The organism is Blautia sp. OF09-25XD, from assembly GCF_003482095.1.
Classification (GTDB): domain Bacteria; phylum Bacillota; class Clostridia; order Lachnospirales; family Lachnospiraceae; genus Fusicatenibacter; species Fusicatenibacter saccharivorans.
Map to the genome: position 1 here is coordinate 57,275 of NZ_QUMG01000001.1, position 115,343 is coordinate 172,617.

Here is a 115,343-nt window from a genome sequence, read left to right on the forward strand (position 1 = left end):
TGTGGGAAGCAAAGAAAAGGAGAAATATGGCGATGCGCTGAATGAATCGCTGCTGCAGTCCATCGGAGATATCGTTTACCAGGATACTGCGTCCGGTACGTATATTCTTCAGGTACAGGATACATAAAGAACAAAAACAGGAGAAAAGAACCGCCGGGTGCGGCATCTTTTCTCCTGTTTTTCATATAATACAGAGAATGCAGAAGAAAGTGCGAAGGGCAGACCATGCGGAGATTCCGAAAAGTGCGGCACGTTCCTCTGCCGCTTCTGGCTGTGATAATGGCGGCTATTCTGTTTGCAGAGCTGGCACGGTGTGAAAGAGAAGGCGCGAAAGAGACAGCGGCGGAAGTAGAAAAAAGTGTGCCCCGCCGTGCGGCGCTGACATTTGATGACGGGCCGAATGCGTGCTATACGCCGGAGGTGCTTGAAATTTTAAAAGAAAATGAAATTCCGGCAACGTTTTTTCTGCAGGGGCAGTGTCTTGCCGGAAACGAAGAAATCGTCCGCCGGATGCATGCGGAAGGCCATCTGATCGGAAATCATACGTTTCATCATGTTCAGCTTACGAAAGTATCAGAAGAGGAAGCGAGGGAGGAGGTCGTGAAAACAAGCAATGCAATCTACGAGATCACAGGGGAATATCCCGTCTATATCCGTCCGCCGTTCGGGGAATGGAGAGAGGGGCTGGACCTTGCAGTGACGATGATCCCGGTACTCTGGGATGTGGATTCCCGCGACTGGGAGAGCCAGAACACCGCGTCGATCTGCAGCGCGGTGCTTCCGAATGTGAAGGATGGCAGCATTATTCTCATGCATGACGGCTACCGCGCGACGGTGGAAGCGCTGCGGCGGATCTTAAAAGAATTAAAAGAAGAGGGATACACGTTTGTGACGGTGCGTGAGCTGATTGAAGAATAGCTTCCGCGGATTCCATCGAACATAGTTGCGGAGAATCCGAGATTAAGGGGTTGAGGATACCCGCCAAAATGTGATAAGATAAAAGGCAGGAAGAAAAATGGGGTGAAAAATACATGGATTTGTTTGATTATATGAAAGAAACCACAATGGAAAAAGAGTCCCCCCTCGCATCGCGCATGCGCCCGACAACGCTGGACGAGGTGGTTGGACAGGAGCACATCATCGGCCCTGGAAAGCTGTTGTACCGTGCGATCAAGGCGGATAAACTCGGCTCCGTCATTTTCTACGGCCCTCCGGGAACGGGAAAAACGACGCTTGCCCGCGTCATCGCCAACACGACAAGCGCAGAGTTTACCCAGCTGAATGCCACGACAGCCGGCAAAAAGGATATGGAAGAAGTCGTAAAAGAAGCGCAGCAGCGGATCGGCATGTACGGCAAAAAGACGATTCTTTTTGTCGACGAGATCCACCGCTTCAACAAGGGACAACAGGATTATCTGCTTCCGTTTGTGGAGGACGGCACACTCGTTCTGATTGGCGCGACGACGGAAAACCCGTATTTCGAGGTCAACGGGGCGCTGATTTCGCGTTCCATTATCTTTGAATTAAAGCCGCTCGAAAAAGAGGACATCGAAAAACTGCTGGAGCGCGCGGTGACGGACCCGGTAAAGGGGCTCGGGACGTACAACGTTGTGCTCGATGCGGATGCAAAAGAGTTCCTCGCCGACATCGCAGGCGGTGACGCGAGAGCGGCCTTAAATGCAATCGAGCTGGGCGTCCTCTCGACGGAACGTCAGGCGGACGGAAAAATCCATATCGATCTCGAAACGGCATCGGAGTGCATCCAGAAGCGCGTCGTGCGGTACGACAAGACGGGCGATCAGCATTACGATACGATCTCTGCATTTATCAAGAGCATGCGTGGTTCTGACCCGGATGCGGCGGTCTTTTATCTGGCCAAAATGCTGTATGCCGGGGAGGATATCAAGTTTATCGCCCGCCGCATCATGATCTGCGCGGCGGAGGATGTCGGCCTTGCCGATCCGAATGCCTTAAATGTAGCAGTTTCCGCGTCCCTTGCCGTGGAACGCGTCGGCATGCCGGAGGCGCAGATTATTCTGGCGGAGGCAGCCACGTATGTTGCCTGTGCACCGAAGAGTAATTCTTCGTGCGAGGCAGTCTTTGCGGCGATGAAGACGGTCGGAAGTGTGCGGACGTCGGTTCCGCCGCATCTGCAGGACGCCCATTACAAAGGTTCTGCCAAACTCGGCCACGGTCAAGGCTATCAGTATGCACATGATTACCCGAATCACTACGTCGAGCAGCAGTATCTGCCGGACGAGATCTTAGGAAGCCGTTTCCTTCATCTTGGAACGAACGGCTATGAGCAGAAGATCCGGGAAAACTTCAAAAAAATTGGAAAAGACATCGAATAAAAGGGGAAGAAATCATGACAGACTGGCTTGGAAAGCCGTATTATTCGCTGGACGCCTATCTGAAAAAGACGTTCGGGGAAAAAGTGTACAAGCTCTCGCTCGACGGCGGGATGACGTGTCCGAACCGGGACGGCACCTGCGGTGACCGGGGCTGCATTTTCTGCAGTGCGGGCGGCTCCGGTGATTTTGCCGGGGACAGAAACAAATCCATCCCGGAACAGATCCGGGAGCAGAAATCCCTCCTGCAGCAAAAGCGGCCGGTGCATAAGTTCATCGCCTATTTCCAGGCGTATACGAACACGTACGCGCCGGTGGAATATCTGGAAAAAATTTTCCGGGAGGCAATTTCGGACGAGGAGGTCGTGGTCCTTTCGATCGGAACGAGACCGGACTGCTTAGGGGAAGAGGTTCTTTCTCTGTTAGAAGAGCTGAACCGGATCAAACCGGTCTGGTTGGAGCTGGGACTGCAGACGATGCATGAAAAAACGGCACAGTATATCCGAAGGGGCTATCCGCTTTCCTGTTTTGAACAGGCAGTAAACGAGCTGCACAGGCGGGGGATTCCCGTGATTGTCCACACGATCCTCGGTCTGCCGGGGGAGGGACAGGAAGAAGTCTTTGCAACAATGGATTACCTGAATGGACTTTCCATTTCCGGCATCAAGCTTCAGCTGCTTCATGTGCTGAAAAACACGGATCTTGCGGCGGACTACGCGGCCGGAAAATTTGAGGTGCTGGAGCAGGAGGCGTATCTTACCCTTGTCATCGACTGTCTGCGGCGCCTCCGTCCCGATCTTGTGATCCACCGTGTGACGGGAGACGGCCCCGGGGATCTTCTGATTGCACCAACATGGAGCCAGGCAAAACGCGCCGTCTTAAATGAGCTGCATCATCGCATGAAAGAAGAACATGCGTATCAGGGACAGCTTCTGGACGAAGAAAAAGGAGGAAACACACCGTGATTGAATCATCCTTTACGTTATACAAACTGATTATTCTCTACATGCTGCAGAATGTGAATTTTCCGCTGTCAAATACACAGATTTCGGATTTTATCCTGGAAAAAGAGTACACGAACTACTTTCATCTCCAGGAGGCGTTAAGCGAGCTGCAGGATACAAAGCTGATCGAGATCGAGAAGGTGCGCAACACCTCGTACTACCACATGACTGAGGAGGGCAGCAAGACGCTTTCCTTCTTCGAAAACGAGATCTCTCCGGAAATCCGGGAGGAAATCGACCGCTATATGAAGGAGCACTCCTATGAACTGCGAAAAAAAGCGTCCGTTGTGGCCGATTACTACAAGACCGCGGGAGATGACTACGAGGTCCGCTGTCAGGCAAGAGAGCGGAAGACGACTATTTTTGAGATTGTCGTGACGGTTCCGTCCGAGGAGGCGGCCAAAAAGATCTGCAGCAACTGGGAAAACCGGAGTCAGAAGATTTATGCTTCGATTATGAATGAACTGTCAAGATAACGATTGACAGGAATGGTGGCATATAATAGAATAAATTAGTATGTCTAAAAAGCATAAACATGGAAAACATAGTAAATAAGATTTTATATTCCAAAGGAGATAAAACTGTGCCTGATTATACAAAAGAAATTGAAAGACGGCGTACCTTTGCCATCATTTCCCACCCGGATGCCGGTAAAACCACACTGACTGAGAAATTCCTGCTGTACGGAGGAGCGATCAATCTCGCCGGTTCCGTAAAAGGAAAAGCGACTGCGCGCCATGCCGTATCCGACTGGATGGAGATCGAGAAAGAGCGTGGTATTTCCGTTACCTCTTCCGTTCTGCAGTTCAATTACGACGGCTACTGCATCAACATTCTGGATACCCCGGGACACCAGGACTTCTCGGAGGATACGTACCGTACCCTGATGGCAGCCGATTCCGCCGTTATGGTGATCGATGCCTCAAAGGGTGTCGAGGCACAGACCAGAAAGCTGTTTAAAGTCTGTGTCATGCGCCACATCCCGATCTTTACCTTCATCAACAAGATGGACCGCGATGCGAACGATACCTTCGAGCTGCTCGACGAGATCGAAAAAGAGCTCGGCATTGCAACCTGCCCGATCAACTGGCCGATCGGTTCCGGAAAGAAATTCCGCGGTGTTTACGACCGTGACAAAAAGAAAGTCCTTACCTTCTCCGATACAATGAAGGGAACGAAGGAAGGTATCGAGGAAGAAATTGATATCGACGATCCGCATCTTCTCGATGTGGTCGATGAGGACCAGAAAGAACAGCTTATGGATGAGATCGAGCTGCTCGACGGCGCAAGTGCAGAGTTTGACCAGGAGCTTGTCAGCAAGGGAGAGCTCTCCCCGGTATTCTTCGGATCTGCGCTCACCAACTTTGGTGTGGAGACTTTTCTGCAGCACTTCCTCACGATGACGATGCCGCCGCTTCCGCGTACGGCAGACTGCGGCGTGATCGATCCGGTCAAAGAGGATTTCTCTGCGTTTGTCTTTAAAATCCAGGCAAACATGAACAAAGCACACCGTGACCGTATCGCATTCATGCGCATCTGCTCCGGCAAATTCGACGCCGGAATGGAAGTCTTCCATGTGCAGGGAGGAAAGAAAATGCGTCTTTCCCAGCCGCAGCAGATGATGGCGAGTGACCGTCATATTGTTGATGAAGCATACGCCGGCGATATCATCGGTGTATTTGACCCGGGCATCTTCTCTATCGGAGATACGATCTGTATGCCGGGCAAAAAATTCGCATACGAGGGAATTCCGACCTTCGCGCCGGAGCATTTTGCAAGAGTGCGCCAGCTCGATACGATGAAGAGAAAACAGTTCGTCAAGGGAATTTCCCAGATTGCACAGGAAGGTGCGATCCAGATTTTCCAGGAGTACAAAGGCGGCATGGAGGAGATCATCGTCGGCGTTGTCGGCGTCCTGCAGTTTGACGTTTTAAAATACCGTCTGGAGAACGAGTACAACGTGGATATCCGTCTGGAGAACCTGCCGTATGAGCACATCCGCTGGATCGCAAACAAAGAGGAGATCAACCTGGACCGTATTCAGGGTACATCCGATATGAAGAAGGTCATGGACCTCAAGGGAAATCCGCTGCTTCTCTTTGTCAATCCGTGGAGTGTCGGCATGGTACAGGATCGAAACAAAGACCTTGTGCTGACCGAATTCAGCAAAAACTAAGAACAAAAGAGCGGGATGCCGCTTAAAAAGGAGAAGGAATGAACTTATTCGATATTCTGGGCCCTGTGATGGTCGGTCCGTCGAGTTCGCACACAGCGGGGGCAGTGCGGATTGGATGGATGACGCAGAAACTTCTCGGGGAACAGCCGGTGGAAGCAAAAATACTGATGTACGGTTCCTTTGCCGCAACGGGAAAGGGTCATGGAACGGACCGCGGTCTCGTCGCGGGTCTTCTCGGCATGCGGCCGGATGACGAGCGGATTCCGGACAGCTTTGAAATTGCCCGGAAGATGGGTCTTTCCTATTCATTCGGCATCGCCAATCTGACGAGTGCCCATCCGAACAGCGTCGTTCTGGAAGTAAAGGGAAAGAGCGGCCGGACGCTCGAGGTGCAGGCGTGCTCCCTTGGCGGCGGCCGTATCATGATCAACCGCCTCGACGGGCTGGATGTCAACTGCAGCTGCGAGATTCCGACCCTGATCGTCCACAATCTGGACCAGCCGGGCCACGTAGCCGAGGTTACGTCGATGCTGGCACATAAGTCAGTCAACATTGCGAATATGTCCCTCTACCGCGACAAGAGAGGCGGATCGGCCGTCATGGTCGTGGAGATGGATCAGCCGCTTCTCAAAGAGTCGCTGGAATGGCTGGAGCATCGTGAGGGCATTGTAAAGGTAACATACATCAACGTAACGGAAGGAGAAGAGGACGATGTTTTATAATTCACTGGAAGAAATTGTCCGGGAGTGCCAGGAAAAAGACCTGCCGTTTGATGAAGTTATCCTTCTGGACGATATGAATGAGAGAAATGTAAGCCGCGAAGAGTCCATTGAGACGATGCGCGGCATGTGGGAAGCCATGAAAGGCGCTGAACGGAATTACGACGGTTCGCTGCAGTCGAGAAGCGGTCTTGTGGGCGGCGCCGGAAAGACGATGCGTGCGTATGTCGAGAGCGGGAACACGCTCTGCGGACCGTTTGTCGGAAAAGTTATGGCATCTGCACTTGCGATGGGTGAGTCAAACGCCTGCATGAAGCGGATCGTTGCAGCACCGACCGCAGGAGCGTGCGGTGTGCTTCCGGCTGTGCTCGTGAATTACCAGAAAGAGAAGGGGACAGCGGATGAGCAGATCGTGCGTGCGCTCTACACGGCAGCCGGTATCGGCCAGGTCGTTGCGGCGCGGGCCTACATTGCGGGCGCTTCCGGCGGCTGCCAGGCCGAAATCGGAACAGCAAGCGCGATGGCGGCAGGCGCACTGACCGCACTTGGCGGCGGCACTCCGTCCCAGATCACGCATGCGGCAGCGATGGCATTAAAGAACCTGCTCGGTCTCGTGTGTGACCCGGTCGGCGGTCTTGTCGAGGTCCCGTGCGTCAAGCGGAATGTGATCGGTTCCGTGAATGCACTTTCTGCGGCGGACATGGCACTTGCGGGAATCATAAGCCGCATTCCGCCGGATCAGGTGATCGATGCGATGCGGGAAGTCGGCGACCAGATGCATCCGAGTCTGCGCGAAACCGGCCAGGGCGGCCTTGCCAACACGCCGGCAGCACGCGAGTGGTGCGCGGCACAGGAAGAAGAATAAAAAAAACTTTTATTTTCGGAAAACTTTTGGTATAATAAAGGAAAGTCAGCCAAGGAGGAGGTTCTTTAAGATGGCAGAGGCAAAAATTCAGAAAAGAAACACTTATACGATATATGATGACGAAGGAATCGGAACCGTGCAGATTGCAGACGAGGTGGTAGCTATTATCGCAGGACTTGCGGCAACGGAAGTGGACGGGGTAGCCTCCATGGCCGGAAATATTACCAACGAATTAGTCAGCAAGCTTGGCATGAAAAATCTTTCCAAGGGTGTCAAAGTTGATGTACTCGACGGCGTTGTCTGCGTGGATCTTGCCCTCAATCTCAAATATGGATACGAGATTCCGGCAACCTGCAAAAACGTACAGGAAAAAGTAAAAACAGCGATCGAGAATATGACAGGCCTGGAAGTTTCCGATGTCAATGTAGCCATTGCAGGCGTGAATATGGAACAGACGAAATAAAAAACAACGAACCGCGAGGGAATAAGGCGACCCCTTACAACCCCGCGGTTCTTGTTAACTATTCAGAGCCAGATGAAATGGAAGAAAAATAGTTAATTAACTATACAGGAAGGAATTAAAACAGACAATGAACAGAAGCAAACTTCGCGAAAATATTTTTAAACTTCTCTATACCGCAGAGTTCCAGGAGAAAGAGGAGATGCCGCAGCAGATGTCTCTTTACTTTACGTACTCTGACGACAACGACGAGGATGAAGAAGTAACCGTAAGCGAAAAAGATCAGACCTATATGGAAGAGAAATACCATCATGTGACCGAGCACATCCCGGAAATCGACGAGATGCTGAACCGTACTTCCGAGGGCTGGAAAACGACCCGTATGGGAAAAGTAGACCTGGCGATCCTACGTCTTGCCGTTTACGAGATGAAATTCGACGAGGACGTTCCGGTCGGTGTAGCCATCAACGAGGCCGTTGAGCTGGCAAAACGCTTCGGCAGAGACCAGTCTCCGTCCTTTATCAACGGTATTCTTGGAAAACTGGCAAGAGAAGAAGATGAGAAATAAAAATCAGAATGTTTACACCGTAGGCCAGGTCAATTCATACATCAAAAACATCTTTGACCAGGACTATATGCTCCGCCGGATTTACGTCAGCGGAGAAGTAAGCAACTGTAAATACCATCCGTCCGGCCACATCTATTTTTCCTTAAAAGATGCGGAAGGAACCATTTCCTGTGTCATGTTCGCCGGTTCGCGGCGCGGCCTTGCCTTCCCGATGCGGGACGGCGATAATGTGATTGTCGGCGGCAGCATCAGCGTCTATGAGCGGGACGGAAAGTATCAGATCTATGCAAAAGAGATCACAAAAGAGGGCGCCGGCCTTTTATACGAAAAGTATCTGGCCCTAAAAGCAGAACTGGAAGAGATGGGCATGTTTGCCCCGGAGTACAAACAGCCGATTCCTGCGTATGTAAAGAAAATCGGTGTTGTCACAGCACCGACGGGAGCTGCTGTGCAGGATATCAAAAACATTGCACTCCGCCGGAATCCCTTTGTCCAGATCATCCTCTACCCGGCCCTGGTGCAGGGAGAGGGAGCGGCGGACAGCATCGTGGAGGGCATCCGCCGTCTGGACGCACTGAATCTGGATGTGCTGATCGTGGGCCGCGGAGGTGGTTCGATCGAGGATCTTTGGGCGTTCAATGAGGAAAAAGTAGCGCGTGCCGTTTTTTCCTGCCATACCCCGGTGATCTCCGCCGTCGGCCATGAGACCGACACAACGATCATCGATTTCGTGGCAGATCTGCGCGCCCCGACCCCGTCCGCAGCGGCGGAGCTGGCGGTCGCTGATGTCCGCGCGGTACTCAACACACTGGAAAATTATAAAAGCCGCATGAACCATGCGATGGCAAACCAGACGCAGAGAGCGAGAAGCCGCCTTCTGCAGTACGAGACAAAGTGGAAGTATCTCGGACCGGAAAATAAGATCCGTGACCAGAGAGCACGCCACGCCGAGCTGGAGCGTCGGTATACAGATGCGATGGAAGAAAAGCTCAAAGAAGCGCGCCACCGCCTTGCCCTTTACATTCAGGCGATGAAGGGTCTGTCCCCGCTGGACAAGCTGAACCAGGGCTATTCCTACGTGGAAAAAGAAGGAAAAGCCATCACTTCGGTGCAGGATGTCAAAGAAGGTGATCTGCTCGAAATCTGTGTATCAGACGGAAAGATCACAGCGCGCGCAGAGAAGACATCGGCCGTATCCTGGATGGAACAATCGTGAAAAAGCAGAGAATCGAGAAAACATGGGAAATATGGAAGCAGAAGAGAGAAAAGAAGAAGGAACCCCTTCCGGTGAGACACTGGAAGCAGCATTTGGAAAACTGGATCAGATGCTCGAAACGCTGGAGAGCAGCGATGTCAGCCTGGAAGACTCCTTTCGTTTATACAAGGAGGGAATGGAGCTTTTGAACGAATGCAGTCAGAAAATTGACCGCGTCGAGAAAAAAATGCTCCAGATGAATGAGGATGGAACATTCAGAGAATTTTAAAGCGGTACTCGAAGAAAAAACGCGGGAAGCGGAAAGTATCATTGCCGCTTACCTGCCGAAAGAGGAAGGCTTTGCAAAGGAACTGGCAAAAGCCATGAATTACAGTATGACAGCGGGCGGAAAGAGGCTTCGTCCGCTGCTTTTGCAGGAGAGTTTCCGTCTGTTCGGCGGAACCGGGGAGGCTGTAAAACCATTTATGGCAGCCATGGAGATGATTCACACCCATTCCCTGATCCACGATGATCTCCCTGCGATCGACAACGATGATTACCGCCGCGGCAGAAAAACGACCCATGTCGTCTTCGGGGAGGCCGTCGGCGTGCTGGCAGGAGACGCCCTTTTAAACTATGCATACGAGACAGCCTGGAAAGCCTTTCCACTGGAGGAGCACACCGACCGCGTAGTACGGGCTTTTGGTATTCTCTGTCAGAAAACCGGAATTTCCGGCATGTTGGGCGGTCAGAGTGTTGACGTGATGAATGAAAAAGCCGGCCATTTCGCCATCGACCGTGAGATGCTGGACTACATTTACGAGAACAAGACTTCGGCGCTTTTAGAGGCTGCCATGATGGCAGGTGCGGCACTTGCAGGAGCAAACGACGATGATCTTGACGCGCTCTGCCGGATTGCCTCCAAAGTCGGAATCGCGTTCCAGATCCGGGACGACATCCTGGATGTCACATCCACGATGGAGGAGCTTGGAAAGCCGGTTTTCAGTGATGAAAAGAATGAAAAAACAACGTATGTGACGATGTTTGGCACAGACGGGGCGGAGCAGGAGGTAAAACGGCTTACGAAAGAGGCCGTAGACGAACTGAAAAATCTGTCCTGTCCGGGAGATAAAATATTTCTGGAAGAGCTGTTTGAATCTCTGACTTCCAGAAAAAAGTAAGGGATGATTTCATGTTAGAAAAAATACAGAAACCAAACGATATTAAGAAGATTCCGGCGGACCAGCTTCCGGCGCTTGCAGAGGAAATCCGGGAATTTATTATCGAGTCTTTGAGTAAAACCGGCGGCCATCTGGCGTCCAATCTTGGTGTCGTGGAACTGACGATTGCGATGCACCGCGTCTTCGATCTTCCAAAAGACAAGCTGATCTGGGATGTGGGACACCAGTCCTACACGCACAAGATTCTGACCGGGCGGAAAGACGGGTTTGAAACGCTGCGCCGGGAAGGCGGCATCAGCGGATTCCCGAAGCGGAGCGAGAGTGACTGCGATGTATTCGACACCGGCCACAGCTCGACCTCGATTTCCGCAGGCGTCGGCTATGTGCGTGCACGGGAACTGAAAAAAGAAAATTATTCCGTTGTTTCGATCATCGGAGATGGTGCGCTGACCGGCGGCATGGCGTACGAGGCGCTGAACAATGCGGCCAGCCTGAAATCGAATTTTATTATCGTTTTAAATGACAACGAAATGTCGATCACCGAGAATGTCGGCGGTATGTCATCGTACCTGTCCGGCCTTCGGACGGCATCGGCGTACACGGATTTCAAGATGGACGTCACAAAGGCATTGAACCGCATTCCGGGCATCGGACCTGGCATGGTGGATGCGATGCGGAAGACGAAAAGCAGCATCAAACAGATCATCATTCCGGGCATGCTGTTTGAGGATATGGGACTTACGTATTTAGGTCCTGTGGACGGCCACAACATTCCGCAGCTGATCAAGACCTTCCAGGAAGCAAAACGGTTTGAAGGACCGATTCTGGTGCATGTCCTGACACAGAAGGGCCGCGGCTATGAGCCGGCGATGCGCCACCCGGCAAGATTCCACGGTGCGGGTCCGTTCGATGTGAAAACAGGATTGCCGGTTGGAAAATCCAATCCGACGTACACGGATGTCTTTTCCACAGTCATGCGGAAAATGGGAGATCGAAGAAAGGATGTTGCGGCAGTCACGGCGGCGATGATGACCGGTGTCGGACTGAAACGCTTCTACAACATGTTCCCGGACCGCTGTTTCGATGTGGGAATCGCAGAAGAGCACGCGGTGACATTTGCAGCGGCACTGTCACTCGGCGGCATTACGCCTGTCGTTGCGATTTATTCTTCATTCCTGCAGCGGGCGTACGATCAGATCATGCATGACGTCTGTATGCAGAATCTCCATGTCGTCTTTGCGATTGACCGCGCCGGTCTTGTGGGCTACGACGGGGAGACACACCACGGCATTTTCGACCTTTCCTATCTGGGTTCGATGCCGAATATGACAATTCTTGCACCGAAGAACCTCTGGGAGCTTTCGGATATGATCAAATTTGCGGTCGATTACGACGGCCCGATCGCGGTGCGCTACCCGAGAGGGGAAGCGTATACGGGATTAAAAGAGTTCCGTGCGCCCATCTGCCTCGGAAAATCAGAAGTGATCCATGAGGGAAGCCGTGTTGCACTTCTTGCCGTCGGCAGTATGGTAAAAATGGCAGAAGAAGTGCAGAAACAGTTAAAAGAGCGGATGGATATGGATGCGGCGCTTGTGAATGCGCGGTTCGTCAAACCAATCGATGAAGAACTTCTTCGAAGCTTTGCCGATACGTATGAGCTTGTCGTAACACTCGAGGAAAATGTAAAAGACGGCGGCTTTGGAGAGCGCGTCCTTGCTTTTGCCGAGGAAGAAGACCTTCCGTTCGGCGTGGAGATCATTGCACTGCCGGACCGCTTTATTCCGCACGGAAGTGTATCATACCAGATGAAACAGGTCGGCTTTACGCCGGAAGATATCTGCGGCAGAATTGAGGAATACTACAGAAAACAGGGGCAGGAAGAAAGATGAAAAAACGATTAGATGTATTACTGGTAGAACGGGGCCTTGCCACATCGCGGGAAAAAGCGAAAGCCATGATTATGGCAGGAGAAGTTCTGGTGGACAATGAGCGGGAGGATAAAGCCGGTTCCATGTTCCCGGAAGAAGTGGAGATTGTCTTAAAAGGAAAACCACTGCCGTATGTGAGCCGCGGCGGCTTAAAATTAGAGAAAGCAATGAAAAACTTTAACCTTACCCTGGATGGAAAGGTCTGCATGGATGTCGGAGCATCCACCGGCGGCTTTACCGACTGTATGCTGCAGAACGGCGCCGTCAAGGTATATTCCGTGGATGTCGGCCACGGCCAGCTCGACTGGAAGCTGCGGAACGATCCGCGCGTTGTCTGCATGGAGCGCACGAACATCCGTTACGTCGTGACGGAGGATATCGAGGAGAGACCGTCCTTCGTATCGATCGACGTATCGTTTATCTCCCTGACCAAGGTGCTGCTTCCGGTTCGAAATCTGATGGAAGAGAACGGCGAAATTGCAGCTCTGATCAAGCCGCAGTTTGAGGCAGGACGCGAAAAAGTCGGCAAAAAAGGTGTTGTCCGTGATCCGGCTGTACACAAAGAAGTCATTGAGATGGTCATTTCCTATGCGAAAAGCATTTCCTTCGGCGTGCGCCATCTGGAATTTTCTCCGATCAAAGGACCGGAGGGAAATATCGAGTATCTCGTTCACCTTGTCCGGCTGCCGGACGGCGTGACAGAGGAAGAGACCAATGTCGATGTAGACGCCGTTGTAAAGAGCGCACACGATACACTGGATAAATAAAAGGGTTAAGGAGCATGATATGGAGCGATTTTACCTGATCACAAACAGAGCAAAAGACCCGGACCTTACCGTGACAGACCAGATCAGGCAATATCTGGAGGAGCGCGGAAAAACGTGTCTTCTCTGCGATAACAGCGAAAAAGGGGAAAAATACCATTATACGGATCCGGCGAAGGTTCCGTCAGATATCGACGGCATTCTGGTGCTCGGTGGTGACGGCACGCTTCTGCAGGCAGCAGGCGACGTGGTGGATTTACAGATTCCACTGCTCGGCATCAATCTGGGAACGCTCGGCTATCTTGCGGAAATCGACCGTGACACGCTTTATCTGGCGCTGGATCATTTGATGGCGGATGAGTATACGATTGAGCACCGCATGATGCTCTGCGGATCGATTTACCGAGACGGAAAGCTGATTGCGGAGGACGCGGCACTCAACGACATTACGATCACCCGTGAGGGAAACCTGCGTGTCGTCCGGTTCGACAATTACGTCAACGGGGAGTTTTTAAATTCCTACAGCGCCGATGGCATCATCATCGCAACGCCGACCGGTTCGACCGGCTACAGCCTCTCCGCGGGCGGCCCGATCATCTCACCGTCAGCCAGCCTGATGCTGATGACACCGCTTGCCCCGCACACCCTGAATACGAGAAGCATTGTCTTTCCGGCAGAGGATGTGATCGAGGTGGAGCTCGGGCCTTCGAGAGACGGCGGCATTGAACAGGGCATGGCATATTTTGACGGCGACACCCGCGTTCCGATGAAAACCGGCGACCGGATCGTGATCAAAAAGGCCAGACGGGATACTCTGATTGTGAAAATCAGCAACATCAGTTTTCTGGAGACATTAAGAAAGAAAATGGCAAACATTTAAGATATAGTTACTGGGGAAGGATGCTTGAAATGAAAATCGCGAGACATGCACAGATTATCAAATTAATTAACCAATATGATATTGAAACACAGGAGGAGCTGGCAAAGAAGCTGGAGGAGAGCGGCTTTGCCGTAACGCAGGCGACGATTTCGAGGGATATCCGCCAGCTGAAGCTCACAAAAGTACCAAAAGAGAACGGCGGAAGCCGCTATGCGGTTCTGCAGAACGCACCGTCCGAGGTTGGGAGCCGCTATGCGCGCGTGTTAAAAGACGCGTTTATTTCTGTTGATCTTGCCAAAAATATTCTGGTCATCAAAACCGTGTCTGGAATGGCGATGGCGGCGGCAGCGGCTTTCGATGAGATGAACTGGAATGAAATTGTCGGCTGCATCGGCGGAGACGATACGATTCTCTGCGTGGCAAGAGACGATGATGCGGCGCTTGTGGCAGCAGAACGACTGAAAAAAATGGTGGACGGCATGGAGGAGACGGGCGAAGAGTTCTAAAGAACGCACGTCTCTGCAAAAAGAGACAAAAAGATGACAGCAGGTGTGACACCGGAGGAAAAGAATGCTCACAAACTTACACGTAAAAAATCTGGCCCTGATCGACGAAGCGGAAGTGGAGTTCGGTCCGGGCCTGAATATACTGACCGGAGAAACCGGAGCCGGAAAATCCATCCTGATCGGTTCGATCAACGCGGCGCTTGGAAAGAAGATATCCCGCGAGATGATCCGGACGGGAGAGACAAGCGCGCTGGTGGAACTGGTCTTTGAAACCGAAAATCCGCATGTGCTGGAGCTGTTAAAAGAGACGGATCTCGAGGCGGAGGAGGGACAGGTGATTATTTCCAGAAAGATCACCGGATCCCGCAGCGTCTGCCGCATCAATGGCGAGGCATGCAATATCTCGCAGGTAAAAGCTCTTGCGTCCCTGCTGCTCGACATCCACGGCCAGCATGAGCACCAGTCGCTGCTCTATCCGGACCGGCAGATCGCGATTCTTGACGCGTTTGCGGGAACCGAGGCGGCCACGGCAAAAGGAGAGGTCCGGGCGCTGTACCAGGAGTGGAAGAATGTCCGAAAGGAGCTCTCGGCGTACGAACTCGACGAGGAGGCAAGAAAGCGGGAGGCAGCATTTCTTACGTTTGAAATCAACGAGATTGATCAGGCAGAGCTAAAAGAGGGCGAGGACGAAGCGTTGGAAACTGCGTACCGGAAAATGGGCCATGCGAAAAAGATCGCGGAATCTCTGCAGACGGTATATGCGATCACCGGCTACGGTGCAGAGAACAGCGCCGGGGAGCAGGTCGGCCGCGCAATCCGGGAGCTGCAGCAGGCCGCGGTGTACGACGATGCACTTTCCGGTCCGTCGCAGACCCTTTCCGATATTGACGGACTGCTGAATGATTTCAACCGCGAAATTTCCGCATATCTTTCCGAACTGACCTTTTCTGAAGAAGAGTATTACGAGACGGAAAAGCGGCTCGATGAGATCAACCGCCTGAAAGCAAAGTATGGAAAGACGATGGAAGAGATCACCGCATACCGCGAAGAACAGCAGAAAAAACTGGAAAAACTGGAAAATTTTGAGAGCTGCCGTGCCGCACTGCAGGAGCAGTTACAGAAAACGGAGCAGAAACTGGATGCGGCCGCACATAATCTGTCCAAAATCCGCAGAAACTATGCAAAACGGCTCGAAACACAGATTATCGAAGGTCTGCGCGACCTGAATTTCCTGCATGTCGCATTTGAAATTTCATTTGAAAAGACAAAAAGCTACACCGAAAACGGAACCGATGCTGTGGAGTTCTTAATCTCCACAAACCCGGGCGAAGCGATCCGTCCGCTGGCGAAAGTTGTTTCCGGCGGTGAACTGTCGCGAATCATGCTTGCAATCAAGACGATTCTTGCCGACCGCGACGAGACAGAAACCCTGATTTTCGATGAAATCGACACCGGAATCAGCGGAAGGACGGCGCAGAAAGTTTCCGAAAAAATGGCACAGATCGGGCAGCGCCATCAGGTCATCTGCATCACCCATCTGCCGCAGATCGCAGCGATGGCAGATTCTCATTTTGAAATCGAAAAAAACGTCGAAGAAAACGAGACCGTCACATCGATCCATCCATTATCCGAGGAAGATTCTGTCAGAGAACTGGCAAGAATGCTCGGCGGCGCGAAAATTACGGATTCTGTTCTGGCAAATGCCAGCGAGATGAAGGAATTGGCACAGGTACAAAAATCTGCAAGACTCAAATAAAGAGAAGTCCGCATACTAAGAGGGAAATCACGAAACAAAGCGTGGTTTCCCTCTTTTTCGCGGGCGGCGAGTCAAAGTCCGTGCCTGCACGAGAACTTGACGACCGCCGCGAAAACAAAAGAAATGCCGCAGTTCTGCCCTGCGGCGGAAAGGATGGGAATGCAAATGACGAGAAAACAAAAATACCGAAGAGTCCTGCTTGCGCTGGCGGCGCTGTTTCTGATCCTCGCTGTTCTTCTTGGCTACGATGCCATGCGCGAATCCCTGCCGGATACGATGTATGTGGATGAGAACAGCGAAAGCCCGTTTCAGCCGCTCACGAAACATCCGCTTCTGACGATTTCGGAAGATACGAAGGAAGCAGAAAAAACCGAATTCGGAGAAACGGGAGAAACGGTTGTAGAATGTTCCGCCGCCGGGATCCCGCTGAAAAAGATCCGTGTGATCCAGGAAGAACGGCCGAAAGTTGCCGTCTGCGGCGCGCCGGTCGGTATCTATATGGAGACCGACGGTGTGATGGTGATCCGTACAGCCGAAATCCGTTCGTCCGACGGAACCGTCAGCCGTCCGTCAGAAAATATTCTGCGGGAAGGCGACTATATCACAAAAGTAAACGGACAGAGCATCCGCAGCAAGCAGGAGCTGATTGATGCAGTAAAAGTATCAAACGGTTCTCCGGTGTGTCTTTCCCTGCTTCGGGACGGGGAAACGATCGAGGTGCAGGTGACACCGCAGAAAAGCCAGGACGGCACCTGCCGCCTCGGGGCCTGGGTCCGCGACAATATGCAGGGAATCGGAACACTGACTTTCGTGGAACCGGACGGAACCTTTGCAGCGCTCGGCCATGGAATCAGTGATGTCGATACCGGAAAAATGCTCCAATTGAACGGCGGAGAACTGTATCTGACACAGATTCTGTCTGTGATCCCGGGAAAAGCGGGTGTACCGGGTGAACTGCAGGGCGTGATCCATTACGAAGAAAAGAACCGTATCGGGTTAGTGGCGGAGAATACCATCTACGGTATCCACGGCGTTCTGGACAGGGAAAAAAGCAGTGCACTGCCGCTTACCGTGACGGAAATTGCCTACCGGCAGGAGATCGAGACGGGCCCGGCCACCGTGCGGATGTGCGTGGACAATACGGTAGAAGAGTATGAGGCGGAGATTACGGAAATCGATCTTGGAAGCGAGAATACGAACAAAAATTTTGTGCTCGAAATTACCGATCAACGGCTGCTACAGAAAACCGGCGGCATCGTACAGGGAAATTCCGGCTCGCCGGTGCTCCAGAACGGAAGGCTGATCGGCGCCATTACCCATGTTTTCGTAAACCATCCAGAAAAAGGCTACGGTGTCTTTGCGGAAAACATGCTTGCACGGAACTGAAAAAATATGCGTTAATTTGGTTGAAATTGTTACAAACTTCCGAATTTTTACGGAAAATGTCGATCGAATTTTCAAAAATTTACGGGAAATATATTGAAAATGCGAAAAAATAAAATTATAATGTCTGTGTGATTGGAAAAAGTTCAGAAGAAAACGGATGCAGTGAAATTCCGGAAAGACTATGAGTTTTTGCAAAGGAGAGCTTTATGGAAAAGATCAACATTGCCATCGCGGATGATAACGAACGCATGCAGGAAATGCTTGGGAACGTCATAAAACAGGATGACACGCTTGAACTGATCGGGCAGACCGGAAACGGAAATGATATCTACAGTATCATCCGCGACAAAGAACCGGACGTCGTACTGCTTGACATTTTCATGCCGAAGATGGATGGTCTGACTGTAATGGAGAAAGTCAATGAGGATAAAAATCTGAAAAAAAGACCTGCCTTTATCGTTGTCTCCGCCGTAGGAGAGGAGAGGATCACCGAAGATGCGTTCCGGCTCGGCGCTTACTATTACGTCTTAAAACCGTTCGACAACGAAACTCTTCTGAACCGGATCAAAGCAACAAAAGGAATGACAGCAGTAAGAAGATACCATCCAAGAAATTTTACAAACCCCGGAAAAGAGCCGATCTGTCCGCCGGAAAACAGTCTGGAAATCGATGTGACAAATATGATCCACGAGATCGGCGTTCCTGCCCATATCAAAGGATACCAGTACCTGCGCGATGCGATTCTGCTTTCCGTAGAGGACACGGAAATGCTTAATTCCATTACCAAGATTCTCTATCCGACCATCGCGAAACGCCACCAGACAACGTCAAGTCGTGTCGAGCGTGCCATCCGCCATGCGATTGAAGTGGCCTGGAGCCGCGGCAAAATGGACACAATCGACGAGCTGTTTGGCTATACCGTGAACAACCGCAAGGGTAAACCGACAAATTCTGAATTTATTGCATTAATTGCAGATAAAATACGTCTTGAACTGAAAAATCAGTAAAAAGTAACAAAAAAATCCGAACAAACGGAGAAATTACAGAAGTTTAGACTTTTTTTTCTGGACAAAGTACGGTATAATACAGACAGGACGTTGATTATCCTTTCGCGTTTCATAGGATCGTGACAAAAAGGAAGGAATTACAGAAAAACAAAGATGCGATAATCAGCATGAAATTACAGGAGGATTCTTTTCATGAAAAATATTTTGTTCGTGGCTTCAGAGTGTGTACCGTTCATCAAAACAGGCGGTCTGGCGGATGTAGTAGGTTCTCTGCCGAAATACTTCCCGAAAGAGTATTTTGATGTGCGCGTGGTGATTCCAAAATACGCAGGAATCAAAGAACAGTTTAAAAATCAGATGCAGTATGTGACAAACTTCTACATGGATCTGAACTGGAGACAGCAGTATGTCGGCATTTTCGAGATGGAATATGAAGGCATCAAATTCTACTTTATCGACAACGAGGAGCATTTCGGAGGAAGCACTCCATATGCGGGCATGCCGTGGGATCTGGAAAAATTTGCTTACTTCAGTAAAGCAGCGCTTTCCATTTTACCGACCATCGGCTTCCGCCCGGATCTCATCCACTGCCACGACTGGCAGACCGGTCTCGTTCCGGTTTACCTGCACGAGCGTTTCCAGGCAGATGAATTCTATCGGGGAATCAAAACCGTCATGACGATCCACAACCTGAAATTCCAGGGCATCTGGGACCGCAAGACGATTCAGAGCATTACCGGCCTTTCCGACTACTACTTCACACCGGATAAGCTGGAGTTCAAACACGATGCCAGCTACTTGAAGGGCGGTCTGGTTTACGCAGATGCGATCACCACCGTCAGCAATACATACGCGCAGGAGATTCAGACCCCGTTCTATGGCGAAGGACTCGACGGTCTGATGTGTGCAAGAGCAAACGATCTGCGCGGTATTGTAAACGGACTCGACTACAATGAGTGGAACCCGGAGACAGACGCTCAGATTGCAAAGAATTTCAATGTAAAGAACTTCCGTAAAGAGAAAGTGAAAAATAAACTGGCACTGCAGGAGGAGTTAGGACTCGAGGTCAATCCGAAGACGATGATGATCGGTATCGTATCCCGTCTGACCGATCAGAAGGGCTTCGACCTCATCAGCTATATGATGGATGAGATGTGCCAGGATGCCGTACAGTTTGTGATCCTTGGAACCGGCGAGGAGCGCTACGAGAACATGTTCCGCCACTTCGCATGGAAATATGACAAGAAGGTTTCGGCAAACATCTACTATTCCGATGCAATGTCGCACAAGATCTATGCATCCTGCGATGCCTTCCTGATGCCGTCCCTGTTTGAGCCATGCGGACTCTCCCAGCTCATGAGCCTCCGCTACGGAACCCTTCCGATCGTCCGCGAGACCGGCGGCCTCAAAGACACCGTAGAGCCGTACAATGAGTACGAGGGAACAGGAACTGGATTCAGCTTCACAAACTACAATGCGCATGAGATGATGGGTACCGTGCGGTACGCAGAGCGCATCTATTACGACAAAAAACGCGAGTGGAACAAGATGATCGACCGCGCAATGGTACAGGATTTCTCCTGGGCGAATTCCGCAAAACAGTACGAGGAAATGTACAACTGGTTGATCGGATAAGCTGGTCTGCATTCTGAAAAATAAGAAAAAAATCCCGAAATGGCAGAAGAGGAAAGAAAAGCCGTTTCGGGATTTTTTTGCAGTATTTTTGGGTTGCAGCAAGAGAGTGGAATATGCTACACTTGTGCATAAGGATATATTCGAAGCAGCTCCGGTGCAGAGGATTTGGGAGCTGAAAAAAGACACAAGAAAAACAGTTGACAACAAAGCAGATTTGTAATAGTATGTATACAGAAGCGAACGGACGTTCGCGTGGTAAGGAGAATATTCAGTATGGGAAATAATAACGAAGATAAACTGCGTGCACTCGATGCCGCACTTGGACAGATTGAAAAACAGTACGGAAAAGGAGCTGTCATGAAGCTCGGAGATTCCGCAGCAAACATGAACGTGGAAACCATCCCGACCGGCTCTTTAAGCCTGGATATCGCACTCGGTCTTGGCGGTGTGCCGAAGGGAAGAATTATTGAGGTATATGGACCGGAGTCTTCCGGTAAAACAACCGTAGCGCTCCACATGGTAGCCGAAGTACAGAAACGCGGCGGAATCGCCGGCTTCATCGATGCAGAGCATGCGCTCGATCCGGCCTATGCCAAAAACATCGGTGTTGATATTGAAAACCTTTATATCTCACAGCCGGACAACGGCGAGCAGGCACTTGAGATCACCGAGACGATGGTCCGTTCCGGTGCGGTAGACATCATCATCGTGGACTCTGTTGCAGCCCTCGTTCCAAAAGCCGAGATCGACGGCGACATGGGAGATTCCCACGTCGGACTGCAGGCGCGTCTGATGTCTCAGGCACTCCGGAAACTGACTGCAGCGATCAGCAAATCCAATTGTATTGTTATCTTTATCAACCAGCTGCGTGAAAAAGTCGGTGTCATGTTCGGAAATCCGGAGACCACAACCGGCGGCCGTGCACTGAAATTCTATTCTTCCATCCGTCTCGATGTCAGAAGAATTGAAGCCTTAAAGCAGGGCGGAGAGATGGTCGGAAACCGTACCAGAATCAAAGTCGTGAAAAACAAAGTAGCTCCGCCGTTCCGCGAGGCAGAATTTGATATCATGTTCGGAAAAGGAATCTCCAAAGAAGGAGATGTTCTGGATCTGGCAGCTTCCGTCGGCATCGTACAGAAGAGCGGCGCATGGTTCGCATACGGCGGCGACAAGATCGGCCAGGGACGCGAAAATGCGAAAGCATACCTGCGCGAGCATCCGGAAATCATGGATGAGATCGAGCACAAAGTGCGCGTGGCTTACGGCCTGATCAAGGAAGAAGCGCCGGAAGGCACAGAAGAAACAGCAGCAGTTCCGGAAACCGAAGGAGACGACGAATAAATGTTTGTGACAGAGATTCGTCCTCTGAATAAAAAGAAATCACGGATCCTCTTCGATGACGGAGAGGATCTGGTTCTTTATAACGGGGAAATCCGCGCTTCCCGCATCAAAGAGCAGGAGGAGCTTCCCGATGAGGTTTACGAAAAGCTGGCAGGGGAAGTGCTGACTAAAAGGGCCAAACACCGCGCGATGTATCTGCTGCTCAGACAGATGCGGACGAAAAAAGAGCTGGAAGATAAGTTACGAAAAGACGGCTATCCCGAGAGAGCCATTGAAGAGGCTGTCTCGTACGTGGAGAGCTTTCACTATATCGACGACCGCGCATACGTGGAGCAGTATCTTGCGGGCAGCGGTGCGAAAAAAGGGAAAAAGGCAGTCCTCTATGCGCTGGCACAGAAAGGCGTGGACCGGGAACTGGTGGAATCCGTCCTGGAAGAGCAGGAGGATGCCCGCGATGAGTATGAACTTGCAAAAAGTGCCGCCTTCGCAAAGCTCGGCACGCCGCACCGGCTGGATGAAAAAGAGTACCGCCGTGCCGCCGGTTTTCTGACGCGGAAGGGATTCGGCAGTTCCGAAATCCGTCGGGCACTGGAAGAATACCAAGATTCCGCTGACGAAGAATCCTGAATATTCCCGGCGATTCCGCCACATGCCGCGAAATTATGTGCAATAAATTACATGAATATTTTTAAAACATTGACAAATTTGTGAAAACAGTATAAAATTGTAGTGTTGTAAATGTGCAATGAAAACTAAATAAGGAGGTGCTCCGGTAATGGGTACAGGTATTACAATTCTGCTGGTATTCATTGCTGTAGTAGTCACGCTGCTTATTGCGGTTCCTGTTACCAGGAAAATTGCTGTGGACAATAAAATCAAGCAGGATGCTGAAAAAATTGGCACAGCGGAAGAAAAGGCGAGAAACATCATAGATGAAGCACTGAAAACTGCCGAAACTAAGAAACGGGAAGCCCTGCTGGAGGCGAAGGAGGAGTCTCTTCGTACGAAGAATGAAGTAGAAAAAGAGACCCGAGAGCGCAGAGCGGAACTGCAGAAATATGAGAAGCGCGTTTTATCGAAAGAAGAATCTGTAGATAAAAAAGCGGACGTATTGGAGCGTCGTGAAAACGAAATTGCAGCAAAAGAGGCAAGCGTCAGAAGGAAAGAAAAGGAAGTAGACGGTCTACACGAAAAAGGAGTACAGGAACTGGAAAGAATTTCCGGTTTTACCTCCGAGGAAGCAAAAGAGTATCTGTTAAAATCTGTGGAAGACGAAGTAAAAATCGACACAGCAAAGCTCTACAAAGAGCTGGAGAGCAGAGCAAAAGAGGAAGCAGGCCGTAAGGCAAAAGAGTATGTGGTAACAGCTATTCAGAAATGTGCTGTCGATCACGTATCCGAGAGTACCATCTCCGTGGTACAGCTTCCGAGCGATGAAATGAAAGGCCGCATCATCGGTCGTGAAGGACGAAACATCCGTACACTCGAAACCATGACAGGCGTTGACCTGATCATCGACGATACACCGGAAGCAGTCGTTCTTTCCTCATTCGATCCGATTCGCCGTGAGGTGGCAAGAATTGCTCTGGAAAAACTGATCGTAGACGGAAGAATCCATCCGGCCCGCATCGAAGAGATGGTAGAAAAGGCCCGCAAAGAAGTAGAACAGAATATTCGCGAGGAAGGCGAGGCAGCCGCACTGGAAGTCGGTGTACACGGACTTCATCCGGAGCTGATCCGTCTCCTTGGAAGAATGAAATTCCGTTCCAGCTACGGACAGAATGCATTAAAGCATTCGATCGAGGTAGCACAGCTTTCCGGTCTCCTCGCAGGAGAGGTAGGATGCGATGTCCGCATGGCAAAACGTGCCGGACTGCTTCATGATATCGGTAAATCCATCGACCATGAGGTAGAAGGATCTCACATTCAGATCGGTGCAGATCTCTGCAAAAAGTACAAAGAATCTCAGATTGTGATCAACACAGTAGAATCACATCACGGGGATGTAGAGCCCCAGTCTTTGATTGCATGTATCGTTCAGGCAGCGGATGCAATTTCCGCAGCAAGACCGGGTGCAAGAAGAGAAACACTCGAAACATATACCAACAGATTAAAACAGTTGGAAGACATCACGAATTCGTTCAAGGGTGTCGAAAAATCTTTTGCTATTCAGGCTGGTAGAGAAGTCCGCATCATGGTTGTTCCTGAGCAGGTATCCGATTCTGAAATGGTACTGCTCGCAAGGGATATCTCGAAACAGATCGAAGCTGAACTGGAATACCCGGGACAGATCAAGGTCAATGTTATCCGCGAGAGCCGTGTAACGGATTACGCGAAATAAAAGACTTTCTACGAAACAATTTAATAACGAAATCAAAAAGAGGCTGTGGACATGAGCAATCATGTTCCACAGCCTTTTCAGTGTGTATAAGAACAGTAAATTTCAAAAGAATTTATACGTGCCGTATCCGATTCGAGCGCATTTTCTGAGGTGTAGAGCCATACAGCTTTTTGAAGGTCCGCATAAAAATTTTGTAATTCGACAGCCCGTTTTTCTCCATCAGTACCGTGATCGTTTCGTCGGAATTCTGTAAATCTTCGTACAGGTGCATCGTGCGCACATCGTTCAGATATTCGAGAAAGGTCTGTCCGGTATACTTTTTAAAGAGCCGGCAGAAATACTCCTTCGAGAGCGCCAGGGAATCCGCGGCTGTTTCGAGGCTTAACGGTTCCGGGTAATGCACTTTCACCCAGTTCATAACGTGTGTCACGCGCTGCAGATCGCGCTGTGAACCCGTGAGGGATGCCGAAGGGATCTGGTGGGAATACGACCGGCAGAGATGGTACAGAAATTCGTACAGTCGTGAGGTAAAGAGAAGCTGGTATGAATCGGAAGGATTCTGCCGGATCTCGTTCATCTCCGAGAGCAGTGCGCGGAGCGGAGCCGGCTGTTCCGAGTAGGGAATGATCGTGTCGAAACGCATCGTATCAAAGTCCGGCAGATATTGGCGCATCTGGCTTGCGGAAATCTGCAGCAGAAGATATGTACAGGTGTTGGAGCGCGTCATATGGAGGTCGCCGGAGTTGATGATAATCAGATCGCCCTCGTTTAACCGATACTCCGTTGCCTGGACAATCGCGGAAAACTGTCCCCTGATCAGATAGAGAATTTCCACATATTCGTGCCAGTGCGCCGGAAAAACAAAAGCGGGCGCATCCTGCAGCTCAAAACGGACGTGCAGCAGATCGGTTTCGTGTATTGTTTCGTAAAAGCAGGATTCCATAAGTACCTCCAGGATGTGATAGAAATATACGTCAATTATAATCAAAAAAGATAAGAATATTGTACCAGAAATTGGGCGAAATATCAATATCAACCAGAGAAAGGACAAGAAAGGAACTAGAAGTTACACGAAAAAGGGAAGATAATGGAGACATTAGTACGAAACAAAGTTTGGGAGGAACAAAGACATGAAAGCAAAGGTAAGAACCTTTAACGGAACTACATCTCCGGAAGTAACCCAGCGTGAAACAGATCACCGCAAACTTGCCCGCGAGGCAGCAGCAGAGGGATTCGTTCTTCTGGAAAACAAAGATCATTTCCTGCCGCTGGCAAAGGGCAGCAAGGTAGGTCTTTACGGAGCAGGTGCGATCCGCACCATCAAAGGAGGCACCGGTTCCGGCGATGTCAATGAGCGTGACAGCGTTAATATTTTCCAGGGCATGAAAAATGCAGGCTACGACGTAACAAGCAGTGAATGGCTGGAGGATTACGATAAACTCTACGTACAGGCAAGACTGGACTGGAAAAATGAGATTTTCACAAAATTGAACGGAGACGACACAAAATTCTTTGATGCTTACTCTGCAACCCCGTTCTTTATGCCATCCGGAAACCCAATCGATGAAGAGAAAGCAGCAGCCGACGGTGCAGACACCGCATTCTTCGTTCTGGCACGTATCGCAGGAGAGAACAAAGACCGTTTTGATACGGAGGGTGACTACTTCATCTCCAAAGAAGAGAAAGCTATTCTGGCACAGGTTTCCAGATGCTATAAAAACGTTGTTCTTGTTATCAACACCGGCGGCCTGATGGATCTGGCATTCGTAGAAGAATTTGACAATATCCGCTCTATTTTACAGTACGTACAGGCAGGCCAGGAAGGCGGAAATGCATTTGCTGATGTTGTAAGCGGCGATGTAACCCCATCCGGAAAAATGACAGATACCTGGGCAAAAGATTACTATGATTATCCGGGTGCAGAGGTTTACAGCTACAAGAGCGGCGACCTCATGAAAGAAAAATACGAAGAGGGTATCTTCGTTGGATACCGTTACTTCGATACCTTTGAAGTACCAGTCCGTTACTCCTTCGGTTACGGTATGTCCTACACCGATTTCGAGATCAGAACCGATGACATCAAAGTAAGCGGCCGCGGTATGATGAATCCGAAAGTAAGCGTGACTGTTACCGTCACCAACACCGGCGATACTTATGCAGGAAAAGAAGTTGTACAGATCTACGCTTCCTGCCCGCAGGGCAGACTGGTGAAAGAGTTCCGCCGTCTGGCAGGCTTTGGAAAAACAAAACTGCTGGCTCCTAAGGAATCCCAGACCATGACCATCACCTTCCCGCTGTATCAGCTGACTTCCTATGAGGAGGAAAGCGCATCCTGGATTCTGGAGCCGGGCATGTATGGTATCTGGATTGGAAATGATCTGAATACATCTGTTCTCTCCGGCGCGCTGGAGCTGGACGAGAAAGCAGTCATGACAGCGTGTGAAAATATCTGCCCGATGAAAGAGGAATTGAATGAGATTGTTCCTGATGCAGAAAAAGTTCAGGCAAGAGAGGCTGTATGGCAGAAGGAAGTAAAAGAAAAGAGAATGAGCGTGATCGAGCTCAAAGCATCTGAGATTCCAACTGAGAAAGTAGATTACCAGCGGTACCGGAAGAGCTTCCTGGAAAAGCAGGAAAGATTGTGGAATCCCTTTCTGTGGATCAGCTGGCACTCCTTGCAACCGGTGATCCGGGAAGAGCACAGGGCAACGCGCTTGGCTCCGCAGGAATTTCTGTTCCGGGAGCAGCAGCGGAGACATCCCCGTGTGCTTCGGAGGAGCCGTGGAATGTAACCACCATTGCTCTGGTGGACGGACCTGCAGGTCTTCGTCTGAAGAGAGAATACCAGGTAGACAACGGAGAGATCGTAGCGAGCGATTTCCTGGCGGCACTGGAAGGCGGATTCTTCAGCAAACCGCAGGAAAAACGCGGAACAACCTATTATCAGTTCTGTACCGCAATTCCGGTTGGAACACTTCTGGCACAGAGCTGGGATGTAGAACTGATCAAGAGAGTCGGCGAGATGATCGGCCATGAGATGGAGCTGTTCAACGTAACACTGTGGCTGGCACCTGGCATGAACATCCACAGAAATCCGCTCTGCGGAAGAAACTTTGAATATTATTCCGAGGATCCGCTGCTTGCCGGTATGATGGCGGCTGCTATGACGCTCGGTGTACAGAAGGTACCGGGCTGCGGAACCACGATCAAACACTTCGCATGCAACAATCAGGAGGATAACCGTATGGGCTCCGATTCCATCCTGTCCGAGCGTGCACTGCGTGAGATCTATCTGAAAGGCTTTGAAATCGCAGTCAAAGATGCACAGCCGATGTCCATTATGACATCTTACAACCTGATCAATGGTGTGCACGCTGCAAACTGCTACGATACCTGCACGAAAGCAGCGAGAGATGAGTGGGGATTTGCAGGAGCTATCATGACCGACTGGACAACCACCAACGTACAGATCCAGGGCGAGTGTACGGCAGCGGGCTGCATGAGAGCCGGAAATGACATGGTAATGCCGGGTCTGCCGGAGGATCACGAGAACATCAAAAAAGAACTTGCAGATGGAACTCTGACGATGGCAGAACTGAAACGCTGCATCTATAACACGGTAAATATCGTACTGCAGTCCAATATGTACGAGGGCGCAGTCAGCTACCTTGATCAGTTCGATGATCTGGATACCTATCTTACCGTGAAATAGGGAATTTGCAGATAGCTGTTTTTAAAGAAGAATGAGCGGATTACGAATGAGACGCAAACATTATCTTATGGGGATATACAAAAAAGCAGGGTTTGAAATTGACAGAATTTCCGGTGCGTGAAACATTTGGGGGACCCTGAAAAGAAAAAAGAAGTGCCATTTGCAGATGGGGGTCTGCAAAGTCGGCACTTCTTTTTTTTGCGTTGCTTTTGGAATCCTTCATGTATATCATCCAGAGATCCGGAATACATTGACAGTAAGGCAGAAAATAAGGAGGCGCAAAAAGCAAATGAGAGAACGGGATGAGAATGCATATATTCGTTTTTTTGCCCTCTGGTTTGCGGCCGGTATGACCCTCGGTGTACTGCTGCTGCTTGCGGCATCCCACACGGGAATGAAGGAGGGAAATAGCGTCCGCCTCTTTCAGGCGGAGGCGTTTTTTTGGAAGAAAAATTTCCGCAAAGGCCTGCTTTTCCTATCTTCTAAAGGTACGGTTAGCACCGGCATTTGCGGGACTTCTCTTTGGATTGACGGCAATCGGTGCGTATTTTGCCACTGCTGCCGTTTGGGCATATGGTTTTCTGTGTGGCGTCTTTCTCTCGGCTGCCTATCTGCAGAACGGAATGGCAGGTCTTTTATTCTTTTTTCTGGCTCTTTTTCCGCAGATTTTCCTCTACCTTGCCGCGTTATTTCTGATGGCTGCTGCGTGCAGCCGGATGGCAGAGACGAATCACCTTGCCGGCGGCATACAGAAAAAGGAATATTTTTGCTTCGGCGTGCGCTACTTCTTTGCACTGATCCTGCTTCTGTGGGGTATTCTGCTTGAGAGTTATGTCAATCCGTGGTTTCTTGCGAAAATCCTGTAAAAACGGTCTGAAAAGGGAATTGCATTTTTGAAAAAACGTGTATATAATTAAAAGCATTGTTACCCTTTATCGGGCAGTGAGAGGGAGAAAAAAGCAAAAAGGAAAAAAGCTATGCAGGAAACGATACAGTCATTTACGGACTATCTACAGACGGAAAAGAAAGCGTCAAAAAATACAGAAGTCTCCTATCAGCGCGATCTTCGAAAGCTGGCAGTTTTTTTGAAGGAGCACGGAATAGAAAAACCGGAGCAGATGAATGCAACGGTTTTAAATTCTTATTTATTATATCTGGAGCGGGAACACTTCTCCCCGGCAACGATCTCGCGCAGCATTGCGGCGATTCATATGTTTTGCCAATATGCATGTCAGGAGGGAAAAATGGTATCTGACCCGTCGAAAGCGTTGCAGCCACCGAGGGTTGAGCGGAAAATGCCGGAGATCCTTTCCATCGCAGAGGTCGATCTGCTGCTTTGCCAGCCCAAAACCGACACGCCAAAGGGTATCCGCGACAAAGCAATGCTGGAAATGCTGTATGCGACCGGTATCCGTGTCAGTGAGTTGATCCATTTGAAAACACAGGATGTCAATCTTATGATGGGCTATATCACCTGCCGCGATGAAAAGGAGCGGATCGTTCCGTTTGGCGGACCGGCAAAAAAGGCGTTGGAGCAGTATCTGGGCAGTGCGCGCGCAGCCCTGATGCATGGACGGGAGGATGATGTATTGTTTGTCAACTGCTCCGGAGGTCCGATGAGCCGTCAGGGATTCTGGAAAATCCTGAAATCCTATGCGAAATCCGCAGGCATTACGGCGGATATTACGCCGCATACCCTGCGCCATTCGTTTGCAACTCATCTGCTGCAAAATGGTGCGGACTTAAAGAGTGTCCAGGAGATGATGGGACACGCCGATATTTCGACGACGCAGATGTATCTCCACCTTGGTGTGAATAAGATCCGGGATGTGTACCGGAAGGCACATCCGAGAAAGTAGCAGATTGAACAAAAAAAGAAATGGAAAAAGCGTATTTGGCAAAACTTGAATGAAAAGATTTGCCAAATACGCTTAATTTTTTGAAATTATGCAGATTAGAATGTGCCAGGAAACAGCAGTTTTGATTCACAAGCTACAAAATCTGTGTTATACTGAAAAACAAGTTTTACATTTAAGTATGATATAAGCAAAGGGGTATCACAACATGAAACTGATTGTGGTAGAGGATGAAAAGGTTATCCGGAATGGCCTTTTAAGGCATGTTCCATGGCAGCGACTCGGCGTTTCGGAGGTTGAAGCAGCCGCAAACGGAGAGGAAGCACTGGTGAAAGCGGAAGCCTTCCGGCCGGATATTGTTCTCTCGGATATTCGTATGCCGGGCATGAGCGGTGTGGATTTGTGCCGGAAATTGAGGGAAAAATTCCCGGAGATTGAGATCATCTTTTCAACAGGCTATGCAGATAAGGAATATTTAAAAGCGGCAATCGATCTGCATGCGGTCGGATACGTGGAAAAACCGGTTAACGTGAAGCTGCTCTCGGAAAACGTCGAGGAAGCAGTGCAACGCGTGAAGGGGCGCAGAAAAAGTGAGAGCGCGAAACTTCGGAACTACCTTTTAGAGGTGGATACCGATGTTTCACTGGAGCAGGCGGAGGGATCCAGTTTCCGCATTGTCATGATCCATTTTGACAGTGAAGGCTGTGGAGCCGGATTTTTACCAAAATTTGAGAAAATGGCAAAAGAAGCACTGAAACCGTATCGGATTTCGATAACAATGACACTGCTTGACCCGTTCTATCTGATTCTGCTTCTTGGAAGTGAAAAAGAAAAGCGATGGAAAGAAATGGAACCGGTTTTGGTTGATGCATTGAAAAGCTGTACGCAGGATGGTTCGATTTCGGGATGCTTTTTATCCTATGGAAGAAGAGGCGGCTGCCAGAAAGACATTTTGTTGTCTTACCGTCAGGCAAAGGAAGCGGGAAAGGCTCTTTCCTGGCTTGGATGGGGGAAAAGCGTCTGCTACGACGATGTTCCGCCAGAGAAGCCGTGGATAGATGATGCCAAGAAACAGCGGGATAAATTTTATCAACTGATTATGGACAACGATGAAAAAGGTGCCTGCCTTTTTCAGAAAACGCTGTATGAAAAACTGGTCAGCCATCATCTGTGCATGAATTTTGATATACGTTACAATTATTGTGTAATGCGTGATATACTGGAAAAAGCAGCGGAATATCGATATCCCGGTACGATGGAAAAGCCTTGGAAGCAGGGAGGAACCGATTTCTTTATGCAGGCAGAAACGTTTGCGGAGATGAAAGAGGAAATGATACGCAGAATTGGGCAGCTCTTTGAAAAGCAGAATGGGAAAACGAATACGCATAAAACGGAGAACAGTTATCATGTGAGCCGTATCACAGAATATATCCAGGAACATTATGCAGATCAGGATCTTTCCATCAGAACACTCGCTGAGCTTGTTTATCTGACACCGACGTATCTTTCTACTGTATTTAAAAAACAAACGGGACTTACGATTGGACAGTATCTGCTGGAAGTGCGTGTAGAGAATGCGAAACAGAAAATGCGTGATCCGCAGCTAAAATTCTATCAGGTATCTGAAATGGTGGGTTATGAGGATGCCAATTATTTTGCGAAAATATTTAAAAAGAAAACGGGGGTTACCCCGACAGAGTATAAGGAGAGTCTGCAGATGCGATGAAACATCCATTACAGAAAATGTCAATGCATAAGAGAATGATGCTGTATTTTGCCGTTCCGCTGATTCTGATGCAGATTTTGCTCTGTTCTTTGTGCTATCCGCAGGTGGTGCGCCGTTATCGTGAAAAAACGGATTACTCGATGGAACAGTCGGTAAGCCAAGCGATTTCTTTTACGGAGAGTTATCTGCGGAATATGACGTATCTGGCGAATATGGTGGAGGACAATGGGGTAATTCAGAATACACTGTCAGCGGATGGCTTTGGAGAAGAAAGACCATACATGGAGCAGTGGCTGGAATACTATGAGCTGAATAAAGAATTTAATTCCTACGAGATTTCGAACTCGATCTATCGTTTCTGCCTGTACGTGCCGGATGAGGTGATGTATGCGGGAAATCAATATTATTTCGATGGAGTATCAAGGCTTAAGGAACGCAGCGATTACGTTGATCTGCGGTATGCTCTGAACACGGGAGAAGATTACGTTGCAATCAGTCGTGAGAGAGACGGTGTGGATCAGCAGGATACCTCGCAGATGGTTACCCTGTATCACCGGATTGCATCCAAAAAAGAAAAAGAAGAGGAACTTGGTATCTGCAGCATCAGTGTTTCTGCGAAATATTTCCAGGATATTATGAAAAATGCCAATATCACATCAGAAGGTCTTGTTTATCTGATGAGTGAAAACGGCAGGATGATTACCAGCTCTAACAGCAGTATTCTTCAAAAAATGCAGAAAAAAGGAATACTTTTAAACTATGGCGCGGAGCTTTTTATGGAAAAAAAGAAGGAGGGACAGAAGGAATATTACATTACCCGGCAAAATGTGGACGGTGCATCCTGGCAGATGATCTTGATAATTCCCGAAAGTGAATATGAGGATCAGTACAGGTTTTTGTGGCTCTCAGCGGCTCTGATGCTTGGAAGTATGATTGCCGTTATTGTATTGATGTCATATCTTCTTTCCGGTTACTACGTTGGAAGACTGAAAAAGCTGAATGCGGAAATGACGGGTCTGGAAAGCGGAAATCTGAACGCAAATCTGCCAATCACAACCGAGGAAGATGAAATTGAGGAAATTTATCACAATTTTAACGGTATGGTGCAGGAAGTCCAGCGGCTGATGCAGGAGCATTATCAACTTGGTAAGGAAGTTAAAATGGCAGAGGTACGGGCACTGCAGGCGCAGATCAACCCACATTTTCTCTACAATACGCTGGATCTGATTAACTGGATTTCCATGGACTACGGTGCAGAGGAGATCGGAACGCTGACGTGGAATCTGGCCCGGTTCTATCGGTTGAGTCTGAATCATGGAAAGAGCCTGATTTCCATCGGGGAAGAAGTCGAGCATGTTGAGGTTTATGTCAATATCGAAAATTATCACTTTGATAACGCCATTTCTCTCGAGGTAGATGTGCCGGAAGAACTGAAGAGCTATGCATGTCTCAATATTATTCTTCAGCCATTTGTGGAAAATGCGATCGTCCATGGGATTGCGGAGAAACCGGATATTGAAAGTTGTGAAATCAGGATCCGTGCGAGAAGAGAGGAACAGGATATTATTTTTTCGGTTCAGGACGATGGTCCCGGAGTTGATGTGGAGCAGATGCAGAAAGAGACACAGCAGGACATCCGGACAGCACAGCATGGCTATGGTGTGCGGAACATCAACTTTCGCCTGAAGCTCTGCTTCGGTGAAAAGTATGGTGTTACGTATCTGGAAAGTGAAAAAGGAACGCATGTTGAGATCAAAATTCCGGTTATGACAATAGCAGAAGCGGAAGAGAAGATCTGAAAAGAAAGAGAGAGGAAAACCTCTCTTTCTTTTTGCATAAAAATTGTGAAAATGAGCAGAGAGATGTGGAAAGTACGCTGTGCAAATTGACAAGAAACGGGAAGAAAAACAAGATTTTTCCTGTGCGAGATCACAAAAAGCATAAGAAATTACTAGAAATCGAAGTTTTGTTGGGTACAAAATAGATAAATTCTTCGGTATAATAGGGTCATCAGTTGAGAACAAGCCCAAGACAAAGCGATGCGTGGAGGGTCTTGGGAGCACTCTTGTACAGGCCGGCAGTTACATACAGTGCAGGAACGATGAAAAAGAAAGGAAGTTAACAAATGGGAAAGCATGTGAAAAGTTTTGTAGCAGAAGTAAAGAAAAACAGAGCCCTTTTTGTTATGGCGATGCCTGCATTTTTGCTGGTATTGATTATGCAGTACCTTCCGATGTCCGGACTGGTGCTTGCATTTAAGAACTATCGATATGACCTTGGCGTATTCGGAAGTGAGTGGAATGGATTTGCAAACTTCGAATACCTGTTCTCATCCGGAACCGGATGGCTGATTACGAGAAACACAGTTGTGTACAACCTGTTAAACCTGGTTACTTCACAGCTTCTTGCGGTATTGATCGCAATTTTTATTTCTGAGATCAACAAAAAAAATCTTTAAAAAAGTGACACAGTCAATCATTTTCTTACCGTACTTCATCTCCTGGGTTATCGTTGGAGTTTTTGTTTACAATATCTTCAACTATGAAACCGGTATCCTGAACAGTATCGTAACCTTCTTTGGAGGGGAGAAGATCAATATGTACGATGCATCCAAAGCCGGTATATGGCCATGGATCATCTGTCTGTTCAATTCATGGAAATGGTGTGGATATAACTCCGTTATTTACATCGCAGCAATTACCGGTGTCGATGCTGAGATTCACGAAGCAGCTTCCATCGACGGTGCAAATATTTTTGAGAGAATCCGTTTCATCACTCTTCCGAGCATTCTTCCGACCATTATCACTATGCTTCTTCTGCAGGTTGGCCGAATCCTCCGTGGTGATTTCGAGATGTTCTATCAGATCGTTGGAAACAACGGACAGCTCTTCAACAAGACCGACGTTATTGATACCTATGTATTCCGTTCCCTGATTCAGAACTCCAACCTCGGTATGACAGCGGCAGCATCTTTCTATCAGTCCGTCATCTGCTTTGCGACTATTCTGATCGTAAACGCAATCGTAAAACATGTAGAAGAAGATCTTGCACTGTTCTAAGACAGAAAAAAGGAGGAATTAGTTATGCAAGCTGTTGCAAAATCACAGAAAATCAAGAAAAGTACTTCTACAAAAGTATTTTATGTCATCTGTTACACCTTTGTTGCGCTGATGGCTCTGGTATGTTTGCTGCCATTTATTATGGTGGTTTCCGGTTCGTTTTCATCTGAGCAGGCGATTCGGTTTCAGGGTTATGGAATTCTCCCAAGAGAATTTACCACAGCCGCTTACGCACTGATCTTCAAGAGCCCGATGACCGTTGTCCGTGCTTACGGGGTATCTATTTTTATCACCCTCGCCGGAACTGCAGTAGGACTTCTGCTTACTACAATGACCGCTTACGTGATCAGCCGTAAAGATTTCAAGTACAGAAATGCTCTGTCATTCTTCTTCTACTTTACGACCCTGTTTAACGGCGGTATGGTTTGCTCCTATATTTTCTACATCCAGTATCTGCACTTAAAAGACAGCTACCTTGCCCTGATCTTACCGGGTGTGTTCAATGTATTCTACCTGCTGATCATGAGAACCTTCGTATCCGCAATTCCGACCGCACTGATCGAATCTGCAAAGATTGACGGCGCAGGCGAGTTTAAAACATTTTTCAGCATCATCCTTCCACTTCTGAAATCCGGAATGGCAACCATCGGTCTGTTCCTTGCGCTTGGTTACTGGAATGACTGGTACAATGCAATGCTGTATATGAATACAGAAACAAAATATCCGCTGCAGTACATGCTGTATGCCCTGATGCAGAAAACGCAGGCAATGTCCCAGATGGCAAGCTCTGCAAACATTCCGCTGCAGGATATGCCATCCAACTCCCTGAAGCTGGCCATGGCAGTTGTGGCAACCGGCCCGATCATTCTGGTTTACCCGTTTATACAGAAATATTTTGTAAAAGGTGTTACAATCGGTTCCGTCAAAGGCTGATGGAACGATTAGATAAAGGCAACGAAAAAGGAGGAAAAAGAAATGCAAAACAAAAAATTAAGAAAAGCACTTGCTGTATCCATGGCAATCGCCATGACCGGAGGCTTGCTTGCAGGCTGCGGAAGCAACAATTCCAGCTCTTCCAATGGTGGAGCTGCAAAGAGCGGATCTACATCATCCGCAAGCGGTGAGCTTGACACATCCGAGTTTGTGGAGCTTTCCATGTATGTCATCAGTGACCGTCCGGCAGGACAGGATGCAATCGACGAGAATCTGAACAAACTCTTAAAAGAGAAACTGAACTGCTCTTTGAAAATCAACTGGATCGGCTGGGCGGAGTACGCAAACAAATATCCGCTGCTGTTCTCTTCGGGAGAAGAGTTTGATATGGCATACAGTGCATCCTGGCTGAACTTTGCATCTCTGGCGCAGAAGGGTGCCTTCAAGAGCCTTGATGAGCTCTGGCCAACCTACGCACCGAAGAACTTTGCAGCACAGTCTGAGGAAGCAAAACAGCAGGCAACAGTAAATGGAAGCTATTATTGTGTTCCTTCCCTGCTGTCTACTTACAATGCATATGGTCCTATCTATCGTGGTGACCTGGTAGAGGGAACCGAATGGGACGGAAAGATGGAGACCTTTGAAGATATTGAAGAGTACTGCGATATCATCAAAGAAACGCATCCGGAAATGGAGTGCATCGATCTATACTCTACAGCACCGGAAATCTTCTTCATGTATATGGAAAATCAGGGACTGGCAACCTTCAACGGAATCCGTTATCTGTGGTATGATCCAAATGCAGAAAATCCAACTGTTATGACTTCCTATGAGCTGGAGAAAACACCGGAATTCCTGGAAATGATGGCAAGATGGAATGAGAAAGGATTTTATTCAAAATCTGCTCTGTCAGACACGGACAGCACGAAATTTCAGAATGGTAAAGCAGCTCTGAAGATCCATAACATTGATTCCTATGTGGGACAGGCAATTCTTCATCCGGAATACGATATTCACTATTCTAACATGGTAAAAGATGTTGCACATCTTCCATATACGCAGGACTGTATGGTAATCTCCAATACTTCCAAGAATCCGGAGAGAGCAATGGCACTGTGGGATCTGATCACCAATGATCAGGAAGTATACGATGCGTTCTACTACGGTGTTGAAGGAACTTCTTATGAGCTGAACGATGAGGGACAGTTCAAGGTTCTGGATACGGACAACTATGGAACGAGCGCAATGTGGTCTGCAAGAAGTGATGCTCTGAACCGTCAGCAGATCGGTACTCCGGATGATTACAAGACCAACATTGATGAGTTTGAGTCCCGCATCGTTTCCGGACAGGGAAATGAGAAATTCACAGGATTTGTACTGGATACCTCTTCCTTCGAGACCCAGCTTGCTGCATGCAACAATGTACAGCAGCAGTACTGGTGGCCGCTTGAGCTCGGATACACAGATGCAGAATCTGGTCTGGCTGATTACCAGTCCCAGATGGAAGCAGCAGGAATCGAGACCATGAAAGAGGCAGCTCAGAAACAGCTTGACGCTTACGTAGCAAGCCTGAAATAAAACGAATTTCCGAAAGGGAAACGCAAAGACTATATAACTTCTGCCGCAGGCAGAACAAACGGATAAAAAGCAGGTACTGGAGCAGAACATATCGTGGGGGTATGCGTGCGGTGCCTGCTTTTTCCGAAAACAGCCATCATGTATGGGAGGGAACAAAACTATGATAAAAGAACCAATGGTAATGGAAATTGCGAAAAACACCTACGCCATCAACGAATTCGGTCTGTCCGCGTGTTATTTTCTGGTCGGAGAGGAGCGTGCGCTTTTGATTGACACCGCATGCGCCTTTCTGATCTGAAAGGCATCGCGGCAAGCTTGACGGACAAGCCGTACGACGTTGTCCTGACGCACGGCCATCTCGATCATGTCGGCGGAATCGGTGCGTTTACGGATGTCTATCTTGGCGAGGCAGATTTTGCTATGACACGGAACCTGAACGCAGAACAGCTGCGCGGCTTTGCTGATGAAATTGGAAGAAACGGCGGCTATCAGGCATATGAGTATGATCTCAACAAAATTCAGCCGTTCGAAATGCCGACATTCCATGCCCTGCACGAGGGCGATGTTTTCGAACTGGGAAACCGCCGCGTCGAGTGCATCGAGGTGGCCGGCCACACGCCGGGCGGCATCTGTTTTCTTGATGAAGCGACGAAAATCCTGTTCTCCGGCGATGCCTGCAACCAGAATCTTCTTGTCCTCGGCTGCAGCGTGAGAAAAACGCTGGAAGGGCTGTATCACCTGAAAACATACGAAACCCGCTATGAGAGATCCTACAGCGGGCACATCGGTTTCGGCGGCATGCAGGGCTATTTCAGCCAGCCAGAGACGATTCTCGATGACTGCATCAAAACCGCCGAGCAGATTCTGTCCGGCGAAGCAGAAGGAAAAACCGCACCGCGGGAAGGCATGCTCTATGCCGAACACGGAACCGCAAGACTCAGTTATTACCCGGACTGCTTGGAAAAGGATCCAGAGCGATAAAATGATCTGCAAAAAGCAGAGAAAAGGAGAAGAAAACTTATGGCAAAAGTAACATTACACGCAACCATCTTTGGGGAAGACGGCATCAAAACAAGAGACTATGAAACTGCACTGATCCCGGACGCGAAAAATCAGGAAATGCAGGTCATCAACCTGTACCCGGACAAGACGTATCAGAAAATTGAGGGATTTGGCGCCGCACTCACCGAGTCCGCAGGCTATGCACTGTCCCGCATGAGTGAGGAAAACCGTAAGAAAGTAGTAGAAGCGTATTATGGAAAAGACGGCATTGGCTATACGATCGGCCGGATTCACATGGACAGCTGTGACTTCTCCATCGGCAATTACTGCGCAGTCGAAAACCCGGACGATCCGGAATTCAGGGATTTTAGCCTGGAAAGAGATGCAAAATACGTGCAGCCGCTCGTAAAAGCTGTTTCCAAAACACTTGGAAAACCAGTCTCCCTGCTGCTTTCCCCATGGTCCCCGCCAGCTTTCCTGAAAGAGACCGGCGTAAGAAACGGCGGTGGGCATCTGAAAAAAGAGAGCTATCCGGATTACGCAAATTATATTGCAAAATACATCACGGAGTACGAAAAACTCGGCCTGCCGATTTCCTGGATGACGGTACAGAATGAGCCGCTGGCTGTTCAGACCTGGGATTCCTGCGAATATACGGCAGAAGAGGAAAAAGAATTCCTGCGTGACTATCTGTACCCGACCTTAAAAGAAAAAGGCCTTGATCACGTAAAACTGTACATCTGGGACCACAACAAGGAGAGAACGTACGAGAGAACCCGCGACATTGTGGATGAGACAACAAAAGATATGATTGCCGGTGTCGCATACCACTGGTATTCAGGCGATCATTTTGAAACACTCTCAATGGTAAGAGAAGATTACCCGGATCTGATGCTGATGCACAGTGAGGGCTGCGTAGAGCTGGCACGGTACGGTGCGGCTGCCGGAAACTCTCTGCGCCATGCGAAACAGTATGCGCACGACATCATCGGCGATCTGAACCATGGCATGAATTACTGGATTGACTGGAACCTCGTGCTTGATGAGATCGGCGGCCCGAACCACGTGGACAACTTCTGCGGCGCACCGATCATTTGCGACGGAACGACCGACACAATCGAAGTAAAACCGATGTTCCACGCGATCGCCCACTTCTCAAAATATATCAAACCGGGCGCCGTCCGCATCGCGAGCTCCACGTATTCGCCGGAGCTTGAGGTTACAGCAGCGAAAAACCCGGATGGAACGATTGCACTCGTTGTATTAAATACGTCAGAAGAGACGAAAGTAGTCAATCTCCGCATGAACGGAACCACAACCCGCCTGACCTTCTGGGGCAATAGCATTGCAACGGTATTGATTTAACAACCTTATTATAACAAAAGAAAGAAACCTCTGCGCAGACCGGCAAAATCTGCGACAGAGGTTTCTTTCATATGTGTTTTTGTAACGAAGGAGAAAATTTAGCACTCCTCAGCAATATCGTAAATCAGTCGTTCGGTCTGATCCCAGCCAAGGCACGGGTCGGTGATGGATTTACCATAGACGTGATTTCCACATCCGATCTTCTGGTTGCCAGGCTCCAGATAGCTCTCGATCATAACACCTTTTACGAGACTTTCGATATCCTTGTTGCATCGTCTTGTGTGCAGAACGTCTTTGACGATACGGATCTGCTGCTCGTATTTCTTTCCTGAGTTGGAATGGTTGGCATCGATGATGGTAGCCGGGTTTACGAGATGTGTTTCGTTGTATTTCTCCAGCAGAAGCTGAATGTCCTCGTAGTGATAGTTCGGCACGGAGTTGCCGTGCTTGTTGGTCGCACCGCGGAGAATGGTGTGCGCCAGCGGATTTCCGCTTGTCTTTACCTCCCAGGTACGGTAAATAAAGGAGTGGGAGCCCTGTGCGGCAATGACGGAGTTGATCATAACAGAAAGATCACCGCTGGTCGGGTTTTTCATGCCGGCCGGAATGTCGATGCCGGAAACAGTCAGACGGTGCTCCTGGTTTTCTACGGAACGTGCGCCGACCGCAACATAGGAGAGAATATCGGACAGATAACTCCAGTTGGACGGATACAGCATTTCGTCTGCAGAAGTCAGATCAGTCTCTTCTACTACACGCATATGCATTTTACGCATGGCAATCAGGCCGTGCAGCAGGTCCGGCTTTCCTTCCGGGTCCGGCTGATGAACGATACCTTTGTAGCCTTCACCTGTGGTACGCGGTTTGTTGGTATAGACACGCGGGATGATGATCAGTTTGTCGGATACTTTGTCGGCAACCTTTGCCAGACGGTGATTGTACTCCAGAACAGCGTCTTCGTTGTCTGCGGAGCAAGGTCCTACGATAACAAGAAATTTATCGGAATCCCCGGTAAAGACTTTTGCGATTTCAGCGTCACGCTGTTTTTTGATTTCGGTTGCGCGGGCGCTTAAGGGATATTGTTCCCGGATCTCTGTTGGGGTGGGAAGTTTTCTTACAAATTCAAGGCTCATTTTCGTTCTCCTTTATCTTAGATGCACTTCTTTTCTAGCTGCGGACAGAGGAGCGTTCTTGTGTGCCCCGTCGCAAACTATCTATAAATTATAATACATAACGCGAAGATTGTCGATATTTTTTCGGCGAAAATTCTGTTTCTCTTAAAAAAGATAGAAAAAAGGTATCAATGAACAGCAAATCCGTTTGCAGATTCCCGATGCAGGAACAAAAGTGCCATTGTCATAATGGTAAGTTCACTTGCAAGAATACCATAGAGATAGCCACGGATGCCTAAAACCGGGACGAGAAAAAGAATTGCAAGAATACGAATTACATCTCCGGCAAGGTTCTGGAAAAAAACGAGAGAAGTTTTTCCAAGGCCGTTTAAAATGCTTCCAAGTATCGTTTCCAGATAGAGAAAAGGACTTAAAAATGAAAGGATACGCAGAAAAACGCCGACTTCTTCGTTTTGAAAAAGGAAACGTCCAAGCCACGGACCGAAAAAGAAAAAGGCAAAAACAGCGGAAGTGCCAAGCAGCACACAGAAAGAAATTGTATAACGGATCGTGTCTGATATTTGCTCCGGCGTACCGTCGGCCTGCTGTTTTGCTACGCCGGGCAGAAGCATGACGGACACCGCGTGGGTGATGGCAGATGGAAAAAAGATCATCGGAAGTGCCATACCGGTGAGAATGCCATACTGCGAGAGCGCTGCTTTCCGGGAAAGACCGAAAGTGACCAGACAGCCGGGGAGCAGAGCACTTTCAATGCTGTGGAGGACATTCAGAAGAATACGGTTCAGCGTAAGCGGAAGATTCAAAACGGCAAGCTCTCGGAAGGTATCGTACCAGAGGGTCTTTTCTTTGAAAAAAACAGAAATCGGGCGGTGTTTCTGAGGGGACCTGCTGTGCGAGACGGACAGGCAGGCCATCAGAAAGAGACACGAAAAGAGTTCGCCGGCGGCAGTACCGAATGCAGCGACAGCGGCAGAGGGGAGGCTTGTGGAAAGACAGAAAAGCCAGGCAAGGTAGGAAGCGCCCATGCGCACGAACTGTTCCAAAAGCTGGCAAAAAGAAGGCAGTGCCGTCTGATTCTGGCCAAGATACCATGCCGAGAGACAGTTGTGGATCCCGGAGGGGAGAATGCCGAGTGATAAAATCCGGAGGAGCAGAATCGTCCGCGGCTCAAAAAGAAGCCGTGTTCCGATAAAATCCGCGCTGAAAAAGAGAAAGATGGAGGCGGAGAAGGAAAGTATCACTACAATGCCGCATCCGGCCGCCAGACAGATCTTTGCCCGTCTGGAATCCTTTTTGGCAAGGTACGATGCGACAAAGCGCGAGAGCACCGTCTGCATGCCGCCTGCGCCAAGGGAGAGCATCAGTGCGTAGAGTGGTGTGGCGAGCTGGTAGATACCAAAGGCTTCCGCACCGATCCGGCGCGACAGGAATATTCTATAGAGAAATCCAAGAATTCTGCAGATGATCCCGGACGCGGTCAGGATCAGTGTGCCAAGAAGAAGCGTGTTCTTTCTTGTGATTTTCAGCATGGGATAGACTCCTTTCACGGCATTGCGCAGATAGTCTAAAATATGCGAAAAAACTCCTTGACAGAACCCCGTGATAGGTGCTATTCTGAGTGAGAAATAAATCCGATTAAAACTGTCGGAATTGGAAAACGACAGCACAGGAAAAAGGAGAACCAGGAATGAAATTATCGACCAAAGGAAGATATGGTCTGCGTGCCATGATCGATCTGGCGAGTCACGAAGAAGAGGGTGCAGTGTCCATTGCCAGCATTTCAGAACGCCAGAATATCTCAGAGAGCTATCTGGAGCAGCTGGTGCGTCCGCTTCGAAAAGCCGGATTCATTGAGAGTGTGCGGGGAGCAGGCGGTGGATATGTACTTGCAAAACCGGCAGATTCCATTTCGGTAGGAGATGTTCTCCGTGTGCTGGAGGGCGGACTCGAGGCAGTCACGTGCTCGGTCAATGAAGGCCTAGGCGGCTGCGATGCGGCCGATTTCTGCGTCACGCGTTTTGTGTGGCAGAGGATCAATGAGGGAATTACGAACGCTGTGGATTCCATCAGCCTCGGAGAGCTGGTTCAGCAGAGCCGGCAATTAGAGAAAAACAGAAACAGCGATAGAAATGACAAGGAGTGAACAACAATGATTTATCTGGACAATGCGGCAACAACAAAAACAGCCCCGGAAGTTGTCGAGGCTATGCTTCCTTATTTCAGCGAATACTACGGAAATCCATCCAGTATTTATGCAATTGCAGGAAAAAGCAAAGAAGCCATCACCAAAGGAAGAGAGCAGATCGCAAACGTGCTCGGCGCAAAACCGGAGGAAATTTATTTCACAGCCGGCGGCAGCGAGTCCGATAACTGGGCGTTAAAAGCTACCTTTGAAGCATATAAAAATAAAGGAAACCACATCATCACCACAAAAATCGAGCATCATGCGATTCTTCATACCTGTGAGTATCTGGAAAAAGAGCGCGGTGCGAAAATCACCTATATCGCGTCGATGAGAACGGCGTTGTCAATCTGGATGAACTCGAAGCAGCCATCACACCTGAGACCATTCTGATTTCCGTTATGGCGGCAAACAACGAAATCGGAACGATTCAGCCGATCAAGGAAATCGGAAGAATTGCAAAAGAACACAATATTTTATTCCACACAGATGCCGTACAGGCATTTGGCCAGATCCCGATCAATGTGGATGAGTGCAATATTGATATGCTCAGTTCCAGCGGTCATAAGATTAACGGACCGAAAGGAATCGGCTTCCTTTACATCCGAAAGGGTGTGAAAATCCGCTCCTTCGTACACGGCGGTGCGCAGGAAAGAAAACGCCGTGCCGGGACAGAAAATGTACCGGGCATCGTAGGATATGGAGTTGCGGCAGAGCGTGCGGCAAGAACTATGGCGGAGCGTACCGCAAAAGAAATCGAAGTACGTGATTATCTGATCAACCGCATATTAACCGAGATTCCGAACTGCCGTCTGAACGGCGATCCGGTAAAACGTCTGCCGAACAACTGCAACATCAGCTTTGAATTCATCGAGGGAGAGTCCCTTCTGATCATGCTGGATATGAAAGGTATCTGCGCATCCAGCGGTTCTGCATGTACTTCCGGATCCCTGGATCCGTCCCATGTACTGCTGGCCATCGGACTGCCGCACGAGAAAGCACACGGTTCCTTACGTCTGACTTTAAGTGAGGAGATCACAAAAGAGGACGTTGATTTCGTTGTAGAGCAGATTAAAGCGATCGTAGACCGTCTGCGCAGCATGTCCCCGCTGTATGAGGATTACATCAAAAAACAGCAGGGTAAATAAGTTTAAAAAAATAAGACAGTCCATCCAGAAAGCCGGTACAGAAAAATTCAGGTAAAAGCTGTGCCGGAGGAGGACTGCTTTGAAATAGTTCAGGAGGAAGAATAACAATGTACAGTGAAAAAGTAATGGATCATTTCCAGCATCCGAGAAATGTAGGAGAAATTGAGAACGCAAGCGGTGTAGGTACCGTTGGAAATGCAAAATGCGGCGATATCATGAGAATGTATCTTGACATCGACGATAACGGCATCATTCAGGACTGCAAATTCAAAACCTTCGGCTGCGGCGCCGCAGTTGCAACCAGCAGTATGGCAACCGAGCTGGTAAAAGGAAAAACCATCCAGGAAGCTCTGGAAGTAACCAACAAAGCCGTTATGGAAGCACTCGACGGACTTCCGCCGGTCAAAGTTCACTGTTCTCTGCTTGCAGAAGAAGCAATTCACGCTGCACTCTGGGATTACGCAGAGAAACACCACATCAAGATCGAGGTCTTGCAAAACCGAAGTCTGATATCAGCGAGGGCGAGGAAGAGGAAGAATACTAAGTATGGGAAAAAAGAAAGTAGTCGTTGGAATGTCCGGCGGCGTAGATTCCTCGGTGGCAGCGTATCTCCTGAAAAAAGCAGGATACGATGTCATCGGGGTGACCATGCAGATCTGGCAGGATGAGGCCGAGACAGTCCAGGAGGAAAACGGGGGCTGTTGCGGCCTTTCTGCTGTTGATGATGCAAGGCGCGTGGCACAGGTGCTGGACATTCCGTATTATGTCATGAACTTCAAAAAAGAGTTCCGTGATAACGTCATGGACTATTTCACGAACGAATATCTCTGCGGCAGAACACCGAACCCGTGTATCGCCTGCAACCGCTATGTGAAATGGGAGCGTTGCTTCAGCGCAGTCTTTCCATTGGAGCGGACTACATTGCGACCGGACATTATGCAAGAATCGAACAGCTTGCCAATGGACGGTATGCGATTGCAAATTCGGTAACAGCGGCAAAAGACCAGACGTATGCACTGTATAATCTGACCCAGGAGCAGCTTTCGCATACGCTGATGCCGGTCGGAGACTACACAAAAGATCAGATTCGTGAGATTGCAGCAAAAATCGGTCTTCCGGTAGCAAAAAAGAAGGATTCCCAGGAAATCTGCTTCGTGCCGGATCAGGATTACGCTTCCTTTATCCAGAACGAGACAGGAATCGTGGCACCGAAAGGCAATTTCGTGAATACAAAGGGTGAAATCCTCGGTACCCATGAGGGGATTACCCATTACACCGTAGGACAGCGCCGCGGACTCGGCCTTCCGATGGGACACCGCGTGTTCGTACTGGAAATCCGTCCGGAGACGAACGAGGTTGTGGTCGGCGAAAATGAAGAGGTTTTCGCAAAAGTAGTAAAAGCAAACAAAGTAAACTATATGGCAATTCCGCCGCTGGAACTTGGAGAAGAGCTCTCCTGCACCGCAAAAATCCGGTACGGGCACAAAGGGTCCCCGTGCGTGATCAAACGGACCGGGGAAGATGAGATTACCTGTACCTTCCCGGACGGCGTGCGTGCTCCGACACCGGGACAGGCTGTTGTCTTCTACGTGGACGGCTGTGTCGGCGGAGGCGGAACGATTACGGAGGCCGAAAGATGAAAATAGCGGACTGTCATATGCACAGTTTCTTTTCAAGTGACAGCGAAGCACCAACAGAAGAGATGGTAAAACGGGCAGTCGAGCTGGGACTTCCGGCAATCTGCCTGACGGATCACTACGATATGGATTACAGTACCGGCGAGTTCCAGCTCGATACACCGGCATATGCGGCAAAAATCCGGGAACTGCAGGAAAAATACCGCGACAAAATCGATATCCGATTCGGCGTGGAACTGGGACTGCAGCTCCACTTAAAAGAACGGATGGAAGAGTATGTAAATGCGTGGCCGTTCGACTATGTGATCGGCTCCATGCATGTCATTGACGGAAAAGACCCCTATTATGAGGATGCTTTCCCGGACTGGACAGCAGAAGAGCTGTACCGGGCGTATTTTCGGGCTACAGCAGAAAATATCCGGTTCTTCCACAATTTCCAGACGCTTGGTCATCTGGATTATGTGGTACGCTACTGCAGAGAAAAGGGAAAAGATTACAGCTACCGCGCATTTGCGGACGAGATCGATACCATTTTAAAAGAGCTGATTCAGTACGATATCGCGCTGGAAATCAACACCGGCGGCTACAAGGCAGGCCTTGGCGTGCCGAATCCGACGCCGGATGTCATCAGAAGATACCGGGAACTGGGCGGCGAAAAGATCACCTTCGGTGCCGATGCCCACAAACCGGAACATATAGCGTTTCATTTCGCGGACGCGTCAGCTATCGCGCAGGAAGCCGGATTCCGGTACTACGTGCGGTTTAAAGAGAAAAAGCCGGAATATCTGCCGATCCAATAGAAAACACGCAGGAAAAGCCGGAAAAAGCCCCAGAAAGGCTGGATTCCGGCTCTTTCTGCAATAGACGGATCTTTCGAAATTTTGCAGAAATACGGATTGGCATCCGGCTTCTTCACAAATTTTAGAAATAATTTCGTATTTTCTTGAAAATAGAACTTGAATTTTCCGACGAAATTAGGTATTATACAGATAAGGTTGATGTTTCTTTAACAAAGTACAGAGACTCAAAATTAAAATTCACTTTTTAGGAGGAATTGAAAATCATGGCAGTAAAAGTAGCAATCAATGGTTTTGGCCGTATCGGACGTCTTGCATTCAGACAGATGTTTGGAGCAGAAGGTTATGAAGTAGTAGCAATCAACGATTTAACATCCCCGAAGATGTTAGCTCATCTGTTAAAATATGACTCTTCTCAGGGAAAATATGCTCTGGCTGATACCGTAACATCCGATGAAGATTCCATCACAGTAGATGGCAAAAACATCAAAATCTATGCTTTCCCGGATGCTAACAACTGCCCATGGGGAGAGCTTGGCGTAGACGTAGTTCTGGAGTGCTCCGGATTCTACACCTCCAAAGCAAAAGCTCAGGCACACATCAATGCAGGCGCTCGTAAAGTAGTTATCTCCGCTCCGGCTGGTAACGACCTTCCGACCATCGTTTACAATGTAAACCATGAGACCCTGACAGCAGACGATAACATCATCTCCGCTGCATCCTGCACCACAAACTGCCTTGCACCTATGGCAAAAGCTCTGAACGAACTGGCTCCGATCAAATCCGGTATCATGGTTACTATCCATGCTTACACTGGAGATCAGATGACTCTGGACGGACCGCAGAGAAAAGGCGATCTGAGAAGATCCCGTGCAGCTGCAGTTAACATCGTTCCAAACAGCACCGGTGCTGCAAAAGCAATCGGCCTTGTTATTCCGGAACTGAACGGCAAACTGATCGGTTCTGCACAGCGTGTTCCAACCCCAACCGGTTCTACCACAATCCTTACAGCAGTTGTAGAAGGAACTGTAACTGTTGACGAGATCAACGCAAAAATGAAAGCATCTGCAACCGAGTCCTTCGGATACAACACAGATGAAATCGTATCCAGCGACATCGTTGGTATGAGATATGGTTCTCTGTTCGATGCAACTCAGACTATGGTTCTTCCGCTGGACAACGGAACAACAGAGGTACAGGTTGTTTCTTGGTATGATAACGAGAACTCCTACACAAGCCAGATGGTTCGTACCATCAAATACTTCAGCGAGTTAGCATAATTTAACAAACTGAACGGCAAAATTTCAGAGCCCAAAGGGTCCGGTCTGTTAAGGACCGGGCCCTTTTTGCGAATGCGGCGGAAAAATACGGCACAAAAACAGCCCTTTTCCGTGTGCAAAAATTATAAACTGCATTTTTAAATAAGGACCGCGATGCCGCAAAAACAAAGAAACGGCGCGGCAGATGCAGTTGGATATATGGAGGGAAACGCCCATGTTAAACAAAAAAACCGTAGATGATATCAACGTAAAAGGAAAAAGAGTCCTTGTAAGATGTGACTTCAACGTTCCGCTGATCGATGGAAAAATCACAGATGAGAACCGTCTGGTAGCAGCTCTTCCAACGATCAAAAAACTGATCGCTGACGGCGGAAAAGTAATTCTCTGCTCTCATCTTGGAAAACCGAAAGGAGAACCAAAACCAGAGCTTTCTCTTGCACCGGTTGCAGTTCGCCTTTCCGAGCTTCTTGGACAGGAAGTTAAATTTGCAGCAGATCCTGAGGTTGTAGGACCGAACGCAAAAGCAGCTGTTGAGGCTATGAAAGACGGAGATGTAATCCTTCTGGAGAACACCCGTTACCGTGCAGAAGAGACCAAAAACGGTGAGGAGTTCAGCAAAGAACTGGCTTCCCTGTGTGACGTATTCGTAAACGATGCATTCGGAACCGCACACCGTGCTCATTGCTCCAATGTTGGTGTTACCAAATATGTTGACACTGCTGTTGTTGGTTACCTGATGGAGAAAGAGATCGCATTCCTTGGAAATGCTGTCAACAATCCGGAGCGTCCGTTTGTTGCCATCCTTGGTGGATCCAAAGTATCCAGCAAGATTTCTGTTATCGACAACCTGATCGATAAAGTTGATGTCCTGATCATCGGCGGTGGTATGGCTTATACCTTCGCAAAAGCAGCAGGCGGCACCGTTGGTGATTCTCTGCTTGAGATGGATTATCTGGATTATGCAAACAAAATGAAAGAAAAAGCAGCAGCAAAAGGCGTGAAACTGCTTCTTCCGGTAGACAACGTTGTTGCAGATGCATTCTCAAACGACGCAAATACACAGGTTGTTCCGGCCGGACAGATTCCGGATGGCTGGGAAGGTCTGGATATCGGACCGGAAACTGCAAAACTGTTCGCTGATGCTGTTAAAACTGCTAAAACCGTTGTATGGAACGGACCGATGGGATGCTTCGAGATGCCGAATTTTGCAGCAGGAACCAAAGCAGTTGCAGCAGCACTGGCTGAAACAGATGCAGTTACGATCATCGGCGGCGGAGATTCCGCAGCAGCTGTAAACCAGCTTGGATATGGCGATAAGATGACTCATATCTCCACTGGCGGCGGCGCTTCCCTGGAGTTCCTGGAAGGAAAAGAACTGCCGGGCGTTGCAGCAGCAAACGACAAATAAGAATTTATATTCAAAACTAAGGAGATCAAACGATCATGGCAAGAAAGAAAATTATCGCCGGAAACTGGAAAATGAACATGACTCCGAGCGAGGCAGTAGAATTAGTCAATACATTAAAACCACTGGTAGCAAATGACGACGTTGACGTTGTTTTCTGCGTACCGGCCATCGATATCATCCCGGTTGTAGAGGCTGCAAAAGGCTCCAACATCCAGATTGGTGCTGAAAATATGTATTTTGAGGAGAAAGGTGCTTTCACAGGCGAAATCTCCCCGGCTATGCTGACAGACGCTGGCGTGAAATACGTTGTACTTGGCCACTCTGAGAGAAGAGAATACTTCGCAGAGACAAGCGAGACCGTAAACAAAAAAATGCTGAAAGCTTTCGAGCACGGCATCACCCCGATCATGTGCTGCGGAGAAACTCTGGAGCAGAGAGAGCAGGGTGTAACGATGGACTTCATTCGTCAGCAGGTAAAGGTTGGATTCCTGAATGTAACAGCAGATCAGGCCAAAACAGCCGTTATCGCTTACGAGCCAATCTGGGCAATCGGAACCGGCAAAACTGCTACAACAGAGCAGGCTGAGGAAGTTTGCAAAGGCATCCGCGAGTGCATCGCTGAAATCTATGATGATGCAACAGCAGCAGCTATCCGTATCCAGTATGGCGGCTCTGTAAACGCAAAAACCGCACCGGAACTGTTCGCACAGGAGAACATCGACGGCGGTCTGGTAGGCGGAGCATCCCTGAAACCAGATTTCGGAGCTATCGTAAACTACAATAAATAATTGATTTTGTACGAAATCAATCAATAAAACGGGCTAAAACGTCACCAAACACGGTGAATTCGGCAGAAATGCTGAAGGTGAGGTGTTTGGTGGCGTTTTGCTGTTTTTTATGCAACATATAACCCTTGATTTAGCTATAGAGAGTGCCAGTTTGTGCAAAAAGAAATCACTTCGTTTCTGTGTTTTGAAGCGGAGTGATTTTTTGCGCGGATTGAAAAATTCACGTTTTCGTGATATGCTTGTTTTATATCTGTCGACCAGCCGTCCAGAGAGTTTCTGGAAGAAGTAATCAAGGATTATAACAAAATGTTCCATACGAACTACGATACCTCAAGTGATAAATTCCAGAATTATTATAAAGATGTGTCGCTTCGCATGAAGAATAAGGAATTGGACATTCTGATCGTAGTCAATATGTTTCTTAACGGTTTTGATGCGACGACTATGAATACGCTGTGGGTAGATAAAAATCTGAAAATGCACGGACTGATACAGGCGTTTTCCCGTACAAACCGTATTCTGAATTCTATCAAGACCTTTGGAAATATTGTATGTTTCAGAAATCTGCAGAAGCGAGTAGATAGTGCCATTTCCTTGTTTGGGGATAAGAATGCCGGGGGCCTTGTTTTGCTGCAGAGCTTTAAGGATTACTATTACGGATATGAATCCGTAGATGGTAAGCCAATGCCAGGGTATGTGGATCTGATGGAGGAATTGAATCATAAGTTTCCGCTGTCAGAACCGCAGATTGTCGGAGAGCAGAACCAGAAGGATTTTATTGCTTTGTTTGGTGCTATTCTTCGTATGAGAAACCTTCTGCTTTCCTTTGACGAATTTAAGGGGAATGAGCTGATTTCTGAGCGCAATTTGCAAGACTACCTTGGACGTTATCAGGATTTGCGTGACGAGTGGAAACGGAAACGCCGGGAAAGTACGGATATTACAGATGATGTGGTGTTTGAAATTGAATTGATCCGGCAGGTAGAAATCAACATTGATTATATTCTGATGCTTGTAAAGAAGTATCATGATACCCGCTGTGAAGATAAGGAAGTGCTGATAACCATCAATAAAGCGATTGATGCCAGCCCGGAGCTGCGCAGCAAGAAACAGCTATTGAAACCTTTATTGCAGGAATCAATGATGTGGACGATGTTATGGATGAGTGGCATGAATTTGTTGTGGAACAGCGCGATTATGATCTTAATGTAATTATTACGGAAGAAAAATTGAAGCCGAAAGACACACGAAAGTTCATAGAGAATGCGTTTCGGGACGGAGAGATCAAAACAGCGGGAACGGATATAGATAAAATCATGCCGCCAATTTCTCATTTTGGTGGTGGCGGAAGAGCCAAGAAAAAACAGAGAGTCATTGAAAAACTGAAAACGTTTTTTTGAAAAATATTTCGGTATCGGTGGTTCGTCTTCCTTTAATGAGCCAGAGCATAAAGCCGTGACATACGATCTGAGCGATTAGGAAACAGTGTTGATGGCGGCAGAATCTGAAGCACCATACGGAAAATAGTCATAAATGAATGGAACCACATTGGAAGCAAAAAGCAAAATAATAGAGTCATCATGGACAAAACTTAATCATGGAGGTGATCGGATGACAATAGAAGAAATCCTTGCTGGAGAATCCAAGAACGTTGAATTCAAAGTACAACGTCCAGACAAGAGCATGAAATATATGAAAACGGTTGTTGCTTTCGCTAACGGAAAAGGTGGGAGGATTATATTTGGTATTGACGATAAAACAAGAGAAGTTGTTGGCATTCCGGATGATAAAGTTTTTCGGGAGATTGATGCGATTACGAATGCTATTTCTGACAGTTGTGAACCTACAATTATCCCGGATGTTTATTTGCAAAATATAAATGATAAACCTGTAATTGTTGCAGAAATCAGGACGGGACGTCGGAAACCATATTATATTAAGGCAGAGGGGCTGGAGAATGGCGTATATATTCGAGTTTCTGGAACAACACGCCCTGCTGACCGTGATATGTCAAGAGAATTATATTATGAATGCGATGCCCGCTCTTTTGATTCAATAATCCGCAGAGATATAGAAGTGACCGATGAAGATATTAAAAGTCTCTGTGAACAAATGAAGGAAGTTGCTATTGCCAACTGCAAATCCAATCTTCAGCGATCAGCAGTTAAAGATGTAACGAAAAATGTTTTGCTCAGTTGGGGAATTTTGAAAAAAGATGAGAATGAAAAAATCTATCCGACAAATGCGTATATTTATTTAACGGGACAAGGTGGACTCCGTTCCATGATACAGTGCGCTGTGTTTAAGGGAACGACGCGAGCTGTCTTTTTGGATCGACGTAATTATGAAGGACCGCTTTGGAAGCAAGTAGAGGAAGCGGTGCAGTTTGTCCTTAGAAATATTCGTATGGGATGTCGGCTGGAAGGAGTATATCGACAGGATATTTATGAACTGCCGCCGGATAGTATCCGTGAGTTGATCGTTAATGCAGTTATGAATTGCAGTTACATTCAGAATTCTAATATTCAGGTGGCAATTTATGATGATCGCTTGGAGATCACATCTCCTGGTGGACTGCTTCCTGGCGTAACGATTGAGTTGATGAAGGAAGGATTTTCAAAAATCCGAAATCGTTCGCTTGCCAATGCTTTTGCCTATATGAACCTTGTGGAAGCATGGGGAAGTGGTATTCCGAAACTTATGCAGGCTATGCAGGAATACGGATTGCGTGAACCGGAATTTATTGATATGGAAGTAGCTTTCCGCATCAATCTTTATCGCGGCCAGAATGAGGTCATTGAGGTCAAAAATCGAGATCATGACCTCAATCATGGGTCAAATGATCTCAATCGTGAGCCCGATAATCTCAATCATGAGCCTGTTGACCTCGATCGAGATCCCAATGACCCCAATCATGATCCCAAAGATGACCTTGAAATTCAATTGTCAGAAATGATTTATAAAAATCCGAAACTGACTCAGAAAGAATTAGCAAAAGCGCTTGCAGTTTCTACGGCAACGATTAAGCGTATGCTTACAAAAATGCAGCATGAAGGTAAAGTTATCCGTGAGGGGTCTAATCGAAAAGGAAAATGGATATTGACGGATAAAATGAAATAGGATTGATGATTTGATTGGAAAAGGCAAATGAATTTACCGGCTTTTTTAAGAAAATCAGACGAACTTACAGAACAGTTATCAAAGAAACAAGTGATTGCTGTTATGTCGACATATCACAAAAGATATCCTAGACGGAGTGCGTTCATACATGAATTAATAGAATTTGGATATGTGAAATGAACGATTCTGAACTTTTCTTGTGTCCGGGAGCGGCTTTTTCGCACTTGCGGACATCTCCCACATGTGATATGATGGGAACGACAAAAGTGTCGGAAAAACCGCATGATAGAGGGAAAAAACGCGGCAAATCAGACGACGCGAAAGAAAGCATAAAGGAGAATATGATTATGGCAAGAGAAATCATTAATACAGAAAAAGCACCGGCAGCAATCGGACCTTATGTACAGGCAGTCGCAGACAACGGCCTTTTATTTATTTCCGGACAGCTTGGCTTTGATGTAGAGCATGGCAGCGTGATCCCGGAAACCGTAGAAGAGCAGGCAACCCTCTCTTTAAAGAATCTGGACGCAATCATGACAGCAGCAGGAACTGACCGCACGAAAGTGATGAAAACAACCATTTTCCTGACCGATATGAACGATTTTGCCAAGGTAAATGAAGTATACGGTGCTTTCTTTGGTGAGTCCAAACCGGCTCGTTCCTGTGTAGCAGTTGCCGCTCTTCCGAAAGCAGCAAAAGTGGAAATTGAATGCATCGTATCCCTGAAATAAGAGAGAGAGATGAGTATGGCAGAGGAAAGAGTAATTAAAATCGGAATGCTGGGTCTTGGTACTGTCGGTACCGGTGTGTATAAAGTGCTGAAAAGCCAGCAGGAGGAAATGCTTCCGAAGCTGGGAGCACGTGTAGAGCTGAAAAAAATTCTTGTGCGCAATGTGGAAAAAGCAGCTGCAAAGGTTGACGATCCCTCCATCATTACCACCAGCTTCGAGGAGATTGCCAATGACCCGGAAATCGAGATTGTTGTTGAGGTTATGGGTGGAAAACAGCCGGCCATGAATTACATTCTTGCCTGCCTGGATGCTGGAAAGAATGTTGTAACGGCAAATAAAGATCTGGTGGCATCCGAGGGCAAAAAAATCCTTGCAACAGCAAAGAGAAACGGAAAAGATTTTCTCTATGAGGCATCCGTGGCGGGAGGAATTCCGATCATCCGTCCGGTGAAACAGTGCCTTGCCGCCAATCATATCACAGAGCTGATGGGTATTTTCAACGGTACCACAAATTTCATTCTCACAAAAATGTCGCAGGAAGGCATGGAGTTTGGTGATGCGCTCCGTCTGGCGCAGGACATGGGCTATGCAGAAGCAGACCCGACCGCAGATGTGGAAGGTCTTGATGCCGGCCGCAAGGTAGCAATCCTGGCTTCGGCAGCGTTCAACTCCAGAGTGACATTTGAAGATGTTTACACCGAAGGCATTACCAAAATCACGGCGACCGATATCGAGTACGCAAAAGAGATGGGATGCACGATCAAGCTGCTCGGCGTGGCAAAAGATACCCCGGAAGGAATCGAAGCCCGCGTTCATCCGATGCTGATCGACAGCAATCATCCGCTTGCGACTGTCAATGATTCCTACAATGCCGTATTCCTGACAGGCGATGCCGTACAGGATACGATGTTTTACGGACGAGGTGCCGGAGAGCTTCCGACTGCGAGTGCCGTTGTGGGCGATATTTTCGATGTTGTGCGCAATATTTTATGGAACTGCTGCGGCAGAATCGGCTGCACATGCTACCGGGAATGCCCGATCAAGCGTGTCGGCGAAATTAAGTCGAAATATTTTGTACGCATGCAGATTGAAAATCGGTATGGAACGCTGGCATCGGTAGCTTCTGTCTTTGGAAACAACAAGGTTTCGATTGCACAGATGCTTCAGAAACGTGTCAATGGAAAATACGCCGAGATCGTCGTTATTACGGACGAGGTCAAAGAGCGCCATTTTGAGGATGCCATGCAGATTTTAGGCGGAATGTCGATGATCCAGGAGATTTCTTCGACAATCCGGGTATACTAACAAAATGTAACAATTCAGAGCCATGCGAAATGGAAGAAAAATCGCGAATCATGCTTGCATGAAGGAGCGCTTTTTCTGGAGTTTCATATGGCGAAAAGCAACATCGAGATGCAGCGTAAGCGGAATCGAGACGGGGCTCTGTATTGTTACCCAAAATTTAAGTAAAGAAGGGAATTCACAATGAGTAAAAAACCAACCGTATTAATGATTCTTGACGGATATGGACTGAATGACAAATGCGAGCATAACGCTGTCTGCGAAGCGAAAACTCCGATTATGGACCAGCTGATGAGCCAGTGCCCGTACGTAAAAGGACAGGCCAGCGGACTTGCTGTAGGTCTTCCGGACGGACAGATGGGTAACTCTGAGGTAGGCCATCTGAACATGGGCGCAGGCCGCGTTGTATATCAGGAGCTGACCAGAATCACGAAAGCAATCCAGGACGGCGATTTCTTCGAGAATGAAGAGCTGGTAAAGGCTGTTGAAAATGCAAAAGCAAATAATTCCGCACTGCACCTGTTCGGACTTCTTTCTGACGGCGGTGTTCACAGCCACATCACCCACGTATTCGGACTTCTGGAGCTGGCAAAACGTAAGGGTCTCGAGAAAGTTTATGTACACTGCTTCCTGGATGGCCGTGACACTCCTCCGGCATCCGGAAAATCCTATGTTGAGCAGCTGCAGGCAAAAATGGATGAGATCGGTGTCGGCGAAATCGGCGTGATCTCCGGCCGTTACTATGCAATGGACCGTGATAACCGCTGGGATCGTGTCGAGCTGGCTTACAAAGCTCTGACAAAAGGGGAAGGCGTAGAAGGAACCGATGCAGCAGAGGCTGTTCAGGCTTCCTATGATGCTGAAAAAACCGATGAGTTCGTTCTGCCGACCGTTCTGAAAAAAGACGGAAAACCGGTTGCAACGATTCAGGATAAAGATTCTGTAATTTTCTTCAACTTCCGCCCGGACCGTGCAAGAGAGCTGACAAGAGCATTCTGTGCAGATGAGTTCACCGGATTCGAGAGAGAAAAACGTCTGGATCTGACCTACGTATGCTTCACGGAATACGATGAGACTATCCCGAACAAATCCGTTGCATTCAAAAAAGAAGAGATCACCAACACCTTCGGTGAGTATCTGGCAGCACATAACATGACTCAGGCACGTATTGCTGAGACCGAGAAATATGCACATGTAACCTTCTTCTTCAATGGCGGCGTTGAGGAGCCAAATAAAGGTGAGGATAGAATCCTTGTAAAATCCCCGAGGTTGCTACTTATGACCTGAAGCCGGAGATGAGTGCTTACGAAGTATGCGACAAGCTGACGGATGCTATTCGTTCCCAGAAATATGATGTTATCATCATCAACTTTGCAAATCCGGATATGGTTGGCCATACCGGTGTTGAGAGCGCAGCAATCCAGGCAGTTGAGGCTGTTGATGAGTGCGTAGGCAAAGCAGTGGAGGCATTAAAAGAGGTTGACGGCCAGATGTTCATCTGTGCGGACCACGGAAATGCAGAGCAGCTTGTAGACTATGAGACCGGCGAGCCATACACCGCTCATACCACCAATCCGGTTCCGTTCATTCTGGTTAATGCAGATCCATCCTACACGTTAAGAGAGGGCGGCTGCCTGGCAGACATCGCACCGACTCTGATCGAGCTGATGGGCATGGAGCAGCCAAAAGAAATGACAGGAAAATCCCTGCTGATTAAGAAATAAAGAGAAATCGTGAAAATGTCCCTGCCGGATTCGTTTTGAAACGGGTGCGGCAGGGATATTTTATTATAATAATCTGAAAATAAAAATAATTACGCAATAAGAGACAGAATAAAAATGGAAAACAGATAAAAAATCAAAATAAAGTGTTGACAAACGGTGAGAAAACTGATATAGTAAAGTCAACAAAAGAAAACGGAAGAAAAAAAACAGAAAGAGAGGACGGACCACCGAGAACATAACGAATTACCCCATAAACTAAGAAAGCGAAGGTATGGACCCAAGAAAACGTAACGAAGTACCCCAAAGTGAAACAAAAGAACAAAAGAACAAAAAAGAAAGGATTCAGTCCAATGCACAGTTCTAACTTATGAAAGCATCCGAAAATGGAAAAATCGGATGGCTTTCATATTGCGTTTTTTTATGTTTGAAAAGAATAAGGACTGGAAAAAAGAGGTTTCGACAGAGAGAGCAACATATTTTTCCCATAGCACGGTCATACTGTGAACGCAGAGAAGAAACTTGGTTACTGTTCACTTTGCAGCAAAACAGGAGGGAAAACTATGTTTCGATATTTACCAATTCGAAGCGTGACAGGAAGAGAAATTCTGGATTCGCGCGGAAATCCGACCGTAGAGGTGGAAGTGGCCGTCGGGGAGGGGATTCTCGGACTGGAAGGCCATATGGGGCGTGCCCAGGTGCCGTCCGGGGCATCGACAGGAAAATTTGAGGCACTGGAAAAAAGAGATCAGGAAGTGCGCTATCTGGGGCAGGGCGTGAGAAAGGCTGTAGAAGCGGTCAATACCGTGCTGGCCGATGCCGTTGTCGGCGAGAATGCGCTCGAGCAGGAGCGGATCGACCATATCCTGTGCCAGGCAGACGGAACCGAAACGAAAGAAAACCTCGGGGCAAACGCCATTCTCGGTGTCTCACTTGCTGTGGCGCGCGCGGCGGCAAATGCGATTCATCTGCCGCTGTACCAGTACCTGGGCGGCTGCCACACAAGCCGTATGCCCGTGCCGATGATGAATATTTTAAACGGCGGCCGTCATGCCGACAACACCGTCGATCTGCAGGAATTTATGATTATGCCGTGCGGCGCTCCCTCATTCCGGGAGGGTCTTTCCATGTGCGCGGAGATTTACCATACGCTGAAGCAGCTCCTGAAGGAGAAGGGATACTCGACTTCTGTCGGCGATGAGGGCGGCTTTGCGCCGGATTTAAAGGATTCCGATGAAGCACTGCAGCTCATTGTCAATGCGATCCAGAAAGCCGGCTATGCGCCCGGAAACGACGTGATGATCGCGATCGATGCGGCGGCAAGCGAGCTCTACGAGGAGAGCAGGAACGTCTACTACTTTCCCGGGGAATCCCGTCAGTGCGGAAAGACAGTATTTCGGGATACCGCAGAAATGGTTGCCTACTATGAGGAACTGATCGAAAAATACCCGATCGTATCCATCGAAGACGGGCTGTGCGAGGACGATTTCGAAGGCTGGAAACAGATGACGGAAGCGCTCGGGAACAGAGTACAGCTGGTCGGGGATGATCTGTTTGTGACGAATGTAAGAAGGCTTTCCTGCGGCATTGCACTTGGCACGGCAAATGCGGTTCTGATCAAGGTAAACCAGATCGGAACGCTCTCTGAGGCGCTGGATGCGGTGGAGATGGCGCAGAGAGCAGGGTACCGCGCCGTCATTTCCCACCGGTCCGGAGAGACAGAGGATGATTTTCTGGCAGACCTTGCCGTCGCGACAGGCGCCGGCCAGATCAAAACCGGAGCACCGTGCCGGTCGGAGCGGAATGCGAAATACAATGAGCTTCTCCGCATCGAGGAACGCCTCGGTGAGGAAGCGAAATACCGGAATCCGTTCCCGCAAAAGGGAACCGGCGTAAGAGAGTGGTGAAAAACGGCTAAAATAGGCAAATAACAGTTGAAATCGTTCTTCCGCTATGGTAAAATAATATAAGTTGGCCGTAGGAGGTGTAATTGTGGAAATTTTAAGAACGATTTTGACAGTCATTTATGTCATTGATTGTATTGCTTTAACCGTTGTTGTATTGATGCAGGAAGGAAAACAGCAGGGTCTCGGTGCTATCGCAGGTATCTCAGACACTTACTGGGGAAGAAACAAAAGCCGTTCTGCAGAAGGAACTCTGATCCGTGCAACAAAAATCATGGCAGTTCTGTTTATTGTACTGTCGGTTGTATTAAACATGAATTTTTAGCAAAGTAAAGACATCCTTATTCCCACGAGAAGGCGTAAGGGTGTCTTTTTCTACAAAGAGGAGATAATAGATGAAAGATAATAAGAAGAAAAAAGATCGGAGGAAATATCCGCAGGGCAGCGCGGCGTCCCATGCAGGACAGAACAGCGGGAACCATGGCGGTCATGCGGGCCATCCGCGTTCCAGAAGTTCGAAACTGCTGAAAAACCGCAAGACGCTGCTCATGGATCTCGTAAGCTCGAAAAACTATGAGCCGATGCGTCTGAAAGACATTGCCATGCTGCTGCAGGTGCCGAAAGCAAAACGGTCGGAGCTTGCGGAGGTTATGGAAATCCTGGTAAAAGAAGGAAAAATCGATGTGATCTCCGACGGCCGTTACCAGAAGAGCCGCGGTGCATCCACAACGACGGAAAAACGGGAAAAAAGAGACCGCCGCGCCGGAGAGCAGGGCAGAAGAGGACGCGATGACCGATTCCGCAGAAAGAATGGAAAGGACGGCGACACAGAGAAGAAGCCGCGTATCCAGACTGTCGATATCCAGGCAGTCGTGGACGCTTACCAGATCCCGGAGGAGTTCCCGGCACGCGTGATCACACAGGCAGAAAAATGCCCGGAGGAAGTAATTCCAAACGATTACAACGGCCGCCTCGATCTAAAAAGCTGGCAGATGGTGACAATCGACGGCGAGGATGCCAAAGACCTCGATGACGCCGTATCCGTCACAAAAGCGGGCGATACGTGGACGCTTGGCGTTCATATCGCTGATGTGAGCAACTATGTGCAGGAAAATTCCGCCCTCGACCGTGAGGCGTTAAAGCGCGGCACCAGTGTCTATCTGCCGGACCGCGTTATTCCGATGCTGCCGAAGCGTCTGTCAAACGGCATCTGTTCCCTGAATGAAGGACAGGAGCGCCTGGCACTCTCCTGTATTATGACGATCAACGAGAAAGGCCGTGTGATCGGCCATCAGATCGCTGAGACGGTGATCCGCGTGGACCGCCGCATGACCTACACCGCCGTCAATGCAATCCTGACCGAGCCGGAAGCACATCCGGAGCTGCTGGAGGAATATCATGAGCTGGTTCCGATGTTCCGCCAGATGCAGGAACTGTCTGCACTGATCCGGAGCTGTCGGAAAGAACGCGGAGCAATTGATTTTGAATTCCCGGAGAGCAAAGTAATTCTTGATGCAGAAGGGACGCCGGTGGAGATCCGCCCGTATCCGTCGAACGTGGCAACACGGATGATCGAGGACTTCATGCTGATGGCGAACGAGACCGTGGCAGAGGAATACTGCACACGCGAAATCCCGTTCTTATACCGGACGCATGACAAGCCGGACGGAGACCGCATGGAGGCAACGCTGACGCTGATCCGTGAACAGGGCATCAAAGTCGAAAAGCGTTCCCATGAGATTACGCCGGGTGAGGTGCAGAAGATTCTCACCAGCATCGAGGGAACCCCGGAAGAGCCGCTGATCAGCCGCCTGCTGCTCCGGTCGATGGCAAGAGCCATTTATACCCCGGAATGCAGCGGCCACTTCGGACTGGCAGCGTCATATTACTGCCATTTTACCTCACCAATCCGCCGTTACCCGGATCTGCAGATCCACCGCATTATCAAGGATGATCTGCGGGGACGTCTCGACAAGGGCGGCAGAATCGGCAAATATTCGTCCATTTTGCAGCATGTGGCGGAGCAGTCGAGTGCGATGGAGCAGCGTGCTGCAGAGGCAGAAAGAGAGGCTGTGAAACTGAAGAAAGCCGAATATATGCTGGAGCATGTCGGCGAAGAGTACGACGGCGTCATTTCCGGCGTGACCGGCTGGGGCTTCTATGTAGAGCTGCCAAATACCGTCGAGGGACTCGTTCACATTATGACACTCAAAGACGATTATTACAATTTCGATGAAGAAAATTACCGTCTGGTCGGAGAGCAGCACGGAAGAGTATTCCGCCTTGGTGAGCCGGTGCGTGTCCGTGTCCGAAACGCCGAGCCTGCCAACCGGACAATCGATTTTACGTATGTAGAAAAAGAAACCGAGACAGAATAAATCCTTGGAGGAAAAAGTTATGGCAAAACAAAAAGGAAATCGAATGATTGCCAACAATAAAAAGGCATATCATGACTATTTTATCGAGGATAAATACGAGGCCGGCATCTCCCTTGCCGGTACCGAGGTAAAATCCCTCCGCATGGGAAAATGCAGCATCAAGGAGTCCTTCATCCGCATTGAGCGTGATGAGGTATTCATCTACGGCATGCACATCAGTCCGTACGAGAAGGGCAACATATTCAATAAAGACCCGCTGCGCATCCGGAAACTGCTGCTGCACGACTATGAGATCCGCAAACTTGAGGCGCAGATCAAGGAAAAAGGCTACACGCTCGTTCCGCTGCAGGTGTATTTTAAAGGCAGCCTCGTAAAAGTCGAGATCGGTCTGGCACGCGGTAAAAAACTGTATGATAAACGGCAGGATATCGCAAAGAAGGATCAGAGACGTGAGGCGGAGAGAGATTTCAAAGTTAAAAATCTGTATTAAAAATCCTTGACAAAAAGTATGGGGAAAGACTATAATACAATATACGGCAGTTGAAAGAGAGTTTTCACTGCACCGGGACGATCTGTTTGCGTCCCCGTATCAAAGAAAAGCGTCTGTAGAGCCAGCACGGGCTTGTACTGGTTTCGACGGGGGTTTTGAAGTTTGGGAAGCCATTCGTGGACTCCGGGACCGCGTCATCAACCTGGAACCTAAATTTAAACGCAGACGATAATTACGTAGCGTACGCTGCCTAAGTGCGGCGTTGTCAGCTGAATAGTTTTCCGCGGCTATTCTCCTGGCATCAAACAGATGCGGAGCACTTCGTTTCCAAAGCTTTGCGGAGATGGAAGATTTTATGAAGCTACCGAAGCGGCAAGCCTGTCATCCGGCGTGCCGATGGGGGAACCTTTAATAGAATGACTGTAATGGGAGATGCCTGAATGAATAGGCTTTCGGACAGGGGTTCGATTCCCCTCAGGTCCATACCTGAAAAACCGCTAAAATCCAGTGTTTTAGCGGTTTTTTTGTACATTTTGGGTAGAAAAAACAGGGCAAAAATAGCGTTTTAGACCGTTTCAGACCGAAAAAAATGGGGTCAAAATCGCGGTCGAAAATTAAGGGGAAAAGGAAAAATTTTCCATAAAAAAGTCGATTTTCTGATAGAAAAATGAAAAGGGGAGCAGATATGCAGTTACTAATCAAACAACGTGTATTTTCCTGGTCAGACACGTATGATATCTATGACGAGCAGGGGAACCAAAAGTATTTTGTGAAAAATGAATTTATCTCGCTGGGACACCGTCTGCATGTGTACGATGCGGCGCATAATGAAATTGGGTTTATCAAACAGAAATTATTTTGCTTTCTTCCGACTTTTGAAATTGAATGGAACGGGCAGTTAATGGGACATATCGAAAAACGTTTTGCACTGTTCCGCCCCAAATACGATGTAGATTTCATGGGATGGCGTGCAGAAGGTGACTTCATGGGATGGGATTACGATGTATATGAAGCCTGCAGTGCAGTCGTCCACGTACATAAAAAACTTCTGAGCTGGGGTGACACGTATGTCATCGAATATGATAATCCGAGCAATGAAATTCCGGCATTATTACTGGTGCTGGCGATCGATGCGGCAAACTGTTCACAAAATAATGGATAGCTGGCAGTGTCTGGAATGGCGTCAGGGGAGCTGGCAAGGCTCTCGTTTATGCCGTTTGGAGCAAGCGTAATTGGATAAAAAAGCATATGGAAAAAATTGAGTTACTGGAAGTCAGAATGACAAAAGCATCACAGATGTGATGTAGTACTGGAATAAAGTGAAAATGGGAAGGATAAAACAAAAGAGATGGAGTTAGGAAATTTTCAGAAACCGGTAGAGTCAGATGAAATCCGAAAAATGGCATCAGACATCACCGGAGAATCGGTAAAAGCAGTTTCCCGCATCTGCGAGCAGTGGGGCGAGGCGGAAGATGAAGTGCGGGAGTACGATGTGTATGTGATCGAGACAGATGCAGGAAAATATACACTGAAGAAAACCGGCAGCAAAGAAGCGCAGATTTATGTGCAGTATCTGTCAAAAGGAGAGTTTCACGTACCGCAGTATGTCGGCATGCGGCAGGCAGAGGATGCGGACTGGATCTGCATGAAGTATGTAGAAGGAAACGACATGCGGGATATGACGGACGAGACAACAGAAAAAGCGGCAGAAACCTTAAGTAAAATTCAGTCGTATTTCTGGACACCGTCGATGGACAAAGCGCCGGAAAATGAAGTGGAGCAGAGATTTGTCGAATACTGGAAACGCGTTCTGCGCCGAGCATCGTCCGTAGTGGATGATCCAATTCTGCGGAAAGCGTATCAGATGTTCCTGGACCGCCAGCTGATCTGTCCATGTACGATGTCAAACGGTGATTTCCTGCAGTGGAATGTGATCTATGACGGCGAAAATGTTGTCATGATTGACTGGGGATTTGGTGGAATGATGCCGTATTCTCTGGACATTGCAAGATTCCTGGCACATGCGACCGAGACACGGAGTACTTTCCCGTTCTACATGAACGATGCACAGAAAGAGCTGTTTCTGGATCGGATGTATGAAGCGTTAAAGACAAAGATTTCACGCGAACAGTTCAATCTGGATGTGAAGCTGGCCACGCTGAATGAGTATATCGAGTTTGTGGAAGCAGAAGAGGACGAAGACGGCTGGTATCTGGAACATGCACAGGCGCTGGCAGAGGAACTTCTCAATTTGTAAAAAAACGGATTGCATTTATCTGTAAGTTGTCCTATAATAGGGAACAGAAAATAAAAAGAAAGAGCACCATTGGTGTAAAGGTGAGGGAATGTTTCTGCGATAATCGACTTTAAGAAAAACACAAAGAACGGGCAGCCTGGAAAACAGGCCTGTTTTTCGTGTACGCTTAAAGACGAGAATCGCTGAATCATCTCCCTTTTTTATGAGAATAGAACAGGGATATTTTTTTGCGGGTCTGTTTTGCGTACGCAGGGCAGGCTCGTTTTGCGTAAAAAAGCAGAAAAGAGGCTGCCGGAGCAAAGGGGACTTCTGTATGATGCAGATAAAAAAATTAACACTGACACATAAAAAAAGATCTGCGGGTGATTCTCGAAGATTTTCAGCTTGTACTGAATGACGGTGATAAGGCCGTTATCATTGGAGAGGAGGGAAACGGAAAATCGACGCTGCTGAAGTGGATGTACGATCCCGCACTGACGGAAGATTACATCGAATCCACAGGCGAGCGCATCATCGGAAAGGAGCGGCTTGGATATCTGCCGCAGGAACTTCCGGAGGCGGAGAAAACGAAGACGGTGTATGAGTATTTCTATGAAAAAGAAAAGTTCTGGGATCAGACACCGAAGGATCTGGCGGTGCTGGCAAGAAAATTTGGTCTGACGGAAGAGTTTTTCTATCGGGATCAGCAGATGAGTGAGCTTTCCGGCGGCGAGAAGGTGAAAGCGCAGATGATGCGTCTTCTCATGGAGGATGTCACGGTCCTTCTGCTGGATGAGCCGTCAAATGATATTGATCTTGCGACACTGGAACTTCTGGAGAAACTGATCCGCGAATGGGAGCATATTGTTGTTTTTATTTCGCACGATGAAACGCTGATTGAAAACACGGCAAATATGGTCATTCATATTGAACAGATTGTGCGGAAGACAAAATCGAGATACACGGTTGCGAAACTTCCCTATCGGACGTATGTAGAGGAGCGCCTGCAGAATTTCGAGCGCCAGGAACAGAAGGCGCAGAGTGACAGGAGAGAGAAAGCGCTGCGCGATGAGAAATACCGAAAGGTATACCAGAGCGTGCAGAACGCCTTGAGCAACTGTTCCCGTCAGGCACCGTCCGTGGCGAAAAATCTGAAGGACAAAATGCATACCGTAAAGGCGATGAACCGCAGATTTGAAAAAGAAGATGCCCGCATGACAGAAATGCCGGAGCAGGAGGAAGCGATTTACTTCCAGCTTGGAGGAGCAGAGGCAGCCATGCCCGCCGGGAAAACGGTCATCGAATATCAGCTTCCGAAACTGGAAACGCCGGATGGGGAGCGGGTTCTGGCGGAAAATATCACCTTAAAGATAAGAGGACCGGAAAAAATATGCATTGTCGGCCCGAACGGGGCAGGCAAGACAACACTGCTGAAAAAGATTGCGGCAGAGCTGAAAGAACGGGAGGATCTCCGCGTAGATTACATGCCGCAGAACTACGAGGATCAGCTGGATTTTTCCATGACGCCGGTCGATTTTCTGGATTCCACCGGGGAGAAGAGTGAGAGGACGAAGATACGAACGTATCTTGGGTCGCTGAAGTACACGGCAGACGAGATGGATCACCCCATCCGCGAACTGTCCGGCGGCCAGAAGGCAAAAGTATTGCTTCTGAAAATGAGCCTTGGCAATGCCAATGTGCTGATTCTGGATGAACCAACCCGAAACTTTTCACCCTTATCGGGACCGGTCATAAGAAAAATGCTCCGCGAATTTCCAGGCGCCATCATCAGCATTTCGCATGACAGGAAGTATATCGGAGAGGTGTGCGGGAAGGAGTATCTGCTGGAAAAAGACGGACTCAGACTGATCAGAGAAGAAAAATAAAAATATTCGATAACGAAAAATACGACGGTGGCTGGCCGTCGTATTTTTCCGTGGAGAGATTATGTTTGTCTTAAGAGAAGGTTTCACAGCAGATTCTGTTCCGGTGAAGTCGGGAAAAATGTTAATTTTATATTGAATTAGGTCGGGAAAAATGTTAAATTAGAGTAAGAATAACCAGGGAAAAATGTGAAATAATAAAAAAGAGAAATGGAGGAAGGTCAGCATGCGTCGATTTGCAATGGATAAACTATTAGACTGGAAGAAAAAAAGTAACAGAAAACCACTGATTTTAATGGGAGCCCGGCAGGTTGGTAAAACGTGGTTAATGAAAGAATTTGGTAAGACATATTATGAAAAAACCGCCTACATTTCTTTTTACAATAATCAGAGAATGCAGGCGGTTTTCGATACGGATTTCGATATAAAACGTATTATTATGAACCTCAATATTGAATCAGGCGTAACGATCACCCCAGAGAATACATTGATTGTTCTGGATGAAATTCAAAATGCACCGAAAGCGTTGGAATCTTTGAAATATTTTTGCGAAGAAGCACCGGAATATCATGTAATAGCAGCAGGTTCACTTCTTGGCGTGGCGCTTCATGAGGGAATATCCTATCCGGTGGGAAAAGTAGATTTACTGGATTTATATCCATTCAATTTTAGAGAATTCCTGTGCGCTATGGACGAAGAAGGGCTGGAAAGTGCATTGGAAACAAAGGATTACAATTTAATTGACAATTTTGCGGATAAATATTTGTTCTGGCTGAAAAATTATTATTATACAGGCGGCATGCCAGCAGTTGTAGATGCATTTCGCTTGAATAAAGATTATGCAGAAGTACGACAGATACAGAGTGATATTGTACGGCAGTATGAGGGTGATTTTGGAAAGCATATTGAAGCAAAAGTTCTCCCAAGAATACGAATGGTATGGGATTCTATTCCGATGCAGCTGGCGAAGGAGAATAAAAAATTTTTCTTTGGACAGATAAAGAAAGGAGCCAGAAGCAGCGAATTTGAAATAGCAATTCAGTGGCTTCTGGATTGTGGATTAGTATATAAAGTCAACCGGGTAAATGAGCCTCATATGCCGCTGAAGGCGTATAAAAATATGAATGCATATAAATTATTCGTACTGGATGTAGGACTGCTCGGAGCAATGAGTGAACTGCCAGCAGAATCCATATTGGAGGGGAACGATATTTTTGTTGAATTTAAAGGCGCGCTTACAGAACAGTACGTTCTGCAGCAGTTGATTTCAGATACCCCTTATACGCCATATTATTATGGAAATGAAAAAGCAACTTTCGAGCAGGATTTTCTGATTCAGAAGGCAAAGAGTATTGTGCCGATTGAAGTAAAGGCGGAACAGAACATTCGATCCCATAGTCTTAAAACATATTGCGAAAAGTTCCAGCCGGAAGAAGCAGTTCGATTTTCAACATTGAAGTATAAAGAGCAGGAGCGGATGGTAAATATACCATTATACGCTGTTTGCAACTTATAAATTAAAACAGCTATAAATCCCACGAAAGAAGGTGATCCCCATGCCATTTAAAATCATCCGAAACGACATCACAAAAGTTCATGCCGATGCGATCGTCAACACAGCCAACCCTTAGCCAATTTATGTGAAAACGTATCAGAGGGGCGGTTACTTTAATCAAAGCCAGACATTCCACCCGTTTTACCAGCCGGAGCAGATCAAAAAGGAAGAACTGGACAAAATTCTCGAAGCCGACAGCATCGCTGATGACAGCACAATCCAGAATGCTTTTTACGATGCCCCGACAGTTGTCTATCTGTTTGCACCGTATACCTACCCAAACGACGCACAGGACTGCTGCGTTGCAAAATCATTTACGATCAGGCAGAATAAACCGAAAAATCCCGGGAAATATGTGAACTTCCTGGGTGCTTTTTGGATGGAAATATTCTTGCAATTTTACAGCACAGTTATTATAATAAAGACAAGTTCTGCAGTAAACTCGTTTTTCGCAGAAAACGCCAGAAGCGGAGGATGACGTTCAAAAAACAAAAAAGGAGCGTAAGAGAAATGGCAAAAATTTTAATCAGCCCTTCCAAATATTTACAGGGCGCAGGGGAAATGAAAAACATCGGAACATATGCTGCAAAATGCGGAAAGAAAGCACTGGTTCTGATCAGCCAGGGAGGCTACAGACGGATCGGAACAATGATCGAAGAAAGCTTTGCGGGAAGCGACTGCAACGTTGTTTTTGATTATTTCAACGGCGAGTGCTGTGAGAGTGAGATCAACCGTCTGGTTGCTATCGTGAAAGAAAAAGGCTGTGATCTGGTCATCGGTGTCGGCGGAGGCAAAATTTTTGATACCGCAAAAGCAGTTGCCTACTACGCAGAAAAACCAGTATTCATCTGCCCGACCATCGCATCGACCGATGCACCGTGCAGCGCACTGTCTGTTGTATACACAGAAGAGGGTGTATTCGAGAAATACCTCTTCCTTCCGGCAAACCCGAACCTGGTTCTGATGGACACCGACATCATCGTAAAATCTCCAGTCCGCCTGACCGTAGCCGGAATGGGTGATGCACTTGCCACCTATTTTGAAGCAAGAGCCTGCCAGAGAAGCGGAGCTACTTCCTGCGCCGGTGGAAAAACAACCGAGGCAGCGATGGCACTCGCGAAACTCTGCTTTGACACTCTGATGGAAGAAGGTGTAAAAGCCAAAATCGCTCTTGAAGCCGGCGTATGCACCCCGGCAGTCGAGAAAGTCATCGAGGCCAACACCCTCCTTTCCGGAATCGGTTTTGAAAGCGCAGGCCTCGCAGGAGCCCACGCCATCCACAACGGCTTCACCGTACTCGAAGAGTGCCATCACATGTACCACGGTGAAAAAGTAGCCTTCGGAACCCTGACTCAGCTCGTCCTGGAAAACGTACCGCTCGATGAACTCGAAGACATCATCTTATGGTGCATCGAAGTCGGTCTCCCAGTCACCTTGGCTGAACTCGGTGCCGGAAACGTAACCGACGACCAGCTCATGGAAGTAGCCAAAACCGCATGCGCAGAGACCGACACCCTCCACAACATGCCATTCGAAGTAACCCCGGAGACCGTCTTCGCCGCCATTAAAGCAGCCGACGCCTACGGTAGATACTATCTCGACGAAGAAGAATAACCCGTATGAAAAAAGATCTCCTGCCAACCCCAGGAGATCTTTTTTCATACCCAAATTTAATCAATACAAAAAATAGAAGTTTCCAACTCCCTTTCTATATGTTAAAATAAACTCACCCCATTTCACAGAAAAAACATAAACCCATGTTAAAGTAAAATGGTAAAAATATCAAACATAAAAACACAACGAGATTAGGAAAAAGCACGAGCGGGCGGGCAGCCGTTTTTTTTCCGTCCGTCAAATAAAGGAGACTTTCAATCATGGACAAATTAAAAATCCTAGTAGTAGACGACGAAAGCCGTATGCGCAAACTTGTCAAAGATTTTTTAGTAAAAGCCGGATACGACGTCATCGAAGCCGGTGACGGCGAACAGGCCGTAGACACCTTCTACGCCCAGAAAGACATCGCCCTCATCATCCTCGACGTCATGATGCCCAAAATGGACGGCTGGCAGGTCTGCCGCGAAATCCGCCAGAACTCCAAAGTCCCGATCATCATGCTCACCGCCAAAAGCGAAGAACGCGATGAACTCCTCGGCTTTGACCTCGGCGTAGACGAATACATCTCAAAACCATTCTCCCCGAAAATCCTCGTCGCCCGCGTCGAAGCCATCCTGCGCCGCAGCGGCAAAACCGGCGAAGACGACGTATTAGAAGCCGGCGGCATCCGCATCGACAAAGCCGCCCACATGGCATCCATTGACGGAAAACCAATGGAGTTAAGCTATAAAGAATTCGAACTCCTCACCTACTTCCTCGAAAACCAGGGAATCGCCCTCTCCAGAGAAAAAATCCTGAACAACGTCTGGAACTACGACTACTACGGCGACGCCCGCACCATCGACACCCACGTCAAAAAACTTCGCAGCAAAATGGGCGACAAAGGCGATTTAATCAAGACCATCTGGGGCATGGGCTATAAATTCGAGGCGGACGAATCATGAACGGAACAGAAAAACAAAATGAGACTTCCATGGAGATACCTGCAGAAGATTCTCGTGTGACAATGGGAAACCAGACGGAGAAAAAGCACCGGTTTCACTTGAAAATGCCACAAAAGGGAAGAAAACACTCCGTCAAAAAACGAATTGCCTACACTTTTATTGCGACCATGGCGGCTACCCTGCTTATCATCGGCCTGATCAATTACTTCTTTCTCGGGTCCTTTTATATCCGGGATAAAGAACACATTCTGGCAGAGAGCTTTCAGAAACTGAATGCGACAGGCGGAGACAGCGACGATATCCCTGATACCTTCGAGCAGTTCTGCGTTACCAACAACCTGAAAGTCATTATCACCGGACCGGAGCTCAGCAGCTTCGTCTATTCCAACGCAACCGACCGCCAGAGCCTCCAGACCCTGATCTTCGGCCTGATCAGCGGAAACGAGCAGGCAAATACCAAAGTCGTTGACAGCAAAGACAACTATCAGATCCAGAAATTCTACGACAGCCACGCCGATGCCGAGTATCTGCAGATCATCGGCTGGTTTGACAATGGAAACTGCTACTTTGCAAGATGCCCGCTGGAGAGCATCACGGATGCGGTCGGCCTTTCCAACCAGTTTTACCTCTTTATCGGCATTCCGATCATCATCATCGGTGCCATTGTGATCTGGATCATCACCCGCCAGATCGTCCGTCCGGTGCAGGAGCTGACCGAAATTTCGAAAAAAATGGCAGCCCTTGACTTCGATGCCCGCTACGTGAGCGGCGGAAAAGACGAGATCGGCGAGCTTGGAAACAACTTCAATGTCATGTCCGAACAGCTTGAGCAGGCGATTTCCGAGCTGAAAAGTGCGAACGTTGAGCTGCAGAAAGATATTGACAAAAAAACGCAGATTGATGAAATGCGCCGCGAGTTTCTCGCAAATGTCACACATGAGCTGAAAACCCCGATCGCTCTGATTCAGGGTTATGCGGAAGGCCTGAAAGACAACATCAACGACGACGAGGAAAGCCGCGAGTTCTACTGCGATGTCATCATCGACGAGGCGGCAAAGATGAACGAGATGGTCAAAAAACTCCTGAACCTGAACCAACTCGAGTTCGGTGAGGATCAGGTCAATATGGAACGGTTCGATCTGAACGCCGTGATTAAAGGCGTGCTGCAGTCCTCCGACATCCTGATCCGCCAGAAAGAGGCAAAAGTGCTCTTTACCGGCGGCGACCCGCTCTATGTCTGGGGCGATGAATTCAAAGTCGAGGAGGTTATCACCAACTATCTGACGAATGCCCTCAACCATCTGGACTACGACCACACGATTGAGATCAGCTGCAAAAAAGAAGGGAATGTCGTAAAGACAACCGTTTTCAATACCGGGGACCCGATCCCGGAGGAGGATCTCGACAAGGTATGGGTGAAATTCTTCAAGGTGGACAAAGCGAGAACAAGGGAATACGGCGGAAGCGGCATCGGCCTTTCCATCGTAAAAGCCATTATGGATTCCTTCCAGCAGCAGTGCGGCTGCCAGAATTACGACAACGGTGTGGCATTCTGGTTCACACTGGAGGCAGATGGAAAAACGGAAGAAGCATGATTGCAAAAAGCGTGCCAGAAAAAGGAAATACAGCCTTTTCCTGGTGCGCTTTTCTTGCATAAAGGAAAAAGATGGTGTAGAATAATAGCACAAACGGTCGAAAAGAGAGGGAGAGAAGAGATGGCGGATTCCAACAGTACAAAGAGTGCGCTTGCAGATGCAATGAAAAAATTGATGGTATGCAAGTCTTTTGCGAAAATCAGTATTTCAGATCTCTGCGAGGAATGCGGTCTGAACCGGAAAAGCTTTTATTATCATTTTAAAGATAAATACGATCTGGTAAACTGGATCTTTTATGTGGACTTTCTGACAAACATGGGCGGAAAGAACTTTGAGAATGAATGGGATGTGCTGGTGGCGGTCTGCAATATTTTCTATCAGAATAAAGCATTTTACCAGAGTGCCCTGAGGATCGAAGGGCAGAACAGTTTTAAGGATTACTTTTACGAGATGCTCGAGCCGGTCATGGCGTTTTTTGTACAGGATCTCTTTCAGGTACAGAATCAGAAACTGTTTGTAACGTTCTTCTGTGATGCCTTCCTGACCGCGGTTCTGCGCTGGTTTTCCATGGAAAGCGAGCTGGAACCGGAAACGTTTGTCGAAGAACTGAAAGAAGTGATATGCAGATCATCAGAAAAAATAGCAGCCAAAGCGGAACCAAAGAAATAAAATTCCGCTTTGGCTGTACTTTTATGCATCTGCGAGCAGTTCACGGTAAAATATATTCCGAAGAGACAACTCTTCAAAGGAAACGGTGGGCGTATCGAGTGTGCGGGCCATGTGATCCGGCAGAAGCAGCAGATACGCCGGATTGGCGGTGATAATCTGCTCAATTTTGCGGGAGTCTTCCTGCACTTCGATCGGGAAGAATGGCTGTATGGGGGTGAAGCGGTACTGTTGAACAACATCGGAAACAGCCCGGATACTTTCTTTTGAGCACGAATCATCTGCGACCAGAAAGAAAAAGACACTCTGTTCCATCTGGGAATACAGGTGGTCAAAAGAGAGCAGATAAGCGGCAGCATCTGCATCCTGATAGACTTTGTGCATACCGAACAGCGTTTTCTGACGGCGCAGGGCTTTTGCCATGGAAGCCGTTGAGGGGGCATCAATTGGAAGAGAAACCATCAGGTTCGGGCAGGATAAAAGCAGTTTCTGCTGTTTTTCGGTAAGCGGCGTATCGGAAAGAAACCAGAGAAACGCGCATTCCGGATGCGACTGGATAACGGCAAGGTAGGATTCCATATCCTCATGATGATCCATGGAGCGGAGCTGATAAGAGTAGATGCCGTATGTCAGACCGGTTCTGACCACGGATGCAAAAAACGAGGAATCGTAAGTGTCCGGGATGCGGCTGTCGAGACGGAGCTTGACAACCCAGGGAACAGCAAAGGAAAGTTCTTTCTGCTTCTGGCGCAGAATCTGCGCACCGTAGGTAAAACTGTTGTAGCCGATGTTGATGCCGAACTGACGAAGCGCTTCCGGATCGTTGCTGCGCAGCAGAAAGTCGATCGCCTGATAATACGGGCTTTCATCGTTGCGCAGAAGATCCTGAAAAATGGCAAAAATCTGATTCTGAAAGCGGCCGCGGGAAAATTGGCGGCCAAGATCGCAGAGCTTGCGGACGCTGCGTTTCGGATCTGCGTCCATCTCCACCATCGCGCGTGCAACTGTTGTGTCGATCAGTGCGCGGGTGATGTCCTGTGAATTCATAATGTGTTCCTCCGATCAAGTAAAATAAGCTGTTTTTATCATAGCAAAAAGAACACGGTAAAAACAGGGACAAAGAACAGGAATTGTCTAAAAACTCCATTCTTTAAGGAAAATTTACCAGATCTTCAGAAGAAATTTCTTTTTCTTTTGTGGAAAAAGTGGTAAAATAAAGTTAGATGGTACAAACTATCGATTCTGCCGCGCCAAAAACGCGGCGGAACCATCCGAAACGATTCCAGAAAAATAGGAAAAACGAAATGGTTTTCGAACATGGAAGATAAAAGGAGGCGTTTTGCATGAAATTTGATATGCACTGCCACACAAAAGAGGGTTCGATGGATGGAAAAGTCATGATTGAGGAGTACATCCGAACACTGAAACGAAAAGGATTTGGAGGAATGTTGGTATCCGACCACGATTCCTATGACGGATACCGCGAGTGGAAGAATGCCATCAAGGGAAGAGCACACCAGGATTTTGTGGTATTAAAAGGTGTTGAGTACGATACGTGCGACTGCGGCCACATTCTTGTGATTATGCCGTTCGGCGTAAAATTAAAAATTCTGGAGCTGCGCGGCCTGCCGGGATCGATCCTTGTCAAGATCGTCCATGCGTACGGCGGAATTTTAGGACCGGCGCATCCGTACGGCGAAAAATTTATGAGCATGATCAGCACGAATGAACGGAAGAAAAAGTATCAGCAGCGGATTGCCCAGCTTCTCCCGCAGTTCGATTTTGTTGAAATTTTCAATGCGTGTGAAAGCGCGGAGACGAACGCAAAAGCGAAACGGCTGGCGGAGAAATTCAATAAGCCCGGCTTTGGTGGAAGCGATGCGCACCGGCTGGACTGCATCGGAAAAGCGTACACCGAGCTGCCGGATACCATCAGAAGTGAGGATGATCTGATCGCCTACGTAAAAACGTGCCCGCAGATCGAATGCGGCGGCGAACATTACAACGGAACGACGAAAGACCGGATCGGCCGCCTGAACATGGTGCTTGTGGATTCGTTCTATTTCTACAACAAACTTGCAAATGGCTGGCGCTGGCGGAAGCGGAGACGTGAGCTGTTTGATATCATAGAGAAAAAACTCTGATGAATGCCTGGCAAAAAGCGTGCCGGAAACGTTTCGTTCGGCACGCTTTTTCCTGCCCTGTATTTGAATCGAAAAAGAGAGGAAACATACGTATGCTTGCAATATTTCTTGCGCCGGTCTACATACTGGCAAATGTATTTACCGCCTACTGGCTGCTGCGGTGGATGAAGGAGGTGCATCCTCTGTTCCGCCATCCGGCCGTGCTGGGTGTCATTTTGGTGCTGTATGCATTTTTTGCACTTTCCCTGCTGACGAGCTTTCTGATCAAAAGAGATCCCGTTCACCGGATTTTAAAGGTCATCAGCAACTGCTGGCTCGGCATGTATCTGTATTTTCTTGGCTTCACCGCGATTCTGGTGCTGCTGCGCTTCATTTTTGCGCATACGGTACTGACGAAAACTTGGCTGTATTCTCCGATGGGATTGAAAGCGGTCGGCCTTGGCGCGATCCTTTTTGTGACGGGAATGTGCATCTATGGAATGGTGCATGCAGTCCATATTTACACGACACGATATGAGGTTCCATCGAAAAAGGATGCACATCTGAAAATTGCGCTCGTCGCAGATCTTCATCTGGGGTACAGCATCGGCAGTCATCAGATGGAAGAGATGGTGGAAAAAATCAACGCTGAGGAGCCGGATGTCGTTGTGATTGCCGGGGATATTTTTGATAATGAGTACGATGCCATCTATGAGCCGGACCGCGTGGCGGATCTTCTGGCGGGCTTAAAGAGCCGGTACGGCACGTACGCCTGCTACGGCAACCACGATCTCGATGAGAAGATTCTCGCGGGCTTTACGTTTGAGACGAAGGAGGAGCGCGTCGCCGACCGCCGGTTCGGTGAGTTCCTGGACCGCGCGAAGATTCATCTGCTGGAGGATGATGTGGTTTGTATCGATGATGCCTTTTATCTGGCGGGCCGAAAAGATCCCGACCGGATCCGCAAAACGCAGGAGACACGCGACACGCCGTCCGAACTGCTTACCGGACTGGACCAGTCGCTTCCAGTTTTTGTGATTGACCACCAGCCGTCGGAGCTGACCGAGCTGGCAGAGGCAGGCGCAGACCTTGATCTTGGCGGCCATACGCATGACGGACAGCTCTTCCCAGGAAATATCCTTACCGGCCTGATGTGGGAGAATGCCTGCGGGATGAAGAAAGTCGGAGACATGTACAGCATCGTCACATCCGGCGTGGGTCTCTGGGGACCGCCGATGCGGATCGGGACGAAAGCGGAAGTGGTGATCATCAATTACGGAAAATAAGGGTTGACAAAACCGGAACGCAGAATTATAATACAACAAAACTACGAAACAGAGGTTATCAACGATGAACGAGATGCACAGCGTACAGATGCACAGGGACGACGATTGATAGCGCTTGTATCAAAGTGAAGACTACTATACTTCACAGGTACAGGCGCTGATTGTGTTGTACCTGTGTGGAAGATAAGGCAAAGGGAAACCACACTGGGAGAAAAAGAAATACCCCGTGTGGTTTTTCTTTGCCATTTTTTATCCATGCGGGAATGACTTGAAATTTACATCAGAGAAGGGTTGTGATCGTATGGGACATACAGATTATGTCCATATGGATTTTCTGCTGATTTTGCGGCGATAAAGAAAAATCAGAACAGAAAGGCAGAAAAGACTATGAAGACAGAAATGAATACCGTAAAAGTAAGAAAAACAGAGGAACTCGAAGCAGAGCAGTTAGGAGCACACATCGGCGAAATCGTGCGGCTGCATGGAAGCATTTACAAAATCCGAAAAATGAGCTCATTTGCATTTGTGCTGCTTCGGACGAAACGGCAGATGGTACAGTGCGTGTACGAGCCGGCGTATGCCCGGTTTGCATTGGAGGAATTAAAAGAAGAGGCGTGTGTCCGGTTTACCGCGGAGGTGATCCGTGAAGAGCGTTCCAGAAGCGGGTATGACCTGCATCTGTTAGACGTGGAAATCCTCTCCGAGCCGGAAGAAGTACCGCCGGTTGTCATCAACCAGAAGCGGGTCAACACTTCCATCGAGAACCTGCTGGACTATCGCCCAATTACGCTGCGCAACGAAAAAGAGCGCGCGATTTTCCAGATCCAGGCAAAGATCTGTCAGGCGTTCCGCGAATTTCTGGATGGACAGCACTTCACCGAAATCCACACACCGAAGCTCGTAGCGGCGGGAGCCGAGGGCGGAGCTAATATCTTCTCTTTGTCGTATTTCGGCGAACAGGCATATCTGGCGCAGAGCCCGCAGTTTTACAAGCAGATGATGGTCGGCGTCTTCGAGCGTGTCTACGAGATCGCACCGGTCTTCCGGGCGGAGAAGCACGACACGGCGCGTCATCTGAACGAATATACAAGCGTGGACTTTGAGATGGGCTATATCGAGAATTTTGAGGACATCATGGCGATGGAGCAGGAAATGCTGCGGTACACATTTGGACGGCTGCAGGAGACATGCGGAGCGGAGCTTTCGCTTTAAAAGCAGAGGTGCCGGTGATCACGGAGATTCCGAGAATCCGTTTTTCCGAGGCGAAAGAGCTGGTGAGCCGCGTATACAAAAGAGCCTTTTCGGAGAAACTGGACTTTGAACCGGAGGAGGAAAAACTGCTGTGCGAATACGTGAAGAAAACGACAGGCAGTGACTTCGTATTTGTGACACATTATCCAAGCGCCAAGCGCCCGTTCTACGCGATGGACAGCAGAGAAAACCCGGCAGAGACGGAAAGCTTTGACCTTCTGTTCCGCGGCCTTGAAGTGACGACCGGCGGCCAGCGCATCCACAATTACCGGGAGCAGGTGGAAAAGATCGAAAGCCGCGGCATGCATGTGGAAGCGTTTGAGAGCTATCTAATGATGCACCGCTGCGGCATGCCTCCGCACGGCGGTCTCGGTCTTGGGCTGGAGCGGTTTACGGCACGGCTTCTCGGATTTGAAAATGTGCGGAACGCATCCCTGTTTCCAAGAGACATTCACCGTCTGATTCCGTAAACCAGAAGAGTGTAAAAAACTCCGGCGAAGCTGTGGCGCAGATCCACGGGCTTAGCCGGAGTTTCATAAGATTTCCCTCCCTTTTGAAAGATAGCGTAACCGTTTGGATATTTCTATTATACACCAGGGGAGTGAAAATGACAAATTGTTTATTGCAGATAGGATTGCTGTATAAAAGTCAGAATTTTTGCAGAAATGAGCCTTGTAAAGCGTCCGAAAATAGGCTATACTAAACAAGGTTTGGCTGCCGGCAGAATCTGGCAGTATCGGCAAATATTGGAAAAAAGAAAGACGGGAGTTTCCCGGTTTGAGGATAGGAAAATATGAAATTATATGACATTTCCGGAGAGCAGTTTTCCGCAATGGACGCGCCGCGTCATCTGATGACGGAGGAAGGAACGGCGCAGACGACGCTCGATCGGTCACTTGGCATCTGTCAGGTGGCGGAGCTTGAGGGAAAAGTGACAAGAGAAGTGCTCGAGGAGGTCATGGAAGAGGACTGTGAACGTCTTCTGATCCGCGGCGATGCGCAGATTACACGCGATGGGGCAGATTACCTGGCAGAGAAAAAATTGGTGCTGCTCGGTGTGGAGCAGGAAACTGTCGGAAATGAGACATCGGGGAATGATGTTCATCAGCAGCTGCTGAAAAAGGTACGGTGATTGTCGAAAATCTGAATCTGGAGAAAGTGACCTCGGGTCATTATTTTCTTGTGGCTGCTCCGGTCAAAAAGAAACACCAGTACGGCGGACCGATCCGCGCGGTTCTGATCGAAAATTAGAAAATGCTTTGTGTGAATCTGAAAATGCAATGTAAAATATAACGGAAAGAGAAAAACAGGAAAAAGTGTTCCCTTGTGGGACACTTTTTTTGATGTGTCCAAAACGAGGGAATTTTGGGTTGTATTTTCCAAATATGGAGAATATAATGGGAAAAAGCCAGGATGTGGTATTCAAAACCAGATCAATTCCGGGCGAAAATATTAAACTATTACAAAGGAGATCGTGAACAATGGATGCAAAAATGAAAGTAGAAAGAGCCGCTGCAGGCGCTGCGATCGATGGTGTTTTAAAATATGTGAATCACGGAGACGACAGAACAAAAGCGCTGTTGAATCTGACGGATTTTGTACAGAAATTTACCGGAAATATGTTTGCGGAGAAAACCTTCGACAACATCCGCACCATGCTGCAGAATCCGGACAACAAATGGGTACAGTATGTCAACCGCGGACTGGACGAGCTGGATCCGCAGGTGATCAAAATGACTGCTTTGAACCTGGGATTCCAGGCAGCTTTCGTCGGAACGAAACAGATCCGTATGAACCGTGAAAAATACAACTGCAACATCCCATGGACGATGCTGATGGACCCGACAAGTGCCTGTAACCTGCACTGCACCGGATGCTGGGCAGCAGAATACGGCCACAAGCTGAATCTTTCCTATGAGAAACTTTCTGATATCATAAGCCAGGGAAAAGAGCTGGGAACCTACTTCTACATGTTCACCGGCGGCGAACCGCTTGTGCGCAAAAAAGACATCCTGCGTCTGGCAGAAGAGCATCATGACTGTGAATTCCACTGCTTCACCAATGGAACCCTGATCGACGAGGAGTTCTGTGAGGCGGTTCAGAAGCTCGGCAATATCTCCTTCTCCCTGTCTCTGGAAGGCTTCGAGGAGGTCAACGACGGACGCCGCGGCGAGGGTATTTTCGATAAAGTTCTGGCAGCCATGGATCTGATGAAAAAACACGGTCTGCTTTTTGGTACTTCCATCTGCTACACAAGAGCAAACCTCGAGACCGTTACAAGTGACGAGTTCCTGGATCTTTTGATCGAGCACGGATGCCGTTACAGCTGGTATTTCCACTTCATGCCGGTCGGCATGGACGCTGCACCGGAGCTGATGCCGACGGTTGAGCAGAGAAAATATATCTATCACAGACTGCGTGAGATCCGTTCCGATAAGAGCGACAAACAGATCTTTGTTATGGACTTCCAGAACGACGGTGAGTTCGTCGGAGGCTGTATCGCAGGAGGAAGAAACTACTGCCATATCAATGCAAACGGCGATGTGGAGCCGTGTGTTTTCATCCATTACTCCGGCGCCAACATCAACGAAGTTTCCCTGATCGAAGCACTGCAGCAGCCGCTGTTCCAGGCATACCGCGATGGACAGCCGTTCAACCGCAACCACCTGCGCCCATGTCCGATGCTCGAAAATCCGGAACTGCTGCGTGAGATGGTAGAGAAGACCGGCGCGAAGTCAACCGACCTGCAGTCTCCGGAGAGCGCAGAGCATCTGTGCGGAAAATGTGACCTGTATGCTGCTGAGTGGAAAAAAGCCGCAGACGAGCTGTGGGCAGAGAATCCGCATCACAAACAGAGATATGAGAACTATAAGAAAGAGAACCTGGACGAGGAGGCAAAAGCTTCCACAGAGGAAATTCTTTCCGGAATCCGCGGATAATGCGATGCATGAACTGAATCAATGACAGAAATAAGACGCCGGGAAACGGGATAAAGCCTGTTTTCCGGTGTCTTTATGTTTCAATTCAATTCAATCTATAGCAAGACCCGAAAATAATGCAAAAAAGGCAGTGCTGCAGAGCGCGAATTTTTTGCATTATTTTCGGGGATTACTATAAGTCCGACAGGTCTTGCAGAAAAAAGGCAGATCCCGTATACTGGTAGAAGCAAAAAGATATTTTAACGACAGAGAGGATTAAAAAATAGAAGATGAACGATTCATTTTTACAGGAACAGGGCGTGAGCGGGGCGTTAATTGAGAGCGTGCGGAGATTCCGCGAGAGCTATCCGGTGGCGGAGGGCTTAGAGAACCGCATGAGTACGCCGGAAATCCCGTTTTTTGGAAAAGAGATTCTGGAGATGGCAATTGCCGCGCTGCTGCAGGGCGAAAATCTGCTGCTGACCGGCGAGAAGGCAACGGGAAAAAACGTGCTGGCAGAGACACTGGCGTATGTTTTCGGAAGACCGACGTACAACGTTTCCTTCCATGTAAACACAGGAAGTGCCGAGCTGATCGGAACCGATACGTTCCAGAACCAGGAGGTCACACTCCGGAAGGGCAGCATTTACCGCTGTGCAGAGGAAGGCGGTTTTGGCATTCTCGATGAGATCAACATGGCGAAAAACGATGCAGTCAGTGTTCTTCACGCCGCGCTCGACTACCGCCGCATTATCGATGTGCCGGGCTACGATAAAATTCCGCTTCACCCGGCGGCGCGGATGATCGGAACGATGAACTACGGCTATGCGGGAACGAGAGAGCTGAACGAGGCGCTGGTGTCCCGCTTTCTGGTGATTGACATGCCGTCGCTTACGGAAGAGACACTGTTTTATCTGATGCAGTCAAAATTCCCGGATCTGAAACCGGCGGCACGCGATGCGCTGGCCGGTCTTTACCTCGATCTGCAGAAAAAGGCAAAACAGGCGGAAATCACCACGCGTGCGCTCGACCTCCGCGGCCTGTTCGGAGCGATCGGTACGATGCGCCAGGGGCTGTCCCCGTATCTTGCGGTGCAGATCGGCATTGTCAATAAATGCTTTGACCTGTTTGAAAAAGAGATCGTGCGGGATGTTGTGCGCACGCGGATTCCGGAAGAGTGGACGCCGCAGGATATTTTTTAGAGGAAATACGTATGGTGACAGAGGAAACATTAAAAACGCATGAGATGGAGCTGGAGAGCCGGATCCGCAATCTCGTCTGGACCGTCAGCGGCGACTACACGCTGAAGCTGAACCCGGACGTGGAGCGGTATGCGAAAGAGCCGGATACGGTGCTGTACGATACGATCCGCCAGGGTGCCTTTTCGTGTTACTTTGATCGGGAAGCCTACAGCCTGTATCTGGTGAAGAAGGTTTACAGCGGCGCAGCGGAGGGAGAACTGATGATGCTCGCCCAGCTGGTGACGGAGGAGGCCGTATCGAAGCGGCTCGAAAGCGAGCGCCCCGGTGTCAAGGGCTTTCGAAGGAGAGCAGCGGAGGAAATACTGGACCACTCGTTTGAATCTTTATCCAAAAATGAGACAGGGCGCCTGAAACTGGAGTATCTGCGCGGAAGAAGAGAGGAGGACGAGGAAAAAAGCCCTTCATACTCGGGGAAAACGCGGGAGTGGATGGAGCTGCTGAAGCACGCATCCGAAACAGCGGATACAATGGAACTGATCCGGGTGACGGACGAGCTGTACAATAAGGTCGTCGATCCCGCATTTGTGAAAAAGCACGGTGATCTTGCCTCGGTTCTTGCGGTAACGATCGAGGAGCTCACCGAGTATTCCTGGAAGGATTTCATTTCGGAGGAACTGTACGAGGACGGGCTCGAGACATATCTGGAGCGAGTTTCGCTTGATATGACAAATTTCACATCAAAAGAGGCGGAAGAGAAGAAAGAAAAAACAGCGGGAAGCGATACCAAAAAGGTCGTTGTCGTTGATGAGAAAGCGCTGGCACGGATGTATCAGTACATTCAGCGCAATTACGGAAAAACGTGGCTCTCGGAGAGTGAGGAGAAAAGCCGGAATTACCAGCTCTGCCGCGGCATCCACAGCGACTGCAGCCTCTATTACACGGAGGGTGTGCTGAAAAATCCGGTCGGAAAGTATTATCAGCTCTCCTACGCGCAGAAGCAGAAGGATAAAAACCTTCATGCCTATTACGACCAGCACCGCGCGGTGCGGCAGAACATTTCGCTGCTGTATCAGGAACTGAAAAAAGCGATGCTGCTGCAGGAGGACCAGTCGTTTGCAGATGCAGACCACGGAATTTTACAGCCCGCGCGGATGTGGAAGGTGGGACGGAGTCAGAATGCGGATCTGTTCCGGCTGGAGCAGCGGCGGAATTCGCTGGATTTTGTCGTGGATATTCTCGTGGATGCGAGCGGTTCCCAGCGGCCGCGCCAGGAGAATGTGACACTGCAGACGTACATTCTGGCGGAGACCTTAAGCCGCCTGCACATCCCGTTCCGCGTGATGAGCTTCTGTACGTTCTGGGATTACACGATTCTGCACCGGATGCGCGATTACGACGATCCGCGGGAGAAGAACAGCAATATTTTTGAGTATATTACATCATCAAACAACCGCGACGGGCTTGCTGTCAAGGCGGCGGGGATGGATCTTTTAAAACGCCAGGAGGACCGGAAGCTGCTGATCCTCTTAAGCGACGGAAAGCCGTACGATGTGCTGGTGAACCGGCCGAATGCGAGAAATCCAAAGCCGTACCGGGATGACTATGCGCTGCATGACACGGCAACTGAGGTGCGGCGCCTTAGGCAGCAGGGTGTCTCGGTGCTTGGGGTCTTTGTAGGCGAGGAGACGGAGCTTATGGCGGAGCAGAAGATTTTCGGCAAGGATTTCGCATATGCGCGCGACATCCGCAACTTTTCCCATATGGTGGGAAGCTATTTAAGAAGAAAAATCGAAGAATAAACGAGCGGAATGCTCCGGGCGGAAAGTGGAAAACTTTTATCCGGAGCATTTTTTTCAAATTTTTTTACGCAAACAGGTTGACATTTCCCACAAAACCTCCTAGAATGTTCTATAGCGAACTGTTTAATATGAAACAGTTATCTATAGAACAGTTGCTTATAGAACAGTCCTTGTTCAAACAGTTTTATAAAGAACAGATGGGGACGGCAGCAAAGGGGAAAGGAGGAAAAAAGCAGCGTGTGTTGTAAAAAAAGAAAAATCGGCCACGAACTGCGGACGCTGGACAATATGATGTCACGGAACCTGATGGCAGCCGCCAGAGAGCGGGGGGTCGATGAACTGACCGCCATGCACGGATGGATTTTAGGGTATCTGTGCCGGAACGAAGACAAAGATATTTTCCAGAAGGATATCGAGGCGGAGTTTAAGATCTGTCGGTCCACCGTGACGAATATTTTAAAGCTCATGGAGAAAAAGGGCTACATCCGACGGGAGTCCGTTCCCTATGATGCACGTCTGAAGAAACTGGTGCTGACCGATATCGGAAGAGAGCTTCACGAGAAGACGAAAGATATGATCGATATTCTGGAAGAACAGACAATTGAAGGAATTGCAAAAGAAGATCTCGATACCTTCTACCGTGTCATCGACCAGCTCAAAAGCAATGTAAAAAATATGTTAGGAGAGACATCATGTTAAAAACACTTGGAGCACAGGTAAAAGAGTTTAAAAAAGCCTCCATTGCCACTCCGCTTTTCATGATTCTGGAAGTTATCATGGAGATGATCATTCCTCTTATGATGGCATCCATTATCGATGATGGTGTAGAAAAAGGCGATCTCCATCACATCTACGTGGTGGGAGCGTTCATGGTGGCAGCAGCAGCCATCGGTCTGTTTGCCGGTATCATGGGCGGAAAATATGGAGCAAAAGCGTCTGCCGGATTTGCAAGAAATCTGCGTCAGGCCATGTTTGAAAACATTCAGGAATATTCATTTTCGAATATCGACAAATTCAGCACCGCAGGTCTTGTCACCCGCCTGACGACAGACGTCACCAACCTGCAGAATGCCTATCAGATGATTCTTCGTATGTGCATGCGTGCACCGTCGAGCATGATTATCGCGATGATTATGTCGTTTTATATCAATGCACGTCTTGCAAGCGTTTATCTGGTAGCCATTCTTATCCTCGGAACGTGTCTGTTTTTGATCATGCGTTCCGCGATGAAATATTTCGATCAGGCATTTCCGAAGTACGATGAGCTGAATGCGAGCGTACAGGAAAACGTATCCGCCATCCGCGTAGTAAAAGCGTATGTGCGTGAGGATCATGAAACAAGTAAGTTCCACAAAGCAGCAGAGAACATCTACAAAATTTTCTGTAAAGCAGAGGAAAACCTTTCCTTCAACGCGCCGCTGATGCAGCTTACCGTTTACAGCTGTATTCTTCTGATCAGCTGGCTCGGTGCGAAGATGATCGTCGGAAGCAGCCTGACAACAGGAGAGCTGATGAGCCTTCTGACCTACTGCATGAACATTTTGATGAGCCTCATGATGCTTTCGATGGTATTCGTTATGATCACGATGAGCCTTGCGAGTGCGCGCCGTATTACCGAGGTTCTGAATGAGAAGAGCGATCTCGACAATCCGGAGAATCCGGACTTTGATATTCCGGACGGAAGCATTACCTTCGATCACGTCTACTTCAACTACAAAAAGGGAGCAGGCGAGCCGGTTCTTTCGGATATCAACCTTTCGATCAAATCCGGTGAGACCATCGGTATCATCGGCGGAACCGGAAGTGCGAAGACGAGTCTTGTCAACCTGATCAGCCGTCTGTACGATGTCACGGAAGGCTCCATCAAAGTCGGCGGAAAGGATGTCCGTTCCTACGATATGGAAACTCTGCGAAATGAAGTAGCCGTTGTTTTACAGAAAAATGTGCTGTTTTCCGGTACCATTCTCGACAATCTTCGCTGGGGTGATAAAAATGCTTCGGAAGAAGAGTGCAAGCGTGTCTGCCGTCTTGCCTGCGCTGATGAATTTATCGACCGGATGCCGGAGGGCTACAACACCTACATCGAGCAGGGCGGATCCAACGTATCCGGCGGCCAGAAACAGCGCCTCTGTATCGCACGAGCGCTGCTGAAAAAACCAAAGGTGCTGATTCTGGATGACAGTACAAGTGCTGTCGATACCGCAACCGATGCAAAAATCCGGAAGGCATTCCTGACCGAGATTCCTGAAACGACAAAGCTGATCATTGCACAGCGTATTTCCAGTGTGCAGGACGCAGACCGTATCATTGTCATGGAGAACGGAAAAGTAAATGGTTTTGGAAGCCATGAGGAATTACTGAAAACCAATGAAATTTACCGGGAAGTATATGAGTCTCAGACCGGTGGCGGCGGAGACTTTGACGAAAAGAGAGGTGAGTAAGGAATGGCAGAGAGAGTACAGCAGGTAAAGGGGCCGGGCGCAAGACCTCCAAGAGGGGTGAAACCGCAGGTCAAGAATCCGATGAAGATCTTTACCAGAATTATGAAATATGCATTAAAGGATTATACCGTACATTGCATCGCTGTTGTCATTGCGATTTTTGTCAACGTCCTGGCAAACGTACAGGGAACGATGTTTATGAAAACGCTGATTGACGCTATATCACGCCGATGCTGACCCAGCCGGATCCGGATTTTGGCCCGCTGCTCCACGCAATTTTGCGGGTGGCCGGATTTTACGGGATCGGTATTGTGGCTGCGTTCATTCAGAACCGTACCATGATTTATGTGTCCCAGGGAACCCTGCGGAATCTGAGAAATGATCTGTTCGGCAATATGGAAAAGCTGCCAATCAAATATTTTGATACGCATGCGCACGGCGATATTATGTCGATTTATACAAATGATATTGATACTCTGCGCCAGATGATCAGTCAGAGTATCCCGCAGATCATCAACAGTGCAATCACGATTGTCAGTGTCTTTGTCAGTATGCTGATTCTGAACATCCCGCTGACGATTACAACGCTGGTTATGGTATCTATCATGCTGGGAGTGACAAAAAAGGTGGCCGGATTTTCCGGAAATTTCTTTGTAAAACAGCAGAGGGATCTTGGTAAAGTCAACGGCTTTATCGAAGAGATGATGGATGGCCAGAAGGTTGTCAAGGTATTCTGTCATGAAGAGGAGAATATCGAAAAATTCAAAGAAATTAATAACAATCTGTATGAGAGTGCTTACAATGCCAATGCGTTTGCGAATGTCATCGGACCGATCAATGCACAGCTTGGAAATATGAGCTATGTTGTCTGTGCGATTGTCGGCGGTGCACTTGCCCTTGGCAATGTCGGTGGCTTTACGCTCGGTGGTCTGGCAAGCTTTCTGACCTTCAACAAGAGTTTTAACATGCCGATCAACCAGGTCAGCCAGCAGTTGAACGCAATCGTTATGGCACTTGCAGGAGCCGAACGTATTTTCCGCCTGATGGATGAAGAGCCGGAGCTGGACGAGGGGTATGTAACGCTTGTCAATGCGAAGGAAGAAAACGGAAAACTCACCGAGACGAAAGAGCGTACCGGAAAATGGGCATGGAGCATACGCACCAGGCAGATGGATCTGTGGATTACCGCGAGCTGCAGGGCCGTGTGGTATTCGAACATGTTGATTTCGGCTATAACCCGGATAAAATCGTTCTGCACGATGTATCACTGTTTGCGGAGCCGGGTCAGAAGATCGCGTTTGTCGGTTCCACCGGAGCCGGAAAAACAACCATTACCAATCTGATCAACCGTTTTTATGATATTCAGAAAGGTAAGATCCGTTACGATGAGATCAATATTGGAAAGATCAAAAAAGACGATCTGAGAAGATCGCTTGGCATTGTTTTGCAGGATACACATCTGTTTACGGGAACGGTAAGAGAAAATATTGCCTTCGGAAAGCTCGATGCGACGGAGGATGAGGTTGTAGCAGCAGCAAAACTGGCGAATGCGCACGGGTTCATTATGCGTCTGCCGCAGGGCTATGACACAATGCTGACCGGAGACGGTGCGAATCTGTCCCAGGGTCAGCGGCAGCTTCTTGCGATCGCGCGTGCAGCCATTGCGGATCCGCCGGTACTGATTCTCGATGAGGCGACAAGCTCCATTGATACCCGTACCGAGCGCATTGTTCAGGATGGTATGGATAAGCTGATGAGCGGAAGAACAACCTTTGTTATCGCACATCGTCTGTCTACCGTACGAAACGCCGATTGTATCATGGTTCTTGAGCAGGGACAAATTATTGAGCGCGGTACCCATGATCAGCTGATGGAACAGAAAGGAAAATATTATCAGTTGTATACCGGAAATCAGGTTTCTGCATAGCAGAAAAAACGGAAAAAGTAAGTCCCGCACGACAGAAAATAAAAATCTGTCTGTGCGGGATTTTTTTGTGAAGCAGCGGCTGGTTTTATGTGCGAGTAGCGAAGCGGATTGCGAATATCCGATTCGAAACGATGATTGCGAGTGATACAGTAAGTTCCCACAGGTTTTTGGGTCTTGAAAAAGACAGCGGGATTTTATAAAATAGAAGAAGCGTTTGAATATATGCAAAGGAGAAAAACTATGGAATACCTGAATACAGCGCAGGAGCTGCTCGATTTTATCATGCGGTGCAAAAGCCCGTTTCATGTGGTAAAAGAAGCCAGTGATCTGCTGAACGAAAATGGATATACAAAACTGGAGGAGACAAAAGAATGGAGTCTCGTTCCGGGCGGAAAATATTATGTGACGAGAAATGAATCCTCGGTGATTGCGTTCCAGATCCCGGAGAGCGCATTTTCCAGCTACCAGATCATCGCAAGCCACAGCGACTGTCCGACGTTTAAAGTAAAGGGAGAGGACCCATTCGTGACGGATGGTCATTATACCCGCCTGAACGTGGAGGGCTACGGCGGAATGATCCGTTCCCCATGGTTTGACCGTCCGCTTTCCCTGGCGGGCCGCATGGTGGTACGTGACGGAAACAGCGTGAAATCCGTGCTGGTTGATGCCGGACGAGATCTGGTGACGATCCCGAATTTGCCGATTCATCTGAACCGCGACATCAACAACGGAATCAAATACAGTGTGCAGACCGACATGCTCCCGATTCTCGGTGATGAGACAGCGAAAGATCATTTCTATGAGCTGTTTCTGCCGGATACGGCAAAAGAGGACATCCTCTCGATGGAACTTTATCTGTACAACCGCGTGGAGGGCTCTATCTGGGGCGCCAGCAAAGAATTTCTGTCCAGCGGCCGCCTCGACGATCTGCAGAGCGCATTCGGTTCCTTAAAAGGATTCCTTGCCGCAAAAGCGACAGGTCAGGTTAATGTCTGCGCAATCTTTGACAACGAGGAAGTCGGAAGCCTTACCAAACAGGGCGCAGATTCGTCGTTCCTGACTGAGACCCTGCAGCACATCAACGCAGCGTGCGGAAAAGATACGATCGCTTACCACAGAGATCTTGCGGGAAGCTTTATGGTTTCTGCCGATAATGCACATGCGTTCCATCCGGCGCATGCGGAGAAATACGATCCGAAGAGCCGCGTCTACATGAACGGCGGCGTTGTCATCAAACAGAGTGCAAACCAGAAATACACGACCGATGCTGTTTCGGAAGCCGTAACAAAGATGATTTGCGAGAAGGCCGGCGTACCGTGCCAGGTATTCGCAAACCACGCCGACATTCCGGGCGGAAGCACGCTCGGCGCAATTCTGAACTCTCTTGTCTCGGTGACAAGCGTGGATATCGGAATGGCTCAGCTTGCGATGCATTCCCCGTATGAGACGGCAGGCGCCAAAGATACTGCTTATCTGGTGCAGTTCGCAAAGACCTTCTATGAGACGACACTGGTGCGGACAGAGCATGGATTTTTTCTGGAAGAAAAATAAAAGTTTAAGATAGAAAAAAGCGGCCGGCGGGACTTTTGAAAAGCCTCTGCCGGCCGCTTTTTGCGTACTTGCAAAGTGTGTTTTAAGGATCAGATTATTCTGTCCGGAGTGCCGTAACCGGATCGCTTTTTGCCGCTTTCTTCGACGGAATCAGACCGCCGATCAGGGTCAGAACGACGCTGAGTGCAATCAGAACAAGCGCCGGGACGAGCGGAAGAGAAGCACTGACCTTCGTCGTATCCGCCAGATGGTGGATCAGAAGGTTGCCCGGAATCATCAGAAGCAGCGAGAGCCCGATGCCGATCAGTCCTGCACAGAGTCCGATGATGAAGGTTTCGGCATTGAAGACCTGCGAAATATTGCGTTTCGAAGCACCGATCGCGCGCAGGATACCGATCTCTTTCTTGCGTTCCAGAACACTGATATAGGTGATGACGCCGATCATAATCGAGGAAACCACAAGGGAAATGCCGACAAAAGCGATCAGCACGTAGCTGATGATGTTGACGATATCCGTGACGGAGGACATCAGAGTGCCGACCATATCGGTGTACGAGATTACCTGCTCGTTTTTGCCTTCTTTTTCCATCGTGTCATTGTAACCGTCGAGGATGGAGACAACGTGTTCCTTGCTCTCAAAGTTTTTCGGGTAAATGCTGATCGAAGAAGGTTCGTCAAAATCAGCGTAGCCCAGTTTCTGCAGATTGCCCTCATAGGTGGAAGAGCCGGAAGAACTAAGAGAAGCGAAGAGCTCTTTCATATCATCCTCAGTCATATTCATCTGGAAGGCACTTGCAAAGGCATCGGTGTCAATCTTCATGGCATCGCCCATCGAATCCTGAAGAGAATTACCGACCTGCGTCATGGCGCGCTCCATCTCGGACTGAATTGCAGAGGCCATCTGCGTCATCATCTGTTCCATCGCGGAAGTGATCTGTGTCTGCAGAACCGAGGCGACAGAAGCGGAGTAGCTTCCCATAACGCCTGCCATGTAGTTTGTGAGCGCAGAAGAAACCTGGGACTGCAGTCCGTCGAGATCGACGATTTTTGTGATACCGCTGTTCAGCCGCTGCTGGCCGTCCGCCGTGTTCAGATAGGCGATAAAGTGCTGGCCCATCTCCGTCGGATCCGGCAGGCCGTTCTCCTTCACGTAAGCGAGATAACCGTTGGAAAGCTCCGTCGCAAGCGCAGTGAGCTGGTCGGATGTAATTTCGATATTGCCGTTGTTCTGCATCACCTCGGAAATCCAGTCGTTGATGATCTGAACAGCTTCTTCGGTCTGCAGATACTCCGCAAGATAAGCATCAAACTGTTCCGGGTCGGTGTAGCCCATCTTGATCAGGTATGCCTGATACCCTTTGAAGATCCGCTGAATGAGTTCCTGGATCTGTTCCTGTGTAATGGAAACACCGCCGCCTGCAATGATGGTCTGGATGTGGCGCCGCAGGATTTCCTGTGCTTCCGTGGAATTGATGTAGGAGACGAAATCCTCCTGTAAATGGGAATAATCCGCCTCCGGGTGCTCCGAGGCGTAGCCCTGATAGCCCTCCATGAGGCTGGAAGCCAGTTCCTGCATGCCGTCTTCACTGACATTGAGAGTAAGCCCGGATAAAATCTGGCCAAGATCAAGCTGCGGCAGTCCGTCGAAATTAAGAGAGATCTGACTGAGGTCAATCGCACCCGCGAGATCCATGCTGCTTCCGGCGTCCGCAAAGGCACTGGAAAAATCAAGGTTCATGGAATCACCGGAAAAAGCACCGGAGAGTGCGGAATCGTCGAACTGGAAAGCGTTCTGCAGCTTGTCCTCATCGACAGTGATAAAGGAATCCATATCAAGACCGCTGTTCTGATCCACGGTGCCGAATTCCTGATTCGTAAAGACATCGATGGAGGAGTCCGCCATCTGCTGTTTCACAATCTCGGATTTCTTTGCTTCCTCCACAACGTGGCGGGTCAGCGATGCCGGGTAATTGATGCCGGCGGTCAGGGCAGAGGCGGCAGAGTCAGGGGACGGCTGGACAATACCGGTGATTGTGAGCTTTTCGCCGTTGGCAACGAGCTTTTTCATATAGTCTTCGTTGTCGCTTTTATCTTTCCAGACCTGATACTGACTGTCGTATTCGTAGCAGTCGGCGCTGTTCACAAGACGGAACGTGGTGCCGAGGATATCATCGTAGGAATACGTGCCGATGGAGGAAGGGGTCTCGACGGTTTCTTCATTTAAAAACTGGCGGACCATCTCATCCAGCTCGAGTGCATCGCGGAGCCCCAGGGTGTAGAGCAGAAAATCACTCATTCCGCCGTCGGAAGTGAGGACAAGCACACATTCGTTATAGTTTTCCGGCCAGTGTCCGGCTTTTAAGTCGTACTGGTTCTCGTACAGGGAAGCGGTGTCCGGCATCTCGTAAAAGACGTTGGTGCTCATCATGGATGACATGATGCTGTTGGAGCTTGCGCCAAGGCCGAGCGAGCGGAACGACTGGTCCGGGTGCACCTGGCGGATGGAATCGCCGTTTTCGCGGTAGATCTGCGGCGTGACGGAGTAGGAATATTCGATGGCATTTGTGTAGTCGGAAATGCCGTCCGCACCGCCGTCAAGGTACTTTTTCAGGGAAGCGAGATCGTTGGAGTTCATGGTGGAGAACATGTTGGTCACGACTTCCTGGACTTTGATTTCATTCTTTTTGCCGGAATCTTTTGAGTCTTTGCCGGCATTCTGTGAGCCGACCATCATCGAAGTGAGGTCAAAGCCGGTGCTCTGGATCTGAAGAGGATATTCGGAGAGAGTTTCCTCTTCCATATTCTGAATATACTCGTTGACACCAGAGGAGAGTGCCAGAATCAGTGCAATGCCGATGATGCCGATTGAGCCGGCAAACGAGGTGAGCAAGGTCCGCGCTTTCTTGGTGCGCAGGTTATTAAAACTTAAGGAGAGCGCCGTCAGAAAGGACATCGACGATTTGCCCATGTTTTTGTGTTTGGGCGGAAGCAGGGTTTCGGAATCCGGCTCAAACGGGTTCGTGTCGGAGCAGATCACACCGTCACGCAGGGTGACGATCCGGTTGGCGTAAAGCTCGGCGAGCTCCGGATTGTGTGTGACCATGACGACAAGGCGTTCTTTGGCAACTTCCTGCAGCAGGTCCATGACCTGAATACTGGTGTCGGAATCGAGCGCGCCGGTCGGCTCATCGGCAAGCAGAATTTCCGGATCATTGACAAGAGCGCGGGCGATGGCGACACGCTGCATCTGACCGCCGGACATCTGGCTCGGCCGCTTGTGGAGCTGTTTTCCAAGACCGACCTTTTCAAGTGCCGCGATTGCTTTTTTGCGCCGCACCTCTTTGGAAACACCGGAAATGGTAAGCGCCAGCTCTACGTTTGCAAGGATGGTCTGGTGCGGGATCAGGTTGTAGCTCTGGAAGACAAAGCCGATCGTGTGGTTCCGGTAGGATCCCAGTCGCGGTCCTTATACTTTTTCGTGGAAATGCCGTTGATGATCAGATCGCCGCTGTCGTAGCGGTCGAGGCCGCCGATGATATTCAGAAGCGTCGTCTTTCCGGAACCGCTCGGCCCTAAAATAGCGACAAACTCGTTGTCGCGCAAATTTAAGGACACATCGTCGAGCGCTTTCTGTACCAGCGTCCCGGTCCGGTATTCTTTTTTGATATGCTGAATCTGTAGCATGAAAGGGTAACTCCTTCTGTGATTAATATGTGAACAGTTGTCCTTTATTCTACAACGAAATACGGGAAAAGTCCCGGGCTTTAGAAAAATTTAAGAAAAGTTTATCGACAGAAAAAAAGTTCCGCCTCTGTTTTAGAAAAACAAAAAACGGAACTTTCTTTATCTGTGATACTTATGATGCCGGAAAAGTCAGACTTCCATCAGAAGACCTTTCATATAAGCTTTTAAGATTTTCTTTTTCTCCAGCGAAAGATTATTGTAAAGCGTAATGATTTCCTGCTGTCCTTCGGTAAGCTGCAGGGCATCCGGCTCGTCGAGAAAGAAATCGGCAAGTGTGATGCCGAAAGCGTCGCAGAGCTTCTGCAGGGTAGGGATGGTTGGAATATTGGTGCGGTTTACCATATTATTTAAGGTAGAATAGGGAATGTCCGCCTCTTTTGCAAGACGGTAATAAGTCCAGGAACGCTCTTTGCATAAATCCTGAATGTGCTGTATCACATCTTTATCTCTCATAAAAAGATACCTCGTATTCCTATGTAATGTAGCGGCATGAAAATTGCTACTCACATATATTATACGTCTGTAAAAGAATAGAAACAGATCTTAAAGAGAGATGCAGAAAAGCTGTACAAATAAGAAATAATGGGAATTTGAGAGAAAAAGAGAGAAAAACCCGGCAGGAAAATAAGGTCTCCCGCCGGGTTCTGCAATCGTTTCAAAGTCTGTGATTCTTACTCTTCGGTGGAATTTTCTTCCATCTCGTTGAACTGCTCGGTATCCATCAGCTCGTCGAATGCGTCTGCTGCAATTTCGTACTCTTCATCGGAATCGATGTTGTCGAGGTTCGGCTGGCCGTTCTCTTCGTAGTAACGATACAGATAAACTTCGCCGTCTTCGTTCTCGCCGTTTTCATCGAGCGGCAGAAGAGCGATGTACTCTTTCTGGTTCGGAGCTGGGAAAATGGTCAGTACGGCACATTTTACTTCGGTATCGTCGTCCAGTGTCAGGGTAACAGTCGGCTGATCCAGATCCTGGCAGTCGCTGCCGCAGTCTGCGCAGTCTCCGCTGCAGGATGCGCTGTTGAATAATTCTTCACTCATTTGTATTACCTTCCTTTTTCGTGTTCAAGTCTTATCAGGTTCTTGTCTGCCATTCTAACAGATAATAGAAAAAAACACAATGGCTGTGCCGGGAAAGCAGAAAAAATGCGGCTGATACAGGAAAATACGGAAAAGATACAATAAATAAGAACGAAAAAATGAAAAATTAGTCGTATTTTCTATTGACTGTTTTCGGGTACAGTTTTATACTATCACTATTGAATCTAAATATACAGGCAGCTGAACAAACTTATCCTCAACTGCCGGGGAGGCAAAAAATGGATATCAGATTTGAAAAAAGAGAACATTTACAGGAAAAACCGGATCAGAAAAATCTTGGATTCGGAAAACACTTTACAGACTATATGTTTGTCATGGACTGGGACAAAGAGCAGGGATGGCATGATGCAGCAATCGTACCGTACGGCGGAATCCCGATGGATCCTGCAACCATGGTACTTCACTATGCACAGGAAACGTTCGAGGGACTGAAAGCCTACAGAACAGCAGAAGGAAAGATCCAGCTGTTCCGTCCGGAAATGAACGCACGCCGTATGATTAAATCCAACGAGAGACTCTGCATGCCGGGCGTACCGGAGGAGATGTTTGTAGAGGCTGTCAAAGCACTGGTTAAAGCACAGGAAGACTGGGTACCGTCTGAGCCAGGTACATCTCTTTACATCCGTCCGTTCATGTTCGCTACTGAGGCAAGCCTTGGCGTACATATGGCAAAATCCTACAAATTCGTTATCATCACCACTCCGGTTGGAGCATACTATGCAGAGGGCATCAACCCGGTTAAGATCCTGGTTGAGGATGAATATGTTCGTGCAGTCAAAGGTGGCACAGGATTTACAAAATGCGGCGGTAACTATGCAAGTTCCATCGCAGGCCAGGTAAAAGCAGAGAAGATGGGATGCACCCAGGTTCTGTGGCTGGACGGCGTACATCGTAAATATGTAGAGGAAGTTGGAACCATGAACATCATGTTCAAGATTGCCGGCGAAATCTACACCGCACCGCTGGAAGGAACTGTTCTTCCGGGCGTAACCCGTGATTCCCTGATCCATATCTTAAGAGACTGGGGATATAAAGTAAACGAAACACATCTGTCGGTTGACGATCTGATGAAAGCAGGTCATGACGGCACACTGGAAGAAGCATTTGGTACTGGTACAGCAGCAGTTGTATCTCCGGTTGGTGAATTTGTATACAAGGACGATTCTGTTGTTGTAAATGACTTCAAGATCGGTGAGCTGACCCAGAAACTGTACGATACCCTGACCGGTATCCAGTGGGGTAAACTGGAAGATAAATATGGCTGGACTACTCCGGTAGAATAAACCATATAAAACAGAAAAATGCAGATAAGGGGGTCCTTCCCGCACAGCGGTGCGGGGAGGATTCTTTCGCTTCAGAAAAAGATTCAGAAATCGTTTGAAAGGAAACAAAGCAGAATGGATCAGAATCGAATGCCTCTTGTGGAGGCGTTACAACAGTTCCGGGAGGAAGCACCGGCCTATTTCCGTATTCCGGGACACCGGTTTGAGCGCGGGCTGGATGAGACGTTAAACGGAGCGTCGCTTGCGGCGTATGACCTCTCGGAGGCAGAAGGGCTTGACGATCTGCATCACGCGGAGGGCGTGATTGCAGAGGCGCAGAAACTGGCGGCGGAAACGTGGAAGGCAAAAAAAACTTTTTTTCTTGTCAACGGCACAACATGCGGCAACGAGGCGATGGTGCTTTCGTCTGTGAAAGAGGGCGAAAAAATCATTGTTCCGCGAAACGTGCACAAATCGGTGCTGATGGGCCTGATTTTAAGCGGAGCCACACCGGTTTATGTGATGCCGGAGTACAGCACGAAATGGCAGATGTGGGGCGGCGTAACGCCGGAGACGATCGAAAAAGCCTTCGCGGAAACGCCGGATGCGAAAGCCGTACTTCTGGTCAGCCCGACGTACTACGGTCTTTGCAGTGATCTGCAGGCGATCGCAGAAATCTGTCACTGCCACAACGCAGCGCTTCTTGTCGATGAAGCACATGGATCGCACCTCTATTTTTCCGAACAGCTTCCTCTCGGCGCACTGGAAAGTGGTGCGGATGCCTGCGCGCAGAGTATCCACAAAACGGCGGGTTCCTTTACACAGAGCTCCTTCTTATCACTCGGTTCTGGCCGTCTCGATGAGGCAAGAGTGGCCGCCAATCTGCAGATGGTACAGAGTACATCGCCGTCCTACCTTCTGATGGCATCCCTCGATGCGGCGCGGCGCGGGATGGCGCTGCACGGAAAAGAGCGAATGGAACGCGCGCTGGAACTCGGCCAGAGGGCGCGGCAGGAGCTTGCAAAGATCAAAGGAATCGAAGTTCTTGGGACCGAGATGGAAGGAACGTGCGGCGTATGGAAGATCGACCTGACGCGTCTTGTATTCTCGGCAAGAGAACTTGGTATTTCCGGCTACGATCTGCAGGTGCGTCTGTACGAGGAATACCGCGTCAGTACAGAGCTTGCCGACGAGGAGAACGTGGTCTGCGTTATTACCTGGGCAAACAGCGAGGAAGATATCACACGGCTGATCGATGCGCTGGCAGGAATTTCGGCAGCAGAGAGCGGGAAAACGACGGGGCGGACGAAGTTTACAGAAAAGCAGTGGCTGTTCCGCAGCCTGCCGGAGATGGTAAAGACACCGCGCGAGGCATATTTTGCGGAGAAGGAAGCCGTTCCGTTTGCAGAAGCGGAAGGACGAATTGCAGCCGAGATGGCAGCCCCATATCCGCCGGGAATCCCGCTCATCTGCCCGGGCGAGCGGTACAGCAGAGAAATGTTGGAACTGATGCGCCAGTATAAAGCAGACGGCTGCGAATTTCACGGACCGTCGGATGCGTCGCTGGAAGTGCTGTATGTTCTGAAAGAGGAATAAAAGAAAACGGAAGTCGGTTCCCAGCGTTTTGCAACAGAAACCGCAGAGAACAGACTGTAAGGAAAAGGAGATGAATTGCGTATGAAAAAAATGATATCCTGGAACGTAAATGGACTGAGAGCCTGCATGAAGAAAGGCTTTCAGGAATACTTTGAGGCGGCAGATGCCGATATTTTCTGCCTGCAGGAGACAAAGCTGCAGGAAGGACAGATCGACCTTGAGCTGCCCGGCTATCATCAGTATTGGAATTATGCGGAAAAGAAAGGATATTCCGGCACGGCCCTGTTTACCAAAGAGGAGCCGATTTCTGTTCGCTATGGTATCGGAATCGAAGAACATGATATGGAAGGCCGTGTGATCACGGCAGAGTTTCCGGAATACTTTGTTGTAACCGTCTACACACCGAATTCACAGGATGAATTAAAACGCCTTGCCTACCGGATGGAGTGGGAGGATGCGTTTCTTTCTTACTTAAAAGGACTGGAGCAGGAAAAACCGGTGATTTTCTGCGGAGATCTGAACGTCGCAGCGACCGAGATGGATATCAAAAATGCAAAGGCAAATGAGAAAAACGCCGGCTTTACGAAAGAGGAGCGCGAAAAATTTGCTGTGATCAAAGAAAAAGGCTTTGTTGATTCCTTCCGTATGCTGTATCCGGACACCGTGACGTATTCCTGGTGGTCATACCGCTTCCAGGCACGCCAGCGGAATGCAGGATGGCGGCTTGATTACTTTATGGTATCAGAGTCCTTAAAAGATGCAGTTGCAGATGCCAAAATCCATACCGAAATTCTCGGTTCCGACCATTGCCCGGTGGAACTGGATTTAGAGGTATAACAATTGGTAACATTGGTCAATTGACAATTTTATTCAAATGATTTACATTAATAGTATGACAATTGCAACAAATTATAAAAAATAAGGGCGGGAATTATGATACAGACAAAAAACAGAGGAAAATATCGAATTTTACCGGGAAATCCGGAGAAAATGGGCGCATCGGCGACGAAAGACGGATACAATTTTGCCGTAGAAGTATCAGATGGAAAAAAAGCAGAGCTTCTGCTGTACCGGAAAGGTCACCAGAAACCGTTTCTTACCGTGCCGCTTCCGGAAGAGGAGCGCACTGGCGTGATCAGTTCCGTGGAAATCACAGGCCTGACGGTAGGAAAGTTTTCGTATGCCTACCGGATGGACGAAGCTTTCTGCTTGGATCCGTATGCGGGAGCAGTAGAAGGAAGAGAAACCTTCGGTGCACCGATGGAAAAAGAAGAGGGCGCCTGCTGCTGCCTTCTCCCGGAGTACCCGGTAATGCGCACCACCTCACTGCACCGGCCGTATGAGGAGACGATTCTGTATAAGCTCCATGTGCGCGGTTTCACCAAAGACGGAAGCTCCCGTGTAAAGAACAAGGGAACGTTCCGCGGCGTGATCGAAAAAATTCCATACTTAAAAGAACTCGGTATCAATGCAGTAGAACTGATGCCGTCCTACGAGTTTTTTGAGTGGACCTCCCTTACGGAGCCAGCCTATGTATATCCGGCGCCGGCAGAAGAGAAGCGCGTGAATTATTGGGGATACGGCACAAAGGCCCTGTATTTTGCTCCGAAAGCTTCGTATGCTGCATCCGCAGATGCCGTCGCAGAGTTCGCAGAGATGGTCGATGCCCTGCATGAGAATGGTATCGAATGCCTGATGGAATTCTGTTTTGCCCCGGGAACGCCTTCTGGTTTTGCCCTGCAGGTTCTGCACCACTGGCAGCTCCGCTACCAGATCGACGGTTTCCATCTGGTCGGCGATGCATCGCTGGCAGAAGAAGCGTCCAAAGATGCACTCCTTCGGAAGACGAAACTGATTTTCCTCGGTTTTGACGGCGCACGGATCTATCAGGGAAAACGCCCGTGGTTCCGGAATTTAGGGGAACACAATCAGGCTACCAGTACCATATCCGCCGCTTCTTAAAAGGCGATGAGGGCAGCCTTTCCGACTTCACCTATTATCTGAGAAGAAGCCCGGAGACACACGGTGTGATCAATTATCTTGCGGATCACGACGGTTTTACCCTGTATGACAGCGTTTCCTACGAACAGAAACACAATCTGGACAATGGCGAAGACAATATGGATGGTTCCAACGAAAACCTGACCTGGAACTGCGGCGCAGAAGGCGTGACCCGGAAACCGGCTGTGCGCGCGCTGCGTCTCCGCCAGCTGAAAAATGCCGTTCTCATGCTGATGACAAGCCAGGGAACACCGCTGATTTACGGCGGCGATGAATTCGGCAACAGCCAGAAGGGCAACAACAACGCCTGGTGCCAGGACAACAAAACCGGCTGGATCGACTGGAAAGCAGCCGCCCGGAATCCGGAGTTTGCCGCCTTTGTAAAAGCAGCAATCGCCTTCCGGAAGGCGCATCCGGCGCTGCACGGCGAACGCGAGCCGCGCCTCATCGACTACAAATCCTACGGCTGCCCGGATATGTCCTTCCACAGCCAGAGAGCCTGGTTCTCCCAGATGGAAAACACATGCCGTTTTATCGGCGTCATGTACTGCGGAAGCTATTTCCAGGATAAAGACGGCAACAAGGACGACGACCTCTATATTGCCTACAACATGCACTGGAATCCGCATGAGCTGGCACTGCCGTCCCTCCCGGAGCAGAAGGTCTGGTATCTGACGGCCGACACCAACACACCGGAAGTCTTCCTGACAGAAGAAAATCAGAAAAAAGTCAGCGCAAAAACGGTCATCGTGCCGCCGCGCAGTATCATAATTTTAACAGGAAAGCAGGAGAAGAGGCAGAATGATGAAAGCATGGCAGCACTTTAAAACCATTACCACACACAAAATGTGGGTCATGCGGTACTGCTTCAAAATAGGACTGTACTGGCAGGGACTGACCCACGACCTCTCGAAATATTCGCCGACGGAATTTCTGGTCGGCATGAAATACTATCAGGGCGACCGGAGTCCCAATAACGCCGAGCGCGAAGACACCGGCATGTCAAAATCCTGGATGCACCATAAAGGGCGCAACAAACATCATTTTGAATACTGGATTGATTACGGTATCAATTGTGACACCATCATCAAAGGCGTCCCAATGCCGCGCCGTTACGTCGCCGAGATGATTATGGATCGCATCAGCGCGTCCCGCGTCTACCTCGGAGACGCTTATACCGATCAGGCGCCGTACCAGTATCTCAAAAAAGGAATCGGCCACCTCTGGTTCGTCCATCCCGAGACACTCTCGCAGCTCGAATTTCTGCTGCGCATGCTCTCGGAACGCGGCGAAGACGATACCCTCTATTACATCCGCTACCATTTCCTAAAAGGTGACCCCGTCCCGCGAATGCACTGTCCTCAAGAATGCACCGTCTACGAAGAGGCCATCCGCAAGAAAGTGTCCCCGTCCACTCATTAAGGTATTGGACCCACCCGCCCTCCCGATATCCTGAGCGTCCCTTTCCCACAACAAAAATACAACTTGTTACAACAACCGTACAAGTTGTATTATAAATTCCAGAAAGGGGAATCACCAATCACATGGAACCAACCACCGGCAAAGCCAAATACTACACCCTGATGGAAGCCCTAAAAGAGCAGATTCTCTCCGGAACCATAAAACCCGGCCAGAAGCTTCCCTCCGAAAACGAACTGACCCGGGAATACGCCCTCTCACGCCACACTGTCCGAAAGGCCCTCGCTCTTCTCGAAAATGAAGGCTATATCACCGCCCAGCACGGCAAAGGAACCTTCTGCTCCGAGCGCGTAATCCAGCGTCATAATTCAAAAAACATCGCCGTCACCACCACCTACCTGTCCGACTACATCTTCCCCCGTCTCATCCAGGGAATGGATCGAGTGCTGAGCGAAAACGGCTACAGCATTATCTTAAAGAACACCTGCAACAGCCGCTCCAAAGAAGAAAAAGTCTTAAAAGAACTCCTCGACAAGCCCATCGACGGCCTCATCATCGAGCCGAGCAAAAGCCAGATCCTCTGCCGCCACATCAACTTGTACGAAATGCTGGACAAGTACCAGATCCCGTATGTCTTCATCCAGGGCTGCTACCCCCAGATGGCAGACAAGCCCTGCATTCTGATGGATGACTGCAAAGGCGGCTATCTGCTGACCCGGCACCTTTTAGAGACCGGCCGACGAAACATCATCGGCATCTTCAAGGCCGACGACAGCCAGGGCGCCCAGCGCCATAAAGGCTACGTGCAGGCGCTGCAGGAAAGCGGAATCCTGTATGATCCCGAAAACGTCATCTGGTTTCACACCGAAGACCGGAAAACCAAACCGTCCCTGATGCTTTCCATGCTGCTCGACAGCAAAAAGTCCGTCGATGCCGCCGTCTGCTACAACGACCAGATCGCGCTCGCCGTCATCTCCATGCTGGAAGAAAAGGGAATCTCCGTGCCGGAAGACATCGCCGTCACCGGATACGACAACTCGCTGATCGGCCAGAGCAGTCCGATCGGGATCACGACCATTGCCCATCCGCAGGAAAAACTCGGTGAGATGGCAGCAGAGCTCATTCTCGAAAAAATCAGAAAAGTCCCGGAAGAAGAAAGCAGCGTCAAACGCCTGATTTCCCCGGAACTCATCGTAAGAGAATCCACCGCAGGAAAAAATCTGTCAACAGAGACGAAAAAATAGAAAAGAACCCAAGGGAGGAAAAAACAATGGGAATGGATGCAAAAACAGCAATCCTCGAACAGAAAACAGCACTTGGCATTGAGTTCGGCTCAACCAGAATCAAAGCCGTCCTGATCGGCGCAGACAACGCCCCGATCGCATCCGGAGATCACGAGTGGGAAAACCGCTATGACAACGGCGTGTGGACCTACACCCTCGAGGACATCTGGACGGGCCTGCAGGATGCCTATACCAAAATGGCAGCTGATGTCAAAGAAAAATACGACATTACCCTGACCCGCGTCGGAGCCATCGGCTTCAGTGCCATGATGCACGGCTATATGGCATTTGACAAAGCAGGAAACCTCCTCGTGCCGTTCCGCACCTGGAGAAACAATATCACAGAAGAAGCAAGCGAGAAGCTGACCGATCTTTTCGGATTCCACATCCCGCAGAGATGGACTATCGCCCATCTGTATCAGGCAATCTTAAACGGTGAGCCGCATGTGGCAGATATCGACTACGTGACAACCCTTGCCGGATACATTCAGTGGAAAATGACCGGCGAGCGTGTCGTTGGTGTCGGCGAGGCATCTGGAATCTTTCCAATCGATTCTGAAACCAACACTTACTTTGCCGACATGATTGCCAAATTTGACGAGGCAGTCGCAGATAAAGCATATTCATGGAAAGCACTCGATGTTCTGCCGCACGTTCTGACCGCAGGTGACAATGCCGGTGTTCTGACAAAAGAAGGTGCCGCACTTCTCGACATGTCCGGAAATCTGGAAGCGGGCATTCCGCTCTGCCCGCCGGAGGGAGATGCCGGAACAGGTATGGCAGCAACAAACAGCGTCCGCGTCAGAACCGGAAACGTGTCTGCCGGAACTTCCGTTTTTGCTATGATCGTTCTGGAGAAGAACCTCTCCAAAGTATACCCGGAGATCGATATGGTAACAACCCCGTCCGGTCATCCGGTTGCCATGGTGCACTGCCAGAACTGTACTTCTGATCTGAATGCATGGGTCAATCTCTTCCGTGAATTTGCGCAGACCTTCGGCATGGAAATCAGCACGAATGATCTGTTCGGCAAGCTGTACAACAAAGCCCTGGAGGGCGACGCAGACTGCGGCGGACTCCTTGCCTACAACTACTTCTCCGGCGAGCACGTAACCGGCTTCAACGAGGGCCGTCCTGTCTTCGCACGTACTCCGGATGCGAAATTCAATCTGGCAAACTTTATGAGAGTCAACCTGTTTACTTCCCTTGGCGCCCTGAAAGTCGGCCTTGATATCCTGATGAAAGAGGAGCATGTGCAGGTCGACCAGATTCTCGGCCACGGCGGTCTCTTCAAGACAAAAGGTGTCGGCCAGAAGATCCTCGCAGGTTCAATCGACGCACCGGTTTCCGTTATGGAGACAGCAGGAGAGGGCGGAGCCTGGGGCATCGCACTGCTGGCTTCTTATATGATCAACAAAGAAGAGAATGAAACACTCGAGGATTACCTCGATGCAAAAGTCTTCGCAGGAAATGCCGGAACCAAGATGGATCCGGACCCGGCAGACGTCGCTGGATTTGAAGTGTTCACCGAGCGCTACAAAAAAGGCCTGCCGATTGAGCGTGCAGCAGTAGAGAGCTTAAAATGAACCATCGTTTGGGAAAGACAGAAAGGACAACACAATGTTAGAAGAACTGAAAAAAAGAGTATACGAAGCCAACATGCTTCTTCCAAAATACGGACTGGTTACCTTTACCTGGGGAAATGTCAGCGAGATTGACCGGGAAAGCGGTCTGTTCGTCATCAAACCAAGCGGCGTGGATTACGACCTGCTGACACCGGACGATATGGTTGTCATGGATCTGAACGGAAACAAAGTAGAAGGACGCTACCGTCCGTCTTCTGACACCCCGACCCATCTGGAGCTGTACAAAGCATTTCCGGAGATCGGCGGCATTGTTCACACCCATTCCTCCTATGCGACAAGCTGGGCACAGGCGGGAAGAAGCATTCCGTGCTACGGAACAACCCATGCAGACTACATCTACGGTGAAGTACCGTGCCTGCGCTGCCTGACAAAAGAAGAGATTGACGAGGCATACGAGGAAAACACCGGCCATCTGATCGTCAATGAGTTCAAACGGATGGGAAAAGATGTAAAAGCCGTTCCGGCCGTTCTTTGCAAGAACCACGGACCGTTCACTTGGGGCAAAGATGCGCATGAGGCTGTTCACAATGCTGTTGTCCTCGAAGAGGTTGCCAAAATGGCATACCGTGCCGAGACCATCAACCCGAGAATCCAGCCGGCACCGCAGGAGCTACAGGATAAACACTATTACCGTAAGCATGGTGCAAATGCTTATTACGGACAGAACTAAAAAAGAGTAAGAAGATAAGAAAAGTGTCATCCACAAGCTGCAGGGCACACAGCCCGCAGGTGGATGACACTTTTTTGATAAAAACATTTTTATGATAGAAATCTGCTTTTAAAATCAAGTGGTCGTCTGACGCCGGATCAGAAGCGGCGGAACGGTCTTGTGAACCGGCTCGGCAAGCGGCACCGGGTGGCGTTTTTTCCGTTCCTGCATCTGGGAGACCAGAAGGGAAACAGCCTCGTCTGCAATCTGGTCAATCTGCTGGCCGACAGTGCTGATCGGATAGATAGCCTGCTCGGAAATCGGCGCACCGTCGAAGCCGATGAGTTCGTAATCGTCCGGCAGGGTATGGTACTTGCGGATCAGAAGATTTAAAAGAATATTGGCATGATCATCGTTGGAGAGGAAGATGCCCTTTTTCTGACCGGCATATTTTTGTTCGATGTTGTCAAAGATTTCCTGCAGCGGTGCTGCGGCTTCCTGATAGGAGAGTCCAAAATCCCGAATGATAACCTTGTGCGGTACACCGGCCTTTACACAGGCATCCTGGAAACCGGCGAGACGGCGGTAGGCAGGAACATTTTCTTTGGTCGGTGAGTTCAGATGAATCAGGACATCACAGTGGTTATGAATCAGAAGCGAAGTCGCTTCGTACGCGCCGAGGTAGTTGTCTGTATTGACACTGCTGACGAACTGGTCTTCGCGCTCAATTGCAACGACCGGGATCTGCAGATCGGAGAGTTCGCGGGAGGAGAGTGTATGGGAGAGGACGATGAGGCCCTCGATTTTGTACGACATCAGCTCCTGAATGTAGCGGTGCTCCGTCTCGTCGTGGCCGTTTCCGGCGAAGACGAGGAATTTATAGCCATATTTCTCATAAGAAGCAAGAATCTGATTCAGCATCTCGGAATAGTAGTTCATGGAGAGACTCGGGATCAGGACGCCGACAAATTCGGTCTGTCCGTTCGCGAGGATTTTTGCCACTTTGTTTTCTTTATAGTTCAGTTTATCCAGTGCATCGGAAATGATCTGCTGATTTTCCGGTGTCAGGGAATCCGGGTTGTTGAAATACCGGGAAATGGTTGTTTTGGAAAAATGCGTGTACTGTGCAATATCATTAAAGGTTACATTTTTTTTTCGTGCCATAAGTTCAAGTGTCCTTCCCTTCAAAAGTGTTGCGTGAATCATGTAAGCTTTCAGAAAAAAAACAAATAATATATGAAGATAGTATAACATTTCTCGCCCGCCGGAACAAGCGGGAATCGGTTAAGTAACCGGTTTTGTAAAAGTTCCACAAAAGCCAAAAACAAAATTATGGAAAATCACGAAAAGTAAAGAAAATATTGACGAAACCCACTGTCAATGCTATGATAAAGACAATGAAAGTAACCGGTTACTTGACCGGTTACACAAAACGAAGGACAGGACCCGCTGTCCAGAGATAACAGGAGGAATTGTGATGAGAAAGAAATTTAGTGCCAGGGCGGCAGCTCTTGGAATGTCCGGCGTACTTCTTACTTCTGCACTGACCGGATGCACCTTCGGCTTCGCAAGCGATCCGGATGACCCGAACGCAGTAAAAGAAGAAGTGCCGATCGACATGACCACCGATACCTTCCAGTACGATACGTCGCTTTCCGGAACGAGTATCGTCATCATGAACACAAAAGCAGAAATCCAGACAGCACTGGAAGAGATTGCAAAAGTGTTCGAGGAGAAAGCAGGCGTACATATTGAGATCATGCCGGTAACGGACGGCGATTCTCCTTATACCAAAGTAGTCAGCCTCTACAACTCCGGAAACCCGCCGACACTTTCCATTCTGGATACGACCGATGTCATTGCACTGGCAGAAGAAAAAGCAGCCGACTTAAGCAATGAAGCATGGACCGGCGAGGCAGAAGAGTACCTGACCAAAATCAACGGAAAGGTTTACAGCTTCCCGCTCTGTATCGAGGGCCGCGGTATTATCTACAACAAGAGCGTGATTGAAGATACCTTAGGTACCGAGTTCGATCCATCCGATATCAAAACCCAGGACGATTTCGCAGCACTTCTCCAGAGCCTGCGGGACAACGGAATGAAAAATCCGATCTCCATGGCAAAAGAAGACTGGTCCCTTGGAGCACACCAGCTGCAGTACATCTACGAGACATACAACGGAACCTCCGACGGTGCAGCAGAAGTCATCAACGAGCTGAAGGACGGAACCTTATATCTGCCGGACTACACCCGCATGAAAGAGTTCCTGAATACCTTTGACCTGTTAAAAGAGTACAACGTAGCAAAGGGCGATCCACTCGGCGCAGATTACGATGAGATGGCAATTGACCTGGCAGACGGAAAAACCGCTTTCTGGTTCAACGGAAACTGGGCATGGCCGAACCTTGAGGAGGCAGGAGCCGAGACGACCGACGAGTACGGTTTCCTTCCATACTTCCTGAACAATGATCCGGACGACTTCGTCAACAGCAAAATCCAGGCATCTCCGTCCAAACAGATCATGCTGGATGATATCGTGGCTACCGACGAGCAGAAAGCAGCAGCAAAAGAGTTCCTGAACTGGCTGGTTTACAGTGAGATCGGACAGCAGATGGTTGTAAAGACCTGCAGCCTGATCCCTCCGTTTAAAAACAACCCGAACGAGCCAAGCGATCCGTTAAGCCGCGACATTTACGAAAAAGTACAGAACGGCGGAGCATTCAACGCATCTGCGATCGTGCCGAACGATCACTGGTCTGTCCTTGGTGCGGCAATGCAGAAATATCTGGCCGGAAGAAGTGACCGCGAGGAACTGATAGATTCCATCCAGGCATACTGGGATGAGCAGTAAGCCGGAGGATATGAAGGAGGAACAAAAATGAAATCAAGCAACAAGGGAAAAGATTTCTGTGTATTTGCGCTGCCGGGCCTGTTCTGCTTCCTGGCAGTCGTCATGGTACCGTTTATCTACGGTATTTACCTGACCTTAACCGACTGGAACGGTGTTTCCAGCGTGAAAAACTTTGTAGGACTTTCCAACTTCGCAGCCGTTATGCGCGACGCGCAGTTCTGGAAATCCCTGCTGTTAACCTTTAAATATGTCATTGCGGTTGTTGTTCTCGTCAATGTGATCGCCTTTTTACTGGCTTATATCCTGACCCGCGGCATCAAAGGTCAGAACTTCTTCCGCGCCGGATTTTTCACCCCGAACCTGATCGGCGGTATCGTACTTGGATACATCTGGCAGTTCGTATTCTCCCGTGTTTTCGTCAGCATCGGTGAGACCACAGGATGGAGCCTGTTTGAAATTTCCTGGCTTTCTACCCCGAACAAAGCATTTGCAGCGCTGGTGCTCGTTTCAGTATGGCAGCTGGCAGGCTATATGATCCTGATCTACGTCGCCGGCTTTATGGGACTTTCCGAGGACGTGCTCGAGGCGGCAAGCATCGACGGTGCATCCGGCTGGGTAAAAATGAAAAACATTATCCTTCCGCTGATGATGTCCTCCGTTACTATCTGCCTCTTCCTGACCCTGTCCCGTGCGTTCATGGTATACGATGTCAACCTGTCCTTAACCGGCGGTGCTCCGTACGGAACCACCGAGATGGCAGCCATGCACGTATATGAGAAAGCATTCACATCGAGACAGTTCGGTGTCGGCCAGGCAGAAGCCTTTATCCTGTTTATCATTGTAGCCTGCATCAGCGGTATTCAGGTATACACCACCAAGAAGAGGGAGGTTGAAGCATAATGAATCAGAAGAAAATTGGCGGAACAAAGAAAAAAGTAACTGACGCGCTGGCTATGCTCCTTATGATCATCGTTTTCTGTGCGTTCATGTTCCCGTTTGTCATGGTTATCATCAACTCCTTAAAACAGAAACGTGATATCATCAAGAGCCCGTTCTCCTGGCTGTTTACGATCAAAGGTCTTTCGTTTGACAACTTTGTAAAAGCATTCAATCAGATGAACTTCCTGAATGCCTTCAAGAACTCTCTGGTTGTAACCGTAACAGCAACCGTACTGGTTACGGTACTCGCAGCCATGCTGGCTTACTACATCGTGCGTAATGTCAACGTATTTTCCAATATCATCTTTGCACTGATGGTTGCATCCATGATCATTCCGTTCCAGGCAATCATGATCCCGCTTGTCAGTGTATACGGCGGAACCTTAAACATTCTGAACCACAGACTGACCCTGATCTTCATGCACACCGGATTTTCCATGGCGATGTCCGTGTTTATGTTCCACGGATTCATCCGCGGAAGTATCCCGCTGGCGCTGGAGGAGGCCGCTTACATCGACGGCTGTACCCACACCCAGACCTTCTTCCGCATCGTGTTCCCGCTGTTAAAGCCGATCATTTCCACCATGGTAATCATGAATGCGATGGCATTCTGGAATGACTTCCTGCTGCCGTCCCTGGTGCTGACCGACAAAAAGCTGCTGACTCTGCCGCTTTCCACCTACAGCTTCTACGGAACTTACTCCGCAGATTACGGAACCATCATGGCAGGTCTTCTGCTCTGCGTCATCCCGATCCTGATTCTGTACGTGGCACTGCAGAAACAGATCATCAACGGTGTCGTAGCCGGAGCAGTCAAATAAGTAAATCATAGAAATCAAGAACAAGCCGGGCAAAGGAGGGCGGAATTAAAAATGCTTTCTTTTTCCGGCTTTTCTTATCAGAGACAACAAGAAAGAGACAGAAAGGAAATCAAACACATGAAAAACAGATTACACGTAAAAGCGCCGGGCAACTGGGTGAATGACCCGAACGGCATGATTTATTATAAGGGACAGTATCATCTTTTTTATCAGCATTTTCCGTACGCGCCGCGCTGGGGCACCATGCACTGGGGCCATGCGGTGAGTCCGGATCTGATTCACTGGGAGCATGTCGGCGTTGCCCTGTTCCCGAGTCTTTCCGAGGACCAGAACGGCTGCTTTTCCGGAAGCGCAGTAGAAGAGAACGGCGTGATGCATCTCTTTTACACGGGTGTTCACTATAATCAGGTAAATCCGAAGGATATTCATCAGTGCCTTGATCAGGATTTTACCTCGGCGCAGCTTCACCTTACTTCGAAGGACGGCATGCATTTTGATGTCTTCGGGGATAAGGAGGTTGTTATCCCGGCACTCACCGATCCGGAAATCGGCGACAATACGCACACGCGTGACCCGAAAGTCTGGAAGGGAAGCGACGCATGGTATATGGTGCTTGGAAGCACGACGAAGGATCACAAGGGCGAGGCATTATTCTATAAGAGTGAGGATCTTTCCCACTGGCATCTGGCCGGACAGGCGACGACGAAACAGAAGCTCGGCTGGATGTGGGAGTGCCCGGATCTCTTTAACGTAAACGGACGCAGCGTCTTTGTATTCTCCCCGATGGAACTGATCGAGGACACCGACGGCTATGCGGATCGGGCGATCTGTATGCTGCCTGAGTTTGATGAAAAAACCTGCACAATGAAATTTCCGGAGAACTGGCAGCTTCTGGACTGCGGCGGTGACCTCTATGCACCGCAGACCATGACGGATGCGGACGGAAACCGGATTTCCATCGCATGGCTTCGGATGCCGGAACCGGTAGATGGTATATGGCAAGGCATGTTCTGCCTGCCGCGTGTGGTGGATGTACAGAACGATCATATTTACTTCCGTGTTCTGCCTGCGATCCGCGACGGATTCTGCAAAAAGACGGATTCCCTCGTTTCGGCATGCGGAGAGTGTGCCATGATCCGCGCCGAATTAAAAGAGGGTGAAAGCCTGGAAATCGGCGGCTATAAGATCTGGCGGCAGAGCGGAAAAGTCTGCGCAGACCGCACGGATGTCTATCCATCCGGTGCAAAAGGATGGCTTCATGCCGAGACGCCGCAGTTAAAAGAGGGCGATCTTCTTGAGATTTTCGTGGATCCGAATATGATCGAAATTTATGCAAACAACGGCGAGTACGTATTAAGCCAGGCGGTTTACGGGCTTGGAGAGACATTCTCCTATAAAATGGAGAAAAAACCGGAAATTTATCTGTGGAATGAATGAATCAGCCCAAAAAGTTCTTGACGCATACGGGATTTTGTTCTAATCTAGTACGTAACAGCTTTCTAACGTTAAAGTGACGGGCTGAAAAACGAGATTTCGAAAGATATCCGAAAAGAACGCAAGGAGAGATTATTATGAAGAAAGTAGTAAAATTCGGCGGCAGCTCCCTCGCGAGCGCAGAGCAGTTTAAGAAGGTCGGAGACATCATCCGCGCAGATGAGGGAAGAAGATACGTGGTACCTTCCGCTCCTGGAAAACGAAATTCTGCTGATACGAAAGTAACCGATATGCTGTATGACTGCTATCGCACTGCAGTTGCTGGAAGAGATTTTAAGAAGAAACTGCAGAACATCAAAGCGAGATATCAGGAGATCATCGACGGTCTGAACCTCAGCCTGGATCTTTCCCCGGAATTTGAAAAAATCGCAGAAAACTTTGCCGCAGCAGCCGGAGAGGACTACGCCGCATCCCGCGGAGAGTACCTGAACGGTATCGTGATGGCAAATTATCTGGGATATACGTATATTGATTCTGCAGAAGTGATCTGCTTCGACGAGAACGGAAACTTCCTTGCAGACAAGACTGACGAAGTGCTCTCCGAGCGTTTAAAAGATCTGGATAACGCAGTCGTTCCTGGATTCTACGGCGCAAAACCGGACGGAAGCGTAAAAACCTTCTCCCGCGGCGGATCCGATATCACTGGTTCCATCGTGGCAAAGGCCGTACACGCTGACATCTACGAGAACTGGACCGATGTTTCCGGTTTCCTGGTAACCGATCCGCGTATCGTCAAGGATCCGGAAGTCATTTCCACCATTACCTACCGTGAGCTGCGTGAGCTTTCCTACATGGGAGCTACCGTCCTTCATGAGGACTCCATCTTCCCACTCCGTCAGGAGGGAATCCCGATCCACGTGCTGAACACCAACGCACCGCAGGATCCGGGAACCATGATTGTGGAGAACACCTGCAGCAAACCGAAATTCACCATCACCGGTATCGCCGGAAAGAAAGGCTTTGCATCCATCACGGTTGAGAAGAGCATGATGAATACCGAGATCGGCTTTGGCAGAAAAGTGCTCGGTGTTTTTGAGGACAACAATCTTTCCTTTGAGCATATGCCGTCCGGCATCGATACCATGACGGTATTTGTTCATCAGAGTGAGTTTGCAGCAAAAGAACAGCAGGTTATCGCAGGACTGCATCGTGCCGTACAGCCGGATTCTATTGATCTTGAATCCGATCTGGCGCTGATCGCTGTTGTAGGCCGCGGCATGAGAAGAACGAGAGGCACAGCCGGAAGGATTTTCTCTGCACTGGCGCATGCACACGTCAACGTTAAGATGATCGATCAGGGTTCCAGCGAGCTCAACATCATCATTGGCGTTGAAAACCGCGACTTTGAAACAGCAATCAAAGCAATTTATGATATCTTTGTCGTAGCGCAGATCTAAAATGAATCTATAAAAAATCTCTGTCAGGAGTCTGAACTTCCGACAGAGATTTTTTTATGGTTTTTATGCCGCCGTATCGCGGAATTCTTTTCGAATGGTGAATGTAAAAATACAGATTACCACACAACAGATGATCCAGGTCGTCGGTTCGCAGAAGCAGCCGGCGCGGTATCCGATCGACGGGACGAGAAACAGGGCGAAGAGTATAAATGCACATCAAAGAGATGATGTCCTGGGTGGAAAACCATCTGACGGAGCCGCTCACTTTAAAAGAAATCGCCGCAAGCGTTCACCTCTCTCCACGGGAATGTCAGCGGATTTTCAAAGCGTATCTGCACCGGACGCCGACGGAATATCTGCAGTGGAGACGGATTCTCGCAGCGGCAGACAATCTGCGGAACACAAACGAATTTTGCCCTTGTCGTTTTTGGGAACAGATGGTATAATCATTTCATAAATGCAAGACATTTGTGAAAAAATATCATAAAGGAACGAGGATGCAAGATGAAACGACGAGTATTACTGAAATTGAGCGGAGAAGCTCTTGCAGGAGAGAAACACACCGGTTTTGACGAGCCGACCGTCACAAAAGTGGCAAAACAGGTAAAAACTCTGGTAGACCAGGGGATTGAAGTCGGCATCGTAATCGGAGGAGGAAACTTCTGGAGAGGACGCAGTTCCGAAAATATCGACCGTACCAAAGCAGACCAGATCGGTATGCTGGCAACCGTTATGAACTGTATCTATGTATCAGAAATCTTCCGTTCCCAGGGAATGATGACCGCAGTTCTGACTCCATTTCCATGCGGAGAGTTCACAAAAGGATTTTCCAAAGACCGTGCAAACAAATATTTCCAGCACAACATGGTTGTATTCTTTGCCGGCGGTACAGGCCATCCATATTTCTCAACCGATACGGCAACCGTACTTCGCGCGATTGAGATCGAGGCAGACGAGATTCTGCTTGCAAAAGCAGTAGACGGTGTCTACGACAGCGATCCGAAAACAAACCCGGATGCAAAGAAATTTGACGAGATTTCCATTCAGGAAGTCATTGAAAAGGATCTGAAAGTGGTAGATATGACCGCATCCATCCTTTGCAAGGAAAACAAAATGCCGATGCTGGTATTTGGTTTAAATGAAGAGAACAGCATTGTAAATGCTGCAAACGGAAAAATTAACGGCACAAGAGTAACGGTATAATTAATAAAAATTCAGCAGTAAAACACTTGCTGTTTTACTGCGTAAGAAAATGATTCAGGTGTGAGCAGCTCTCCTTTTGCGAAGCAAAACTTTAAATGAGAGCTGCGAATGTCACAGTTCGCAGAACTGTGACCGTATAAGAGATAGCAGGAGGACAAATTTAATATGGCAAATCAGATCGACGAGAGAGTAAAACCGTTTGAGGTAAAAATGGGCAAATCCATTGCAAGCCTCGATTCCGAATTCGGAACCATCCGCGCAGGCCGTGCAAACCCGCACGTACTGGACCGCATTACTGTAGATTACTATGGAACACCGACTCCGCTGCAGCAGGTGGCAAACATCTCTGTTCCGGAAGCACGTATGATCCAGATCCAGCCGTGGGAAGCATCCCTGGTAAAAGAGATCGAGAAAGCGATCATGATGTCTGACCTTGGCATCAACCCGTCCGATGACGGAAGAGTCATCCGTCTGGTATTCCCGGAGCTTACCGAGGACCGTCGTAAAGAGCTGGTAAAAGAGGTAAAGAAAAAAGCAGAGGGCGCAAAGGTAGCCATCCGCAACATCCGCCGCGATGCCAATGATGCGTTCAAGAAACTTGCCAAAGAGGACGTTTCCGAGGACGAAATCAAAGAGCTCGAGGAGCAGACCCAGAAATTAACAGACAAATATATCAAAGAAGTAGATCAGATGGTGGACGTAAAATCCAAAGAAATTATGACCGTGTAATACAAAGAAAACGAGGGGCTGCCTGTCATTTGCAGGCAGCCTGTTATCGTTTACGGAGGAAAAAAGTATGGATAATGAATTAAAAGTGCCGAATCACATCGCCATCATCCTGGACGGAAACGGCAGATGGGCGAAAAAACGCAATATGCCGCGCGGCTACGGCCATATCGTCGGATGCGACAATCTGGAAAAAATGTGTGACGTGATTAAAGACATGGGTGTCAAATATCTGACCGTCTATGCGTTCTCAACCGAGAACTGGAAACGCTCCCGCGCCGAGGTGGAGGGCCTCTTAAAGCTGTTCCGCCAGTATCTGAAACGATGCATCAAAAAAGCACATAAAAATCAGATGCGCGTCAAAATCATCGGAGATCCGAGCGCATTCCCGCAGGATATTCAGGACAGCATTCATGAACTGGAGGAGTGCTCCAAAGATTACGATCACATGTACTTCCAGATCGCAATGAACTACGGTTCCCGCGATGAGATTCTGCGCGGCATGACCCGCATGATCGAGGATGTGAAAAACGGAACTCTCGCAGAGAATGCGTTTGATGAGAACGGAAAACTGACGGAGCAGTGTTTTGAGAGCTACCTCGACACCGCCGGAATCCCGGATCCAGATCTTCTGATCCGTACAAGCGGCGAGCAGCGCCTTTCCAACTACCTGATGTGGCAGCTGGCCTACACGGAATTTTACTTTACCGAGGTTCCGTGGCCGGATTTCCACGAAGAGGAATTGAGAAAAGCCATCGAACAATATAATAACAGAGACCGGCGTTACGGCGGCGTGAAGGAGGAATAAAAAAGATGTTTAAGACAAGACTGTTAAGCGGCATCGTGCTCGTCCTTGTGGCGCTGCTTACGATCTGCAGCGGCGGAACTGTGCTCTATATGACGGTTCTGTGCCTGTCGTTGATCGGCGCAGGAGAGCTGTTCCGCGTGATGAAGGTAAGAGAAGATAAATGGAATCTGTTGGAAATTACGGGCTATGCGGGCGTTGTGATTTTCTATCTGTCCCTGCTGCTTCATGACCCGATGTACCAGATGCTCGCGCTGATCCTGGATCTCGTGCTTCTGATGGCAGTATACGTATTTACTTATCCGAAATACAACGCCAATCAGGTGATGCCGGCGTTCTTTGCGATTGTCTATGTCGGCGTAATGCTTTCCTATGTATATCAGACCCGTATGCTGGACGGCGGAAAATTCCATGTATGGCTGATTTTCCTGTGCTCCTGGGGCTGCGATACGTGTGCATACTGTGTCGGCGTACTCTTTGGAAAACATAAAATGGCGCCGGTTTTAAGCCCGAAAAAATCCGTAGAAGGAGCTGTCGGCGGTGTCGTCGGAGCGATTCTGCTCGGCATCATCTATGCGGCTGCGACAAAGGGCGGCATGGTGGAATACGCCATCATCTGCGGTGTCGGCGCGCTGATCTCCATGGTCGGAGACCTTGCGGCATCCGCAATCAAACGAAATCAGGGCATCAAGGATTACGGAAAGCTGATTCCGGGCCACGGCGGTATTCTTGACCGCTTCGACAGCGTGATCTTTACCGCACCGATCATCTATTTCCTGTCGGTGCTTCTGATTCATTAAAAAAGCTTCCCCTACAGCATAAACGGGAAGCAGATGGGAGAAACTGGAATATGAAGAAAATAGCAATTCTTGGTTCAACCGGTTCGATCGGAACCCAGACCCTCGATGTCGTGCGTGCCAACGGCGATCTTGAGGTGGTCGGCATCAGCGCCGGAAGTAATATTACACTGCTCGAGCAGCAGATCCGGGAATTTCATCCGAAGTTTGCGGCAGTCGGCGATGAGGCGAAAGCGGCAGAACTCCGTGACAGAGTGAAGGATCTTCCTGTAAAAATCGGCAGCGGCATGGACGGCATGATCGAGCTTGCCACGATGCCGGAGAGCGAAATCCTTGTGACAGCGATCGTCGGCATGATCGGCATCCGCCCGACGGTTGCGGCGATGAAGGCAGGAAAAGACATTGCACTGGCAAACAAAGAGACACTGGTAACGGCGGGACACATTATTATGCCGCTGGCAGAGGAATGCGGTGTGCAGATCCTTCCGGTGGACAGTGAGCACTCGGCGATTTTTCAGTGTCTGCACGGGGAAAACAGAAAAGAAATTGAAAAACTTCTGATTACTGCATCCGGCGGTCCGTTCCGCGGAAAAACAAGAGCGGAGCTCGAAAACGTAACGGTAGAGCAGGCGCTCCGTCATCCGAACTGGTCGATGGGGCACAAGATCACGATTGATTCCGCGACACTCGTTAACAAAGGACTGGAAGTCATGGAAGCAAAATGGCTGTTCGGTGTTGATCTCGACCACATCCAGGTTGTGGTACAGCCAAAGAGCATTATCCATTCCATGGTAGAATTTAAAGACGGCGCTGTCATGGCACAGCTTGGCACACCGGATATGAAACTGCCGATCCAGTACGCACTGTATTACCCGGAGCGCCGCTTCCTTGCAGGCGACCGCCTCGACTTTGCGGCGCTGACACAGATCACGTTTGAAAAACCGGATATGGATACCTTCCTCGGCCTTCCGATGGCAATGCAGGCGTCCCGGACGGGCGGCTCCATGCCGACGGTCTTCAATGCGGCAAATGAACGCGCCGTTGCACTGTTCCTCGCGAAGAAGATCCGTTTCCTCGAGATTTACGACGTGATCGCCGGTGCAATGGAAGCACACAAAACGATTGCCGATCCGACGCTGGAGCAGATTCTCGCGGCGGAGCAGGAGACGTATGAATGGATTGCGAACAGATATAAGATGGGAGAATAAGACAGCATGATTGTAAAAATCCTGATAGCCGTACTCATTTTCGGAATCACCGTCATTATCCATGAGCTGGGGCATTTTCTTTTGGCGAAAGCGAATGG

Annotated in this window: 96 protein-coding genes, 1 other RNA gene and 8 pseudogenes (2 of these 105 running past the window's edge); 97 read left to right on the forward strand and 8 right to left on the reverse strand. The window is 48.9% G+C overall.

Going from position 1 to position 115,343, the window contains the following annotated elements:
* From DXA93_RS00330 to rny, 24 genes are all read left to right on the forward strand, one after another.
* A protein-coding gene (locus DXA93_RS00330; protein WP_117509114.1) for a DUF2298 domain-containing protein crosses the window boundary here: on the forward strand, nt 1-127 show its 3' end. The gene continues 2,237 nt to the left of window position 1, outside the view; only the last 127 of its 2,364 coding nucleotides appear in the window; its start codon lies off the left edge, out of view; it ends in the stop codon at nt 125-127.
* A gap of 116 nt (nt 128-243) precedes the next feature.
* Nucleotides 244-918, forward strand: coding sequence for a polysaccharide deacetylase family protein (locus tag DXA93_RS00335; RefSeq protein ID WP_158583247.1), 675 nt, complete (start codon nt 244-246; stop codon nt 916-918).
* Between the two features lie 113 nt (nt 919-1,031).
* Nucleotides 1,032-2,354 (forward strand): replication-associated recombination protein A, encoded by a 1,323-nt coding sequence (locus DXA93_RS00340; RefSeq protein WP_022462529.1) that lies wholly within the window; start codon nt 1,032-1,034, stop codon nt 2,352-2,354.
* Nucleotides 2,355-2,368: 14 nt separating this feature from the next.
* The gene (locus tag DXA93_RS00345) at nt 2,369-3,316 is read left to right on the forward strand and encodes a TIGR01212 family radical SAM protein (RefSeq protein ID WP_022462530.1); all 948 of its coding nucleotides are present in this window, start codon (nt 2,369-2,371) and stop codon (nt 3,314-3,316) included.
* Nucleotides 3,313-3,831 carry a DUF4364 family protein gene (locus DXA93_RS00350; protein WP_022462531.1) on the forward strand — a complete coding sequence of 173 codons (519 nt, stop codon included), beginning with the start codon at nt 3,313-3,315 and terminating at the stop codon, nt 3,829-3,831. Before DXA93_RS00345 ends, DXA93_RS00350 begins: the two co-directional genes overlap by 4 nt.
* Before the next feature lie 107 nt (nt 3,832-3,938).
* Nucleotides 3,939-5,531: a peptide chain release factor 3 gene (locus tag DXA93_RS00355; RefSeq protein ID WP_022462532.1), complete on the forward strand. Its 1,593-nt coding sequence runs from the start codon at nt 3,939-3,941 to the stop codon at nt 5,529-5,531.
* Nucleotides 5,532-5,569: 38 nt separating this feature from the next.
* Nucleotides 5,570-6,253: an L-serine ammonia-lyase, iron-sulfur-dependent subunit beta gene (gene sdaAB, locus DXA93_RS00360; protein ID WP_119207611.1), complete on the forward strand. Its 684-nt coding sequence runs from the start codon at nt 5,570-5,572 to the stop codon at nt 6,251-6,253.
* Nucleotides 6,243-7,115: an L-serine ammonia-lyase, iron-sulfur-dependent, subunit alpha gene (sdaAA, locus tag DXA93_RS00365; RefSeq protein ID WP_117760404.1), complete on the forward strand. Its 873-nt coding sequence runs from the start codon at nt 6,243-6,245 to the stop codon at nt 7,113-7,115. The genes sdaAB and sdaAA overlap by 11 nt, the downstream gene beginning before the upstream one ends.
* A 70-nt stretch (nt 7,116-7,185) precedes the next feature.
* Complete coding sequence (locus DXA93_RS00370) at nt 7,186-7,578, forward strand: Asp23/Gls24 family envelope stress response protein (RefSeq protein ID WP_022463352.1); 393 nt, start codon at nt 7,186-7,188, stop codon at nt 7,576-7,578.
* A gap of 127 nt (nt 7,579-7,705) precedes the next feature.
* Nucleotides 7,706-8,143, forward strand: coding sequence for a transcription antitermination factor NusB (gene nusB, locus DXA93_RS00375; RefSeq protein WP_022463351.1), 438 nt, complete (start codon nt 7,706-7,708; stop codon nt 8,141-8,143).
* Nucleotides 8,133-9,359, forward strand: coding sequence for an exodeoxyribonuclease VII large subunit (gene xseA / locus DXA93_RS00380; protein WP_022463350.1), 1,227 nt, complete (start codon nt 8,133-8,135; stop codon nt 9,357-9,359). Before nusB ends, xseA begins: the two co-directional genes overlap by 11 nt.
* A gap of 22 nt (nt 9,360-9,381) precedes the next feature.
* The gene (gene xseB / locus DXA93_RS00385; protein WP_226906307.1) at nt 9,382-9,627 is read left to right on the forward strand and encodes an exodeoxyribonuclease VII small subunit; all 246 of its coding nucleotides are present in this window, start codon (nt 9,382-9,384) and stop codon (nt 9,625-9,627) included.
* On the forward strand, nt 9,605-10,519 hold the full coding sequence (locus tag DXA93_RS00390) for a polyprenyl synthetase family protein (RefSeq protein ID WP_330415388.1): 915 nt from the start codon (nt 9,605-9,607) through the stop codon (nt 10,517-10,519). Before xseB ends, DXA93_RS00390 begins: the two co-directional genes overlap by 23 nt.
* Before the next feature lie 11 nt (nt 10,520-10,530).
* Nucleotides 10,531-12,408 (forward strand): 1-deoxy-D-xylulose-5-phosphate synthase, encoded by a 1,878-nt coding sequence (gene dxs, locus DXA93_RS00395; protein ID WP_117800839.1) that lies wholly within the window; start codon nt 10,531-10,533, stop codon nt 12,406-12,408.
* A complete protein-coding gene (locus DXA93_RS00400; protein WP_022463346.1) occupies nt 12,405-13,214 on the forward strand; it encodes a TlyA family RNA methyltransferase in 810 nt (269 codons plus the stop codon). Before dxs ends, DXA93_RS00400 begins: the two co-directional genes overlap by 4 nt.
* 19 nt (nt 13,215-13,233) lie before the next feature.
* Nucleotides 13,234-14,091, forward strand: a complete 858-nt coding sequence (locus DXA93_RS00405; protein WP_055218241.1) for an NAD(+)/NADH kinase — start codon at nt 13,234-13,236, stop codon at nt 14,089-14,091.
* A 29-nt stretch (nt 14,092-14,120) separates the two neighbouring features.
* Nucleotides 14,121-14,597, forward strand: a complete 477-nt coding sequence (gene argR, locus DXA93_RS00410; RefSeq protein WP_055218239.1) for an arginine repressor — start codon at nt 14,121-14,123, stop codon at nt 14,595-14,597.
* A gap of 64 nt (nt 14,598-14,661) precedes the next feature.
* The gene (gene recN / locus DXA93_RS00415; protein ID WP_119207612.1) at nt 14,662-16,353 is read left to right on the forward strand and encodes a DNA repair protein RecN; all 1,692 of its coding nucleotides are present in this window, start codon (nt 14,662-14,664) and stop codon (nt 16,351-16,353) included.
* Nucleotides 16,354-16,518: 165 nt separating this feature from the next.
* Nucleotides 16,519-17,739, forward strand: a complete 1,221-nt coding sequence (gene spoIVB / locus DXA93_RS00420) for a SpoIVB peptidase (RefSeq protein WP_158583248.1) — start codon at nt 16,519-16,521, stop codon at nt 17,737-17,739.
* Between the two features lie 206 nt (nt 17,740-17,945).
* A complete protein-coding gene (spo0A, locus tag DXA93_RS00425) occupies nt 17,946-18,746 on the forward strand; it encodes a sporulation transcription factor Spo0A (protein ID WP_055218233.1) in 801 nt (266 codons plus the stop codon).
* A gap of 192 nt (nt 18,747-18,938) precedes the next feature.
* Entirely contained in the window at nt 18,939-20,381 is a 1,443-nt protein-coding gene (gene glgA / locus DXA93_RS00430) for a glycogen synthase GlgA (protein ID WP_118697201.1), read from the forward strand.
* A 273-nt stretch (nt 20,382-20,654) separates the two neighbouring features.
* Nucleotides 20,655-21,722, forward strand: a complete 1,068-nt coding sequence (gene recA / locus DXA93_RS00435; RefSeq protein WP_022463338.1) for a recombinase RecA — start codon at nt 20,655-20,657, stop codon at nt 21,720-21,722.
* The gene (locus DXA93_RS00440; protein ID WP_117760399.1) at nt 21,723-22,349 is read left to right on the forward strand and encodes a regulatory protein RecX; all 627 of its coding nucleotides are present in this window, start codon (nt 21,723-21,725) and stop codon (nt 22,347-22,349) included. It abuts the gene before it with no gap.
* Between the two features lie 148 nt (nt 22,350-22,497).
* On the forward strand, nt 22,498-24,063 hold the full coding sequence (gene rny, locus DXA93_RS00445; protein WP_119207614.1) for a ribonuclease Y: 1,566 nt from the start codon (nt 22,498-22,500) through the stop codon (nt 24,061-24,063).
* A 112-nt stretch (nt 24,064-24,175) separates the two neighbouring features.
* On the opposite strand, the gene DXA93_RS00450 is transcribed toward rny, so the two are convergent.
* Nucleotides 24,176-25,006 carry a helix-turn-helix transcriptional regulator gene (locus DXA93_RS00450; RefSeq protein WP_117760398.1) on the reverse strand — a complete coding sequence of 277 codons (831 nt, stop codon included), beginning with the start codon at nt 25,004-25,006 and terminating at the stop codon, nt 24,176-24,178.
* Between the two features lie 187 nt (nt 25,007-25,193).
* On the opposite strand from DXA93_RS00450, the gene DXA93_RS18115 reads away from it, so the two are divergent.
* The 13 genes from DXA93_RS18115 to DXA93_RS00505 all read left to right on the forward strand — a co-directional run bounded on the left by DXA93_RS18115 (nt 25,194) and on the right by DXA93_RS00505 (nt 39,294).
* Entirely contained in the window at nt 25,194-26,855 is a 1,662-nt protein-coding gene (locus DXA93_RS18115; protein ID WP_243109114.1) for a glycoside hydrolase family 3 C-terminal domain-containing protein, read from the forward strand.
* A 14-nt stretch (nt 26,856-26,869) separates the two neighbouring features.
* The gene (locus DXA93_RS18120) at nt 26,870-27,775 is read left to right on the forward strand and encodes a glycoside hydrolase family 3 protein (RefSeq protein WP_243109126.1); all 906 of its coding nucleotides are present in this window, start codon (nt 26,870-26,872) and stop codon (nt 27,773-27,775) included.
* A 452-nt stretch (nt 27,776-28,227) separates the two neighbouring features.
* Complete coding sequence (locus DXA93_RS00465) at nt 28,228-28,641, forward strand: stage II sporulation protein M (protein WP_243109129.1); 414 nt, start codon at nt 28,228-28,230, stop codon at nt 28,639-28,641.
* A gap of 111 nt (nt 28,642-28,752) precedes the next feature.
* On the forward strand, nt 28,753-29,634 hold the full coding sequence (xerD, locus tag DXA93_RS00470) for a site-specific tyrosine recombinase XerD (RefSeq protein WP_118659120.1): 882 nt from the start codon (nt 28,753-28,755) through the stop codon (nt 29,632-29,634).
* A gap of 205 nt (nt 29,635-29,839) precedes the next feature.
* Nucleotides 29,840-31,357, forward strand: coding sequence for a response regulator transcription factor (locus DXA93_RS00475; protein ID WP_119207617.1), 1,518 nt, complete (start codon nt 29,840-29,842; stop codon nt 31,355-31,357).
* Nucleotides 31,354-33,156: a sensor histidine kinase gene (locus tag DXA93_RS00480; RefSeq protein WP_119207618.1), complete on the forward strand. Its 1,803-nt coding sequence runs from the start codon at nt 31,354-31,356 to the stop codon at nt 33,154-33,156. The genes DXA93_RS00475 and DXA93_RS00480 overlap by 4 nt, the downstream gene beginning before the upstream one ends.
* Nucleotides 33,157-33,482: 326 nt before the next feature.
* A complete protein-coding gene (locus tag DXA93_RS19085; protein WP_330427198.1) occupies nt 33,483-33,815 on the forward strand; it encodes a hypothetical protein in 333 nt (110 codons plus the stop codon).
* A gap of 4 nt (nt 33,816-33,819) precedes the next feature.
* Nucleotides 33,820-34,416 carry an ABC transporter permease subunit gene (locus DXA93_RS19090; RefSeq protein WP_330427004.1) on the forward strand — a complete coding sequence of 199 codons (597 nt, stop codon included), beginning with the start codon at nt 33,820-33,822 and terminating at the stop codon, nt 34,414-34,416.
* A 24-nt stretch (nt 34,417-34,440) separates the two neighbouring features.
* The gene (locus DXA93_RS00490) at nt 34,441-35,349 is read left to right on the forward strand and encodes a carbohydrate ABC transporter permease (protein ID WP_117509097.1); all 909 of its coding nucleotides are present in this window, start codon (nt 34,441-34,443) and stop codon (nt 35,347-35,349) included.
* 42 nt (nt 35,350-35,391) lie between these two features.
* Nucleotides 35,392-36,927, forward strand: a complete 1,536-nt coding sequence (locus DXA93_RS00495; protein WP_118659122.1) for an ABC transporter substrate-binding protein — start codon at nt 35,392-35,394, stop codon at nt 36,925-36,927.
* A gap of 160 nt (nt 36,928-37,087) precedes the next feature.
* The gene (locus DXA93_RS17675) at nt 37,088-37,225 is read left to right on the forward strand and encodes a hypothetical protein (RefSeq protein ID WP_158576341.1); all 138 of its coding nucleotides are present in this window, start codon (nt 37,088-37,090) and stop codon (nt 37,223-37,225) included.
* Nucleotides 37,207-37,908: an MBL fold metallo-hydrolase gene (locus DXA93_RS00500; RefSeq protein ID WP_119188731.1), complete on the forward strand. Its 702-nt coding sequence runs from the start codon at nt 37,207-37,209 to the stop codon at nt 37,906-37,908. Before DXA93_RS17675 ends, DXA93_RS00500 begins: the two co-directional genes overlap by 19 nt.
* A gap of 39 nt (nt 37,909-37,947) precedes the next feature.
* Nucleotides 37,948-39,294, forward strand: coding sequence for a glycoside hydrolase family 30 protein (locus DXA93_RS00505; protein ID WP_118659123.1), 1,347 nt, complete (start codon nt 37,948-37,950; stop codon nt 39,292-39,294).
* A 98-nt stretch (nt 39,295-39,392) separates the two neighbouring features.
* Here the strand turns inward: DXA93_RS00505 and DXA93_RS00510 are convergent, their stop codons facing one another.
* Nucleotides 39,393-40,427, reverse strand: a complete 1,035-nt coding sequence (locus DXA93_RS00510; RefSeq protein WP_022463331.1) for a 3-deoxy-7-phosphoheptulonate synthase — start codon at nt 40,425-40,427, stop codon at nt 39,393-39,395.
* 167 nt (nt 40,428-40,594) lie between these two features.
* Nucleotides 40,595-41,956, reverse strand: a complete 1,362-nt coding sequence (locus tag DXA93_RS00515) for an oligosaccharide flippase family protein (RefSeq protein ID WP_022463330.1) — start codon at nt 41,954-41,956, stop codon at nt 40,595-40,597.
* 158 nt (nt 41,957-42,114) lie between these two features.
* Between DXA93_RS00515 and DXA93_RS00520 the strand changes: the two genes are divergently transcribed.
* From DXA93_RS00520 to DXA93_RS00655, 27 genes and pseudogenes are all read left to right on the forward strand, one after another.
* Nucleotides 42,115-42,570, forward strand: a complete 456-nt coding sequence (locus DXA93_RS00520; protein ID WP_022463329.1) for an RrF2 family transcriptional regulator — start codon at nt 42,115-42,117, stop codon at nt 42,568-42,570.
* Between the two features lie 6 nt (nt 42,571-42,576).
* Nucleotides 42,577-43,757: pseudogene (gene nifS, locus DXA93_RS00525) on the forward strand (cysteine desulfurase NifS).
* 107 nt (nt 43,758-43,864) lie between these two features.
* A pseudogene (gene nifU, locus DXA93_RS00530) lies at nt 43,865-44,301 on the forward strand (Fe-S cluster assembly scaffold protein NifU).
* 2 nt (nt 44,302-44,303) lie between these two features.
* Nucleotides 44,304-45,397 (forward strand): annotated as a pseudogene (gene mnmA / locus DXA93_RS20375) (tRNA 2-thiouridine(34) synthase MnmA).
* Complete coding sequence (locus DXA93_RS00540) at nt 45,394-46,194, forward strand: histidinol-phosphatase HisJ family protein (RefSeq protein ID WP_119207619.1); 801 nt, start codon at nt 45,394-45,396, stop codon at nt 46,192-46,194. The pseudogene mnmA and the gene DXA93_RS00540 overlap by 4 nt, the downstream one beginning before the upstream one ends.
* 263 nt (nt 46,195-46,457) lie before the next feature.
* On the forward strand, nt 46,458-47,471 hold the full coding sequence (gene gap / locus DXA93_RS00545; RefSeq protein ID WP_022463324.1) for a type I glyceraldehyde-3-phosphate dehydrogenase: 1,014 nt from the start codon (nt 46,458-46,460) through the stop codon (nt 47,469-47,471).
* Between the two features lie 214 nt (nt 47,472-47,685).
* The gene (locus tag DXA93_RS00550; RefSeq protein WP_022463323.1) at nt 47,686-48,879 is read left to right on the forward strand and encodes a phosphoglycerate kinase; all 1,194 of its coding nucleotides are present in this window, start codon (nt 47,686-47,688) and stop codon (nt 48,877-48,879) included.
* Between the two features lie 35 nt (nt 48,880-48,914).
* Nucleotides 48,915-49,667 carry a triose-phosphate isomerase gene (gene tpiA, locus DXA93_RS00555; protein ID WP_022463322.1) on the forward strand — a complete coding sequence of 251 codons (753 nt, stop codon included), beginning with the start codon at nt 48,915-48,917 and terminating at the stop codon, nt 49,665-49,667.
* A 306-nt stretch (nt 49,668-49,973) separates the two neighbouring features.
* Nucleotides 49,974-51,067: pseudogene (locus tag DXA93_RS00560) on the forward strand (type I restriction endonuclease subunit R, EcoR124 family).
* A gap of 211 nt (nt 51,068-51,278) precedes the next feature.
* Nucleotides 51,279-52,787, forward strand: coding sequence for an ATP-binding protein (locus tag DXA93_RS00565; protein WP_119207620.1), 1,509 nt, complete (start codon nt 51,279-51,281; stop codon nt 52,785-52,787).
* A gap of 347 nt (nt 52,788-53,134) precedes the next feature.
* Nucleotides 53,135-53,518: a RidA family protein gene (locus DXA93_RS00570; protein ID WP_055218381.1), complete on the forward strand. Its 384-nt coding sequence runs from the start codon at nt 53,135-53,137 to the stop codon at nt 53,516-53,518.
* 15 nt (nt 53,519-53,533) lie between these two features.
* A complete protein-coding gene (locus DXA93_RS00575; protein WP_055267016.1) occupies nt 53,534-54,823 on the forward strand; it encodes a homoserine dehydrogenase in 1,290 nt (429 codons plus the stop codon).
* Nucleotides 54,824-55,003: 180 nt separating this feature from the next.
* Nucleotides 55,004-56,544 (forward strand): annotated as a pseudogene (gene gpmI / locus DXA93_RS00580) (2,3-bisphosphoglycerate-independent phosphoglycerate mutase).
* 560 nt (nt 56,545-57,104) lie between these two features.
* Nucleotides 57,105-58,448, forward strand: coding sequence for a phosphopyruvate hydratase (gene eno, locus DXA93_RS00585; RefSeq protein WP_118601218.1), 1,344 nt, complete (start codon nt 57,105-57,107; stop codon nt 58,446-58,448).
* An 85-nt stretch (nt 58,449-58,533) separates the two neighbouring features.
* Nucleotides 58,534-58,770, forward strand: a complete 237-nt coding sequence (gene secG / locus DXA93_RS00590) for a preprotein translocase subunit SecG (protein ID WP_055226503.1) — start codon at nt 58,534-58,536, stop codon at nt 58,768-58,770.
* A gap of 223 nt (nt 58,771-58,993) precedes the next feature.
* Entirely contained in the window at nt 58,994-60,823 is a 1,830-nt protein-coding gene (rnr, locus tag DXA93_RS00595; protein WP_055226555.1) for a ribonuclease R, read from the forward strand.
* Nucleotides 60,824-60,842: 19 nt separating this feature from the next.
* Nucleotides 60,843-61,313 (forward strand): SsrA-binding protein SmpB, encoded by a 471-nt coding sequence (gene smpB, locus DXA93_RS00600; RefSeq protein ID WP_022463315.1) that lies wholly within the window; start codon nt 60,843-60,845, stop codon nt 61,311-61,313.
* 128 nt (nt 61,314-61,441) lie between these two features.
* Nucleotides 61,442-61,799: a transfer-messenger RNA gene (ssrA, locus tag DXA93_RS00605) on the forward strand.
* A gap of 199 nt (nt 61,800-61,998) precedes the next feature.
* Nucleotides 61,999-62,475, forward strand: a complete 477-nt coding sequence (locus DXA93_RS00610; protein WP_022463307.1) for an LURP-one-related/scramblase family protein — start codon at nt 61,999-62,001, stop codon at nt 62,473-62,475.
* 186 nt (nt 62,476-62,661) lie between these two features.
* On the forward strand, nt 62,662-63,570 hold the full coding sequence (locus DXA93_RS00615; protein WP_119207621.1) for an aminoglycoside phosphotransferase family protein: 909 nt from the start codon (nt 62,662-62,664) through the stop codon (nt 63,568-63,570).
* A gap of 362 nt (nt 63,571-63,932) precedes the next feature.
* Nucleotides 63,933-65,435: an ATP-binding cassette domain-containing protein gene (locus tag DXA93_RS00620; protein ID WP_330427200.1), complete on the forward strand. Its 1,503-nt coding sequence runs from the start codon at nt 63,933-63,935 to the stop codon at nt 65,433-65,435.
* Between the two features lie 223 nt (nt 65,436-65,658).
* A complete protein-coding gene (locus DXA93_RS00625) occupies nt 65,659-66,948 on the forward strand; it encodes an ATP-binding protein (protein WP_118594709.1) in 1,290 nt (429 codons plus the stop codon).
* A gap of 124 nt (nt 66,949-67,072) precedes the next feature.
* Entirely contained in the window at nt 67,073-67,465 is a 393-nt protein-coding gene (locus DXA93_RS00635) for a hypothetical protein (RefSeq protein ID WP_117760384.1), read from the forward strand.
* A gap of 32 nt (nt 67,466-67,497) precedes the next feature.
* Nucleotides 67,498-68,601: a glycerol dehydrogenase gene (locus tag DXA93_RS00640; RefSeq protein ID WP_117760383.1), complete on the forward strand. Its 1,104-nt coding sequence runs from the start codon at nt 67,498-67,500 to the stop codon at nt 68,599-68,601.
* Between the two features lie 260 nt (nt 68,602-68,861).
* Entirely contained in the window at nt 68,862-69,545 is a 684-nt protein-coding gene (locus DXA93_RS00645) for a response regulator transcription factor (RefSeq protein ID WP_022463300.1), read from the forward strand.
* Nucleotides 69,542-71,140: a sensor histidine kinase gene (locus tag DXA93_RS00650; protein WP_243109116.1), complete on the forward strand. Its 1,599-nt coding sequence runs from the start codon at nt 69,542-69,544 to the stop codon at nt 71,138-71,140. The genes DXA93_RS00645 and DXA93_RS00650 overlap by 4 nt, the downstream gene beginning before the upstream one ends.
* Before the next feature lie 120 nt (nt 71,141-71,260).
* Nucleotides 71,261-71,809, forward strand: a complete 549-nt coding sequence (locus DXA93_RS00655; protein ID WP_055218182.1) for a TetR/AcrR family transcriptional regulator C-terminal domain-containing protein — start codon at nt 71,261-71,263, stop codon at nt 71,807-71,809.
* 21 nt (nt 71,810-71,830) lie between these two features.
* Here the strand turns inward: DXA93_RS00655 and DXA93_RS00660 are convergent, their stop codons facing one another.
* Nucleotides 71,831-72,853: a hypothetical protein gene (locus tag DXA93_RS00660; protein ID WP_055218180.1), complete on the reverse strand. Its 1,023-nt coding sequence runs from the start codon at nt 72,851-72,853 to the stop codon at nt 71,831-71,833.
* Nucleotides 72,854-73,149: 296 nt separating this feature from the next.
* On the opposite strand from DXA93_RS00660, the gene DXA93_RS00665 reads away from it, so the two are divergent.
* The 12 genes and pseudogenes from DXA93_RS00665 (at nt 73,150) to DXA93_RS00715 (ending at nt 88,304) form a co-directional block, all read left to right on the forward strand.
* Entirely contained in the window at nt 73,150-73,950 is an 801-nt protein-coding gene (locus DXA93_RS00665; protein ID WP_055218178.1) for a PHP-associated domain-containing protein, read from the forward strand.
* A gap of 92 nt (nt 73,951-74,042) precedes the next feature.
* Nucleotides 74,043-75,215, forward strand: a complete 1,173-nt coding sequence (locus DXA93_RS00670; protein WP_117760381.1) for a metallophosphoesterase — start codon at nt 74,043-74,045, stop codon at nt 75,213-75,215.
* 399 nt (nt 75,216-75,614) lie between these two features.
* A pseudogene (aspS, locus tag DXA93_RS20380) lies at nt 75,615-76,936 on the forward strand (aspartate--tRNA(Asn) ligase).
* 323 nt (nt 76,937-77,259) lie between these two features.
* Nucleotides 77,260-77,598: a hypothetical protein gene (locus tag DXA93_RS00680; protein WP_117812861.1), complete on the forward strand. Its 339-nt coding sequence runs from the start codon at nt 77,260-77,262 to the stop codon at nt 77,596-77,598.
* Complete coding sequence (locus tag DXA93_RS18865; protein WP_256372628.1) at nt 77,595-77,717, forward strand: hypothetical protein; 123 nt, start codon at nt 77,595-77,597, stop codon at nt 77,715-77,717. The genes DXA93_RS00680 and DXA93_RS18865 overlap by 4 nt, the downstream gene beginning before the upstream one ends.
* 230 nt (nt 77,718-77,947) lie before the next feature.
* The gene (locus DXA93_RS00685) at nt 77,948-79,405 is read left to right on the forward strand and encodes a radical SAM protein (protein WP_055226489.1); all 1,458 of its coding nucleotides are present in this window, start codon (nt 77,948-77,950) and stop codon (nt 79,403-79,405) included.
* Between the two features lie 269 nt (nt 79,406-79,674).
* Nucleotides 79,675-80,586 carry an AAA family ATPase gene (locus DXA93_RS00690; RefSeq protein WP_119198148.1) on the forward strand — a complete coding sequence of 304 codons (912 nt, stop codon included), beginning with the start codon at nt 79,675-79,677 and terminating at the stop codon, nt 80,584-80,586.
* 11 nt (nt 80,587-80,597) lie between these two features.
* Nucleotides 80,598-82,385: a cobaltochelatase CobT-related protein gene (locus tag DXA93_RS00695; RefSeq protein ID WP_119198149.1), complete on the forward strand. Its 1,788-nt coding sequence runs from the start codon at nt 80,598-80,600 to the stop codon at nt 82,383-82,385.
* 237 nt (nt 82,386-82,622) lie between these two features.
* Nucleotides 82,623-83,084 carry a MarR family winged helix-turn-helix transcriptional regulator gene (locus DXA93_RS00700; RefSeq protein ID WP_243109118.1) on the forward strand — a complete coding sequence of 154 codons (462 nt, stop codon included), beginning with the start codon at nt 82,623-82,625 and terminating at the stop codon, nt 83,082-83,084.
* Nucleotides 83,078-84,826: an ABC transporter ATP-binding protein gene (locus DXA93_RS00705; RefSeq protein ID WP_022463287.1), complete on the forward strand. Its 1,749-nt coding sequence runs from the start codon at nt 83,078-83,080 to the stop codon at nt 84,824-84,826. The genes DXA93_RS00700 and DXA93_RS00705 overlap by 7 nt, the downstream gene beginning before the upstream one ends.
* Nucleotides 84,827-84,907: 81 nt before the next feature.
* Nucleotides 84,908-86,753: pseudogene (locus tag DXA93_RS20385) on the forward strand (ABC transporter ATP-binding protein).
* A 240-nt stretch (nt 86,754-86,993) separates the two neighbouring features.
* Nucleotides 86,994-88,304 (forward strand): M18 family aminopeptidase, encoded by a 1,311-nt coding sequence (locus DXA93_RS00715; RefSeq protein ID WP_119198150.1) that lies wholly within the window; start codon nt 86,994-86,996, stop codon nt 88,302-88,304.
* Nucleotides 88,305-88,398: 94 nt separating this feature from the next.
* Here DXA93_RS00715 and DXA93_RS00720 read toward each other — a convergent pair.
* The 3 genes and pseudogenes from DXA93_RS00720 to DXA93_RS00730 all read right to left on the reverse strand — a co-directional run bounded on the left by DXA93_RS00720 (nt 88,399) and on the right by DXA93_RS00730 (nt 93,088).
* Nucleotides 88,399-91,988, reverse strand: a pseudogene (locus DXA93_RS00720) (ABC transporter ATP-binding protein/permease).
* Between the two features lie 189 nt (nt 91,989-92,177).
* Nucleotides 92,178-92,501 carry a helix-turn-helix domain-containing protein gene (locus DXA93_RS00725; protein ID WP_055218165.1) on the reverse strand — a complete coding sequence of 108 codons (324 nt, stop codon included), beginning with the start codon at nt 92,499-92,501 and terminating at the stop codon, nt 92,178-92,180.
* 218 nt (nt 92,502-92,719) lie between these two features.
* Nucleotides 92,720-93,088, reverse strand: coding sequence for a DUF1292 domain-containing protein (locus tag DXA93_RS00730; RefSeq protein WP_117509071.1), 369 nt, complete (start codon nt 93,086-93,088; stop codon nt 92,720-92,722).
* A gap of 278 nt (nt 93,089-93,366) precedes the next feature.
* On the opposite strand from DXA93_RS00730, the gene DXA93_RS00735 reads away from it, so the two are divergent.
* From DXA93_RS00735 to DXA93_RS00775, 9 genes are all read left to right on the forward strand, one after another.
* Nucleotides 93,367-94,431, forward strand: coding sequence for a branched-chain amino acid aminotransferase (locus DXA93_RS00735; protein ID WP_117509070.1), 1,065 nt, complete (start codon nt 93,367-93,369; stop codon nt 94,429-94,431).
* A gap of 114 nt (nt 94,432-94,545) precedes the next feature.
* Nucleotides 94,546-96,006, forward strand: coding sequence for an aminotransferase class I/II-fold pyridoxal phosphate-dependent enzyme (locus DXA93_RS00740; RefSeq protein ID WP_158554953.1), 1,461 nt, complete (start codon nt 94,546-94,548; stop codon nt 96,004-96,006).
* Nucleotides 96,007-96,087: 81 nt separating this feature from the next.
* Nucleotides 96,088-96,843 carry an exodeoxyribonuclease III gene (locus DXA93_RS00745; protein ID WP_117509068.1) on the forward strand — a complete coding sequence of 252 codons (756 nt, stop codon included), beginning with the start codon at nt 96,088-96,090 and terminating at the stop codon, nt 96,841-96,843.
* Between the two features lie 96 nt (nt 96,844-96,939).
* Nucleotides 96,940-97,968 carry an alpha-amylase family glycosyl hydrolase gene (locus DXA93_RS00750; protein WP_119198153.1) on the forward strand — a complete coding sequence of 343 codons (1,029 nt, stop codon included), beginning with the start codon at nt 96,940-96,942 and terminating at the stop codon, nt 97,966-97,968.
* On the forward strand, nt 97,908-98,834 hold the full coding sequence (locus DXA93_RS00755; protein WP_119198154.1) for a hypothetical protein: 927 nt from the start codon (nt 97,908-97,910) through the stop codon (nt 98,832-98,834). The genes DXA93_RS00750 and DXA93_RS00755 overlap by 61 nt, the downstream gene beginning before the upstream one ends.
* The gene (locus DXA93_RS00760; RefSeq protein ID WP_226906316.1) at nt 98,812-99,429 is read left to right on the forward strand and encodes a DUF5662 family protein; all 618 of its coding nucleotides are present in this window, start codon (nt 98,812-98,814) and stop codon (nt 99,427-99,429) included. The genes DXA93_RS00755 and DXA93_RS00760 overlap by 23 nt, the downstream gene beginning before the upstream one ends.
* A gap of 122 nt (nt 99,430-99,551) precedes the next feature.
* On the forward strand, nt 99,552-100,670 hold the full coding sequence (locus tag DXA93_RS00765; protein WP_118697219.1) for a GntR family transcriptional regulator: 1,119 nt from the start codon (nt 99,552-99,554) through the stop codon (nt 100,668-100,670).
* A gap of 32 nt (nt 100,671-100,702) precedes the next feature.
* A complete protein-coding gene (locus DXA93_RS00770; RefSeq protein WP_334295359.1) occupies nt 100,703-102,295 on the forward strand; it encodes a xylulokinase in 1,593 nt (530 codons plus the stop codon).
* A 34-nt stretch (nt 102,296-102,329) separates the two neighbouring features.
* Nucleotides 102,330-103,025, forward strand: a complete 696-nt coding sequence (locus DXA93_RS00775) for an L-ribulose-5-phosphate 4-epimerase (RefSeq protein WP_022461490.1) — start codon at nt 102,330-102,332, stop codon at nt 103,023-103,025.
* Between the two features lie 114 nt (nt 103,026-103,139).
* Here the strand turns inward: DXA93_RS00775 and DXA93_RS00780 are convergent, their stop codons facing one another.
* Nucleotides 103,140-104,168 (reverse strand): LacI family DNA-binding transcriptional regulator, encoded by a 1,029-nt coding sequence (locus DXA93_RS00780; RefSeq protein ID WP_055266684.1) that lies wholly within the window; start codon nt 104,166-104,168, stop codon nt 103,140-103,142.
* 313 nt (nt 104,169-104,481) lie between these two features.
* On the opposite strand from DXA93_RS00780, the gene DXA93_RS00785 reads away from it, so the two are divergent.
* From DXA93_RS00785 to rseP, 12 genes are all read left to right on the forward strand, one after another.
* Entirely contained in the window at nt 104,482-105,855 is a 1,374-nt protein-coding gene (locus DXA93_RS00785) for an ABC transporter substrate-binding protein (protein WP_119207623.1), read from the forward strand.
* A gap of 27 nt (nt 105,856-105,882) precedes the next feature.
* Nucleotides 105,883-106,755, forward strand: a complete 873-nt coding sequence (locus DXA93_RS00790; RefSeq protein WP_022461493.1) for a carbohydrate ABC transporter permease — start codon at nt 105,883-105,885, stop codon at nt 106,753-106,755.
* Complete coding sequence (locus DXA93_RS00795) at nt 106,755-107,615, forward strand: carbohydrate ABC transporter permease (RefSeq protein ID WP_022461494.1); 861 nt, start codon at nt 106,755-106,757, stop codon at nt 107,613-107,615. Before DXA93_RS00790 ends, DXA93_RS00795 begins: the two co-directional genes overlap by 1 nt.
* A 117-nt stretch (nt 107,616-107,732) precedes the next feature.
* Nucleotides 107,733-109,052 carry a glycoside hydrolase family 32 protein gene (locus tag DXA93_RS00800; RefSeq protein WP_117509166.1) on the forward strand — a complete coding sequence of 440 codons (1,320 nt, stop codon included), beginning with the start codon at nt 107,733-107,735 and terminating at the stop codon, nt 109,050-109,052.
* 134 nt (nt 109,053-109,186) lie between these two features.
* Nucleotides 109,187-110,506 (forward strand): aspartate kinase, encoded by a 1,320-nt coding sequence (locus DXA93_RS00805; RefSeq protein WP_117800910.1) that lies wholly within the window; start codon nt 109,187-109,189, stop codon nt 110,504-110,506.
* Nucleotides 110,507-110,715: 209 nt separating this feature from the next.
* On the forward strand, nt 110,716-110,952 hold the full coding sequence (locus DXA93_RS00810) for a helix-turn-helix domain-containing protein (protein ID WP_118594719.1): 237 nt from the start codon (nt 110,716-110,718) through the stop codon (nt 110,950-110,952).
* Nucleotides 110,953-111,010: 58 nt separating this feature from the next.
* Entirely contained in the window at nt 111,011-111,709 is a 699-nt protein-coding gene (gene pyrH, locus DXA93_RS00815; RefSeq protein ID WP_022461497.1) for a UMP kinase, read from the forward strand.
* A 210-nt stretch (nt 111,710-111,919) separates the two neighbouring features.
* A complete protein-coding gene (gene frr, locus DXA93_RS00820; RefSeq protein WP_373141022.1) occupies nt 111,920-112,438 on the forward strand; it encodes a ribosome recycling factor in 519 nt (172 codons plus the stop codon).
* Between the two features lie 67 nt (nt 112,439-112,505).
* Complete coding sequence (gene uppS / locus DXA93_RS00825) at nt 112,506-113,243, forward strand: polyprenyl diphosphate synthase (protein WP_022461499.1); 738 nt, start codon at nt 112,506-112,508, stop codon at nt 113,241-113,243.
* 5 nt (nt 113,244-113,248) lie between these two features.
* Nucleotides 113,249-114,040, forward strand: a complete 792-nt coding sequence (locus DXA93_RS00830) for a phosphatidate cytidylyltransferase (protein ID WP_022461500.1) — start codon at nt 113,249-113,251, stop codon at nt 114,038-114,040.
* A 50-nt stretch (nt 114,041-114,090) separates the two neighbouring features.
* Nucleotides 114,091-115,245, forward strand: a complete 1,155-nt coding sequence (locus DXA93_RS00835; RefSeq protein WP_055266585.1) for a 1-deoxy-D-xylulose-5-phosphate reductoisomerase — start codon at nt 114,091-114,093, stop codon at nt 115,243-115,245.
* A gap of 6 nt (nt 115,246-115,251) precedes the next feature.
* On the forward strand, nt 115,252-115,343 hold the 5' portion of the coding sequence (gene rseP / locus DXA93_RS00840) for an RIP metalloprotease RseP (RefSeq protein WP_022461502.1). It continues 1,201 nt past the right edge of the window; 92 of the gene's 1,293 nt are visible here — the first part of the coding sequence; the start codon lies at nt 115,252-115,254; the stop codon falls past the right edge of the window.

Coding starts and splice junctions, on each gene's coding strand:
- DXA93_RS00745 (WP_117509068.1), top strand. CDS start 96,088: ATGAAAAAAATGATATCCTGGAACGTAAATGGACTGAGAGCCTGCATG.
- DXA93_RS00405 (WP_055218241.1), top strand. CDS start 13,234: ATGGAGCGATTTTACCTGATCACAAACAGAGCAAAAGACCCGGACCTT.
- DXA93_RS00810 (WP_118594719.1), top strand. CDS start 110,716: ATGCACATCAAAGAGATGATGTCCTGGGTGGAAAACCATCTGACGGAG.
- DXA93_RS00565 (WP_119207620.1), top strand. CDS start 51,279: ATGACAATAGAAGAAATCCTTGCTGGAGAATCCAAGAACGTTGAATTC.
- DXA93_RS00475 (WP_119207617.1), top strand. CDS start 29,840: ATGAAACTGATTGTGGTAGAGGATGAAAAGGTTATCCGGAATGGCCTT.
- DXA93_RS00490 (WP_117509097.1), top strand. CDS start 34,441: ATGCAAGCTGTTGCAAAATCACAGAAAATCAAGAAAAGTACTTCTACA.
- DXA93_RS00505 (WP_118659123.1), top strand. CDS start 37,948: ATGGCAAAAGTAACATTACACGCAACCATCTTTGGGGAAGACGGCATC.
- nusB (WP_022463351.1), top strand. CDS start 7,706: ATGAACAGAAGCAAACTTCGCGAAAATATTTTTAAACTTCTCTATACC.
- spo0A (WP_055218233.1), top strand. CDS start 17,946: ATGGAAAAGATCAACATTGCCATCGCGGATGATAACGAACGCATGCAG.
- xerD (WP_118659120.1), top strand. CDS start 28,753: ATGCAGGAAACGATACAGTCATTTACGGACTATCTACAGACGGAAAAG.
- argR (WP_055218239.1), top strand. CDS start 14,121: ATGAAAATCGCGAGACATGCACAGATTATCAAATTAATTAACCAATAT.
- DXA93_RS00665 (WP_055218178.1), top strand. CDS start 73,150: ATGAAATTTGATATGCACTGCCACACAAAAGAGGGTTCGATGGATGGA.
- DXA93_RS00695 (WP_119198149.1), top strand. CDS start 80,598: ATGGTGACAGAGGAAACATTAAAAACGCATGAGATGGAGCTGGAGAGC.
- DXA93_RS00615 (WP_119207621.1), top strand. CDS start 62,662: ATGGAGTTAGGAAATTTTCAGAAACCGGTAGAGTCAGATGAAATCCGA.
- DXA93_RS00740 (WP_158554953.1), top strand. CDS start 94,546: ATGGATCAGAATCGAATGCCTCTTGTGGAGGCGTTACAACAGTTCCGG.
- sdaAB (WP_119207611.1), top strand. CDS start 5,570: ATGAACTTATTCGATATTCTGGGCCCTGTGATGGTCGGTCCGTCGAGT.
- DXA93_RS00440 (WP_117760399.1), top strand. CDS start 21,723: ATGTTTGTGACAGAGATTCGTCCTCTGAATAAAAAGAAATCACGGATC.
- glgA (WP_118697201.1), top strand. CDS start 18,939: ATGAAAAATATTTTGTTCGTGGCTTCAGAGTGTGTACCGTTCATCAAA.
- DXA93_RS00690 (WP_119198148.1), top strand. CDS start 79,675: ATGAACGATTCATTTTTACAGGAACAGGGCGTGAGCGGGGCGTTAATT.
- DXA93_RS00340 (WP_022462529.1), top strand. CDS start 1,032: ATGGATTTGTTTGATTATATGAAAGAAACCACAATGGAAAAAGAGTCC.
- xseA (WP_022463350.1), top strand. CDS start 8,133: ATGAGAAATAAAAATCAGAATGTTTACACCGTAGGCCAGGTCAATTCA.
- DXA93_RS00645 (WP_022463300.1), top strand. CDS start 68,862: ATGGACAAATTAAAAATCCTAGTAGTAGACGACGAAAGCCGTATGCGC.
- DXA93_RS00345 (WP_022462530.1), top strand. CDS start 2,369: ATGACAGACTGGCTTGGAAAGCCGTATTATTCGCTGGACGCCTATCTG.
- DXA93_RS19085 (WP_330427198.1), top strand. CDS start 33,483: ATGGGAAAGCATGTGAAAAGTTTTGTAGCAGAAGTAAAGAAAAACAGA.
- DXA93_RS00515 (WP_022463330.1), bottom strand. CDS start 41,956: ATGCTGAAAATCACAAGAAAGAACACGCTTCTTCTTGGCACACTGATC.
- DXA93_RS00770 (WP_334295359.1), top strand. CDS start 100,703: ATGGATGCAAAAACAGCAATCCTCGAACAGAAAACAGCACTTGGCATT.
- DXA93_RS00480 (WP_119207618.1), top strand. CDS start 31,354: ATGAAACATCCATTACAGAAAATGTCAATGCATAAGAGAATGATGCTG.
- DXA93_RS00795 (WP_022461494.1), top strand. CDS start 106,755: ATGAATCAGAAGAAAATTGGCGGAACAAAGAAAAAAGTAACTGACGCG.
- DXA93_RS00370 (WP_022463352.1), top strand. CDS start 7,186: ATGGCAGAGGCAAAAATTCAGAAAAGAAACACTTATACGATATATGAT.
- recN (WP_119207612.1), top strand. CDS start 14,662: ATGCTCACAAACTTACACGTAAAAAATCTGGCCCTGATCGACGAAGCG.
- DXA93_RS00735 (WP_117509070.1), top strand. CDS start 93,367: ATGGATATCAGATTTGAAAAAAGAGAACATTTACAGGAAAAACCGGAT.
- DXA93_RS00760 (WP_226906316.1), top strand. CDS start 98,812: ATGAAAGCATGGCAGCACTTTAAAACCATTACCACACACAAAATGTGG.
- DXA93_RS00550 (WP_022463323.1), top strand. CDS start 47,686: ATGTTAAACAAAAAAACCGTAGATGATATCAACGTAAAAGGAAAAAGA.
- DXA93_RS00655 (WP_055218182.1), top strand. CDS start 71,261: ATGGCGGATTCCAACAGTACAAAGAGTGCGCTTGCAGATGCAATGAAA.
- DXA93_RS17675 (WP_158576341.1), top strand. CDS start 37,088: ATGATAAAAGAACCAATGGTAATGGAAATTGCGAAAAACACCTACGCC.
- DXA93_RS00780 (WP_055266684.1), bottom strand. CDS start 104,168: ATGGCACGAAAAAAAAATGTAACCTTTAATGATATTGCACAGTACACG.
- DXA93_RS00390 (WP_330415388.1), top strand. CDS start 9,605: ATGGAACATTCAGAGAATTTTAAAGCGGTACTCGAAGAAAAAACGCGG.
- DXA93_RS00765 (WP_118697219.1), top strand. CDS start 99,552: ATGGAACCAACCACCGGCAAAGCCAAATACTACACCCTGATGGAAGCC.
- sdaAA (WP_117760404.1), top strand. CDS start 6,243: ATGTTTTATAATTCACTGGAAGAAATTGTCCGGGAGTGCCAGGAAAAA.
- DXA93_RS00500 (WP_119188731.1), top strand. CDS start 37,207: ATGCGCCTTTCTGATCTGAAAGGCATCGCGGCAAGCTTGACGGACAAG.
- DXA93_RS00785 (WP_119207623.1), top strand. CDS start 104,482: ATGAGAAAGAAATTTAGTGCCAGGGCGGCAGCTCTTGGAATGTCCGGC.
- DXA93_RS00775 (WP_022461490.1), top strand. CDS start 102,330: ATGTTAGAAGAACTGAAAAAAAGAGTATACGAAGCCAACATGCTTCTT.
- DXA93_RS00750 (WP_119198153.1), top strand. CDS start 96,940: ATGATACAGACAAAAAACAGAGGAAAATATCGAATTTTACCGGGAAAT.
- frr (WP_373141022.1), top strand. CDS start 111,920: ATGGGCAAATCCATTGCAAGCCTCGATTCCGAATTCGGAACCATCCGC.
- DXA93_RS00510 (WP_022463331.1), bottom strand. CDS start 40,427: ATGAGCCTTGAATTTGTAAGAAAACTTCCCACCCCAACAGAGATCCGG.
- DXA93_RS00540 (WP_119207619.1), top strand. CDS start 45,394: ATGAAAATAGCGGACTGTCATATGCACAGTTTCTTTTCAAGTGACAGC.
- DXA93_RS00790 (WP_022461493.1), top strand. CDS start 105,883: ATGAAATCAAGCAACAAGGGAAAAGATTTCTGTGTATTTGCGCTGCCG.
- eno (WP_118601218.1), top strand. CDS start 57,105: ATGTTTCGATATTTACCAATTCGAAGCGTGACAGGAAGAGAAATTCTG.
- DXA93_RS00805 (WP_117800910.1), top strand. CDS start 109,187: ATGAAGAAAGTAGTAAAATTCGGCGGCAGCTCCCTCGCGAGCGCAGAG.
- DXA93_RS18115 (WP_243109114.1), top strand. CDS start 25,194: ATGAAAGCAAAGGTAAGAACCTTTAACGGAACTACATCTCCGGAAGTA.
- uppS (WP_022461499.1), top strand. CDS start 112,506: ATGGATAATGAATTAAAAGTGCCGAATCACATCGCCATCATCCTGGAC.
- dxs (WP_117800839.1), top strand. CDS start 10,531: ATGTTAGAAAAAATACAGAAACCAAACGATATTAAGAAGATTCCGGCG.
- DXA93_RS00495 (WP_118659122.1), top strand. CDS start 35,392: ATGCAAAACAAAAAATTAAGAAAAGCACTTGCTGTATCCATGGCAATC.
- rnr (WP_055226555.1), top strand. CDS start 58,994: ATGGATCTCGTAAGCTCGAAAAACTATGAGCCGATGCGTCTGAAAGAC.
- DXA93_RS00520 (WP_022463329.1), top strand. CDS start 42,115: ATGAAATTATCGACCAAAGGAAGATATGGTCTGCGTGCCATGATCGAT.
- DXA93_RS00570 (WP_055218381.1), top strand. CDS start 53,135: ATGGCAAGAGAAATCATTAATACAGAAAAAGCACCGGCAGCAATCGGA.
- DXA93_RS00680 (WP_117812861.1), top strand. CDS start 77,260: ATGAAATTATATGACATTTCCGGAGAGCAGTTTTCCGCAATGGACGCG.
- DXA93_RS00450 (WP_117760398.1), bottom strand. CDS start 25,006: ATGGAATCCTGCTTTTACGAAACAATACACGAAACCGATCTGCTGCAC.
- pyrH (WP_022461497.1), top strand. CDS start 111,011: ATGAAACGACGAGTATTACTGAAATTGAGCGGAGAAGCTCTTGCAGGA.
- spoIVB (WP_158583248.1), top strand. CDS start 16,519: ATGACGAGAAAACAAAAATACCGAAGAGTCCTGCTTGCGCTGGCGGCG.
- DXA93_RS00730 (WP_117509071.1), bottom strand. CDS start 93,088: ATGAGTGAAGAATTATTCAACAGCGCATCCTGCAGCGGAGACTGCGCA.
- rny (WP_119207614.1), top strand. CDS start 22,498: ATGGGTACAGGTATTACAATTCTGCTGGTATTCATTGCTGTAGTAGTC.
- recA (WP_022463338.1), top strand. CDS start 20,655: ATGGGAAATAATAACGAAGATAAACTGCGTGCACTCGATGCCGCACTT.
- smpB (WP_022463315.1), top strand. CDS start 60,843: ATGGCAAAACAAAAAGGAAATCGAATGATTGCCAACAATAAAAAGGCA.
- xseB (WP_226906307.1), top strand. CDS start 9,382: ATGGGAAATATGGAAGCAGAAGAGAGAAAAGAAGAAGGAACCCCTTCC.
- DXA93_RS00650 (WP_243109116.1), top strand. CDS start 69,542: ATGAACGGAACAGAAAAACAAAATGAGACTTCCATGGAGATACCTGCA.
- DXA93_RS00660 (WP_055218180.1), bottom strand. CDS start 72,853: ATGAATTCACAGGACATCACCCGCGCACTGATCGACACAACAGTTGCA.
- DXA93_RS00625 (WP_118594709.1), top strand. CDS start 65,659: ATGCGTCGATTTGCAATGGATAAACTATTAGACTGGAAGAAAAAAAGT.
- tpiA (WP_022463322.1), top strand. CDS start 48,915: ATGGCAAGAAAGAAAATTATCGCCGGAAACTGGAAAATGAACATGACT.
- DXA93_RS00715 (WP_119198150.1), top strand. CDS start 86,994: ATGGAATACCTGAATACAGCGCAGGAGCTGCTCGATTTTATCATGCGG.
- DXA93_RS00610 (WP_022463307.1), top strand. CDS start 61,999: ATGCAGTTACTAATCAAACAACGTGTATTTTCCTGGTCAGACACGTAT.
- DXA93_RS00830 (WP_022461500.1), top strand. CDS start 113,249: ATGTTTAAGACAAGACTGTTAAGCGGCATCGTGCTCGTCCTTGTGGCG.
- DXA93_RS00685 (WP_055226489.1), top strand. CDS start 77,948: ATGGATGCAAAAATGAAAGTAGAAAGAGCCGCTGCAGGCGCTGCGATC.
- DXA93_RS00705 (WP_022463287.1), top strand. CDS start 83,078: ATGTTAAAAACACTTGGAGCACAGGTAAAAGAGTTTAAAAAAGCCTCC.
- DXA93_RS00725 (WP_055218165.1), bottom strand. CDS start 92,501: ATGAGAGATAAAGATGTGATACAGCACATTCAGGATTTATGCAAAGAG.
- DXA93_RS00640 (WP_117760383.1), top strand. CDS start 67,498: ATGGCAAAAATTTTAATCAGCCCTTCCAAATATTTACAGGGCGCAGGG.
- DXA93_RS00400 (WP_022463346.1), top strand. CDS start 12,405: ATGAAAAAACGATTAGATGTATTACTGGTAGAACGGGGCCTTGCCACA.
- DXA93_RS00800 (WP_117509166.1), top strand. CDS start 107,733: ATGAAAAACAGATTACACGTAAAAGCGCCGGGCAACTGGGTGAATGAC.
- DXA93_RS00670 (WP_117760381.1), top strand. CDS start 74,043: ATGCTTGCAATATTTCTTGCGCCGGTCTACATACTGGCAAATGTATTT.
- DXA93_RS00835 (WP_055266585.1), top strand. CDS start 114,091: ATGAAGAAAATAGCAATTCTTGGTTCAACCGGTTCGATCGGAACCCAG.
- DXA93_RS00575 (WP_055267016.1), top strand. CDS start 53,534: ATGGCAGAGGAAAGAGTAATTAAAATCGGAATGCTGGGTCTTGGTACT.
- gap (WP_022463324.1), top strand. CDS start 46,458: ATGGCAGTAAAAGTAGCAATCAATGGTTTTGGCCGTATCGGACGTCTT.